Source organism: Pseudomonas syringae (assembly GCF_002157375.1).
GTDB lineage: Bacteria > Pseudomonadota > Gammaproteobacteria > Pseudomonadales > Pseudomonadaceae > Aquipseudomonas > Aquipseudomonas syringae_T.
On sequence record NZ_MTSA01000009.1, the window covers coordinates 57,672 to 169,403 of the forward strand.

General features: G+C 58.0%; 122 protein-coding genes and 1 tRNA gene (2 of these 123 running past the window's edge). 38 read left to right on the forward strand and 85 right to left on the reverse strand.

The genetic code is table 11. The annotated features are described in order from the left end of the window. The 16 genes from hisS to trmJ all read right to left on the reverse strand — a co-directional run. On the reverse strand, positions 1-747 hold the 5' portion of the coding sequence (gene hisS / locus BW686_RS12975; RefSeq protein WP_084917272.1) for a histidine--tRNA ligase. The gene continues 543 nt to the left of window position 1, outside the view; 747 of the gene's 1,290 nt are visible here — the first part of the coding sequence; the start codon lies at positions 745-747; its stop codon lies beyond the left edge, outside the window. A gap of 22 nt (positions 748-769) precedes the next feature. Next, the gene (gene ispG / locus BW686_RS12980; RefSeq protein WP_084917274.1) at positions 770-1,879 is read right to left on the reverse strand and encodes a flavodoxin-dependent (E)-4-hydroxy-3-methylbut-2-enyl-diphosphate synthase; all 1,110 of its coding nucleotides are present in this window, start codon (positions 1,877-1,879) and stop codon (positions 770-772) included. 3 nt (positions 1,880-1,882) lie between these two features. Continuing rightward, positions 1,883-2,893 (reverse strand): RodZ domain-containing protein, encoded by a 1,011-nt coding sequence (locus BW686_RS12985; RefSeq protein WP_084917277.1) that lies wholly within the window; start codon positions 2,891-2,893, stop codon positions 1,883-1,885. Continuing rightward, on the reverse strand, positions 2,893-3,651 hold the full coding sequence (gene pilW / locus BW686_RS12990; protein WP_084917278.1) for a type IV pilus biogenesis/stability protein PilW: 759 nt from the start codon (positions 3,649-3,651) through the stop codon (positions 2,893-2,895). Before pilW ends, BW686_RS12985 begins: the two co-directional genes overlap by 1 nt. 25 nt (positions 3,652-3,676) lie before the next feature. Next, positions 3,677-4,825 carry a 23S rRNA (adenine(2503)-C(2))-methyltransferase RlmN gene (gene rlmN, locus BW686_RS12995; RefSeq protein ID WP_084917281.1) on the reverse strand — a complete coding sequence of 383 codons (1,149 nt, stop codon included), beginning with the start codon at positions 4,823-4,825 and terminating at the stop codon, positions 3,677-3,679. 32 nt (positions 4,826-4,857) lie between these two features. Further along, a complete protein-coding gene (gene ndk / locus BW686_RS13000; protein WP_002552482.1) occupies positions 4,858-5,283 on the reverse strand; it encodes a nucleoside-diphosphate kinase in 426 nt (141 codons plus the stop codon). Between the two features lie 96 nt (positions 5,284-5,379). Continuing rightward, positions 5,380-5,580, reverse strand: a complete 201-nt coding sequence (gene iscX / locus BW686_RS13005; RefSeq protein WP_179149263.1) for a Fe-S cluster assembly protein IscX — start codon at positions 5,578-5,580, stop codon at positions 5,380-5,382. 14 nt (positions 5,581-5,594) lie between these two features. Continuing rightward, complete coding sequence (fdx, locus tag BW686_RS13010; protein ID WP_084917286.1) at positions 5,595-5,936, reverse strand: ISC system 2Fe-2S type ferredoxin; 342 nt, start codon at positions 5,934-5,936, stop codon at positions 5,595-5,597. Positions 5,937-5,939: 3 nt separating this feature from the next. Then, positions 5,940-7,802, reverse strand: coding sequence for a Fe-S protein assembly chaperone HscA (gene hscA / locus BW686_RS13015; protein ID WP_084917662.1), 1,863 nt, complete (start codon positions 7,800-7,802; stop codon positions 5,940-5,942). A gap of 44 nt (positions 7,803-7,846) precedes the next feature. Next, positions 7,847-8,368: a co-chaperone HscB gene (gene hscB, locus BW686_RS13020; protein WP_084917288.1), complete on the reverse strand. Its 522-nt coding sequence runs from the start codon at positions 8,366-8,368 to the stop codon at positions 7,847-7,849. A gap of 10 nt (positions 8,369-8,378) precedes the next feature. Then, positions 8,379-8,702, reverse strand: a complete 324-nt coding sequence (gene iscA / locus BW686_RS13025) for an iron-sulfur cluster assembly protein IscA (protein WP_003365093.1) — start codon at positions 8,700-8,702, stop codon at positions 8,379-8,381. Positions 8,703-8,744: 42 nt separating this feature from the next. Further along, positions 8,745-9,131 carry a Fe-S cluster assembly scaffold IscU gene (gene iscU, locus BW686_RS13030; RefSeq protein WP_002552476.1) on the reverse strand — a complete coding sequence of 129 codons (387 nt, stop codon included), beginning with the start codon at positions 9,129-9,131 and terminating at the stop codon, positions 8,745-8,747. 81 nt (positions 9,132-9,212) lie between these two features. Next, the gene (locus BW686_RS13035) at positions 9,213-10,427 is read right to left on the reverse strand and encodes an IscS subfamily cysteine desulfurase (RefSeq protein WP_084917290.1); all 1,215 of its coding nucleotides are present in this window, start codon (positions 10,425-10,427) and stop codon (positions 9,213-9,215) included. Between the two features lie 44 nt (positions 10,428-10,471). Continuing rightward, entirely contained in the window at positions 10,472-10,963 is a 492-nt protein-coding gene (iscR, locus tag BW686_RS13040; protein WP_005891617.1) for a Fe-S cluster assembly transcriptional regulator IscR, read from the reverse strand. Between the two features lie 150 nt (positions 10,964-11,113). Continuing rightward, on the reverse strand, positions 11,114-11,890 hold the full coding sequence (gene cysE, locus BW686_RS13050) for a serine O-acetyltransferase (RefSeq protein ID WP_084917293.1): 777 nt from the start codon (positions 11,888-11,890) through the stop codon (positions 11,114-11,116). Further along, the gene (gene trmJ, locus BW686_RS13055; protein WP_084917296.1) at positions 11,890-12,654 is read right to left on the reverse strand and encodes a tRNA (cytosine(32)/uridine(32)-2'-O)-methyltransferase TrmJ; all 765 of its coding nucleotides are present in this window, start codon (positions 12,652-12,654) and stop codon (positions 11,890-11,892) included. Before trmJ ends, cysE begins: the two co-directional genes overlap by 1 nt. Positions 12,655-12,869: 215 nt before the next feature. Between trmJ and suhB the strand changes: the two genes are divergently transcribed. Continuing rightward, the gene (gene suhB / locus BW686_RS13060) at positions 12,870-13,685 is read left to right on the forward strand and encodes a type III secretion system regulator SuhB (RefSeq protein ID WP_003314166.1); all 816 of its coding nucleotides are present in this window, start codon (positions 12,870-12,872) and stop codon (positions 13,683-13,685) included. Positions 13,686-13,752: 67 nt separating this feature from the next. On the opposite strand, the gene BW686_RS13065 is transcribed toward suhB, so the two are convergent. From BW686_RS13065 to queA, 6 genes are all read right to left on the reverse strand, one after another. Then, entirely contained in the window at positions 13,753-14,292 is a 540-nt protein-coding gene (locus BW686_RS13065) for a glycine zipper 2TM domain-containing protein (protein ID WP_002552471.1), read from the reverse strand. 108 nt (positions 14,293-14,400) lie between these two features. After that, positions 14,401-15,312, reverse strand: a complete 912-nt coding sequence (secF, locus tag BW686_RS13070) for a protein translocase subunit SecF (protein WP_084917299.1) — start codon at positions 15,310-15,312, stop codon at positions 14,401-14,403. A gap of 9 nt (positions 15,313-15,321) precedes the next feature. Further along, positions 15,322-17,190 (reverse strand): protein translocase subunit SecD, encoded by a 1,869-nt coding sequence (secD, locus tag BW686_RS13075; protein WP_084917302.1) that lies wholly within the window; start codon positions 17,188-17,190, stop codon positions 15,322-15,324. 62 nt (positions 17,191-17,252) lie between these two features. Then, on the reverse strand, positions 17,253-17,588 hold the full coding sequence (gene yajC, locus BW686_RS13080) for a preprotein translocase subunit YajC (protein ID WP_002552468.1): 336 nt from the start codon (positions 17,586-17,588) through the stop codon (positions 17,253-17,255). Between the two features lie 52 nt (positions 17,589-17,640). After that, entirely contained in the window at positions 17,641-18,756 is a 1,116-nt protein-coding gene (gene tgt, locus BW686_RS13085) for a tRNA guanosine(34) transglycosylase Tgt (RefSeq protein WP_086934813.1), read from the reverse strand. Positions 18,757-18,770: 14 nt separating this feature from the next. Beyond that, positions 18,771-19,835, reverse strand: coding sequence for a tRNA preQ1(34) S-adenosylmethionine ribosyltransferase-isomerase QueA (queA, locus tag BW686_RS13090; RefSeq protein WP_084917305.1), 1,065 nt, complete (start codon positions 19,833-19,835; stop codon positions 18,771-18,773). Positions 19,836-19,952: 117 nt separating this feature from the next. On the opposite strand from queA, the gene BW686_RS13095 reads away from it, so the two are divergent. Together BW686_RS13095 and BW686_RS13100 are read left to right on the forward strand one after the other, a co-directional pair. Beyond that, positions 19,953-20,037: transfer RNA gene (locus BW686_RS13095), tRNA-Leu, on the forward strand. 306 nt (positions 20,038-20,343) lie between these two features. Further along, complete coding sequence (locus BW686_RS13100; protein ID WP_005767898.1) at positions 20,344-20,838, forward strand: Hcp family type VI secretion system effector; 495 nt, start codon at positions 20,344-20,346, stop codon at positions 20,836-20,838. A gap of 72 nt (positions 20,839-20,910) precedes the next feature. Here the strand turns inward: BW686_RS13100 and BW686_RS27310 are convergent, their stop codons facing one another. The 39 genes from BW686_RS27310 to BW686_RS13295 all read right to left on the reverse strand — a co-directional run bounded on the left by BW686_RS27310 (position 20,911) and on the right by BW686_RS13295 (position 54,927). Then, on the reverse strand, positions 20,911-21,234 hold the full coding sequence (locus tag BW686_RS27310) for a hypothetical protein (RefSeq protein ID WP_052810457.1): 324 nt from the start codon (positions 21,232-21,234) through the stop codon (positions 20,911-20,913). Next, entirely contained in the window at positions 21,234-21,878 is a 645-nt protein-coding gene (locus BW686_RS13110; protein WP_084917308.1) for a hypothetical protein, read from the reverse strand. The genes BW686_RS27310 and BW686_RS13110 overlap by 1 nt, the downstream gene beginning before the upstream one ends. A gap of 90 nt (positions 21,879-21,968) precedes the next feature. After that, positions 21,969-22,763, reverse strand: coding sequence for a DNA adenine methylase (locus tag BW686_RS13115; RefSeq protein WP_084917311.1), 795 nt, complete (start codon positions 22,761-22,763; stop codon positions 21,969-21,971). 198 nt (positions 22,764-22,961) lie between these two features. Beyond that, a complete protein-coding gene (locus BW686_RS13120; protein WP_084917314.1) occupies positions 22,962-23,510 on the reverse strand; it encodes a glycoside hydrolase family 19 protein in 549 nt (182 codons plus the stop codon). Positions 23,511-23,548: 38 nt separating this feature from the next. Beyond that, the gene (locus BW686_RS13125; RefSeq protein WP_084917316.1) at positions 23,549-24,592 is read right to left on the reverse strand and encodes a phage late control D family protein; all 1,044 of its coding nucleotides are present in this window, start codon (positions 24,590-24,592) and stop codon (positions 23,549-23,551) included. A 92-nt stretch (positions 24,593-24,684) separates the two neighbouring features. Further along, a complete protein-coding gene (locus BW686_RS13130) occupies positions 24,685-24,891 on the reverse strand; it encodes a tail protein X (protein WP_024660331.1) in 207 nt (68 codons plus the stop codon). Further along, positions 24,866-25,711: a phage tail protein gene (locus tag BW686_RS13135; protein WP_179149264.1), complete on the reverse strand. Its 846-nt coding sequence runs from the start codon at positions 25,709-25,711 to the stop codon at positions 24,866-24,868. The genes BW686_RS13130 and BW686_RS13135 overlap by 26 nt, the downstream gene beginning before the upstream one ends. 9 nt (positions 25,712-25,720) lie before the next feature. Then, positions 25,721-28,462 carry a phage tail tape measure protein gene (locus tag BW686_RS13140; RefSeq protein WP_084917319.1) on the reverse strand — a complete coding sequence of 914 codons (2,742 nt, stop codon included), beginning with the start codon at positions 28,460-28,462 and terminating at the stop codon, positions 25,721-25,723. Between the two features lie 138 nt (positions 28,463-28,600). After that, positions 28,601-28,903, reverse strand: coding sequence for a phage tail assembly protein (locus BW686_RS13145; RefSeq protein ID WP_084917321.1), 303 nt, complete (start codon positions 28,901-28,903; stop codon positions 28,601-28,603). A 15-nt stretch (positions 28,904-28,918) separates the two neighbouring features. Continuing rightward, complete coding sequence (locus BW686_RS13150) at positions 28,919-29,428, reverse strand: phage major tail tube protein (RefSeq protein WP_084917323.1); 510 nt, start codon at positions 29,426-29,428, stop codon at positions 28,919-28,921. A gap of 12 nt (positions 29,429-29,440) precedes the next feature. Continuing rightward, a complete protein-coding gene (locus tag BW686_RS13155; RefSeq protein WP_084917326.1) occupies positions 29,441-30,604 on the reverse strand; it encodes a phage tail sheath C-terminal domain-containing protein in 1,164 nt (387 codons plus the stop codon). Positions 30,605-30,697: 93 nt separating this feature from the next. Then, a complete protein-coding gene (locus BW686_RS13160; RefSeq protein ID WP_004407132.1) occupies positions 30,698-31,240 on the reverse strand; it encodes a tail fiber assembly protein in 543 nt (180 codons plus the stop codon). Positions 31,241-31,248: 8 nt separating this feature from the next. After that, positions 31,249-33,318: a phage tail protein gene (locus tag BW686_RS13165; RefSeq protein WP_084917328.1), complete on the reverse strand. Its 2,070-nt coding sequence runs from the start codon at positions 33,316-33,318 to the stop codon at positions 31,249-31,251. Beyond that, positions 33,315-33,920 carry a phage tail protein I gene (locus BW686_RS13170; RefSeq protein ID WP_084917330.1) on the reverse strand — a complete coding sequence of 202 codons (606 nt, stop codon included), beginning with the start codon at positions 33,918-33,920 and terminating at the stop codon, positions 33,315-33,317. Before BW686_RS13170 ends, BW686_RS13165 begins: the two co-directional genes overlap by 4 nt. A 1-nt stretch (position 33,921) precedes the next feature. Further along, positions 33,922-34,803 (reverse strand): baseplate assembly protein, encoded by an 882-nt coding sequence (locus BW686_RS13175; protein WP_084917333.1) that lies wholly within the window; start codon positions 34,801-34,803, stop codon positions 33,922-33,924. After that, a complete protein-coding gene (locus BW686_RS13180) occupies positions 34,800-35,126 on the reverse strand; it encodes a GPW/gp25 family protein (RefSeq protein ID WP_024660487.1) in 327 nt (108 codons plus the stop codon). The genes BW686_RS13175 and BW686_RS13180 overlap by 4 nt, the downstream gene beginning before the upstream one ends. Positions 35,127-35,129: 3 nt before the next feature. Continuing rightward, entirely contained in the window at positions 35,130-35,408 is a 279-nt protein-coding gene (locus tag BW686_RS13185; RefSeq protein WP_024660488.1) for a hypothetical protein, read from the reverse strand. A gap of 42 nt (positions 35,409-35,450) precedes the next feature. Beyond that, the gene (locus BW686_RS13190) at positions 35,451-36,035 is read right to left on the reverse strand and encodes a phage baseplate assembly protein V (protein ID WP_084917335.1); all 585 of its coding nucleotides are present in this window, start codon (positions 36,033-36,035) and stop codon (positions 35,451-35,453) included. Further along, positions 36,035-36,562 (reverse strand): hypothetical protein, encoded by a 528-nt coding sequence (locus BW686_RS13195; RefSeq protein ID WP_084917337.1) that lies wholly within the window; start codon positions 36,560-36,562, stop codon positions 36,035-36,037. The genes BW686_RS13190 and BW686_RS13195 overlap by 1 nt, the downstream gene beginning before the upstream one ends. Next, positions 36,555-37,211, reverse strand: coding sequence for a hypothetical protein (locus BW686_RS13200; RefSeq protein ID WP_084917340.1), 657 nt, complete (start codon positions 37,209-37,211; stop codon positions 36,555-36,557). Before BW686_RS13200 ends, BW686_RS13195 begins: the two co-directional genes overlap by 8 nt. Then, entirely contained in the window at positions 37,208-37,522 is a 315-nt protein-coding gene (locus BW686_RS13205; protein WP_084917342.1) for a head-tail joining protein, read from the reverse strand. Before BW686_RS13205 ends, BW686_RS13200 begins: the two co-directional genes overlap by 4 nt. 2 nt (positions 37,523-37,524) lie before the next feature. Further along, a complete protein-coding gene (locus tag BW686_RS13210) occupies positions 37,525-37,746 on the reverse strand; it encodes a hypothetical protein (protein ID WP_084917344.1) in 222 nt (73 codons plus the stop codon). A gap of 1 nt (position 37,747) precedes the next feature. Continuing rightward, a complete protein-coding gene (locus BW686_RS13215) occupies positions 37,748-38,776 on the reverse strand; it encodes a major capsid protein (RefSeq protein WP_084917347.1) in 1,029 nt (342 codons plus the stop codon). A 12-nt stretch (positions 38,777-38,788) separates the two neighbouring features. Then, on the reverse strand, positions 38,789-39,139 hold the full coding sequence (locus tag BW686_RS13220; protein WP_084917350.1) for a head decoration protein: 351 nt from the start codon (positions 39,137-39,139) through the stop codon (positions 38,789-38,791). A 13-nt stretch (positions 39,140-39,152) separates the two neighbouring features. After that, the gene (locus BW686_RS13225; protein WP_084917352.1) at positions 39,153-40,385 is read right to left on the reverse strand and encodes a S49 family peptidase; all 1,233 of its coding nucleotides are present in this window, start codon (positions 40,383-40,385) and stop codon (positions 39,153-39,155) included. A gap of 2 nt (positions 40,386-40,387) precedes the next feature. Beyond that, positions 40,388-41,989 (reverse strand): phage portal protein, encoded by a 1,602-nt coding sequence (locus BW686_RS13230; RefSeq protein ID WP_084917355.1) that lies wholly within the window; start codon positions 41,987-41,989, stop codon positions 40,388-40,390. 2 nt (positions 41,990-41,991) lie between these two features. Continuing rightward, on the reverse strand, positions 41,992-42,207 hold the full coding sequence (locus tag BW686_RS13235) for a hypothetical protein (RefSeq protein WP_004663043.1): 216 nt from the start codon (positions 42,205-42,207) through the stop codon (positions 41,992-41,994). 10 nt (positions 42,208-42,217) lie between these two features. Next, entirely contained in the window at positions 42,218-44,107 is a 1,890-nt protein-coding gene (locus BW686_RS13240; RefSeq protein ID WP_054984103.1) for a phage terminase large subunit family protein, read from the reverse strand. A gap of 43 nt (positions 44,108-44,150) precedes the next feature. Further along, a complete protein-coding gene (locus tag BW686_RS13245; protein WP_084917357.1) occupies positions 44,151-44,672 on the reverse strand; it encodes a terminase small subunit in 522 nt (173 codons plus the stop codon). 156 nt (positions 44,673-44,828) lie between these two features. Further along, positions 44,829-45,017, reverse strand: a complete 189-nt coding sequence (locus BW686_RS26980; protein WP_256898409.1) for a hypothetical protein — start codon at positions 45,015-45,017, stop codon at positions 44,829-44,831. Beyond that, positions 44,977-45,363, reverse strand: coding sequence for a hypothetical protein (locus BW686_RS13255; RefSeq protein ID WP_084917362.1), 387 nt, complete (start codon positions 45,361-45,363; stop codon positions 44,977-44,979). The genes BW686_RS26980 and BW686_RS13255 overlap by 41 nt, the downstream gene beginning before the upstream one ends. After that, a complete protein-coding gene (locus BW686_RS13260) occupies positions 45,360-45,683 on the reverse strand; it encodes a phage holin, lambda family (protein WP_084917364.1) in 324 nt (107 codons plus the stop codon). Before BW686_RS13260 ends, BW686_RS13255 begins: the two co-directional genes overlap by 4 nt. A 444-nt stretch (positions 45,684-46,127) precedes the next feature. Next, positions 46,128-47,516: a hypothetical protein gene (locus tag BW686_RS13265; protein ID WP_084917367.1), complete on the reverse strand. Its 1,389-nt coding sequence runs from the start codon at positions 47,514-47,516 to the stop codon at positions 46,128-46,130. Between the two features lie 56 nt (positions 47,517-47,572). Beyond that, complete coding sequence (locus BW686_RS13270; protein WP_084917369.1) at positions 47,573-49,708, reverse strand: type I restriction enzyme HsdR N-terminal domain-containing protein; 2,136 nt, start codon at positions 49,706-49,708, stop codon at positions 47,573-47,575. A gap of 588 nt (positions 49,709-50,296) precedes the next feature. Continuing rightward, the gene (locus BW686_RS13275; protein ID WP_084917371.1) at positions 50,297-50,779 is read right to left on the reverse strand and encodes a hypothetical protein; all 483 of its coding nucleotides are present in this window, start codon (positions 50,777-50,779) and stop codon (positions 50,297-50,299) included. Positions 50,780-51,107: 328 nt separating this feature from the next. Continuing rightward, complete coding sequence (locus tag BW686_RS13280) at positions 51,108-53,801, reverse strand: bifunctional DNA primase/polymerase (protein WP_084917374.1); 2,694 nt, start codon at positions 53,799-53,801, stop codon at positions 51,108-51,110. Next, complete coding sequence (locus tag BW686_RS13285; protein ID WP_060402703.1) at positions 53,798-54,004, reverse strand: TraR/DksA C4-type zinc finger protein; 207 nt, start codon at positions 54,002-54,004, stop codon at positions 53,798-53,800. The genes BW686_RS13280 and BW686_RS13285 overlap by 4 nt, the downstream gene beginning before the upstream one ends. Beyond that, positions 53,997-54,485, reverse strand: coding sequence for a phage regulatory CII family protein (locus BW686_RS13290; RefSeq protein ID WP_084917377.1), 489 nt, complete (start codon positions 54,483-54,485; stop codon positions 53,997-53,999). Before BW686_RS13290 ends, BW686_RS13285 begins: the two co-directional genes overlap by 8 nt. Positions 54,486-54,717: 232 nt before the next feature. Continuing rightward, a complete protein-coding gene (locus tag BW686_RS13295) occupies positions 54,718-54,927 on the reverse strand; it encodes a Cro/CI family transcriptional regulator (protein WP_003342446.1) in 210 nt (69 codons plus the stop codon). A gap of 117 nt (positions 54,928-55,044) precedes the next feature. On the opposite strand from BW686_RS13295, the gene BW686_RS13300 reads away from it, so the two are divergent. From BW686_RS13300 to BW686_RS13340, 9 genes are all read left to right on the forward strand, one after another. Further along, positions 55,045-55,860 (forward strand): LexA family transcriptional regulator, encoded by an 816-nt coding sequence (locus tag BW686_RS13300; protein ID WP_084917379.1) that lies wholly within the window; start codon positions 55,045-55,047, stop codon positions 55,858-55,860. Between the two features lie 114 nt (positions 55,861-55,974). Then, positions 55,975-56,169, forward strand: a complete 195-nt coding sequence (locus BW686_RS13305) for a hypothetical protein (RefSeq protein ID WP_084917382.1) — start codon at positions 55,975-55,977, stop codon at positions 56,167-56,169. After that, positions 56,166-56,738 (forward strand): deoxynucleotide monophosphate kinase family protein, encoded by a 573-nt coding sequence (locus BW686_RS13310; protein ID WP_084917385.1) that lies wholly within the window; start codon positions 56,166-56,168, stop codon positions 56,736-56,738. The genes BW686_RS13305 and BW686_RS13310 overlap by 4 nt, the downstream gene beginning before the upstream one ends. A gap of 49 nt (positions 56,739-56,787) precedes the next feature. Beyond that, the gene (locus BW686_RS13315) at positions 56,788-57,024 is read left to right on the forward strand and encodes a hypothetical protein (protein WP_084917388.1); all 237 of its coding nucleotides are present in this window, start codon (positions 56,788-56,790) and stop codon (positions 57,022-57,024) included. Continuing rightward, positions 57,021-57,395, forward strand: coding sequence for a hypothetical protein (locus tag BW686_RS13320; RefSeq protein WP_084917390.1), 375 nt, complete (start codon positions 57,021-57,023; stop codon positions 57,393-57,395). Before BW686_RS13315 ends, BW686_RS13320 begins: the two co-directional genes overlap by 4 nt. Then, a complete protein-coding gene (locus tag BW686_RS13325) occupies positions 57,392-57,634 on the forward strand; it encodes a pyocin activator PrtN family protein (RefSeq protein WP_084917392.1) in 243 nt (80 codons plus the stop codon). Before BW686_RS13320 ends, BW686_RS13325 begins: the two co-directional genes overlap by 4 nt. 49 nt (positions 57,635-57,683) lie before the next feature. Further along, positions 57,684-58,034, forward strand: coding sequence for a hypothetical protein (locus tag BW686_RS13330; protein WP_003342461.1), 351 nt, complete (start codon positions 57,684-57,686; stop codon positions 58,032-58,034). A gap of 43 nt (positions 58,035-58,077) precedes the next feature. Then, complete coding sequence (locus BW686_RS13335; protein WP_084917395.1) at positions 58,078-58,887, forward strand: DUF2303 family protein; 810 nt, start codon at positions 58,078-58,080, stop codon at positions 58,885-58,887. Positions 58,888-59,167: 280 nt separating this feature from the next. Then, positions 59,168-59,494: a hypothetical protein gene (locus BW686_RS13340; RefSeq protein WP_084917397.1), complete on the forward strand. Its 327-nt coding sequence runs from the start codon at positions 59,168-59,170 to the stop codon at positions 59,492-59,494. A gap of 149 nt (positions 59,495-59,643) precedes the next feature. On the opposite strand, the gene BW686_RS13345 is transcribed toward BW686_RS13340, so the two are convergent. The 6 genes from BW686_RS13345 to BW686_RS13370 all read right to left on the reverse strand — a co-directional run bounded on the left by BW686_RS13345 (position 59,644) and on the right by BW686_RS13370 (position 68,749). Next, positions 59,644-61,173 carry a hypothetical protein gene (locus BW686_RS13345; RefSeq protein WP_084917399.1) on the reverse strand — a complete coding sequence of 510 codons (1,530 nt, stop codon included), beginning with the start codon at positions 61,171-61,173 and terminating at the stop codon, positions 59,644-59,646. Continuing rightward, entirely contained in the window at positions 61,151-62,140 is a 990-nt protein-coding gene (locus BW686_RS13350; protein WP_218775749.1) for a hypothetical protein, read from the reverse strand. The genes BW686_RS13345 and BW686_RS13350 overlap by 23 nt, the downstream gene beginning before the upstream one ends. A gap of 459 nt (positions 62,141-62,599) precedes the next feature. Next, a complete protein-coding gene (locus BW686_RS13355) occupies positions 62,600-63,664 on the reverse strand; it encodes a tyrosine-type recombinase/integrase (RefSeq protein ID WP_256898368.1) in 1,065 nt (354 codons plus the stop codon). A 567-nt stretch (positions 63,665-64,231) separates the two neighbouring features. Next, the gene (locus BW686_RS13360; protein ID WP_218775750.1) at positions 64,232-65,632 is read right to left on the reverse strand and encodes a membrane-targeted effector domain-containing toxin; all 1,401 of its coding nucleotides are present in this window, start codon (positions 65,630-65,632) and stop codon (positions 64,232-64,234) included. A 155-nt stretch (positions 65,633-65,787) separates the two neighbouring features. Then, complete coding sequence (locus tag BW686_RS13365) at positions 65,788-68,109, reverse strand: type III effector HrpK domain-containing protein (RefSeq protein WP_084917405.1); 2,322 nt, start codon at positions 68,107-68,109, stop codon at positions 65,788-65,790. A gap of 85 nt (positions 68,110-68,194) precedes the next feature. Then, positions 68,195-68,749, reverse strand: a complete 555-nt coding sequence (locus tag BW686_RS13370) for an RNA polymerase sigma factor (RefSeq protein WP_084917408.1) — start codon at positions 68,747-68,749, stop codon at positions 68,195-68,197. A 243-nt stretch (positions 68,750-68,992) separates the two neighbouring features. On the opposite strand from BW686_RS13370, the gene sctW reads away from it, so the two are divergent. From sctW to sctU, 12 genes are read left to right on the forward strand one after another with little or no spacing between them, the layout of a single operon-like run. Further along, positions 68,993-70,099 (forward strand): type III secretion system gatekeeper subunit SctW, encoded by a 1,107-nt coding sequence (gene sctW / locus BW686_RS13375; RefSeq protein WP_084917410.1) that lies wholly within the window; start codon positions 68,993-68,995, stop codon positions 70,097-70,099. Continuing rightward, positions 70,099-72,186 carry a type III secretion system export apparatus subunit SctV gene (gene sctV / locus BW686_RS13380; RefSeq protein ID WP_084917412.1) on the forward strand — a complete coding sequence of 696 codons (2,088 nt, stop codon included), beginning with the start codon at positions 70,099-70,101 and terminating at the stop codon, positions 72,184-72,186. Before sctW ends, sctV begins: the two co-directional genes overlap by 1 nt. Positions 72,187-72,219: 33 nt before the next feature. After that, the gene (gene sctD / locus BW686_RS13385) at positions 72,220-73,194 is read left to right on the forward strand and encodes a type III secretion system inner membrane ring subunit SctD (RefSeq protein WP_084917415.1); all 975 of its coding nucleotides are present in this window, start codon (positions 72,220-72,222) and stop codon (positions 73,192-73,194) included. After that, positions 73,191-74,540 carry a FliI/YscN family ATPase gene (locus BW686_RS13390; protein WP_084917417.1) on the forward strand — a complete coding sequence of 450 codons (1,350 nt, stop codon included), beginning with the start codon at positions 73,191-73,193 and terminating at the stop codon, positions 74,538-74,540. Before sctD ends, BW686_RS13390 begins: the two co-directional genes overlap by 4 nt. 2 nt (positions 74,541-74,542) lie before the next feature. Further along, complete coding sequence (locus BW686_RS13395) at positions 74,543-74,989, forward strand: type III secretion protein (protein WP_084917420.1); 447 nt, start codon at positions 74,543-74,545, stop codon at positions 74,987-74,989. Positions 74,990-74,995: 6 nt separating this feature from the next. Continuing rightward, on the forward strand, positions 74,996-75,562 hold the full coding sequence (locus BW686_RS13400; protein ID WP_084917422.1) for a type III secretion system HrpP C-terminal domain-containing protein: 567 nt from the start codon (positions 74,996-74,998) through the stop codon (positions 75,560-75,562). Further along, the gene (locus tag BW686_RS13405; RefSeq protein ID WP_084917424.1) at positions 75,559-76,275 is read left to right on the forward strand and encodes a type III secretion system protein; all 717 of its coding nucleotides are present in this window, start codon (positions 75,559-75,561) and stop codon (positions 76,273-76,275) included. The genes BW686_RS13400 and BW686_RS13405 overlap by 4 nt, the downstream gene beginning before the upstream one ends. Further along, complete coding sequence (locus BW686_RS13410; protein ID WP_084917427.1) at positions 76,265-76,663, forward strand: FliM/FliN family flagellar motor switch protein; 399 nt, start codon at positions 76,265-76,267, stop codon at positions 76,661-76,663. Before BW686_RS13405 ends, BW686_RS13410 begins: the two co-directional genes overlap by 11 nt. After that, the gene (sctR, locus tag BW686_RS13415; protein ID WP_084917430.1) at positions 76,660-77,313 is read left to right on the forward strand and encodes a type III secretion system export apparatus subunit SctR; all 654 of its coding nucleotides are present in this window, start codon (positions 76,660-76,662) and stop codon (positions 77,311-77,313) included. Before BW686_RS13410 ends, sctR begins: the two co-directional genes overlap by 4 nt. 7 nt (positions 77,314-77,320) lie before the next feature. Further along, complete coding sequence (gene sctS, locus BW686_RS13420; protein WP_084917433.1) at positions 77,321-77,587, forward strand: type III secretion system export apparatus subunit SctS; 267 nt, start codon at positions 77,321-77,323, stop codon at positions 77,585-77,587. Beyond that, positions 77,588-78,382: a type III secretion system export apparatus subunit SctT gene (gene sctT, locus BW686_RS13425; RefSeq protein WP_084917436.1), complete on the forward strand. Its 795-nt coding sequence runs from the start codon at positions 77,588-77,590 to the stop codon at positions 78,380-78,382. Continuing rightward, on the forward strand, positions 78,379-79,458 hold the full coding sequence (gene sctU, locus BW686_RS13430; RefSeq protein ID WP_084917439.1) for a type III secretion system export apparatus subunit SctU: 1,080 nt from the start codon (positions 78,379-78,381) through the stop codon (positions 79,456-79,458). Before sctT ends, sctU begins: the two co-directional genes overlap by 4 nt. A gap of 314 nt (positions 79,459-79,772) precedes the next feature. On the opposite strand, the gene BW686_RS13435 is transcribed toward sctU, so the two are convergent. The 14 genes from BW686_RS13435 to BW686_RS13500 all read right to left on the reverse strand — a co-directional run bounded on the left by BW686_RS13435 (position 79,773) and on the right by BW686_RS13500 (position 91,529). Next, positions 79,773-80,132, reverse strand: coding sequence for a type III secretion protein HrpV (locus BW686_RS13435; protein WP_084917441.1), 360 nt, complete (start codon positions 80,130-80,132; stop codon positions 79,773-79,775). Positions 80,133-80,134: 2 nt separating this feature from the next. Next, positions 80,135-80,338, reverse strand: a complete 204-nt coding sequence (gene hrpT, locus BW686_RS13440) for an HrpT family type III secretion system protein (protein ID WP_084917444.1) — start codon at positions 80,336-80,338, stop codon at positions 80,135-80,137. Further along, entirely contained in the window at positions 80,335-82,434 is a 2,100-nt protein-coding gene (gene sctC, locus BW686_RS13445; protein ID WP_084917446.1) for a type III secretion system outer membrane ring subunit SctC, read from the reverse strand. The genes hrpT and sctC overlap by 4 nt, the downstream gene beginning before the upstream one ends. A 1-nt stretch (position 82,435) precedes the next feature. Beyond that, the gene (locus tag BW686_RS13450) at positions 82,436-82,867 is read right to left on the reverse strand and encodes a type III secretion protein (protein ID WP_084917449.1); all 432 of its coding nucleotides are present in this window, start codon (positions 82,865-82,867) and stop codon (positions 82,436-82,438) included. Next, positions 82,854-83,078 (reverse strand): type III secretion protein, encoded by a 225-nt coding sequence (locus tag BW686_RS13455; RefSeq protein ID WP_084917451.1) that lies wholly within the window; start codon positions 83,076-83,078, stop codon positions 82,854-82,856. Before BW686_RS13455 ends, BW686_RS13450 begins: the two co-directional genes overlap by 14 nt. An 82-nt stretch (positions 83,079-83,160) precedes the next feature. Then, a complete protein-coding gene (sctL, locus tag BW686_RS13460) occupies positions 83,161-83,742 on the reverse strand; it encodes a type III secretion system stator protein SctL (protein ID WP_084917454.1) in 582 nt (193 codons plus the stop codon). A 36-nt stretch (positions 83,743-83,778) separates the two neighbouring features. Continuing rightward, the gene (locus BW686_RS13465) at positions 83,779-84,306 is read right to left on the reverse strand and encodes a type III secretion protein (protein ID WP_084917456.1); all 528 of its coding nucleotides are present in this window, start codon (positions 84,304-84,306) and stop codon (positions 83,779-83,781) included. Beyond that, on the reverse strand, positions 84,306-85,112 hold the full coding sequence (gene sctJ, locus BW686_RS13470; RefSeq protein ID WP_084917459.1) for a type III secretion system inner membrane ring lipoprotein SctJ: 807 nt from the start codon (positions 85,110-85,112) through the stop codon (positions 84,306-84,308). Before sctJ ends, BW686_RS13465 begins: the two co-directional genes overlap by 1 nt. An 8-nt stretch (positions 85,113-85,120) precedes the next feature. Next, positions 85,121-85,495 (reverse strand): type III secretion system inner rod subunit SctI, encoded by a 375-nt coding sequence (sctI, locus tag BW686_RS13475; RefSeq protein WP_084917461.1) that lies wholly within the window; start codon positions 85,493-85,495, stop codon positions 85,121-85,123. A 29-nt stretch (positions 85,496-85,524) separates the two neighbouring features. After that, the gene (gene hrpZ / locus BW686_RS13480) at positions 85,525-86,613 is read right to left on the reverse strand and encodes a type III secretion system effector HrpZ (RefSeq protein ID WP_084917464.1); all 1,089 of its coding nucleotides are present in this window, start codon (positions 86,611-86,613) and stop codon (positions 85,525-85,527) included. 56 nt (positions 86,614-86,669) lie between these two features. Beyond that, positions 86,670-87,011, reverse strand: coding sequence for a hypothetical protein (locus tag BW686_RS13485; RefSeq protein ID WP_084917467.1), 342 nt, complete (start codon positions 87,009-87,011; stop codon positions 86,670-86,672). A 93-nt stretch (positions 87,012-87,104) separates the two neighbouring features. Next, positions 87,105-88,013, reverse strand: coding sequence for a sigma 54-interacting transcriptional regulator (locus BW686_RS13490; RefSeq protein WP_084917470.1), 909 nt, complete (start codon positions 88,011-88,013; stop codon positions 87,105-87,107). Positions 88,014-88,065: 52 nt separating this feature from the next. Then, a complete protein-coding gene (locus BW686_RS13495; protein ID WP_084917473.1) occupies positions 88,066-89,004 on the reverse strand; it encodes a sigma 54-interacting transcriptional regulator in 939 nt (312 codons plus the stop codon). Positions 89,005-90,077: 1,073 nt separating this feature from the next. Further along, positions 90,078-91,529 (reverse strand): lytic transglycosylase domain-containing protein, encoded by a 1,452-nt coding sequence (locus BW686_RS13500; RefSeq protein ID WP_084917475.1) that lies wholly within the window; start codon positions 91,527-91,529, stop codon positions 90,078-90,080. Between the two features lie 217 nt (positions 91,530-91,746). On the opposite strand from BW686_RS13500, the gene BW686_RS13505 reads away from it, so the two are divergent. Then, on the forward strand, positions 91,747-96,744 hold the full coding sequence (locus tag BW686_RS13505) for an AvrE-family type 3 secretion system effector (RefSeq protein ID WP_086934814.1): 4,998 nt from the start codon (positions 91,747-91,749) through the stop codon (positions 96,742-96,744). A 49-nt stretch (positions 96,745-96,793) separates the two neighbouring features. Here the strand turns inward: BW686_RS13505 and BW686_RS13510 are convergent, their stop codons facing one another. Beyond that, positions 96,794-97,183: a type III secretion system chaperone gene (locus BW686_RS13510; protein ID WP_084917480.1), complete on the reverse strand. Its 390-nt coding sequence runs from the start codon at positions 97,181-97,183 to the stop codon at positions 96,794-96,796. A 196-nt stretch (positions 97,184-97,379) separates the two neighbouring features. On the opposite strand from BW686_RS13510, the gene BW686_RS13515 reads away from it, so the two are divergent. The 3 genes from BW686_RS13515 to BW686_RS13525 all read left to right on the forward strand — a co-directional run bounded on the left by BW686_RS13515 (position 97,380) and on the right by BW686_RS13525 (position 100,732). Next, on the forward strand, positions 97,380-98,144 hold the full coding sequence (locus BW686_RS13515; RefSeq protein WP_143514187.1) for a hypothetical protein: 765 nt from the start codon (positions 97,380-97,382) through the stop codon (positions 98,142-98,144). 245 nt (positions 98,145-98,389) lie between these two features. After that, positions 98,390-99,607 (forward strand): pectate lyase, encoded by a 1,218-nt coding sequence (locus BW686_RS13520; RefSeq protein ID WP_084917485.1) that lies wholly within the window; start codon positions 98,390-98,392, stop codon positions 99,605-99,607. 180 nt (positions 99,608-99,787) lie between these two features. Next, entirely contained in the window at positions 99,788-100,732 is a 945-nt protein-coding gene (locus BW686_RS13525; protein WP_084917488.1) for a bestrophin family protein, read from the forward strand. A gap of 17 nt (positions 100,733-100,749) precedes the next feature. On the opposite strand, the gene BW686_RS13530 is transcribed toward BW686_RS13525, so the two are convergent. Next, on the reverse strand, positions 100,750-101,667 hold the full coding sequence (locus BW686_RS13530) for a LysR substrate-binding domain-containing protein (RefSeq protein ID WP_084917669.1): 918 nt from the start codon (positions 101,665-101,667) through the stop codon (positions 100,750-100,752). Between the two features lie 186 nt (positions 101,668-101,853). Here BW686_RS13530 and BW686_RS13535 point away from each other — a divergent pair, with 186 nt between their 5' ends. The 10 genes from BW686_RS13535 to BW686_RS13580 all read left to right on the forward strand — a co-directional run bounded on the left by BW686_RS13535 (position 101,854) and on the right by BW686_RS13580 (position 110,807). Then, positions 101,854-102,603 (forward strand): SDR family NAD(P)-dependent oxidoreductase, encoded by a 750-nt coding sequence (locus BW686_RS13535; protein WP_084917491.1) that lies wholly within the window; start codon positions 101,854-101,856, stop codon positions 102,601-102,603. Between the two features lie 100 nt (positions 102,604-102,703). Next, positions 102,704-104,005, forward strand: coding sequence for an MFS transporter (locus tag BW686_RS13540; protein ID WP_084917494.1), 1,302 nt, complete (start codon positions 102,704-102,706; stop codon positions 104,003-104,005). Between the two features lie 18 nt (positions 104,006-104,023). Continuing rightward, complete coding sequence (locus BW686_RS13545; protein WP_084917497.1) at positions 104,024-104,872, forward strand: transketolase; 849 nt, start codon at positions 104,024-104,026, stop codon at positions 104,870-104,872. Next, positions 104,869-105,891 (forward strand): transketolase family protein, encoded by a 1,023-nt coding sequence (locus tag BW686_RS13550; RefSeq protein WP_084917499.1) that lies wholly within the window; start codon positions 104,869-104,871, stop codon positions 105,889-105,891. Before BW686_RS13545 ends, BW686_RS13550 begins: the two co-directional genes overlap by 4 nt. Positions 105,892-105,939: 48 nt before the next feature. Beyond that, complete coding sequence (locus BW686_RS13555) at positions 105,940-106,890, forward strand: alpha/beta hydrolase (RefSeq protein WP_084917502.1); 951 nt, start codon at positions 105,940-105,942, stop codon at positions 106,888-106,890. A 205-nt stretch (positions 106,891-107,095) separates the two neighbouring features. Then, positions 107,096-107,476 carry a hypothetical protein gene (locus tag BW686_RS13560; protein WP_084917504.1) on the forward strand — a complete coding sequence of 127 codons (381 nt, stop codon included), beginning with the start codon at positions 107,096-107,098 and terminating at the stop codon, positions 107,474-107,476. Continuing rightward, positions 107,473-108,948 (forward strand): ATPase domain-containing protein, encoded by a 1,476-nt coding sequence (locus tag BW686_RS13565; protein ID WP_084917506.1) that lies wholly within the window; start codon positions 107,473-107,475, stop codon positions 108,946-108,948. The genes BW686_RS13560 and BW686_RS13565 overlap by 4 nt, the downstream gene beginning before the upstream one ends. A gap of 9 nt (positions 108,949-108,957) precedes the next feature. Next, positions 108,958-109,980 carry a sensor histidine kinase gene (locus BW686_RS13570; RefSeq protein ID WP_084917509.1) on the forward strand — a complete coding sequence of 341 codons (1,023 nt, stop codon included), beginning with the start codon at positions 108,958-108,960 and terminating at the stop codon, positions 109,978-109,980. A gap of 55 nt (positions 109,981-110,035) precedes the next feature. After that, positions 110,036-110,521 (forward strand): AAA family ATPase, encoded by a 486-nt coding sequence (locus BW686_RS13575; RefSeq protein ID WP_084917511.1) that lies wholly within the window; start codon positions 110,036-110,038, stop codon positions 110,519-110,521. A gap of 124 nt (positions 110,522-110,645) precedes the next feature. Continuing rightward, positions 110,646-110,807, forward strand: a complete 162-nt coding sequence (locus tag BW686_RS13580; RefSeq protein ID WP_084917514.1) for a DUF2986 domain-containing protein — start codon at positions 110,646-110,648, stop codon at positions 110,805-110,807. A gap of 150 nt (positions 110,808-110,957) precedes the next feature. On the opposite strand, the gene BW686_RS13585 is transcribed toward BW686_RS13580, so the two are convergent. Then, complete coding sequence (locus BW686_RS13585) at positions 110,958-111,584, reverse strand: glutathione S-transferase family protein (RefSeq protein ID WP_084917517.1); 627 nt, start codon at positions 111,582-111,584, stop codon at positions 110,958-110,960. Between the two features lie 142 nt (positions 111,585-111,726). Further along, a protein-coding gene (locus BW686_RS13590; protein WP_084917519.1) for an ester cyclase crosses the window boundary here: on the reverse strand, positions 111,727-111,732 show its end. 411 nt of this gene lie beyond the right edge of the window; only the last 6 of its 417 coding nucleotides appear in the window; its start codon lies beyond the right edge, outside the window; it ends in the stop codon at positions 111,727-111,729.

The following is a 111,732-nucleotide window of genomic DNA, read 5'->3' on the forward strand; positions in this document are numbered from 1 at the left end:
ACCGGCTGCATCCAGACGAGCCTTGAGGCCTTCGAAGTGGGCGCGGGACTCGTCATCCAGATAATCCGCCAGTTTCGGCGCATCGACCAGCGCAGCCTGGGTCTCAGGGTGCTTGGTGTCCAGCACGCGCAGCGGATTGGTTTTCAGGCGGCGCTGGCTGTCTTCATCCAGTTGATCAAGACGGGCTGACAGAAACTCGACCAGCGCATCGCGATAACGCGCACGCGCCTCGCTGGTGCCAAGGCTGTTCAGTTCGAGCTTGACCGCGTTGCGAATGCCCAGCATGCCCCACAGGCGCCAGGTCATGACGATCAGCTCGGCATCGATGTCCGGACCGTCGAGATTGAACACCTCGACGCCAATCTGGTGAAACTGACGATAACGACCTTTCTGGGGACGCTCATGACGGAACATCGGACCGATGTACCACAGTTTCTGAACCTGACCGCCACCGGTAATACCATGCTCCAGAACCGCCCGCACGCAGGCGGCAGTGCCTTCCGGGCGCAGGGTCAGGGAGTCGCCGTTGCGGTCGGCGAAGGTGTACATTTCTTTCTCTACGATATCGGTCACTTCACCGATAGAGCGCTTGAACAGGTCGGTGAATTCGACAATGGGCATGCGGATCTGGCGGTAACCGTAGTTATCCAGCAGACGCGAAACAGTGCCTTCAAAGTGGCGCCACAGCGGCGTCTGCTCAGGCAGGATGTCGTTCATGCCACGAATGGCTTGTAGAGACTTACTCACAGAAAATCCTTAGCAATCCTGATTAGCCGCGCACGATGACCGAGGCGTCGGCTTCGGCCTTTTCGGCCGCTTTCTCGCGAATCAAGCGTTCAAGCTCGTTCACGAGATTGTCGTTGGTCAGTTTCTGCGCGGGTTTGCCGTCGATGTAGATCAGGTTCGGCGTGCCGCCCGTGAGGCCGATATGCGCCTCCTTGGCTTCACCGGGACCATTGACCACACAACCGATGACCGCTACATCAAGAGGCACCAGCAAATCTTCGAGGCGACCTTCAAGCTCGTTCATGGTCTTGACCACATCGAAATTCTGCCGCGAGCAGCTCGGGCAGGCGATGAAGTTGATCCCACGGGAACGAAGGCGCAACGATTTGAGAATGTCGTAACCGACCTTCACCTCTTCGACCGGGTCAGCGGCCAGCGAGATGCGGATAGTATCGCCAATTCCCTCGGCAAGCAGCATCCCCAGACCGACTGCCGATTTCACGGTGCCCGAACGCAGGCCACCCGCTTCGGTGATGCCCAGGTGCAGCGGCTGCACAATTTGTTTGGCCAGCAAACGGTAGGCAGCAACGGCCATGAACACGTCAGACGCCTTGACGCTCACCTTGAAGTCCTGAAAATTCAGGCGCTCGAGGTGTTCGACATGGCGCAGCGCGGACTCTACCAGAGCCTCGGGGGTCGGTTCGCCGTACTTTTTCTGCAGGTCTTTTTCCAGAGAGCCGGCATTGACGCCGATCCGGATCGGAATGCCGCGATCACGCGCAGCATCGACCACGGCACGCACGCGATCTTCGCGACCGATGTTGCCGGGGTTGATACGCAGACAGTCGACGCCCAGCTCCGCCACGCGCAACGCGATGCGGTAATCAAAATGGATATCAGCGACAAGTGGCACTTTGACCAGTTGCTTGATGCGACCAAAGGCCTCGGCAGCGTCCATGTCGGGCACGGAAACCCGCACGATATCGACGCCGGCCGCTTCCAGACGATTGATCTGGGCAACGGTGGCAGCCACATCATTGGTGTCACTGTTGGTCATGCTTTGTACAGCAATCGGCGCGTCACCACCGACCGGTACAGAACCGACCCATATTTTTCGGGATTCGCGACGCTTGATCGGAGATTCGCCGTGCATGACTTATTGCCCTAGCTTCAGGCGAGCAGTTTCGCCGCTGGTGAAAGGTGCTACGTCTACCGGCTGACCGTTATAGGTAACCTGCGCACCGCGTGCGTAGCCCAGACGCAGGGTCAAGGGCGGCTTGCCGCTCACGTCTAGGTTCTCGCCCTTGCGCTTGAGGCCGCTGACCAGCACCTTGCCGTTGCCGTCAGTGACTTGAGTCCAGCAATCGGCGACAAACTGCACCGAGACCTGACCGGCACCCGCCATGACGGGCGCAGGCTGTTCAGCAGGCGTCGTCGGCATGGATGGCACATTGGGCGACGCGACGGGTGCTTGTGCGGTGGTTGCAGGCGGCGTGGCAGCGGCAGGCGGAGGCGTCTGAGCCTGTGCAGCAGAATGGCCCGCTGCATTTGTCACAGGAGCAGCCGGCGTGGCACTTGGCGATTCGCTGGCAGGTGCGCCGGTGTTCAATGGCAGAGACGTCTGCCCCGAAGACGGCGCTTCGGCCACAGGCGCTTCCTCAGGCTCGTCCAGAGGATGAATCTGCGTGGTGCCATCGGCGCTTTCTACTTCGACGTGTTCCATGTTCAGCCCGGACTGATCCCTGCCGCGCAGGCTCGCCTGGTCCTGCCACCAGAAAAACCCGCCGCCGACCAGAATCACCAGCAACAACAGGCTGACGATACGCAAAATATTGTGTGACAGCCTTACCGGCTCTTCGATACGGCCCAATGCGTGAACCGCACTGCCCTTGCCGTCGGTGCCGGTGAACTGGTCGAACTGATCGACCAGCGCCGCCTGATCGAGGCCAAGCAGTTTGGCGTAAGCACGCACATACCCCCGAGCAAACGTATGCCCAGGCAGTTTTTCAAAATGTCCGTTCTCCAGATTGCTCAGGGAGGTCACGGTGAGGTTCAGTCTCAAAGCCACATCGGGCAGCGACCAGCTCCTGCTCTCGCGGGCCTGGCGCAGTGTTTCTCCAGGGTTCACGCGGTTGGTTGCTACAACTTCGGGATGCGCCGCTTTCATCATTGCTCCGACAGGTATTGCTGATATTCCGGCGTACCGGGATAGAGTCTTTTCAATTGCAGACCAAAACTGGCTGCTTTGTTACGGTCATCGTAGACCTTGGCCAAGCGTGTACCGAGCAACAGACTACGTGCATTTTGCTCGCTGAGCTGGCTAAAACGGTCGTAATAATCACGCGCGGGTACATATTGCCTGTCTTCGTACGACAACTGAGCCATTTCCAGCAAAGAGCGCGGCAGTTGGCGGTCGAGGCGCAACGCCTTGGTGAACTGCTCGCGGGCCTGTTCGCGATTACCCAGTGCCAGCGAGGTCATGCCCAGGCTTTCAAAGACCCGTGAACGCTCAGGATACAGGTTGTCGGCTGCAGCCTGTTCAAAACGCTCGTAGGCTTCCTTGTAACGCTTTTGCTCGTAGAGGAAGCTGCCGTAGTTGTTGACGATGCGCGTGTCGTTATGACTGGAAGCAAGTGCCTTGCGGTAGTACTGCTCCGCAAGCTCTGGCTCCATTTCGGTCTGGAACACCAGCGCCAGCGCAGCATTGGCTTGCGGGTCCGAGCTATCCAGCTCTAGTGCTTTCTTCAGCGGCACCTTGGCGCGCTCGGTTTGCCCCTGTTGAAAATAGCCCAATCCCAGCTGTACGTAAGCATTGCGCGCCTCGTCACGCCCCTGTTTGGTGCTCAGCGGGTTGACGTTGCCTGTAGACACACAGGCTGTCAGCAGCATGGCAACACACAGTAAAAAGCAGGCACGCACAGGCATGAAGTCTTCCCGGTCAGGTTCGCAGTCAGGTTCGGGTTGCCGCACCGGTAGCCGTGTCGGCATCGGCGCTCAACTCACGCACAGCGATGTAGCGTTCACTACGACGTGTACGGTCCATGACCTGACCGACCAACTGGCCGCATGCAGCATCGATGTCTTCGCCACGCGTGGTACGCACAGTGACGTTATAACCGGCCTGATGCAACAGGTCCTGAAAACGACGGATTGCGTTATTGCTGGGGCGTTCGTAACCGGAGTGCGGAAACGGGTTGAACGGGATCAGGTTGATCTTGCACGGCGTGTCCTTGAGCAGCTCGATCATCTCGACCGCATGCTCGACCTTGTCGTTGATGTCCTTGAGCATGGTGTATTCGATGGTGAGTACACGCTTTTCGCCCAGACTGGACATGTAACGACGGCAGGACTCAAGGAGCATCTGCAACGGGTATTTCTTGTTGATCGGCACCAGCTGGTTGCGCAGCGCATCGTTCGGAGCGTGCAGCGACAAAGCCAGGGAAACGTCGATGTGCTTTGAAAGCTCGTCGATCATCGGTACCACGCCGGAGGTGGACAGCGTCACCCGGCGCTTGGAAATGCCATACCCCAGGTCATCCATCATCAGATGCATGGCGGCGATGACATTGTCGAAGTTCAGCAGCGGCTCACCCATGCCCATCATCACCACGTTGGTGATGGCACGGTCGACGGTCGCCGGGACGCTGCCAAAGGATTTGTTGGCAATCCACACCTGACCGATGACTTCGGCGGCGGTGAGGTTGCTGTTGAAGCCTTGCTTGCCGGTGGAGCAGAAACTGCAATCCAAGGCACAGCCCGCCTGGGACGAAACACACAAGGTGCCGCGCTTGCCCTGCGGAATGTAGACGGTCTCGACGCAGCTGCCGGACTCTACGCGCACCACCCATTTACGGGTGCCGTCGCTGGAGATGTCCTCGCTGACGACTTCCGGACCGCGAACTTCAGCGCAGGCCTTGAGCTTTTCGCGCAGGGCCTTGCTGACGTTCGTCATTGCGTCGAAATCATCGACGCCGAAGTGGTGAATCCACTTCATGACCTGACCGGCACGGAAGCGCTTCTCCCCGATAGAGTCGAAGAATTTCTCCATTTCCTGTTGAGTCAGCCCCAGCAGGTTGGTTTTACCAGTCGATGCAATCATGAATTCACCCTTCACTCGTCAGTCAAAATGACTTAGCGAGCGGTTACTTCGGTAGCGGCGAAGAAGTACGAGATTTCGCGAGCAGCAGCTGCTTCGGAATCGGAACCGTGAACAGCGTTGGCGTCGATGGAATCAGCGAAGTCGGCGCGGATGGTACCGGCAGCCGCTTCTTTAGGGTTGGTAGCGCCCATCAGCTCGCGGTTCAGAGCGATAGCGTTTTCGCCTTCCAGAACCTGAACGACAACCGGGCCGGAGATCATGAAGGCAACCAGGTCGCCGAAGAAACCACGAGCGCTGTGCTCAGCGTAGAAACCTTCAGCTTCGGCCTTGGACAGCTGCTTCAGCTTGGAAGCGACAACGCGCAGACCGGCTTTTTCGAAACGAGTGGTGATCTCGCCGATTACGTTCTTGGCAACGGCGTCAGGCTTGATGATGGAGAAAGTACGTTGAACAGCCATGGTGAAACTCCAGAAACAGTGATTGAAGCGAAAAATTAAACCCGCGAATTATACGCGGGTTCTGGTGTATTGCCTAACGGCGTACGTTACTGAACGTCAATCTGCCTCTTCGATCCACAACCCCTGGATCGCTTCAAGGACCTTTTCACCGCCTCGCTCCGGGACATCATCGAAGTCGGGCAAGGCCATGACCAGATTGCGCAGCTTGACGAAATTGACTGAAAGCGGACTGACATTCGGGTGGCTTTCGGCCAGCTGAATGGCGATTTCCTGTACATCAACCCATTTGAGACTCATGAGCATTCCTTGAATCAGTGCGGCGCTTCAGCAGCGTGATTGAGCGAGTACTTGGGAATTTCGACGGTAATGTCTTGCGTACCGACAATCGCCTGACAGGATAGACGCGATTGCGCCTCAAGGCCCCAGGCTTTATCCAGCATGTCTTCTTCCAGCTCGTCGGCCTCGTTCAGCGAGCCGAAACCTTCACGAATGACGCAATGGCACGTGGTGCAGGCACACACGCCGCCACAGGCGCTTTCGATCTCGATGTGGTGTTCGTGGGCAATGTCGAGAATAGACGTGCCAGGCTCCACTTCTACTCTTAGCCCGTCCGGGCAATGCTCGGCGTGGGGCAGAAAAATCACCTGCGGCATCAGTTATTCCTCAATCTCATTCAAGTTGCGCCCGGCCAGTGCGGCTTTTACCGTCGAATCAAGGCGGCGGGCAGCAAATGCGTCGGTCACCTGCGACAGACGCTTGGTCTGCTGCTCGATGGCGTAACCATCGGTGCCTTGCATCAATTCACGTAATTCGTCCATCTGCAGATTGATGACCATGCGTTCTTCCTCATCGAGGAGGCGCTCGCCATCGGCATCCAGCGCGCCCTGAACGGCTTCGATAAGCCGCTCGGCATCGACCTGATGCTCGCGCAGTACGCGAGCGACCTTGTCGTCACCGGCGTATTCGAAGGAATCCTTGAGCATGCGGGTGATTTCGCCATCAGTCAGCCCGTAAGAGGGCTTGACCTGAATGCTGGACTCGATGCCTGACCCCATTTCACGGGCCGAAACACTGAGCAGACCGTCGGCATCGACCTGGAACGTGACACGGATCTTTGCCGCGCCCGCCACCATCGGCGGTATACCGCGCAGTTCGAAACGCGCCAGGGAGCGGCAATCACTGACCAGCTCGCGCTCACCCTGCAAGACATGGATCTTCATGGCCGTCTGGCCATCTTTGTAGGTGGTGAATTCCTGCCCGCGTGCGACGGGAATCGTGGTGTTGCGCGGGATGACCTTTTCCATCAGCCCGCCCATGGTTTCCAGCCCCAGGGAGAGCGGAATCACATCAAGAAGCAGCAGTTCCCCACCTTCACGGGTGTTGCCGGCCAACGCATCAGCCTGGATCGCAGCCCCGATGGCCACCACTTGATCCGGGTCGATCTGGGTCAATGGCTGACGACCGAACATTTCGGCTACGGCCTCGCGCACTCGTGGAACACGGGTCGAACCGCCCACCATGACCACCGCCTCGACCTCTTCAAGTTCGATACCGGCATCACGCACCGCACGACGACAGGCCTTGAGGCTGCGCGCGATCATTGGCTCGATCAGCGCATTGAGCGCGCTGCGGGTCAACGTACCGCGCCACTCGCCGTAGGCAAGGTCGACAGACTCTGCGTCGGTCAGGGCTTCCTTGGCCGAACAGGCCGTCTGCAGCAGGTTGCGCTGCGCGGACGGGTCCAGGTCGGAAGACAGACCGGCATCAGCCACGATCCAGCTGGCAATCGCATGATCGAAATCATCGCCACCCAGCGCGGTGTCGCCGCCGGTGGCCAGCACTTCAAAAACGCCGCCAGTGAGGCGCAGGATCGAAATATCGAACGTCCCGCCGCCCAGATCGTAGATAGCAACCACGCCCTCGGCTTTCTGATCCAGGCCATAGGCAACGGCAGCAGCAGTCGGCTCATTGAGCAGACGCAGGACGTTGAGACCCGCCAGCTTGGCGGCATCTTTGGTCGCTTGACGCTGCGAATCGTCGAAATAGGCTGGCACGGTGATCACCGCCCCCACCAGCTCGCCACCCAGCGCGGCTTCAGCACGCTGACGCAGAACCTTGAGGATGTCGGCGGACACTTCAACCGGGCTTTTCGGCCCCTGCACGGTGTCAATGAACGGCATGTGCGACTCACCGCCAACAAAGCGGTACGGCAGTTGCTCACCCAGCTGCTTGACGTCAGTCAGACCGCGCCCCATGAGGCGTTTGACCGACAGCACAGTGTTGAACGGGTCTTGCGACGCGGCGACTTTTGCCGACTGCCCCACTTCGACACGGTCAGCGTGGTAGCGCACGGCAGACGGCAGAATGACCTGCCCTTCTGCGTCGGCCAGCGGTTCAGACAGGCCGCTGCGTACTGCAGCAACCAGAGAATTGGTGGTGCCCAGGTCGATCCCCACAGCCAGACGACGCTGGTGCGGTTGAGGACTCAGGCCGGGTTCGGCAATTTGCAGTAAGGCCATGCTGTTCAGAATAATCACTGGCGCGCAACCGAAGCCGCGCGGGGTTAATCGTCGAGGCGCTCTTCTAGCTGGCGCACTTCGTGAGAAAGCTTGTCGAGAAACTGCATACGCCGCATCAGCTTTTCGGCGTGCTCGCGTTGTGCAGGATCGTTCCAACAGGCAGCGAAGCTCTGGTTCAGTTCATCCTGAGCCACTTTGAGCTGCCGCTTGAAAGTCGCCACGCCAGCAAGATCAGCCTCGTCCTGCAGATCCTCGAGATCTTCACGCAATTGCATCTGCTGCAGAAGAAACTCGGGATCATGCACGGTAACTTCGAGCGGCACTTCGCTGCCATTCATTGCCAGCAGGTAGCGCGCCCTTTTCGGCGGGCTCTTCAGGGTCTGATAGGCCTCGTTGAGGCTGGCGGAGCGTTCCAGCGCCAGACGCTGCTCACGCTCGGGGGCGTCGGCAAAGCGGTCCGGGTGTACGCTGCGCGCCAGCTCACGGTAGCGCGTCGCCAACTTGTCGAGGTCTAGCTCAAACTCGGGCTTGAGCTCGAACAGGGCGAAATGACAGGGAGTACCCACAATAAAAGCCTCAGACGTTGAAGCTTTCGCCACAACCGCACTCGCCGCGCGAGTTCGGATTGTTGAACTTGAAGCCTTCGTTCAACCCTTCGCGCACGAAGTCGAGCTCGGTGCCATCCAGATAGACCAGGCTTTTCGGGTCAATGATCACCTTGACGCCGTGCATTTCGAACACGGTGTCTTCGCTGGCCGCCTCATCGACGAACTCAAGCACATAGGCCAGACCTGAACAGCCTGTGGTGCGAACACCCAGACGAACGCCATCACCCTTGCCACGCCCCTCAAGGGAGCGTCGTACGTGGTTAGCGGCAGCTTCTGTCATGCTGATAGCCATCGGAGCTCCTTACTTGTCTCTGACTTCTTTTTGAAGACCTGCTTACAGCAGGCCTTTCTTCTGCTTGTAGTCGCGAACAGCCGCTTTGATAGCGTCTTCGGCGAGTACCGAGCAGTGAATCTTTACCGGCGGCAGGGCCAGCTCTTCAGCCAGCTGAGTGTTCTTGATGGTCTCTGCTTCGTCCAGAGTCTTGCCTTTCATCCACTCGGTCGCCAGGGAGCTGGAGGCAATTGCCGATCCGCAACCGTAGGTCTTGAACTTCGCGTCTTCGATAACGCCTTGTTCGTTGACCTTGATCTGCAGGCGCATCACGTCGCCGCACGCAGGAGCGCCGACCATGCCGGTGCCAACATCAGGATCTTCCGCGTTCATCTTGCCGACGTTACGTGGATTCTCGTAGTGGTCGATGACCTTTTCGCTGTAAGCCATGATTCTGTTCCTCTCACATCAGGGAGCCGCTCTGCAGGTCATGCCGGTTTGCACATGACCTGTCTTGAAGGCGGCTTTAAATTAGTGCGCCGCCCACTCGATCTTGGAGATGTCGATGCCGTCTTTGAACATGTCCCACAGCGGCGAAAGCGTACGCAGCCTGGTGACGGCCTCGCAGACTTTCTGCGCGGCGTAATCAATCTCTTCTTCGGTACTGAAACGGCCGAAGGTAAAGCGAATCGAGCTGTGCGCCAGTTCGTCGTTACGACCCAGAGCGCGCAGCACGTACGAGGGCTCCAGCGAAGCCGAGGTACAGGCCGAACCGGACGAGACCGCCAGATCCTTGAGCGCCATGATCAGCGACTCGCCTTCGACATAGTTGAAGCTCAGGTTCAGGTTGTGCGGTACGCGGGCAGTCATGCTGCCGTTGACGTAAAGCTCTTCCAGATTTTCAACCTGCTTGAAGAAGCGATCGCTGAGTGCCTTGATGCGCACGTTTTCAGACGCCATTTCTTCTTTGGCAATGCGAAACGCTTCGCCCATGCCGACGATCTGGTGAGTGGCCAGCGTGCCGGAACGCATCCCGCGCTCGTGACCGCCACCGTGCATGGCCGCCTCGAGGCGAACACGCGGTTTGCGGCTTACGTACAGCGCGCCGATGCCTTTAGGGCCATAGGTCTTGTGCGCCGAGAACGACATGAGGTCAACCTTGAGGCTGGCCAGATCGATTTCAACCTTGCCGGTCGACTGGGCGCCGTCAACGTGGAACAGCACACCGCGCGAACGGGTCAGCTCACCGATGGCTGCGATGTCGTTGATGGTGCCGATTTCGTTGTTCACGTGCATGATCGACACCAGAATGGTGTCATCGCGCAGTGCGGCTTCAATCATCGAAGGCGTGATCAGACCGTCTTCGCCCGGCTCGATGTAAGTCACTTCGAACCCTTCACGCTCCAGTTGGCGCGTGGTGTCGAGAACAGCTTTGTGCTCGACCTTCGAGGTGATCAGGTGCTTGCCTTTGCTGGCGTAAAAATGCGCAACACCCTTGATGGCCAGGTTGTCGGACTCGGTGGCACCCGAGGTCCAGACGATTTCGCGCGGATCGGCGTTAACCAGGTCGGCGACCTGACGACGAGCGTTCTCGACCGCCTCTTCGGCTTTCCAGCCAAAGACGTGGGAGCGCGAAGCCGGGTTGCCGAAGTTTCCTTCGACTGTCAGGCATTCGATCATTTTCTGCGCGACACGCGGGTCGACCGGGGTCGTCGCGGAGTAGTCGAGGTAAATCGGCAATTTCATTGAAGCTCTCCTATCAGGCAGGCGCACCGCTCATTCATCTGCGTTCATTCGACGGCGGACGTTTCGATCTTACCCAGTTGCGACACATGGTTATGACCACGGCGCATATCCTGGCGCTGAGCGACTTCTTGTACCTCACGGCGAGTGACAAGATCCGCCAAGCTGATACCGCTTAGAAATTCGTGAATCTGCTGGCTCAGGTCGCACCACAAGTGGTGGGTCAGGCAGGTATCGCCAGCGTGGCAATCGCCCAGCCCCTGACAACGTGTGGCGTCGACTGATTCGTTGACCGCATCGACAACCTGCGCAACCTGGATGACTTTCATGTCGCGGGACAGCTGATAACCGCCGCCCGGACCACGAACACTGGAAACCAGATTGCCGCGACGCAGCTTGGCAAACAGCTGCTCGAGGTAGGACAGGGAAATACCCTGACGCTCGGAGATGTCAGCCAGAGACACAGGCCCGTTCTGCGCGTGCAACGCCAGATCAAGCATGGCGGTCACAGCGTATCGGCCTTTAGTAGTCAGTCGCATGGCATATACCGCAGAGGTTCGGAATGAGGGCGAGTATGCTATTCCCGAGTAAATGAGTCAAGTATTAGACCAAGTAAAACAGTCGGGATTAGCGAAAAGTGCGGGCTGCATCATAGCAAAGGTGCGGCGTAATGGCACGCCCCAAGCCTTCTAGCCCGCCGTGTTCTCGCGCTCGTCCTTGACGCAGTCGAAGACCTCGCCACCCAGCTCTGGCAGCTCTTTGGCGCAGTAATCGCTGCCCAGCTTGCCGAGCGCATCACACATGCCTTCCAGACGGCCATCGACGGCTTGCAGATGATCAAGCAACTGACCGATGGCGCGCGCGATCGGGTCCGGCATGTCGCCGCTGACGCCATAGGCATCGAAGCCAAGCTTTTCTGCCATGGCCTTGCGCCTGGCTTCGGTTTCATCATCGGACTTGATGATGATGCGACCCGGAATACCCACAGCGGTAGCACCGGCAGGCACCGCCTTGGTCACGACGGCGTTGGAGCCGATCTTCGCGCCGGCGCCCACCGTGAATGGCCCAAGCACTTTCGCACCTGCACCCACGACCACACCGTCTTCAAGGGTCGGGTGGCGCTTTCCGGCATTCCAGCTGGTGCCTCCCAGGGTCACGCCCTGATAAAGCGTCACGTCATTGCCGATCTCGGCGGTTTCACCAATGACGATGCCCATGCCGTGATCGATGAAAAAACGACGACCGATACGCGCGCCCGGATGGATTTCGATACCGGACATCCAGCGGCCGAAGTTGGACACCACTCGCGCAGGCCATTTCCAGCCATTGCGCCATAGGACATTGGCGAAACGGTGCAGCCAGATGGCGTGCATGCCCGGGTAGCAGGTCAGCACCTCAAAGGCATTGCGCGCCGCAGGATCGCGATGAAATACGCTTTGAATGTCTTCTCGCAGACGCTCGAACATCACTGATCCTTCCGCTTATAGGGCTCGCCGCGCGCGACTTTCTGGGTTTCAGTGAGCACGCCGCGCAAAATACTCAGCTCGGAACGCTCTACTTCACTGCGCCCGAACAACCTGCGCAAGCGCGCCATCAGATGCCGAGGCTTTTCGGGATCAAGAAAACCGATGTCCACCAGTGTCGACTCCAGATGGCCGTAGAAACCCTCCATCTCGTCCATCGTCGCCAGCTCGGCACTGTGCGCCGAAACAGCCTTGGGCGCCTCGCTTTGCTCCGACGCTGCCAGCCAGGCCATGCGCACTTCATAGCTGAGCACCTGAACGGCCGCGGCAAGATTGAGCGAACTGAAGGCCGGGTCCGACGGGATATGCACATGAAAATGGCAGCGTTGCAGCTCTTCGTTGGTCAGGCCCGCATGCTCGCGACCAAAGACCAACGCCACCTCAGCGCCCTCCCCGGCCTGCTCGATGACTTTTTCGCCCGAAGCACGCGGATCAAGCAAGGGCCAGGGCAGGCTGCGATCACGCGCGCTGGTGCCCAACACCAGACGGCAACCCACCAGCGCCTCTTCAAGCGTGGCAACGACCTGCGCGCCCTCAAGAATATCGGTAGCCCCGGATGCGCGGGCATCGGCATCGGGCGAGGGAAAGATCCGGGGTTCGACCAGCACCAGACGCGAAAGCCCCATGTTTTTCATGGCGCGAGCGGCACCGCCGATATTTCCGGGATGGGTAGTGCCGACCAGGACAACACGGATGTTCTGCAACAAGGCGAACGCTCACTGAGGCGAATTAGGGGGGCAAATCTTACAGAAACGGTCCGGCTAACGCTACGAACCCGTGCAGACGGGTCAACCTGAAACCGTTCACCCGGTCGCAAAAAAACTCACCTGAAGTCGACAGTCGTAACAACGCAAGGCTGGAAATAATTCGAATCAGCCCATAGAATGCCCGGCTCTCTTTAACAACCTTAGGTGAATTGTCCATGCAGCCCATGCTGAATATCGCGCTGCGCGCCGCCCGCAGCGCCAGCGAATTGATTTTCCGCTCCATCGAGCGCTTGGATACCATCAAGGTTGACGAAAAAGAAGCCAAGGATTACGTCACAGAGATCGACCGCGCTGCCGAACAGAGCATCATCACTGCGCTGCGCAAAGCCTACCCGACTCACGGCATCCTCGGCGAAGAAAGCGGCCTGCACGAAGGCAGCGGCGAAGGCACCGACTACCTGTGGATCATCGACCCGCTGGACGGCACCACCAACTTCGTTCGCGGCATCCCGCACTTCGCGGTCAGCATTGCCTGCAAATACCGTGGCCGCCTTGAGCACGCAGTGGTTCTGGACCCGGTTCGCCAGGAAGAATTCACCGCCAGCCGTGGCCGCGGTGCTGCCCTCAACGGTCGTCGTCTGCGCGTCAGCCAGCGCAAGAGCCTGGAAGGCGCCCTGCTCGGCACCGGCTTCCCGTTCCGCGACAACCAGATGGACAACATCGAAAACTACCTGGGCATGTTCCGCAGCCTGGTCGGCCAGACTGCCGGCATCCGTCGCGCAGGCGCCGCGAGCCTTGACCTGGCTTACGTTGCTGCCGGTCGTTTCGATGCGTTCTGGGAGTCGGGTCTGTCGGAGTGGGACATGGCCGCGGGCGCACTGCTGATTCAGGAAGCAGGCGGCCTGGTCAGCGATTTCACAGGCGGTCACGACTTCCTGGAAAAAGGCCATATCGTTGCCGGCAACACCAAGTGCTTCAAAGCTGTACTGACGGCCATCGCGCCGCACCTGCCCGCCTCGCTCAAGCGCTAAGCGGCAGATGTAAAAAAACCGGCGAAAGCCGGTTTTTTTATGTCTTGCAGAAGCTCAGCGGCTGGCGTTATTGCGCCTGACCCAAAATCAGCTGACCATTCTTGTCGACCGGAATCTGACTGCCTGGATCGCGCTCCATACGGACCTGACCCACTTTCTCGTTCAACTTGTACTTGACGTTGTAGCCCACTACTTTATCGCTGACATCGTTGACCGTCGTGCAGCGGTTCTGCGTGGTGGTGTAGGTATCACGCTCCTGCATGCCTTCCTGCACCTTGTTACCGGCATAGCCACCACCGACCGCACCTGCGACCGTTGCGATCTTCTTGCCGTTACCGCCACCTATCTGGTTGCCCAGCAAACCGCCGGCAACTGCACCGATCACGCTACCGACAATCTGGTGCTGATCCTTGACCGGCGCCTGACGGGTAACGGTTACGTCCTTGCAAACTTCACGGGGGGTTTTGATCTGCTGGTTGATTGGCTCGACAGCCAATACATCCGCATACTCAGGACCACCCTTGACCAAGCTATAGGTGGCAACGGCGCCGCCAGCGGTCACGACAGCAGCACCTAATACAGCACCAACAAGCATAGACTTGTTCACTTGAACCTCCTGACCAATCGAAACGCAGCATGACTGCGCAATGCCTAGCCTTGGAGCATAAAAAAAGGCGCGAGTTCAGCACTCGCGCCTTTTTTATGATGGGCGGATCTACGGGAGATCGTCGGCCTTCTCGACAACCACCGGCGGAATCAGATCCTCAGTGGTCAGGTTCAGCCAGATCAGCACCACGTTGGCGATGTAGATCGACGAGTAAGTACCCGCCAGCACACCGATGAACAACGCGATGGAGAAGCCTTCCAGGCTGTCGCCACCAAATACCCACAATGCAACGATCGCCAACAGGGTCGAAACAGAGGTCGCGATTGTGCGCAGCAGTGTCTGCGTGGTGGAGATATTGATGTTCTCGATCAGCGAAGCCTTGCGCAGCAAGCGGAAGTTTTCACGGACCCGGTCGAACACGACGATGGTGTCGTTCAGCGAGTAGCCGATGATCGCCAGTACTGCCGCCAGCACCGTCAGGTCGAAGGTGATCTGGAAAAACGACAGGATACCCATCGTCACCACCACGTCGTGGATCAGCGAGATAATGGCACCGACGGCAAACTTCCACTGGAAGCGGAACGCCAGATAGATCAGAACGCCGCCCAGCGCCATCAGCATGCCGAGGCCGCCCTGATCGCGAAGCTCTTCACCAACCTGAGGGCCGACGAACTCGACGCGCTTGACCACTGCCGGGTTATCGGCACCCGACTTGCGCAGGGCTTCAGCCACCTGAGTACCCAATTGCGGGTCTTCACCCGGCATGCGCACCAGCAGGTCGGTGGTCGCGCCGAAACTCTGTACGACAGCTTCGTGATAGCCCGCCGAAACCAGTTCCTGACGCACCTTGCCCAGATCGGCCGGACGCTCGTAGGTCAGCTCGATGAGCGTACCGCCGGTGAAGTCCAGACCAAAGTTGAGCCCTTTATGGAACCAGCTGAACAACGCCAGTGCGGTCAGGAGCATCGTGATGGCGAACGCAACATTGCGAACGCCCATGAAGTTGATGGTACGTAACATGGCAGCCCCTTAAATCCACAACTTCTTGAAGTCACGACCGCCGTAGATCAGGTTGACCATAGCGCGGGTCACCATGATGGCCGTGAACATCGAGGTAAAGATCCCGAGCGACATGGTCACCGCAAACCCTTTGACCGGGCCGGTGCCCATCGCAAAGAGAATGCCGCCGACCAGCAGCGTCGTCAGGTTGGCGTCGAGGATCGCCGTGTAGGCGCGGTCGAAACCTTCGTTGATAGCGCGTTGCACCGTCATGCCATTGGCAATCTCTTCACGAATCCGCGAGAAGATCAGCACGTTGGCATCGACCGCCATACCCATGGTCAGGACGATACCGGCGATACCCGGCAGGGTCAGTGTTGCACCCAGCAAGGACATCAGTGCCAGCAGCATGACCATGTTCAGGGCCAGCGCGACGGTAGCGATCAGACCGAAGAAGCGGTAGATCGCCATGATGAACAGCGACACGAACAGCATGCCCCACAAGGAAGCGTCGATACCCTTGGTGATGTTGTCGGCACCCAGGCTCGGACCGATGGTGCGCTCTTCAGCGAAGTACATCGGTGCGGCCAGACCACCGGCACGCAACAGCAGCGCCAGTTCGGAAGACTCGCCCTGGCCGTTCAGACCGGTAATCCGGAACTGACTGCCGAGCGGCGACTGGATGGTCGCCAGGCTGATGATCTTCTTCTCTTCCTTGAAGGTCTGTACCGGCACGTCTTTTTCGACGCCGTTGACCATCTGCCTGGTGTACGTGGTGGTCGGGCGCTGCTCGATGAAGATCACCGCCATGCTGCGGCCCACATTGCTGCGGGTTGCGCGGCTCATCAGCTCGCCACCGTGGCCATCAAGGTTGATGTTCACCTGTGGACGGCCATGCTCGTCGAAACTGGCCTTGGCGTCAGTCACCTGATCACCGGTGATGATCAGACCACGCTCCACCGCCGCTGCCGGACGCCCGCCTTCGCGGAATTCGAACATTTCGGTGGTGCCTTTCGAATCATCGGGGCCTGCGCCCAGACGGAACTCGAGGTTGGCGGTCTTGCCCAGAATACGCTTGGCTTCAGCCGTGTCCTGCACGCCCGGCAGCTCGACCACGATGCGGTTGGCACCCTGGCGCTGAACCAGCGGCTCGGCCACGCCCAGCTCGTTGACCCGGTTACGCACCGTGGTCAGGTTCTGTTTGATCGAGTATTCGCGAATCTCGGCCAGCTTGGCCGGTGTCAGCGCCATGCGCAGCACGGGAATCCCGTTCAGCTCGGCAGGCGTGATTTCGAAGTCGGTGAACGTCTTGCGAATCAGCGCACGGGCCTGCTCGCGTTCGGTGTCATCACTGAAGCCCAGTTGAAGCGAATTACCCAGTTGCGGCAGGCTGCGATAACGCACCTTTTCCTTGCGCAGCAGGGATTTGACTTCGCCTTCGTAGACTTTCAGACGAGCATCGATTGCCTTGTCCATGTCGACTTCCAGCAGGAAGTGAACACCACCGGACAGGTCGAGGCCGAGTTTCATCGGGCTTGCGCCCAGGTGACGCAGCCAGGTCGGCGTGGTACGCGCCAGGTTCAGTGCGACGACATAGTCATCACCCAACGCCTTGCGCACGACATCCTTGGCCGGCAACTGATCTTCCTGCTTGCTCAGACGCAACAAACCGCCCTTGCCATTCTCGGCCAGAGAAGAAGCCTTGACCGAGATGCCAGCATCGGCAAGCGCCTTGGCTGCACGATCCACGTCTGCCTGATTGACTTGCAGCGCAGTGCTTGCGCCGCTGATCTGGATGGCAGAATCATCAGGGTAGAGATTGGGTGCGGAATAAATAAAACCGATCACCAGCACCGCCAGGATCAGTACGTATTTCCACAGAGGGTATTTGTTCAGCATCACGCCGCCCGCTTAAAACGCGGGGCGCCTTGCGCGCCCCGTCGATGGGTAAAAGTTACTACTCAGATCGCTTTCAGGGTGCCTTTTGGCAGAGTGGCCGCGATGGCGCCTTTCTGGATTTTCAGCTCGACCGTGTCGGACACTTCGATCACGACGAAGTCATCGGTCACTTTGTTGATCTTGCCGGCGATGCCGCCGCTGGTCACGACTTCGTCGCCTTTCTGCAGGTTGCCCAGCAGGTTTTTCTGCTCTTTGGCGCGCTTGGCCTGTGGACGCCAGATCATCAGGTAGAAGATGACCAGAAAGCCGACCAGGAAGATCCACTCGAAACCACTGCCCGCAGGACCGGCAGCCGGTGCAGCAGCATCCGCAAAAGCGGGAGAGATGAAAAAGCTCATTTGTCGCTCCAGTTACATAATTAGTATAAAAGCAGGAAAAACCCGTTCTGTTTCAACCCAGAGGCGGCGTTGGAAGGCCGCGTTTGGCATAGAAGGCATCGACGAAGGCGGCCAATGTACCCTGTTGAATAGCCTCGCGCAAACCAGCCATCAGCAGTTGGTAGTGCCGCAAATTATGGATCGTATTGAGCATGCTACCCAGCATTTCCCCGCACTTGTCCAAGTGATGCAGATAAGCGCGAGAGAAGTTCTTGCAGGTGTAGCAATCGCAGGTCGGATCCAGTGGCGAATTGTCATGACGATGGAAGGCGTTGCGGATTTTCAGAACGCCGGTATCGATGAACAAGTGGCCGTTGCGAGCGTTGCGGGTCGGCATCACACAGTCGAACATGTCCACGCCACGGCGCACACCTTCGACCAGATCTTCCGGCTTGCCTACGCCCATCAGGTAACGGGGTTTGTCTGCAGGCATCTGGCCCGGCAGATAATCCAGCACCTTGATCATTTCGTGCTTGGGCTCACCGACTGACAGACCGCCAATCGCCAGACCGTCAAAGCCGATCTCGTCCAGCCCTTCCAGCGAGCGCATGCGCAGGTTCTCGTGCATGCCCCCCTGAACAATGCCGAACAAGGCAGCCGTGTTCTCGCCATGCGCGACCTTGGAACGCTTGGCCCAGCGCAGCGACAGCTCCATGGAAATGCGCGCGACGTCCTCATCAGCCGGATACGGCGTGCATTCATCGAAGATCATCACGATGTCCGAGCCCAGGTCACGCTGGACCTGCATCGACTCTTCCGGCCCCATGAACACCTTGGCGCCATCGACCGGGGACGCGAACGTCACGCCCTCCTCTTTGATTTTGCGCATGGCGCCCAGGCTGAACACCTGAAAACCGCCGGAGTCGGTCAGAATCGGCCCTTGCCATTGCATGAAATCGTGCAGGTCGCCGTGGCCCTTGATGACCTCAGTGCCCGGACGCAGCCACAGATGGAACGTGTTGCCCAGAATCATCTGCGCACCGGTGGCCTCGATATCACGCGGCAGCATGCCCTTGACCGTGCCATAGGTGCCCACCGGCATGAACGCCGGGGTCTCGACCACGCCACGCGGAAAGGTCAGGCGACCACGACGGGCCTTGCCGTCGGTGGCCAACAACTCGAAAGACATACGACAGGTGCGACTCATGCGTGATCCTCTGGTGCCGATTCCTGTGGGGCCGTCGGCGCGGGATTGCGGGTGATGAACATGGCATCACCGTAACTGAAGAAGCGGTAACCGTGCTCGACGGCCGCCGCATAGGCAGCCATGGTCTCGGGATAACCGGCGAACGCCGAAACCAGCATCAACAGCGTGGACTCGGGCAAATGGAAATTGGTCACCAGGGCATCGACCACGTGAAACGGCCGCCCCGGATAGATGAAGATGTCGGTGTCGCCGCTGAATGGCTTCAATTCGCCATTACGCGCAGCGCTTTCCAGTGAGCGCACGCTGGTGGTCCCGACTGCGATCACCCGCCCGCCTCGCGCGCGGCATGCCGCCACGGCATCGACCACGTCCTGGCCCACTTCCAGCCACTCGCTGTGCATGTGGTGATCTTCGATCTGCTCGACGCGCACCGGCTGGAACGTTCCCGCACCGACGTGCAAGGTGACGAAAGCAGTCTCGACGCCCTTGGCGGCAATCGCTTCCAGCAACGGCTGATCGAAATGCAGGCCGGCAGTCGGCGCCGCTACCGCACCGGCGCGCTGGGCGTAAACGGTCTGATAACGCTCGCGGTCCGCGCCTTCGTCCGGTCGGTCTATATAAGGAGGCAACGGCATGTGCCCAACACGGTCCAGCAGCGGCAGCACTTCTTCAGCGAAACGCAGCTCGAACAGCGCATCATGCCGCGCCACCATCTCGGCCTCGCCGCCGCCGTCGATCAAAATCGACGCGCCAGGCTTGGGCGACTTGCTGGCACGCACATGCGCCAGCACACGATGGCTGTCCAGCACGCGTTCGACCAGAATTTCCAGCTTGCCGCCGGACGACTTCTGCCCGAACAGGCGTGCGGGAATGACACGGGTATTGTTGAACACCATCAAATCGCCCGGGCGCAAATGCTCAAGCAAATCAGTGAATTGACGATGTGCCAGCGCGCCAGTCGGCCCATCAAGGGTCAACAGACGACTGCTGCGACGCTCGGCCAGCGGGTGACGAGCTATCAGGGAATCGGGGAGTTCGAAGGTAAAGTCAGCGACGCGCATGATCGGGTTCGTTTAGCAGGGCCGGGAAGTTTATCCGGTTTGGCGGCATTAGTAAAAAACCTGCGTAAATCCCTGTTGACCAACGGAAAACTCATCCTTATACTTCGCCGCCATTGAGCCCTGATGGCGGAATTGGTAGACGCGGCGGATTCAAAATCCGTTTTCGAAAGAAGTGGGAGTTCGATTCTCCCTCGGGGCACCACCAAATTAAAGAAAGACCTTGATTTTCAAGGTCTTTTTTTTCGTCTGGCGTAATCTTGGCGTAATGCGCTGTGTTCCGCGCAGTTCCAAAGCATGATGCACGGCGCGACCAAGCGTTCGTTCACACCTCTGATTAATCTGCAGCTTCCTGGCCAGCAAACGTGATGCTCCGCTCCTCGATCAGAAGCCGCCCTTCCCGATCTCATCGCCTAGTGTTTCGACAGCACGCTGCATATAAACCATGCTGGCAATCGGTGAGCTCCGTAAGCTAGGCTAAGCTCTCAATTTTTTGAAGCAGGGAGCTGATATGTCTTTTGACGCATTTATGCAGGTGGACGGTGTAGAGGGCGAATCCCTTGATGACGGCCACAAAGGCTGGGTAGAGCTGCTGTCCTATCATTACGAAGCAATTCAGTCGATCAGTAATACTGCCTCATCTAGCGGGGGCGCGACTGCAGGGGGCGTGACTCTGGGCGACTTTAGAGTAAGTAAATATATAGACAGAGCAACACCAAAACTATTTGAGCTTTGCTGCCGAGGTTCGCATATCAAGAAAGTAACTATACGCGTACACCGTGCAGGCACCGAGAAGTTCAAATATCTAGATATCGTCCTTGAAGAAGTCTTGATATCAACTGTTAGCGGTAATGGCGCGGAACATGCTGGCTTACCATTGGAAATGATCACGCTCAACTATGGCCGTATAAAATTCGAATATTCTCAGCAGCGACGTGCTGACGGAGGAAATGCTGGTATCGTCTCAGGGGGGTGGGATAGGACAGCAAATAAGCCTTTTGCTTAATCAATAACACTATCAGCTCAGCGATATTCTTTAAAAACTAAAGCCCGCCCAACGAAAGGGCGGGCTCCAAATTTACTTGAACAGTAGCAAAGTGACACCGAATAGAATGACAGTAATTATTGCTTCTTTTCGAGAAAGCGAAAAGCAAATAGCCATCTGCACAACGATAGCTATAGTTACGATCAAGCCCCGAAAAACCGCTCTGTCATTAGACTCATCTTGAATCGGCAAGGATAAATTATCAGGTGATGGCGTGAGACCGGGTGGGGACGCGAGCATACTAGGATCCATCCAATCATATTCAGAGCCCTGAAAGAGCACATACATTAGCAGACAGAAAAAATAAATACCGTACAAAAAAATTCGCAGCAATACGCTTTTAATTTTCATATTCATCACATCGTAAGCTGTTTGAGGTGGGACCAAGAATTGACGATGAAGTTACCATAACTCAGATCTTTTTTAATCTCATCTAAAGACCGACTTGTACCCCAATTATACCGAGCACCGATAATTCGTATCTCTTCCATTCCGATGGAAGAAAAATGATCATAATCAGCAAGCATACGTATGTGCTTTGCCGCAATATCAATATTATAAATATCAGTTTCAATACAGTTAGCCAAGCTCCGAAGCTGACTGATATCCATCTCATCGGGATTCATCCCTAAAGTAACAGCTGCTGTGCGAAGCTGGATGCTGACCCAACCAAAACTGGTTTTGAGTGGAGGACTAGTAATTAGGTGTGGCCGATTACCCAAGCGGTCAAAAGCCCTTATCTCAAAGCCAAGCCTGTCCACAAAATTGGGATCACCACCTACCTCAATCCAACAAACTCCAGCCAACAGCTCAATAGGGAGTGAGTACTTAGCTGCTGCCGCCTTGATATATGATTTATTATGAACTACCCAAGCATCTTTGAATCGTCGTGAATAAGCGGTGCCACCGCCCAATCGCTCGGGCCATGCTTTCCAAATGACTAAATCAAGCAGGGTCCAAGTGGGACTATTGTTTGACTCTGGCGTGCAAAATTCGTCCATATGTTCATCCATGACCTGCTTACAAAACCATACTCTAACATTAACCTTTGCCGGAAGTGCAGTCACTACAGGCCCAGCTACGGACAAAATTCAGAACAACCTGCCCAACGCCACAGGTTCCCAATTCATGATAACCAGCTCACCACTGACATCAGCCTTCCCCTGTCTCTGGTTTGCCGTGCTGTAGCGAATGTCGACCATTTCAAAATGGAAACCTTCAAACACGCACCGTATGTCAGGGTGGTCATTGATGCTGACCATCACCTTTCCCTTGCAGCGTCGCATGAAGTCGGCCATTCGCTCATAGTTTTCAAACGGAAAATCCACACCATACCCGGCCGTCTGCCAGTAAGGCGGGTCCATGTAGTGGAAGGTGTGAGGCCGGTCATAGCGCTCGGCACATTCGAGCCACGGCAGGTTCTCCACATACGTACCTGACAAACGTTGCCAAGCTGCAGACAGGTTTTCCTCGATCCGCAGCAGGTTGATGGCCGGGCCGGTCGTGGCAGTGCCAAACGTCTGCCCGCTCACCTTGCTCGCGAAGGCATGGTGCTGCAGGTAGAAGAACCGGGCAGCGCGCTGGATGTCAGTGAGGGTTTCAGGCCGGGTCATCTTTTGCCACTCAAACACTTGGCGCGAGCTGAGTGCCCATTTGAACTGGCGGACGAATTCTTCAAGGTGATTTTGGACGACGCGATACAGCGTGACCAGGTCTCCGTTGATGTCATTCAAGACCTCAACGGGAGCTGCCTGGGGACGCATGAAGTAGAGTGCCGCACCGCCAGCGAACACTTCGACGTAGCATTCGTGGGGCGGGAAAAGCGGGATGAGGCGGTCGGCCAGGCGGCGTTTTCCGCCCATCCAAGGGATGATGGGTGTGGACATAGAAAGCAAGACCTTTACTGTATATATAGACAGGTGCTAGGCTCGCTCCGCTTTGTGCACGAAGCGAGAGCCTTGGCTGGACTTGCAGGGGTAATCTGCGGGATCAGTGACCAGCCGGGATGTTGACGCATCTCGACTGGTCGCTCTTTTCACTTTGAATAACTTGCACGACCTACGCCATGAGCGGCGTTGATGAGGTCAGCCTTTGATAACCTGCAACGCACGGTCATAAAGAGCCTGACGATCAGCCAAGCCATTCGTGCCGCCGTTGATGCGCTTGGTGATGGTGATGTAGTCGCCCTTGTCCGCCAGCGTGTTGAGGTTGGAGCGGTGCCAGAACCACGCAGCCGACATTGCGGCGTGTTGAGGCAACTCCAGCAGCTCCGGATGATTGATGAGATCCAGCCCAAGCGCTTCGCCACACTCCGCGTAGTTCGCTTTGCCGGTGACCTGAATCAGCCCCCTGCCCCTATACAATTGGCCGTCATCATCATCCTCGGGCGTGTTGCCCAAGCGTTCAGCCAGCCGTCCAGTGTCGTACTTGTCGAGGTAGTCATCGCTGCCCAGTTCGCGAACGTAGCGCAACTGTCCAGACTCATGGCCGATCTGGGCGATGAATGCGGCAATGCGCAATCTGGTGACGATGGCGTACTTGCTCATTGCAACGTTTAAGACAGGAACAAAAACGCCAGCTCGGGAGCTGGCGTTGGGAAGAATCTGCAGCAACTGCTGCGTGGTAATCGACATGCGTGGTTCTCCTGATAAGTGGGTGCTGATCTGGCCGGTTAAAGCTGTACGACCTTGACCGGTTTCTTCTCTTTCTTTTTCTTGCCCTTCGCTTTGGCCTTGCCGGATTTACCGCCGTTGCACTCCACCGTGGTGGTCCAGCCGGACTGGGTGAATACCTGTTCAACCGAGTCGACCAGGTACTCACCATCCAGGCCGACCTTGAAGCCCTGGGCGTCGACCATCCGCTCGGCGAACAGATCGGTGCGCCCGGCCATTTCCAGCCGAACGCCAGCGGTGCTGCGATTGAATGCGGCAAGGCGCGCCTTGGCTGCCTGCTCTGCTGCAGATTTGTTCGGGTAGATATGACGGTCGGTGTGAACGGGCGGGAGGCCGTCAGGTGACTGATCGTTGGTCAGCTCAACCACCTTCAGCTTCCCAGTCTTCTTATCCAGATGCTTGGCTTGGACGGCTTTCTGTGTCGTCTTGTCGCTGAGTCGAAACTGCCACCGTGCCACGTCATGACGACGGATCGTTATGACACCCAACGCTTTACCGCTAGCGCTCAATCCGTCTTGTCGAGGCAGCACCAGCAGCTTGCCGTCGGCGACTTTCGCGGTGCAGTCATACTTCTTGGCCACCCGGGTGATGAAGTTGTAATCCGACTCGTCCAGTTGATCGACGCGAGGCACTTTTGTCATGACGGTACACGCGGGCTTCCAGCCATTACGTGCTGCAACGTCGCTGACGATCTGCTGCAGGGTGACGTTCTCCCAACTGCCGGAGCGTGTGGTCCGACCGCTGCCGCGCATATTGCTGGCCTTGCCGCGTATGACCAAGGTATCGGGAGGACCGGATGCTTCGATGTCATCAACGGTGTAAAGACCCAGTCGGGTCAGTCGATGCCCTTCGTAACCGAGGTAAATCTCGATGTCCGCACCGCGCGCAGGCAGTGAAACGGCCCTATCCCTGTCGTCGATGCGCAGCTCAAACTCATCTGACTCCATATCAGGCTTGTCGCTTGTGCGCAGTAGCAACAAACGGTCATTGATCAACGCCGTAATGTCGTTGCGGTCCGCAACAATTCGGAATACAGGCTTCATGAGACCTTCTTAATAGCCATAGCAAGGCACGGCAGAGTCACTAGAATCCGCCGCCGAGTGTTGATAAAAGTTGGATGTGAACTAGCTGCCAGTTAGCCCCAGAGCTGTATCACTTCCTCGGTCTGGGTGAGCAGATCCGGCAGCAGGATCTGCACACCCGCTCGATACGGCTGGGGCTCGTCGGCCAGACCTTGATTGGCATCCAGCACGGCCTCAACGCTACCGCTCAGATGCCCGTAATACTGTTGGCAGATAGTGTCCAGCAGATCCCCATCAGACGTTCTGCAGATCGTCGCCATAGCTCACAAACTCCAGTGAAAAGCCCTGCTTGCGGGGAATACCCCCGGCCAGCAGGTTGCTCTGTTCTTCATCCACACTGAGCAGACACCAGTTGCCCAGCACCTCGCCGTAACCGGTGGTCAGGCTCAGCGGCTGTAAGTTGCGCCCCATGCTGCGCAAGGTATCCAGTTGCTTGAGGCCGCCCTTGAAACCGGGAAAAATGGCCCCCTTCAAACTCAGCTTGTCGTCACCGAGGCCAACCGCCTGTTGCGCAATGCTGCGCGTCAAGCGCTCTTGCCCGGCCCAGCGGAACGCGGTCTGCCTGCGAAGCTCATCGAAGGCAGCCGTGTCCAGGTTGAAGTAGTACGGCTGCGCCTCAGGCTTGAGCGGCTGAATAATCAGCAGATGAGGAAAAGGTTTCACGGCCTCGGGGGCCGGTGTCATCTGGGTTGCAAAGCTGCCAGTCGGGACAATGTTGCCCAGCGACGGACTGACGCTTCCCGCCACCCGATTGATCGCGGCTCCGGCCTTGGACGCCTGCTCTTGCAGTGCCCCCATACGCTCCTGCACTTGCGATGCAGCACTGGTTGCCTGCCCGTACATCGCTGCCACCTGCCCTACCTTTGTCTGCGCGACACTGATGCCCCGCATGGTGCGTTGCAGTTTTTCACCAATGGCCGGGCCAATGAACGGAATGTTCTCCAGCTCCGACGCGGCCCCTGTCATATCGCCAATGGCCCCGTTCAAGAGACCGAGCATGTCATCCAGACTACGGCGTCCCACCTCTCCCGCTGCAATCAGGTATTTCAACGATGACTGCAGTTGTTCTGCATAAGCCATAACCTTTCCTCATCCTACGTGCGGGGCATCAAACAGTTGGCGGGCAGCCGCCTGCCGACTGAACTCTTCAAATTGGCGCTGCAGAAACGGTGCAATGTCCCGCGCCAGCTGTGCCGGGTCCTTTACATCGCCTTGTACGTTGACGGGCATATTCGGCGAGAAGGTGAATTGCTGGTCGACCTGGGTGGGTTCAGGCTTGCTCTGCTCGGCAGCCTTGACGACTGCGGGCAATGCCAGAGGGGCGGGTGCGACTGCCGCCATCGCTTTGACCACATCGCCAGGTGCGGCAGAAGGTTTGGCATCACCGCCCTTGTCAGCGACGGCCTCGGTTTTTTCATCTGAGCCAAACAGCGCTTTGCCCAGAAAGCCACCGATATCCTGGCCGCCCATGCCGCCAAGAAACGCACCGACCGCGCCACCAATGGCCGTTCCGATCACCGGCACGATAGAGCCAATCGCGGCACCCGCCGCACCGCCTGCCAATGCACCGGCCAGCCCACCCGCAGCGCCGCCGTAGCCTTCGGCTTTCTCGTCCTGGGTCTCGGCGTTTTGGTACGTGTCCAGAGCAAGCATGCCCGCATCCAGAAACTTCGCGCCGGGGACCACCTTGGCAACACTGCCCAGCTTTCCTGCGGCACCCGCCAACCGCGCCAGTCGGCCTGCTGGTACAGGAGGAGCTGGCGGCATCGGAGGGCGCGGAGGTCCTGCGCGTCGACCACCGGCACCGCCAGCAGCACCGCGCCGACGGCTGCGACGTGACCGGCGTTGATCACCCGGTGCATCCGAACCGCCACCGAACGCACTGGCGTTGACCACAAAGACCTTCTGCAGCTCAGAGCTGCTGCCGCCCTTGGCACCGTCAGCGTCATTACCACCCTCACCGAACAGATCGAGGATCTTCAGGCCGGTGTCGACCGGATCAAAACCGGTCTTGCCGCTTTCCTCTGCGTCGTCATCAGCATCGTCAGCGCCGTCCTTGCCATCTCCACCAGGCTTGCCCTTATCCTTGCCCTTTGTTTTGTCATTGCCTTTGAATGCTTTGAGACCGGTCTCCAGCAAGCCTTTGACCGCACCCACTTTCCCTTCCGGCTTACCGTCTTTATCGCCTGAGTTGGTGACGTAGACTTTCTGGACCTTGTTCGGATTGCCACCCAGTGACCCACGCCCAATGTTGAGCAGCCCCTTGCCGATTTTGAACACCCCGGCAGCAGACTTCAGTGCCAGCAACCCGGCACCGATTGAGGCGATGGCCAGCACTACCGGCTTGGAAGTATCAGAGAGCGCTGTGAATTCCTTGGCCGTTGCTGTGATCCCTTTCGCAACGGCGTCTGTGACAGGGCGGATCGCGTCACCAATGCTGCGCATAGAGTCGTTTACCGCCTGGAACGTCTCGGCCCAGATCTGCGACGATGTACCACGACGCTCGGCCAGGTTCTTGTCGAGAATCCCTGAAGCATTCTGAGCGTCCTTTTTCAGTTGCTCATACATGCCACGGTTTTGCGAGTAAGCCGTCAGCGCGGCCTTCACCTGCATGTCGGCGAACAGATCGCCGGTACGCAGTGCTTGCTCCAGCGAATCCAGCATTTCCTTTGCTTTTTTCGGATCAGCTTCTTTGCTGATCTTCGCCGTTGCCTCCTTCATTTTTTTGGCTTTTTCAGGGTCAGTCTTTTCGATGTAACGCTGAGCCAGCGCAAAACTGGACTCCAGTGTCGACATCCCCTTCTGGATACCGGTGTTCAGCGACCCCTGATAATCGATACCAACGTCCTTGTAGGACTTCACCACGTCGGTGGAGCCGATCTTCTCCATCCAGTTTTTCAGGTTGTTGGCCGCTTCATCCGAGCCGCCGGCTGTTTTCATCTGCACCTGTAGCATCGCGCCGAGCTGGCTCACCGAATCCATGCCGGTCACACCGAGCTTGCCCATGCCCGCAAGCAGTTGCGGAAACCACTTCGCCATGTCACTAGCTTCAAAACTACCCGCCTGGCCCTGCATGGCGACTGCCTCAAGGGCTTTCTCCATGATCTTAGGGTCGGTGATCTTGGCGTTCTGCTGCAGTGCCTGAATCATGTTGGCCGTATCGGTGCCGCTGGCCCCCTGCCCGACCGCAAACTTTGCAGCCACCGGTGCGTACGAAAGTGCCTTGTCCAGGCTCATGCCTGCACCGACCAGTTTGTTGACCAGGTCGGCGACGTCATTGCGGGCCATGCCCGTGTCCTGGGAGGTCTTGATCACCGAGGTGGTCAGCTCCGCTTCCTGCGGCTTGTTGGCCACACCGGCCTTGATCGCGATATCCCGGATGATCGCCTGATAGTCGGCACTGATCTTGGTCGGCACGGCCAATGCGCCGACACCGGCGACGGCGGTGCCGATACCTGACTTGAGTCCGGCCTTGCCCTGCTCGATCTGTTGGTGCCCCTTGACCTTGAGGTCCATGCTTCTGGCCACACGGTCAAGAGACTGATATTCCTGCCTGAGCTTACCGACCTGAACACCCTGTTTACGCAAGGTGTCGAGGTTGTTCTCAAGCTTGCGCAGCAAACCAGAGGCCGAGGCAGCACCACTGTCGTGCGCTTTCTTCCACTCGTCACGCAGACGCATGGTTTCGCCAATCGTGTTTCTCAGCACCTTGGCCTGATTGCCGCGCTGCTCCAGCTTCTTGATGCGGTTTTCAACAGTGTTGAATGCCGCACCCACGGTCGGGCTGACAGCGCCGCCAATCACCAGGCCCAGTGCCAGATTGTTCGCCATCACTCACCTCAGATATTGGGATGGGCTCAGTCCGTGAGCCACCAGATCATGTCCGAGAAAGACATGGACATGATTTCCGCCGACGAGAAGCCCAGCTCTTTTGCAAGCCGCTTCGCCGCAAGCCTCTGCAATGAGGGGTCAAAGCTCGTCGTCGCGCACCAGGCGAAAATAACCGGCCTGCAAGCGGCTGTAGTCCTTGAGGGACAGCCCTTCAAGATCGCGGACGCCCATCTCGGCCAGGGATGCAAACAGGTTCAGCTCGCGCTGTTCGTCGTCGCCGCTGGCAGCCGCCTGGGCCGTACGCACATCACGCACGGTAGGTGCGCGCATGGTGATGGTGTCGACCTGAACGCTGTTGACCTCGGCAGGCTTGGTCAGCTTCACCGACACGCTCTCGGCCGTCAGGGTCATCCACTTAGGATTGGTATTTGCTTGAGACACAGAATTTTCCTTCTATCAGAGGCCAAGGGCCGAACGTTCTGCCGCGAGCTGATCAACACCGTCGATGACGCGCTTCATGCCCAGCGCATCGATCTCGTAAATCACACGGCCATCCACTTCCAGCTTGTAATACGTGAGCGCGACCGAGTGCTTGATCTCGGCCTTGTCACCCGCCTTCCAGTCACCCATGTCGACCTCTTTGAGTCGGCCACGTTGAGTCACCACGACCGGGGTGATCTTGCCTTTGAGCCCTTTGAAGGCACCACGGAACACACCGTTGAAGGCCGTGCCATCCGCTAGGCCGAAGAACTTCAGGGACTCGCGACGCACGCCTGTAGTGGTGAAGTTGGACTCCTGCTTTTCCATGCCCATGTCCAGCTCGACCGGCAAGTCCATGCCACCGCCACGGTGTTCTTCAGTCTTGAGCGTCATCTTGGGCAGGGTCAGGCTGGGCACATCGCCCTGAAAGCTGACACCGTCCACGAACAGGTTCAGGTTGCTCAGTGTTTCGGGAATCATTGCCATCGTTGCAGCTCCTTAAGCGGCAGAGTCAAGCACTTCGGTCAGCCATTGATTGGTGACTTCAACGCGGAAATTAGGGTTTTCTGCAGGTGGCACGTCAGTGAAACGGATGTTCCAGAACACCTTGCCCTGCTCCAGCTGGCTGGCCGTGTTCAGTTCGGTGTCCGCGAACACTTCGAAGTTGATGATCGCGCCCTGATTTTTCAGATCACGCATGAACGCCTGCAGGCCCTCGGTCACGTCCTTGACGTAGGTGGCAGTGATCGAGCGGTCGACCGCCCATTTGTGCCCGTAGAGGATCGCGTCCATGACGATGTCCATGGTGCGCACGCGTGTGACGAACGCCCATTTGGGATCGCTGCTGAGCGTGCGGTTGCCCCACAGGCGATAGCCGTCATCACGGATGATGGTGGCGATATTGGCGTTGTTGAGCAGGTTGGCCCGGCAGGTTTCGTCACCGTCCAGAAACTCGATGGGCCGCTTGGTGCCGGTGATGCCTGCAAACTCTTTGTTCGACGGCGAGGCCCAGAAGCCGTACTCCGCGTCGGTCCAGGCGAACAGGCCTGCCACCCAGGCGGAGCCCGGTGCATCGACCGTCTCACTGGCCGTCGTATCCCAATACTGAACACCGGGGTCGACCATGAAAGAGCGCTTGCCGCCGAAGTTCTTGGCATACGCCATGACCGCTTCGTCTGTGGTGTTGGGGCCATCGAAGATCGGCAGCGCCCGCAGTTTGTCTGCCAATGCAGCCATAGCGGTGCCGACCGCCAGAATCGAGCTGTGCTTGGGCGCGATCAGAAGTCGCGGCTGGGCATTGAAGCGGCTCTTGCCATCGAGCAGTGCCTGGAGCCCGGTACGTGTGCCATCGGCTTTGACACCGCCGATGATGGCGGAAGTTTGCAGGGCAGCATCGTCCAGTTTGGCGACGCCACAAGCAACGATCACCGCCTTGGCCCGCACATAGACCGCCTGACAGGCTTTAGTAATCGCCGAGTCAGGACCAAACGCTGCAATGGCTTCGCGCTCGGAAGTGATCAGCACCAGGTCATTGGCCTTGGCGCTGTAACCGGGGGCCTCGGTAAACGTATCGACCAGACCGATGATCGCGGACGTGGGCAACGAAATGGTACGTGCGCCCGTGTCGACGGCCGTCATGGTCACGCCGTGGAAGAAACTCATAAGACGATCTCCAGAAACGAAAAAACCCCGATCAGCGGGGTTATTGGTGGAATGCGAATAGCGGGTAAGAAAACGCCCCGTCAGTGCGGGGCGTTAGGTGCTTTGCTGATCGTCGTCGCTGACGTCCTGCGCAGGAGCTTCCGGCTCGGGCGGCTCGTACACGAACGGATTCGCAGGCGGCGTAGGCCATTCAAAGTCCAGCGGGTAGCCAGGCTTCGTATCGAGCTGGCCGAGCTGTACGCGGTACAGACGATACGCATCAATCTCAGCCCTGACAGCGGGCAGCGCTTTGCGCTGGTCGTCGGTCGCCATATCCAGTGACACGGCGTCCTGCAACTCCTCGTACTGATTGACCAGCTCATCAATACGGGCAGTGGCTGCAGCCGAACGGTCGCCACGAGCGCACATGACCTGCACACGCACCAGCTCAATCGGCGTGTCTTGAACCGGGCCAAACTCACCCGCCAAGGCTCGTTCGTACAGCTCTACACCGTGGGGTTCTGGGTCGTGGGGAGAAGCCGTGAACGGTAACTCCCCATGTGTTTCCTCCAGCCCCTCGAAAACCACCATCAATTCGATGGTAGCGCGGGCCTGAGAAGACCAGTACGGATTGCGGGCATTTAATACGTTGGACATAGTTAAACCTACTGGATTCGTTGAAAGAGCGTGCGCTCTGTATTGTTGAAAGCACCATGGGCGCGCCAAACACCTATAGCGATAGCACCGGAGTTACTGCTCGTGCCATCACCCACAGCCGTGGAACTGAAAAGAAGGTTAGAGCCGGGGACTGAAGTGCCTTGGTTAATTGAATTTCCGTAGGCGGTGATGACTCGCGCAAATGCATACTGCCCAATGCCAGTAAGTCCCTGCGCAGCAACTTTTGCTCCGAGGTTCAGGTCGCTGACCAAGTAATAAACTGCACCGTCGGCAGCGCGACGCATATACGGCACTGCTGCATTATCTGCCGCAAAGCCTACATGCGTGATTGAGTCAGCTACAGGCCGTGTCGAAATACGCGTGTCAGTTTCAGACTTCGTGTAAACATCGGCCTTGGCATAAACCTCAGATTTTAGAGGCCGCTCCATGTCTCGAGCATCTGTTTCGTTCTTGGTATAGGCGTCGGTAATACCGTAAGCAAATAACGTGCTGCCGACGTTGGCTTTTTTGGACGGATCAAAGTTACCGGAATACCAAAGATTCCCGAAGTCCGTGTTATCGACCGCCAACTTAACCTGACCTGCGGACGTATATCCGATCTTGATCAGGTTGTTTAACTGGCCTGCACCCGTGCCTTGCTGGACAGGAACAAAGCCAAGCTTGGTTTGAAGAAAATACGTCGTGTTGTCACTGGCGCGGCGCATATAGGGCGACGCAGGGTCGTTGGCCGCAAGCCCGATGTTCGTGATGCTGTCCGCCAGCGGCCGTTGCGAATCCCGTGCATCGGTTTCAGCCTTGGTGTAAACGTCGGCTTTGGCATAGACCTCTGTCCTTAAAGCCCGCTCGGACACTCGCTGGTCAACCTCAGCCTTGGTGTAGGCATCGGTAATGCCGTAAGCAAACAACGTGCTGCCTACGTTGGCCTTGGTGGCCGGATCAAAGTTGCCCGAATACCAGAGGTTGCCTAAATCGGTATTGTCGACCGCCGCCTTAAGCCCGCTACCCGACCAGCCGAGCCTGACCTGATTGTTCAACTGGCCCGCGCCAGTGCCCTGCTGCACGGGAACAAACCCGAGCTTGGGCTGCAACGCCGCCACCCGCGCATCAATTTCCGTTTTGCTGTAAGCATCAGCGATCCCGTAACCGCCCAGGGTGGTCGGGTTGAAACCGGCCATCACCAGGCCGCGCCGGTCGACCGTGACCCGGTTGTAAGTTCCGGGCAGAACGCCAGTCGGACCTGCCACTTGCTCGAACGCCAGCGCAGTCGTACCCAAGGTAATTGGCGCGTTTGTGGTCAACTGCCAGAGCGTGTCGAACAACGCGTCACCCTGCTCGACGCTAACCATCAGGTTAGGTGTCACCTCCACGCTCACATCCGCGTCAACAACGCGTAACCAGGCACCACCCGCGACGACCGAGTACAAACCATTATCTTTGCCGCTGGCCTGATTTTTTACCAGCACCCGGTCGCCTGCGGCGAGCGCAACGCCATCGACCGACTGGATGCCAGCAAGGACCACCGGGCCGGTCGTGGCAGCACGAACCGATTGTTTATTGTCGAGCCTGGAAAGCTCTTCCTGAATCCGCAGGTCCACAAAGGAACGCGTGGCCAGCACAACGGTTGGGTCAATGCGCAGCTCGACGTTGCTGGTATTGCTGACCAGCAGGTTAATGCGCACGATCTGCGTGCGACCAGAACCTTGAGCCAGCAATGGCTTGAAGGACGGCGCGCAGTTCGCGACCGCCACCAGGTCGCCGTCTGTATCGTACAAGCCAATTTCACGAATCCAGAAACCACCGATCTCTGCGGGGATAACCTGCTCGGCGATGATGATCGCGTTGTTGGCTGGATCAACCTTGAGCTGATTGAGCGGGGCACGGCGGCGCTCGTTGATCAGTTTTTTCTGTGAAGCATCGGGCACCGGATCGGTGCCATTGGCATCACCCACACCCATTTGAGCTATTTTCCAAGGCACGCCGAGGGCATCGGCATTGGCCTGCTTGGCCGCACCGACATTCGTCAGGGTGGCAAAGAATTGCGAAGTCTGATCGATCATGCGAAGACATCCAGAGTATCGATAGTGGTTTCACGCCCACCCAGCCCCATATGCCCCGTGACTTCAATGTCTCGCGGTACAGGTGGGTAAACATCGATTTCGTCGCCTTCAGAGACCGAAGCGGCGAGGTAGAAACGGCCGGTAGTTTCAAGGCTGATGGCCAGTTCGAGCATGTGACGGCTGACAGGCTTGGCGTCATCGATCAGGGCCGTCAGTTCCTGATACATCTCCTCGGTGATGCCGGTGTCCAGCACACCCACCTTGAGCGCAAAAGTACCGGGGATTCCCTCAGGTACGGTCTGCCACCATTCCAGGACATCGATGAGGTAGCCAAGCGGTTCAACCACTCGGCGTATCGCGCCAATCGTCCCTTTGCGTTCATGGATGAAGAACGAAGCGGCAATGGCTGCACGCTTTACCGGCTCAGACCATCCATCATCCCAACGGTCCACAGACCAGGCCCACGCAAGGTGGTAGAGCAAGTGCGCGGGACAGGTCTGTGGGTTGTACAGAGTGCGCAGGGGAATCGTGGTGACTTCATCCGTGGCAACCTCAATGGCGCGCTCAAGCGGAGAACTGTTGAGGGGGAGCAAGCTGGTCATCTCAACTACCCCGCGTCACGGTGAACGCTTCGCACCAGGCTGCCTGCGCCTTGGTCGGACGGATGTCCGTCCAGTCTTGAAGGTCAACTCGACTGACGCCGCTGATGTGTAATTGCGCATCAATGCCGGATCGAGCCACCTCAATGCCCAAACGTCTCCGGGGATTGATCCAAGCGTCCAGCCGGTTTTTGCATTCAGCCAGGGTGGCCTCCGTTTCAGGTCCGCTTCCGACCATGTGGACGACAGCGTTGATACGGAAAGGCAGAATCTCAGCGCTCTGAACAATCAGGCGATCCCCCAAGGGGCGCACATCCTCGTCACTGAGATTGAGCCGAACCGTCTCCAGCAGATCCGCATCGGCCGCACCACTGCCTTCCAGCGCAAGCACTGTAACCACGACTACTGCCGGGGCTGGGCTTTCCGCAGTGGCGTCGGCCACCAAACCTGAGGCGTTGCGTGCGTGAAGGATGTAGCTGTTTCGTGGCCCCGCCGTGGTCAGTCCCTCGTAGGCAAGCTGGACACGTTCCCGAAGCGCATCGTCTTCTTCCATGACAGCTGCAGTGGGAGGCACTGCAACGGGATCTGCTGCCTGGATCTGCAGACGTTTGAGATTGACGTTGGCTGCCAACTGATCAAGATCGGCTTTCTGGGCATAGGCCAGCATCAATGACTTCGCCGCATCGTTGACACGTGCCCTGTTCTGGAGCCGCCTGTAAGCCCCCAGTTCGAGCAACTTGGTGACCGGGTCGCTTTCCAGCAAGGCGCTCCAGTTCTCCCCCATGTATTCACGAAAGGCGGCTAGCTCCCCCTGATACTCTTCTTCAAAGTCCAGGTCCTCAAGGACTTGCGGCGCGGGCAGCGCCGACAGTTCAATCAAGCTCATGCCGTCACCTCCAACACCGCATTGTCACCCAGATACGTCCCCTGCACTTCCAAGGTAACCTGGCCGTTCAGGACCGCAATCACCCTGACACGCTCAAGTCTCAGGCGAGGTTCCCAACGGCCTAGCGATCTGGCCACCTCGGCCTGCACCGCGCTTTTCCAGCCCTCGTTCACAGGCAGATCGACAAAGCGCCGGATCTTGCTGCCGTACTCCGGGCGCATTCGGCGGCTGCCCACGGGAGTGCCCAGAATGTCTTCGATGGACTGCCGCAGGTGCGCCAGGCCGGAGACGGGCTGACCGGTACGGCGATCCATTCCGATCATGAGTTACTCCAGCGGTTCAAGGTCCGGGTGTGCACGCAGATACTCCAGCGCGACGGTGTCATCGGCCTGCGCCGTGGCAATGCCCTTAGCGACAGCCAGGGTGCGGTTATCCGGCAGAATCAGCGTGCGCGAGGTGAACAGCGTGTCTCGATACATCCGCACCGCTACAGCGGGCGCGGGATGAGGCAAGGCGTCAGTGGCTGATATCGCCGTGGGGGTGACCTGGCCTGTTGGGGCTGCCGGTTGGTCACCAGAAGTCTTATCGATTTTTACGGTCGCCATGGGTCATCTCCAGACATTAAAAAGCCCGCATGGCGGGCTGGGTCAGTGCTTGTGGTTCGGGGTGTTGCCACCCGTGTCGAGAATCTGCCCGCCGCCATGGATATCACCGACTACGGCGAGCGTTCCGCTGATCGTGACATTTCCGTCCAGCGTGATAGTGCCAGCCTTGGCGGTGATCGTTCCGGAGGTCGCACTGATAGATTCGTCGGTCACAACGGCCGAGCTGGCTCCGACAGTGACTGTCACTGTCCCGGCGGGCAGATCAATTGTGTAAGTGCTGGCCTGCCAGTCGTAGATCAGTGAACCGCCGTCGTCGAAACGCCAGACTTCCACATGATCGCGGTTGTCAGGCTGGGCACCCGCATTGCCATACAGTCCCGGAATGAACGTACCTTGCGACACGTCACCGCTGGCACTAAACAAGGTGCCTTGCTCACCAAGGGTCGGTGCACGCCAGTGTCGCGCCTTGCCCGCCGCCACGCTGTGCCAGCGCACCCAGGCGCTGACCCAGTCACCATCCGAAACGCGGCATACCGGAGGTGACGCGGCAAGGTCTAGCGCAACGACGTAGCAATCCTTCACCACACCGGCCAGCATGCGGTCATGTTCAGCCAACGCGAAACTCATCACATATCCTCTGGCGACTGGTACTGATCTTCGTTACCACGTCCGGTGTCCGGACTGAAGGCAAACACCAGAGTGCCAGGCGGCTCATTGGGCCACGGCCATTCCTCTTCGCCGAGGTAGATACCTTGGGTCCACTCGACGACCCAGACCGCGTAGCCGTCCAGCTCGGGACGCGACCAGTCTTGAGCGGCCCTCACGAACTCGGCGGGCTCGACCTCAAGGCCCCAGGTTTGCAGCCTCAACAATACGGCCAACTGAGTGGCTGCAAAGGCGGCCTGCTGCTGGCATTGCTCGCGCTCGGACCCAACAATCACTCGGGCTTCAAACCGGGCAATCAAAGCGGTTTCCCCGGTGCCCTGATCAATGCCTGGCTCAAACTCCACCAGTTCGATCAGCACGGCCGGGACGGCAACCTGCTGAAGCATGTCCGGCATGGTGCCGACGTACTCAAGCCCGGCAATCGAGGCCCTGATGTGTTGTTCAATGGCTTCGTACAGTGAATCAAGATTGAACGCTTGGTCAGGCACGGGCAGTTCCTTTCAGGTGCTTCTGCAGTTCGTAATTGAATTCCTGCTTGAGGATCTCCAGCAGGCGCTCATCAGCACGTTTCACCCAGTTATCGAAATGCGGCCTCGCCTCTTCAAGCGATACCTTGGCTTTAGCGAGCGGGAAGCGGCTGCCGTTTTCTTCGACAAAACCGGAGCGCCGTTTGCCTTGCCTTGTCTCGGCATACGCACCTGAGTCAAAGTGCTTGCTCGCGGTGCGGATCCAGATATCGGGACTGCCGCCGTAGACCGTTTTGAAGAACGCGCCCTGATAACGGCGACCGGCAACGGATACGCCGGTACGGCTCTGCCGCGCACGGCCGATACGACTGGCGGAAATAGCATCCAGACCAAACCAGAGCTTGCCCCGCATCGTGCCACCGTTGACCGGGTAGGCCCGAAGACGTTGCCGGACAGCCGTGACCGCGATGCGCTCTTGCCGCCCGACAGTCCTGGCAATGTGCGTGCGCAACCAGCGTAGCGTCTTGTTGATGGCACGCCGCTGGGCCGCTGCCGCAGCTTTGGGAACCGCTGCAGCAAAGTCCTTGAACGCTTCCAGATCGGCCGAAGATGGCTGCAGGGTGATCATGCCGTCCTTGGCCGACTGTTTGTAGAAGCTGCCTATGCTCATCGTTTCAGCCTCAGAATAAGAGAAACCCAGCCTGTACCGTCTGGCTCAAGGCCGACCAGGTCATACCGACCACCACCGTCCTGCTCAGGCAGGTCGATGGAGGCGATCTGACCAATCGCAACCCCAGTAGCGTCGTGAACGCGTATCGCGAAGTGCGGTTCCCTGATGCCAGTGTTGATGCGTCCGAGCTTGGGTTGCAGCCACGGGATTGAAAGAAACCCCGCGATATCGCGCCCGTCGATGGTTGCGATATCGCCCAGAGATTCAAGGATCTGGGCGTCCATGTCCTCAGCCAGTTCTCGAAAGCTCATGGTCAGTCACCGTCGGTGGCGTCATCAGTATCGCCAGGGCTCGCTGCCTGAGACTGGATAGCCTCTTGCGCCCGAGGGTCCGTGCTGATGGCGATACGCCCTTCTGCCACCAGCGCATCCTCCATCTCTTTGCTGGCCGGAGTGTATGGGCTGCCTCTGAGGACGATGTTGCGCCCCTCCTGAATGCAGCCGTCTACCACGATATAGCCGGGTTTTTTGGCCATCTCACACCACCTTGGCGTAGATGAATGCGTCCGGCTCCAGCAAACCGGCGAGTGCCGCGCTCTGCAGCTTCAACCAGCGAGCGCTCGGCTCCTGGGTTGTCCAGCTCTTGGGGAAGCGTGCCGCTTCGACCAGCCCGCTCTCGATGGCTTCCAGATCCTGAATCGCACCGTAAAGCATGGCGTTACGCGTGGACGTCGCGCCCAGAATCAAACCGCCTGCTGGGATCATGGGCTGCTCATCGCCCTCGTCATCCAGATACCACTCGTCATAACCGTAAAGGTCGACGCCCGGATCGTTCAGGTAGCCTAGATAGGTGACGCCGTCCGGCAGCTCTTCCGGCTTGATCAGACCCATGTCCACACGGCGAGTGTTCAGTTGCTTGATGACAGTCAGATTGGACTGGAATGCATCAAGCGCCTCACCGCTCAGCGCAGCAGTGTTGGCAGTGCGGCCAGAGTCTTTGGCAATTTTGCGTTTCCAGGCGCGCAGGTTGCCTATCGGGTCAGAGTTGTCGGTGCCCCACTGACCGGTGCCCAGCGTGATTTTGTGATCGTTGGCCATCAGGAAGTCGATCGTGTCATCGACGCCGTCGCCCAGCACCCGCACCTTGCCGGTGGTCAGTGCCTGGGCACACATCCACTCCTCGCGACGAATGATCTCGTCATCGAGATCGCGCAGATCCTTGCCCAACATCTGGCCTGCCCGCTCCAACGGCGACCGGCTGGAGAAAGGGTTGTCCCCTGCCGAGCGTTTGAGGACCAGCTCAGCGGTCGTTTCACGTTTGGGCTGGATGTACGGCGGCGCGTAGGAGTCAGTCCGGTAACCGTCACGCAACGAAATGCTGCCGGGCAAGCGCGGATGAACAAACGGTGCCATTTTGCGCTGGCCTTTGACGATATCAATGTCCACCGTCTTGGTGGGGAACGTCACGGGGCTGCCGCCATTGAAGAACGTGTTCAGCAGAAAACGTCGCGCCGTGGGCATCTGCTCAACGGCTTCAAGCATGGTACGGGTGTCGAAAATATCCATCAGAAGCTCCGATTAACGAATGAACAGGCACAGCGGCCGCAGGGCTGCTTTTGCTTTGGCGAGTGACAGGCCTTCGCCCAACATGAGCTCAGAGCCCAGCACCTCGCCGGTGAGAAGGATCGATGCTGGAAAAGCACCGCCGGTGGTGTCTACGTCTTGGTCGAGCACAGCCTTGGGTGCCTGAGAGCCGTTGTCGGCAGCGGCGGCGCTGAGCAGGTACTCGCCCGAAGCGTCGACCTGACCGAGCACCGCACCACGCTTGAGCTTCTGGCCTGCCGCAATGATCCCGGTCTCAATCACCACAGGGAACGCGCCTGCAGAGAGATGACTGGGGACATAGGTCTGACGGGTTGGATTACTCATGATGTTCTCCTGATCAGCGACGCGAAGCGCCCGCGACAATGGCTCCGACTACGGCTTTGCGCTCACCCTGAGCGTTGCCATCGGAGGGTGTAGAGGTCGACGCACGGGTGCTGTCGGCTTTGATTGCGCTCAACGAAATGCCACGGTCCTGGGCAGCCTTGAACAACTGCAAGGCGGTTGCCTCGACCGAGGCCCCGGAATCGATGGCCGCCGTGATCTCGGCCTCAAAGCCCTTACTGGCCAGACCGTTGATACCCTTGATGCGCTCACGCTCAGCGGTGACCGCCTGCGTGCTGGCTTGCGTACGTGCAGTCTCCAGTTCGGACTGGCTGGCCTGAGCAATTTCGATGGTGTTTGGGTCGGTGCCAGCGGCCAGTGCTTCGCGCAGCTGAGCGGTGGAGTTGACGGTGGTCATAGTGAATGTCCTCGGTTGTGTCGCGGCCGGTTTGGCCAGTTCGGTAATTAGTCCTTCCAGTGAGCCCAGGCGGTGAGCAAGGCCCGATTCAACGGCGGCTGCACCTACCCGCAAGCCGCCAAAATCTCCCATTGCAGGAACAGCGTCGGATGCCACGCCAAGGTTGCGGGCGACCTTGGCCACAAACACCTCGCCCATTGCGTCCACGGTTTCACCGACCTTGGCGCGCCCCTCTTCGGTGGCCATGTCGAGCCGTTTGTTGGGAGCGTTGCGGCTGACGATCTGGTAACGCTTGCGGCCGCTGCCGGCCTCACCCTCGACCACGGCTTCCACCACAACACCGATGCTGCCGAGCAACGCCGTCTCATCGATGACAATCTCGCTGGCCGCAGAAGCCAGCCAGTAAGCAGCGCTGGCCCCCGTTCCACCGACGTAGGCCACAATGCGCTTACGCGCGCGTCCCGCATGGATCTGATCAGCCAGCTCGTTGATGCCCGCCGCCACCCCGCCAGGGCTGTCGATATTGAGGATGATGGACTTGATGTTCGGGTCATCCAGTGCCGACTGCAGGTCGGTGGCCAGCACCTGGGTGCTGGTCGCGCCACTGACCTCGGTAAACAGATTGGCGTAGCGAAAAACCGGACCGACCACCGGGATGATGGCGACGCCGTTGCGAACGCTGACCGTGCGGCTGTTCTCCAGCCGGATACCGGTTTTGCTCTCCAACGCACCCGGATCGCCCATGCGGTCGGCAATGGTCAGCAGGTTATCCAGGGCGTCAGGCAGCATCAGCCAAGGCTGCGATGCAGCCAGCTCCAATGCGCGGGGCATGGTTATTCCTCGTTGGATGGTGTGGGTGGGTCAGCGATGACGCCGCCTTTGGGCAACATGTGCAGGTTGTCTGCGCGTCGCTGCTCAACTTCGCGAACACGCTGGCGGTAGACCTGCTGCCAGGGCTCGCCCGTCATTGCGGCCGTTTCGAGGGTTTCGTTGCTGACCCCGATTTCGATCCGCTTACCGGCTGCATTGGCTTCTTTGAGCTCATCGATAGCGCCGCGCGCAGGACCGATCCAGATCCCCTGACAGTAGGCTTTACGCTTCGCAGGATCTGAATAACCCGGCAGGTGAATCAGTCCCCTCGCCACGGCCTCATCAATGATCAACTCGCGGCTGGGCTGACAGAAGTCGCAGGCCAGCCACCAGCGCCGAACGCTGTAGAACCGCCACGCCTGCAGCATCGCAGCGCGAGCCGCGCTGTAACTGCTGCTGTAATGCAGCAGCAACTCTTCCATCGGTTGCTCGAGCGCCGCGCCGATCTCTTTCACGACCGCCGTGAAGAAGGGGTCGAACTGGGCATTGGGTCGAGCCGGATTGGCAACCACCGGCTCCTCGCCCATTCCCAAGTCGACAATGGCACCCTCCCCCAATGCCAGCTCACCATCGTCGGTGGTATCACCACCCGCGCCCTCGTTACCCATGGCGGACATGGGCAAGTTGGAGACGTTGAAGTCGTTGTTCTTTTTGATGAACACGGTGAACATCGCCGAGATAACCGCCGCCATCAACTCAGCACTGCTGTAGCGCTCCAGCTTCTGCAACGGCTCCAGCACCGGAGCCAGATAAGGAGCGCCTCGCTTCTGGCCTGGCCTTTCCTTGTCCGACATGACATGCATGACCCGACGTCTGCCGGTCACATCACCGAAAGCAGGCAGTCGCTCCCACGCCAGGCTCTGCCCTGCCAAATACTCATTGGGATAACCGTTGCAGACGTGATACGCCAAGGGGGCTCCCAACCGATCAAACTCCACACCTTCAACCATGTTTGCGCGGTCCATGCCCCCGTCCGGATTGCAGACACGATCCGATTCGATCAACTGCAATCGGGTGCTGAAAATGCAGCCGGGACGTTCATCGTCAGGACTGGCGATCAGGACATCGCCGCAAACCATGGCCGATATGAGCACCAGCGCCTGCAGTTGGTAGTGGTTGAGCGTGGCTTCGGCATCACACTCGCGGGGGTCATCGGCGTACAGCGACCAGATCCTGTCCAATTGGGCATTGAGTTGCTCGGCCTGCTGCTCGTCGATGCCCACCGCGACATGATCGATCTGGGCACGGCAGACCAGGCCGGTGCCGACCACATTGGTGCGCAGGCGGGTGATAGCCGCCCGAGCGATCAGATGGTTGCGCATGGCATCACGCGACCGGGCTACCAGCATGCGACGCTCGCTGTGGTGCAGGTCGCGCCTGGCACTGCCCAATCCCGGAATCCAGCCTGCCATGCTACGCAGCACACGGGATGCACCGCGCCAGCGGGTTTCAACCCCGCCACCGCCACCCTGCGCTTTGGCAGGCGACCCTTCAGACACAGATTTGGCGAGCTTGAGTGCCTCTCGCATCAACAGCTCGGCAGGGTCTTTGCGGAAAAAACCCATAATCAGATCACCATGTAGGAGATGCGATTACGCCCCCTGCCCTGCAGCGATGCTTGTTCCAGCGCGACCTCTTTGGCGTATTGCTGTTCCAGCAAACGCAGACTGTCGAGCTCGGCCCGATAGATCTCGCGATCCGCTCGCTTCAGCCGCTGACCCTTTTTGAGGACGTCAGAGATCGCCGCCCGTACTTGCTCCAGGCGCATTTGTGCGTCAGTCATGATTGAACCTCTAGTAGCCTGCACGGCTGCGCGTGCCACGACCGCGAGCATTCGCTTTACGTGGCACAGGAGTGACGGCCTGCTCGGTGTTGAAAAGAGTGGGTTGCAGCAATTGTTGCTCCAGCTGATCCCACTCATGTTCGCGTAACAGATGGGTCTTCAAGCTTCTGGCCGCATGCAGTGCATACACTTCGCAGTCCAGCGCTTCGTTACGGCGGCCCGCCTTCTTCTGCCACACCATCTTGCTGGGGTTGCGCGCGTGCGGGGCCAGCACTTCATTGGTGAGTTGCTCGTAGTAGTCCGAGCGGATCTCGCTGTACCAGTGCATCCGCCCCGGCCCTGCGCCGGTGAGTCGAAGACGGCCGTCGATCAGCGTCTTGGCCTTGTGGGTTCCGACGATGTAGACACGCAAGCCATATTTCGACGCTTTGGTGTTGTCCTGGGAGGAGTCAACCGACGGGGACGGCCGGGTAAAGATTTCCTTATCACGGCTGTCAATCGACGCACCTTTGATCGCCATGATGTTGTAGCGCTGCCGGTCCCGGACGTATCCGTAGACCGCGTCGCTGGTGTTGCCGTCCGAGCTGTCGATACTCACGGCGGAAATGACCAGCTGCGCTCCGCCCTCTGTCGCCACCGGCTTGGCAATCAGCCGATCCAGCTCCTGCCAAACGGCGTCATGCGGATCGATAGGATTACCGTACAGCTCACCCCAGTACAGTCGCCACGATTCTTCACCCCGGCCCCAGCCGATGACGACCAACGCCAGCCGGTCGCCCTGAACATCGACGCCCACCGTAATCAGCAGCACCCCGTTGGGTGCCGTCAGCTCTGCGTAAGGCTCGGCGCGCTTTTCCAGTTCATCCGTTTTGGGCGCATCGCTTTTGTATTCGTAACTCTCCCCCTTGGAGCTGTTGACGAAGGCGATCATCGGCCCGATGTTGCCGTGGGACGCGGCGTGCTCGGCCTGAAGCTTTTTCTCCATCAGCGCCTGGAAGCGCGATCCCCAGAAGGTGGCGTACAGCTCGTTGAGAATGTAACCGGCAATGCCTCTAAACTCGGCCGTCGCGACCCAACGGCCGTGTTTGAGGTTCGCGTTTTTCTGGTTGTCATCCCACGAACAGCCGCAGTGTGGGCAGGCGTAATAAGCATGTTCCGGCCGCTTCTTGCCATACACCTCGTGGTGATAGTCGGGATCGTCCGCGCAGAACAGATTGTCGAAGCTCAACGCGTGCGACTGTCCGCATTCGTGGCAAGGCACGAGCCCTTCGCGCTTGTCGGAGATTTCCAGCTCCGCATCAATGGCCGACAACCCCTTGATGGTCGGGGTGCCGCCGATGATGATTTTCGAGCGGCGAAACGTCTTCAATCGTTCCTTGGCCAGCTTTATGCTGTCCCCCTGACCCCGCAGGTTGAGGTTGCAGTCATCAGGCTCCTCGACAGCGACTCTCGGAACCGGCGTGGACTTCACGCTCGCCGGACTGTTGGAGCCCACCATTTTCAGAAAGCCGCCCGGAAATCGCTTGAAGTCCTGGCGTTGCTGCAGCTTGCGACTGCGTAGATCGACCTTCTTGCGAAGCCTGGGTGTCGCCTCAATCATGGGCTCGAGCTTCTCGCCCACATACTGCTTGGCCGCTTCTGCTTTGGGAAACAGCACCAGAATCGGAGACGGATCGATGTCGATCCACTTACCCAGGGCGTTACCCAGCACGCCCGATGTCCAGGCCACCTGCGCAGACTTGCGCCCTACGATTTCTGTAACGTTTGGATCGTCCAGCGCCTCAAGCGGACCACCAGGCCAGACCAGATGGGGGGTCACATCGAACCGGTATTTACCCGGCCGAGCCGCCTCTTCAGCGGACAGCCAGCGATACTTGTCTGCCCATTCAATGATGCTCATGCGCGGCGGTGGAGCCCACTTCAAACAGGCCTTGTGCAGGGACTCACTCGCCGTCTTCCTCAAGGCCCTCCGGGTATGGCGATTCGTCAGAATCTCCAGTTGAGTCAGCATCATTGTCATAGTCCGAAAGCCTTCTCAGGATGGCCTCGATGGGCTCACGAATCAGTAGATCGTCCACCTCAATGCCGTACCGGGCTGACAACTCAGCGGCGAGCACATCTGGAAATGTATTAAGCAGTTCGACCTTGGCCGACATGATCATGGCCTCGAAGCGCTGGATCATGTCGGAGGCGATCACCACCTCCCCAAGCTCTTTGGCCAGCGCCAGCTCTTCACGGTTGGCCCGGACCCGGTCAAGCCTGTCACGGGACGATTCTTTCTTGCCGTTGAGCGAGGCCTGCTGCATCAGCCACTGGACCACCGCTTCGGTGTCGTACTGGTTTTCGTTGCCACGACCCAGACCAAACTCAACCACCGGCATGCCGTCGTGTTGCCACCGGGTCAGGGTGCGTTCGTCCCGGCCAACGATCTCACCCAAGTCGGCCTTGCTGACTTTCCTGCCCATACAGAACCCTTTAGAAAGACGGACATCCCTGCAAAAAACTCAGCTGCACAAGAACCGCGAGTCCACGTACCCGTGTAGGGAGCCCCCCTCAGGGAGGACCCAAAAAACAGGGGGTTGGTGCGCCCCCCGATGGGGCATGAAGCCCAGCGGCGTCGACTACTTGCTCTGGCTGCGCAGGATCTGGGCGTCGACCTGATCGGCGCACGTGTCGAGCAGCTTGATGGCCTGATCCTTCAGCTCCCAGACGTCGCCGTTCGAACGAAGGTCAGCCTCCTCGGCGTTGATGCGTTCGCAAGGAATCAACTCAGGGGGTTCGAGTCGAACCGCTGACGTTTTTGTGACCACCACCGGCTTTGCCGCGCAGGCCGTCAGGCAAAGGCTGAGAAGCCCAATCACGAACGGGCTTGCTGTTGCGCTTGAGGTCTTCAAATTCTTTCCTCGCCTGTTTGGCTTTGTTCTCGCTGGCCTTGATCCGTTGATTCAAGTCCTTCAGATAGGCAGCGTTACGTTGGGCCTCGGCGCGCAACGTGGTGATGGTGGCCTCGCTTTCGAGGTTGGCGTCGAGCGCTTTCTTCTTGGCCGTCGCTTCCACTTCCACTTCGCCGCGCAATGCGACGACCCGGTACTGTTGAATGCCGACGAGCAACAAGCCCACCAGCGCGATGATGATTGCAGCGGCGATAGCCTTCATAGGGAATCCACCTTCCGGCCTATGAAACGGGCCACCAATTCGCGAATGGCCGTAACGCCAAGAAAGCCAATCGTTCCACCTGCAGCTACCGATAAGCTCGGCGGCCAGGTCATCCACTCAATCAGACTGGACGCGACCAGACTCAACGAACCGCAGATAAGCGCTTCGAATAAGATCCGGCGCTTACTGGTTTCTTTGGCGTCGTAGAGGATGCGCAGTAGAGAAACGACGATGGCCATGATCATGCCCTGCCACAGTGGATTTGAAATGGCCGCCACGATCCTGGCCCACGTATCTGGTTTGTCGGGCATGTTGCGCATCCGGTTGCCACCCTTCCGGGGGAGCTGAAATGAAAAACCCCGCCGAAGCGGGGTTGGTGACAGCCTTGGGGATGGCTGGGTGAAGCATACACAGCGGGTGCTCTGGCTGTGATTCAGGCGCAAAGCGCAGATCGTGCCTACGTTGTACCGGCGTTCGGAAAAACCGAAAAGGGCTGTTTAACGGTTGGACCAAACGTGGCCGCGATAGAACATCAATGCGACCACAATGCGACAAACTACTCGGACGAACGGTCTGCATGGGCTTGACCACTCATATGCATAGCCACTGACCAGTCAATGGCATTCCTGCTGACCAACCTTTGCATTCGACTTGACCAGCGTATACGGAAGTGACGACCGGCAGAGAACGGCCAAAAGCGGCCATTCGAGCGGGCAGCTAAAGGCCAAAAGCGGTTGGTCGCTAGCTAAAAGTGCCGATCATCGTCAACTGTTTTCCACAATGTATGTAAATCCATCTACCTCGCCTCTTTCTATAGCGATCTCAACAGCGTGTTTTGCTGTATCGAGTAATCGGAGCGCTTCTTGACGTTGCTTAAAACTCTTCTCGACCTGCGATCTTATAGCCTGCTGTATAGGCATAGGTGCTAGCCAAATGCGGAATTCAGCAAGGTCGGTAGGATAAAGCTCGATTTGTCCAGACGAGCCTCGCAGCCGTTGTTCGACCTGCATTTGACCGGCTTTTGAATTGAGAAATACCGCCAGGTAAACCGGATCGAGCGAAGGTTTCGGGCGAAGTATCGTTACATGGTTATCAGGAATTGCCGGGACTTTATGTAAGAAAGCCGCTGACCTGCCGATAGTCCCTGCTCCGGTTCCATTAACAAGAACATCACCTTCTCGGATCATAATCCCGGCATCTTCCGCTGATCCACAGCGATTATCGTCATCCAAACGAACTTCATTCCGTAAGACTTGCTTGGAGTTTATTACAGGAAGCCCAACGGATTCATAGGCTGGCTGTTTTCCACGTTTATTTTCCAAAAGAAAATCGCCAAGTCTTATCCCGGAACCTGAAGCGTCTATCAAATCTACAAGTTCTCGGTAACATGGCTGGAAATGCTCGGCATCCAATCGTAGTGCTGCAAATACATCACTGCTTGATCGAACATAACAAAGAGCTTCTGGCGCTCGCCACGTATTCAACCCGATTTCGGTAGAAAGTATCAGATCGGCATTGGTGAGTTGAGAGGTTGACGTCTCGCGAAGCTCAGACGACCTCTCAACTATACTTTTTATAGCCTTGTTAAAATCCTTAGAAAACTCTGGTATGCAGATGCTCTCAATCTCTGCAAGATTGAGGTTGTATTGGCCCGTGGGCCTAGCAAGCCTTCTTACTTGCAGCTGCCCATATCTCCCAGCGAGATACGAAAAAACAGTCTCGGCTGACCACGCTTTGTTCGTTATCCGCAATAACGCCATTGCTTGAGTTATGTTCGACTCAGGGAAATCTTTGGGAATGAGTGCTACTCGCCCAACTACGTCCGTCGTAGCGCCGACAATATTTATCAGGACATCCCGAGGCTCCAGTCGGGTTTTTTTCATCCTGTCCGCTATCTCGACAGAGATGCGATAGAAGCTTTCAGCGTCTGCAGAGCTTAGAGGTCTGTTTCTGATATCCACGGTTTTCAGAAGGAACGCGCCCTCTTTCAAATTGTCATCCCTGTCAGAGGGGGTTGTGCCGCTTCTGACGATGGCAATATCACCAATCGTGGACTGGTAGCGAGGTAGACTCAAATACTCCTTTTGAAAAAAGGAGCTATCGATTCGATTTGTCGGATTGACTATTTCTTCAAATGCATCTGAGATACTCAAAACCGATATTTCAAGCTCCTCTAACAGTTGCTCATAACGAGCATTGTTAAAGGAGCTTAGGGAAAAAAACCCAGATCCTCTTTTATCGCAAACTCAATAAAGGCTTCAGCGATACCGTCTTCAGTTAAGCCGTCGTGATTAAATAAATCGTGTTTAACGATTAGGTGGCCATGGTTATCAAGGAGCGGTTCACCATCAGGATTATTGCGGTAAATTTTATCACCAGAGTTATCTTTGCTTGGCTCACGCATTGTTGCAAAAAAGACTGGATAATCTGCCTTTGGTGGGCACAGTGGCCCTAGAGCAGGATCATCATTCCACTTTTGAATAAACAATATGCTGGTTTTAGTATTGGTATGCGGCTTAAAGACGTTACCGTGCAGCCCCACAACCGCTAGTATTCGACCGTGGGCTGATAGATATTCACGCAATGCTTTGTCTGACGAGTTGTTAAACCGGCCCTGCGGCAATACTACAGCCATTCGACCGCCTGGCTTTAAAAATTGTAGGTTGCGTTCAATAAAAAGTATATCCCGACCAACATTCATCTGTTGCTTAATCTTTACTTTCCGATACGACTGATCCGCCATTTGGTATATTACCTCGTGACTCGCATGCAATGCTTCCGGAAATGTGGGGGTACCACCTATATTTTGAATGTTGGCATCAGCGGGATTGACCTTGTTGACTTTTTCAAAACTTACCGAGCGCGCCAACTCGTACTTGGCAAGAATCCGTGTTTCTTTAATATCACCTGCAAAGGGCGGATTCGCCATCAACACATCGAACTGGAAGTCACGATTATGGTTTCTTTCGGAGCGTAGTTTCCGAATGCGCTTCCAGCCTTCACCGTAAATATCTAGCCAAACTTCATCGTTGGTCTTTTCGTCCCAGCGTTCATAATCAAGAGTATTGAGGTGTAAAACGTTTGTCTGGCCGTCACCGGCAATTAGATTGAGCGTACGCCCCACTCGTACTGCTTTTTCATCAAAGTCTATAGCGAAAACTTTACTGCGTACGTAATCTTCACATCTAGCAGACTTCTTCTCGGTGGTAAAAAGGTGACTTTTCGAATAGCCTTCATCCTCCATTATCTTTTCCCACACATGGAATATACCATGAACAGGAAAACCACAGCTTCCGGCGGCAGTATCGATTAGCGTTTCATGCTCTTGCGGATTCAACATTTTTACGCACATATCGATGACATATCGAGGGGTAAAATACTGTCCTTTTTCACCTTTGCTTGACTTGTTTATTAAATACTCGAAAGCCTCATCTACCACCTCAAGGTTCGAATTGAAAAGCTTGACCTTTTCTAAAGATGAAACGCATACAGCAAGATGGCTTGGGGTTAATTCTATTCTTGCCCCATCCTGAAACACTCCCTCCCACTTTTCTTGCGCTTTATTAAATAACACCTGAATCTTTGCTTTTAGCTCGGTCTCCGTGTCGCCGTAGTTTTTAAATACGAGATAGCGCTTCTTGTCTCTCCCACTTTCCATCTCATCATACAGCTTGGTGAAGAACAGCTTGAATAGTTCTTCGAATACATCGACACCGGCATTCGCAAGGACCTCATCTTCCATCTCGAGAATGAGGTCTTTCAGTGATTTGCGCTCATTAACAAGCTTATCTAATTTGACGAGGTCATCTATCGTCCAGCGCTCTGATAAAATATCCGAGAGCTTTTCATGAGCAGATGGAATGGACGGAATATCTTCAAAGTAGTTGGGGTCTTTGCGGTGATAGAAAGAGATTTGTTGTCCATTAGTCCATACCCCCATAGGCGCGCCAGTAGCATTGCAATAACTTTTTAGTTGCTCTTTACCATCTTTGAGCTTTGGTTTTTTTACTTCCACCAAAATATAGGGAGTTGTAGGCCGTTCCTTATCGAAAACGCAAATATCAGCTCGTTTTTTTTCACGACCAAAAGTAACTTCGTACTCAACAGTCATCCGACTCGTTGAATAGCCCAATTCATCACGAAGCACAATTATATACAGCTGTCGCATCGCCTCCTCAGGCGTCAGCTTAATAGGCTTGCCTCGGACCAAGCAGGTGACATAAGGGGCTTGTTTTTTCCCCGTATCCTTCATGGTAATTGAGGCTTGCAGCATTGCCACTTGATGCGGCTTGAACTGATCTAACTGGTAAGCGCTGTCTTTAAGCAGCTCCGCGAGGAAGGACATCTTTGTTTCCTGTAATTCGAGTAATGTGGCAATTGCCTGAAAGGGCGCAGTTTTACTACTAGCGCCGTAAAATAATGCAGCTAAGGCGCCACATTATGGCCTGATCCTGTGTCCTGCTTGCGACACGGAGGTGAGATTCTGCATGACTCTCGACCTTGGTCCAACCGTGCTCTGCCCCGTCATGCTTGAAGAGATTTTAACGGAGTAAGCTGCAGTGTTGGCAGATTTACTTGAAGCTTCACGGAGCCGAGAAACGCTTCCGGAATGCGATTATGGCATACAGGACGTGGCCAGCACTCTCGCCGTGATTCAAATCCGAACAATTCCGCGACTATCAGAGTCTCGAGCTCTATGGTCAAAACCGCAAGTAAAATTTGGCCTAGGCTTTATCCAACATTGAATCGTCCCCAAATTCGTAGCCCCTTCCAGTGACTGCGTCTGGCCGGTTGCAGTCCTTCAGTACTTGGCTGACGCACTCCCCCTGAGTGTCATGCGCTGACACCCATAGCTAAAACAACTGGTCAGCAAGAATGGAATGACTGGTCAAGTCCAATGCAAACGGGTGGCCAAGTGAGTGCATTTACACAGTCAGAGCGCCCCAGGGATTCCAATCGCTCTTGAGGCACCTTTCGCCACCTTCAGATTGCGGTTGGTTTGCGGTCCAACCGGGTAGCCACGGGTTGAGCCGCTGCGCAGCTTCAGAATCAATAGGACCTGCTGGTGCAGGCGATCCACCCAATTGCGGTAAGTGCGCTCAGCGCCTTCAGCAATGCCGACTGCCTTCATCTGTTCCCGGATCGTAGTCATGGCGCAATAACGCTCCAGTGCCAATCGTGCCAGCGGTGCGCGGCCTGACCGTTCCAGCTCTGCCACTGCTGCCTGAACCTCACTGGCAATGTGATCAATTCCACACCCAGCACCGCCAAGTATCCGAGAACCAGGTGTACCACGCGGCGGCGCACCGCCCCATTCGATGATCGCCCCCATCTGGCTGCCCAATCCACCGCCTTGGCCGCGCTCGCGCATCTGCTCGCCCCAATGCACCATCAACGCTTCGATTTCCTTGATCACCGCCCTTTCCTCTCGAAATCTAAACCCAACACACAAAACGCCCTACCCAACACAGACTCAACACAGCTAAAGCCCTTTAAAAACAATGAATTAATAAAGAGTGTGCTAGGTGTGTTGGGTTTGTCGGGTTTATAGGTCCTCGCATGGAGAAAAAATAACTGCGCTTTAACCGGCATAAATAACGTCACGCATGCGCGCACGCGACGCCAAACCCAGCACACCCAACACACACGTCTGCACCCCGCGAAAAATGGGCGTTTGATCTGTGTCGGGTTGCCAAAACCAACCCAAAACATACCCAACACACCCGACACACTTTTAGAGGTACTCATGCTGCGACCGCCTTCACGTGGTCCCAGCTGTCGACGTTCCACCCCGCAAGGCGCGCCTTGGCCCGCCAGGCATCGACGGCAACGCCCAAGTCCGGCGCTCTCATTGATGGGGGAAGGGAAGCCTCAGGATCATCGGGCACAAAGAAAGCGCCGAAGCGCCGATCATTGCGTTCAGTCCAGGGTATTGACCGGGTCTTCTCCACCTCCGAGCTGATGAACAGCGAGAACTTCGTCTGGCTCATCACGTGTTCTTTGTTGCGCTGACACCACTCAAGGAACAAGGCGTAGAGATCCGTTGAAAGACATACCCCCCAGAGCCCTCGGCCCAATTCGCCATACCGCCAAAGGTACAGAAACGTTTGCCACCCGGCCCGACTGAGCGCAACCAGCCGCTCGCGTGAGGCAGTGCTGGGCGGGCGGGTGCGTTCATCGAAGTCACCCAGATCCACACGCAGCAGCCAGCCGTAGAGCGCGGCGACACCGCCATTCTCCAGCTCGCGTCCGATGGCTTTCTGTCGGGCAACCGGCAAGGTTTCCATCGGCCACATGACCAACATTCGTCGGTCACTGTCGCTGATCGGCCACGGCAGGATCTCGTTACTCAGGAACACCGCGTTCATGTGGTTGGCCTCCTCCCAGCCGTTGATGAACTTCGACTCCATGCGCACGGTCTTGCCGGTGACCAAGTGCTTGATCTTACCGACCTGGTTGTAACGCTGATCGCGGCTGACCACCTCTTCGAACACGGCCCACATCTTCCTGCTTTGCCAAGCGTTGAAGTTGCTCTCCAGCTGGGTCTGGCCAACTGTCGCGGCGTACTGCCCATAAAGCGCGCCGAAGGTGTCGGCGAACAACAGGCTTTTGCCCGAGCCTTCCATGGTGGAGTGCATCAGAACCGCCGTATCCATCTTCGCCCCGAGGTGTTGCAACGGATATGCAAGCCACCGAGTCAGCCACAGAGCAGCGGCCTCATCATGGTTGCAGAGGAATGAAATCAACCAGCGCAGATTGGCGCACGCCGCGTCGTCATTGACCGGCTCCAACGGCAGGCCGTCAAACGTGTTGATGTATATGCTGGGGTCTTTGGTCATGGTCGGGTCGAAGACAATGTGCTCGACGTCGACCACCCGCCGCTCGCTGCTGTTCAACCAGAGCGCATAGGTGTCGCCCAAGGCCATCTTCACGGCCCCCTCGGCGATACGGCGTTTCTTCTCTCGATCCCAAACGTCTTTGGTGCCGTCGATGTACACATAACGTTCCGTGGGGCGCATGCCGAGCGCACCGCCCTTCTTACCCGCCATTTTCCGGGCTTGCTCGATATCCTTCACCTGATCATCGGCGATCAGCTTCTTGTCGGTCGCGTCGAGCCAAAGCTTGGCAATGGGCTTGCCCACACGCGCTTCAAAGGCTGACTTCTTCATCGCCCTAGATTTATCGAAGTCCCAAACATGTGTGGTGCCTTCTACCAACGCAAAACGCCGCAGCACCTGCTCGATGGTCAGCTCCTCCCCCGCGCCCCCGTCAGGTGCAGGAGCCGCCTCGCTTGGGTTATCCGGTGCTGAAGCATCTGGCTTGTCGCTACCCGCAGTTGGGGCCGGGGGAAGATCGCTTGCGCTTGGTCGGGTCGATTGCATGCCCAGTATCCGCGCCGCTTCCTTGACGGCTTTGGACTGATCACCGCCATGCTCCAGCAGACAGAACACTTCGAACGCGTCGTTTTGGTGACCGTTGGCCAACGGATCAGCCGCATGGTGCGAATACACCTTGCCTTCCGTCACGGTGATCCCAGGGAGTCCAGTACTACTCTGCGGATAAAGCCATTTGCCTCCACGCTTGGTATAGCCGTGGCTGCGCAAAATCTCTTCGATATCGTGGCAGTTGTTGAATTCGTCAATGACAGACGGCCGCTTGCCACCTGCTGGGGCTGGCTTCGGTTTCGGCTTTTGTTTGCCAACAGGCTTGGCGTCCTTCGGCAGCCATGGGCACGCAGCCTCCGCGCCCCGCTTGAAGACGTCCCAGTTGTTCCAGACATTCAGCAGATCGCTGATCAGAACTGGAAGCCCCGAAGCATCAGGCGGCGTGCGCCAGGTGTATGGCTGGCCGGTGCCTGGATGAATGGAGGGCGGCAGTACGTCCTGCACCAATCCTGCACGCAGTTCAAACACTGTGAACCGCTTGTACTGCTCGGCATCTGCTCGATACAAAGCCTCTCTGGCCGTATCGCCCGCCTCCCGAGCGGCGTTTGCCTTCAGCATGATTGACTTGTGCTTTGACCCGTCCGGGTCGTTTTCATTGGGCCAAGACAGGGAGTGCCGCGTCAGCTCCAGCCCTTCCGGGACCTGAAAAAGGACCCGAAACCGCAGTGGGTTGCCGACGACAGTCGGGAAAGCCAGGGCAAGCGCATCCAGATCAACGCCCAATAGTTCGTACAGGACGAATCGTGTCCACTGGACATCGTCGACGTCCAGCGAACACACCCGACTCGGCCCCAGTACAACGCCGAGATTATGGCTTGGGTTTTTCGTCCAGAATGCCTCGGCCTTGGCTGGATCAACGATGTACTTGCCGGGCTGGTTCCAGCCCCTACCCTTTGGGCCTTTTTCGCCCGGTTGAATCGGTACTAACGCAAAATTGAATGTCTCGCAGTAGCGGCGTGCCCAAGCAGAAAGCGGTGTTGGACGATCACTCATCTACGCTGCTCCCGCAGCGACTGACAGTGAATGCAAGTTTCGCAGCCAACAATGGCAGCACGGCGTGGCTCAGGGATCGGATCGTCGCAGTCTTCACAAAACTGCGCGCTGACCATGCTTGTCGGGATGCGGCGATGCCGAAACAGAGCAACATCCAGTAAGTACTGCGCCTGTTCTGTGGCGCGGTCGATATCGTCAGCCATTGGAACGATCCTCCATCGCCAGCCGAGCGCCGGCCATGATGCCCAGCACCGCACGAATGATGTCGTTGCCCTGCTTCTCCAGCAGAGCAACTTCGTGCAACTCCCATACTCCATCGGCAGCGCCGTTGTGCATGCCTGAAACGAACTCGCCCGTTTCGGTCAGCAGCTTGCCAACCGACTTGAGCGCATCCTGGGTGGCTGCGACAGGCTCGGGCCGATACCAAACAGCCCCGGCGGGACGCATCAATGCATCAAGCAAAAGCGGGCTGCCAGTCAACCGGACGATGTCTTCCAGTTCGTCAGGATTGAGCCAGCGCCGCTCTTCATCAAGCTTCAGCTTTTTCTGGAGGGTATCGTTGTCCAACACCATGTCGTGGGCAAGGGCAGTAACCCCGCCCTTGTAATCGCGCCCGGCGCGGTAAAGCGCCTGACGCAAAGAAAGTACCTGACCAGCGTCAGGCAAAAGATCCGTGCGACTCATAACCGTAAAACCCCCGTTTACGGTGTAGCCATAGGCAGGGGCACGTCCTATCCTACGACCACGACCGATGTGCTGTGCTAAACGTGCTGTGCGGCACTGTTCATCGTTCTAGCCAACCAGGCGATTCTTGTGGTGAGAGGACCTGGTCGGCGGAGTTGGCAGTGTTTTGCACTGCCATTGCTGGGTCGGGGGAGTCTTGTGGTGAGAGGTCCCCGGCCCTGCTACTTTTTCTTTAAGCCGCTTTAGGTTTTTTTCTATTACCTATGGGCCTGATCTCGTAGGCAAGACAACTGCCGTCAGAACCGATTCGAACCCTGATATCACGATCAGAGTTCAGCATTTGCGATACGGCACTTTGCGACACGCTGAGCAGGCCAGCCAGCTCGGGCTGCGTCTTGCCCTTGGCAAATTCACAAAGCATCACTCCAATTTCATCCGGCATCTTAGTGTCCTCGAAGGGCGTCTACGCAAAAATATTAGTGATACTTCTAAATTAGCGCAAGAGAAATATCAGTCCGCCTGTTTGGAAAGAATAAGTCTTGCTTATAAATTGACAGCCATGACCTATGACCTGCTTAACCCTACCCCCGAAATCCGTGCCGCTGAGGCGAAGCGGTTGAAAGACTTCTATTTGGCCAAAAAACGTGAGGACAAATCACTCACGCAGGAAAGGATCGCTGATCTATGCGGTTGGGCAGGACAGAGCGTTGTGAGTCAGTACCTCAATGGGAAAATTCCACTGAATTTCAACGCCTTATCCAAATTTTCAAACGTTTTAGGCTTCAGCTACGAGCAGGTGAGCCCACGCCTTGCGAGGTTCATCAAATACCCGGTGGTTGGGGCTCCGTTATCCAAGGACCTTCCAGAGGGAGACTTAGACGGACCCCATTCGGCCTCCGCTCAAGCGTTGATCCCAATTGAAGAATGGGATGACAAGACCCCTCTCGACCCGGACGAGGTTGAACTGCCTTTTTTCAAAGAAGTAGAACTTTCAGCAGGTAAAGGCTCCGAAGTTATGCTTGAAACAAACGGAAGGATGCTGCGCTTCGGCAAACGGACTCTGCAGAAGAAGGGTATCGATCCGAACACGGCGGGCTGCGTTCCAGTGCACGGGAACAGCATGGAACCGGTCTTGCCAGATGGAAGCACCGTTGGGGTTGATACGGCTGTCACGGTAATCCAAGACGGGAAAATGTACGCTATTGATCACGACGGTCAGCTTCGCGTGAAAGTCTTGTACCGCCTTCCAGGATCAGGATTGCGCCTTCGAAGCTACAACGCCGAAGAACATCCTGACGAACGCTATGACGGTGATTACGTGCGCGATCACATCCGAGTGATCGGTAAAGTCTTCTGGTATTCGGTTCTTCTCTAAAAGAAAAATCAGCGGAAAATCTAATTTCGCATCAAATTATAAGTATTACTGTTGACATAAATAAACAGTAGTACTAATTTTGTCTCGTACCCCTCTCACCACAGAGTACGAGCCATGCAAACCACTCAGCGCAACACCCGCTGCCCGGTGTATCTCCACCCGACAGCGGCCTCCAATCGCGAATCCATCGCTACCATCCAGCGCCAAACCGGTTTGCTGTTGATCATCCAGCCTAAAAGCAGCGCCGCGAAACCAGCACCTCCAGCTGCAGCCGATGACTTCGGTCCATGGGGAGGTGATGCGGCATGAAGCAGATCCTGATCGGCCTCACCGGCCCTGCCCGCTCAGGCAAAACCACCGCCGCCCACCACCTGGCGCACGAGCACGGGTTTGAGTGCTACGCATTCGCCGACCCGTTGCGCGACGGCATCATGGCCATATTCAACCTCAGCCCCGAGGATCTCGAAGGCGAGAAAAAGGAACAGCCCATTGACTGGCTGGGTCGCTCACCTCGCCAACTGATGCAACTGCTCGGCACCGAGTGGGGCCGTCACATGATCAGCGCCAACCTGTGGATTGACCTCGCCGAACAGAACCTTGACTGCCTCAGTGCGGTGTTCGATGGCGTGCCGGGCTTTGTCGTAAGCGATGTCCGCTTCGAAAACGAGGCCGACTTCATCCGCAAACGCGGCGGGACCGTCATTCATTTGTCCCGACCCGACGCAGCGGAAGTGAATCCCCACATCAGCGAAGCCGGTGTGTCAGTCCATCCGGACGACTTGGTCCTTACCAACGACAGCAGTCCTCAAGAACTGTATGGGGCACTGGACGAGCTGTATCGCGCCATCCGCTCACGCGGTTTGCTGGCTGTGGCCTGAGGCATTCCTCATGAACAGAACCCTAGACGCTACAGCAGTGATTCTCGGCATGAAGCCAAGGGCATTTCGAATGAAGTTGCGCGAAATCGGCGTGTTGACCCAGGCAGGCGAGCTTGCACCCAAGCACCGCGACCAAGGCTACCTTTACGAGGATTCGCGCAGCCGCTGGAACAAGAACATCCACGCCTACAGCCACTATGCAGTGGTGATGGTCAAGGAGGCGGGTGTTGCCTGGCTTTCGGACCAACTTGGCATCACCACCACGAACAAGGACGCCGCAGCATGACTCTGAACGCAATTACTCACGCCGTAGGCGCGCTGAAACTGGTTCCGATGCACCTGAACCACCCAACCATCGTCAGCCGCTCGACATTGATCGGAGCGACGTCAGAGGCACTCGGAATGCTGGACGGTTTGCCACCTGTAACTGCCGAGTTGGCAGAAGTTTTTCGGATGGTGGACGCCTTAGTGCTTGAAGGCCAGGTCGCGTATGTCACCCCAACACGCTGCCCAGAGCGCCCCTACGGGGCAGTGGTGGCGGACGCAAAGGGTCGGCTGTGCGCGGCTGCAACCGGCAAAACGAAGGAGGGTCTCGCTGAGCTGATTCGCCTTCAGTTGGTGCCCCGACAGGAGGGGTATGGGGAGGATTCTGCGTGAGTGAAACGCTAATTCAGCTCCGGGACGAGTTTGCTACCCCCTGCCCAACGCTGAGTACTGTGCGAGAACGTTATTTCTCGCACATATCGAGTGATCGCTACCTGCTTCGCAAGATCAACGCAGGCCGCATCAAACTCAAGGTCACACGGCTCGGCGGATCGAACAAGGGCCAGCCGGTGGTGTACCTGCACGACCTCGCTGCATATCTCGATGCAGAGGCCAAGTCGAAAGCGGCCTGATTAAAAGGTGGTCACTGCCGTCCAGTGACAACAACCAGAGGCACAGGACATGAAACCCACGGACACAGCCGAGTTTATCGGCGAACTCAACGCAGGCGTCTTCGCCAATCAGATCGGCCATGCGCTCTCCGAGGTTGCTGCGGGTGTCGTCGACAACAAAAAGGTCGGCACCGTAACGCTGACGTTTTCGCTGAAACAAATTGCTGACAGCCACCAGGTCACCGTCAACCACAAGCTGGCCTACAAAGTGCCAACCAAGCGCGGCAGCCGCACCGAGGACACCACCCTCGATACGCCGATGTATGTGGGCGAAGGCGGTCGTCTGACGCTGTTTCCAGAGACACCTGCGGCAGACCAAATGTTTGATCGCAACGCCGCACCCGTGCCCGCCAGATCGTAATTCAACGCTATTCCATACCTCTCACCACAGCAGGAAATGATTCATGGAAGCCAAAGCAATCCAGTTGATCCAAGACACCGCAGTCCTCGCAAACGCCAAGGCACTGGACACCTTCACACCTTCAATCGCACTCCCTGCGACCGTGAACGTCGTCAGCCTGGAGAAATTTCAGCAGTCGCGCAGCCGGTTCCGGGGCGTGTTGGAAACGTCATCGTTGAAAGACTTCAGCGAATACGTGCTGACCCAGGCCGATACAAACACGTCGGGCTTCGTTGATAGCGACGACATGACGTGCACCGTCTACTTTAACCTCGGCGACAAGGACAACCCTGGCCATGGAGATTTCCGAGCCAAGCTCACCCTGAAGAAAACCGCTGCATTTATCGCCCTCGAACGCGCAGCCGGGTCCAAGCACACTCAAAAAGACCTGAGCGACTTCATTGAGGACTGGGCACCCAACCTGAAAGCGCTTACCCCGGAAGGTGTCGATATCGATCTGCGCCGAGCTGCTGGTGCAATTCGGTCCATCACCATCGAGCAGGCCCGCAAAAGCGAACACGTCGTCGGTGACATGAGCGCATCCCGCTCGGCGATGGATCAGATCGAGGCCAAATCGGCAGACGGCCTGCCCGCTGAGCTGCTGTTCAGCGTCATCCCCTATGAAGGCTTGCAGGCTCAGACCATTCAGTTGCGCGTTGCCGTCCTCACTGGAGGCGACCAGCCCGTGCTTCGTCTGCGCTGGATCGGCGAGGCGCAGCTGCGCGAGGACCTCGCCCAAGAGTTCAAACAGGTCGTAGCTCAGGAAGTCGGCGGCGCAACTGATCTAACCATCGGCAGCTTCACGCTGGCATAACACTCCCGCATCAGCCCGCCGCCGTCCTCCCACCACCGATCCGGCGACGGGCTCTTTCCAAGGACACAGCACATGCAAGCACAGCACATCGTCATTCTGGTTCGCATAGGGGTCTGCTATCTACTCCTCGCCGTCTTCATCGAGAGAGCGTTCAAGCGGACATTATGCATGTCGTGCTGGGCAGGAAAAGATGTAGGCGCCTCCAAGAGCAGCGTAAGGATGGACGCACTATGAGAAAACTTAAAAACTCTGTGAGTGAACCGGCGGTAGGAGGGCAAAAATGAAGGAGCTGAATGGCGATAAGGAAGATGGCGCAGATTTGTTAATAACACTCCGGACTCTCGTTACTGAGCTTCGCGCACTGAGGGTTTCAATTGATGACGAGCTGTGGACTTTCGATGACATCGCGCAGTACCTGAAGCTTTCTCAATACACTGTTGAAAGGCGAGTAGTCGTTCAACCTAACTTCCCTGAAGCCTTCCAACCATGTGCAACGGGCAGAGGCTCTAAAGCCGTAAAGCGTTGGTTTGCGGGAGAGGTGATTAAGTGGGCACGTCAGAATCGCGCCAAACTTCCTCAAGCGCGAAGCGCTCGAAGGGCAGCCTGATGAAAGGAGTGATGAAACTCAATCGAAAATTTAGCCACACCTAACTTCTCGGCAAGCCGCACAAAGCTAGCCAGTCAATTTGTCAAGCAAGCCCTATTGCCAACCGACCACAACAGATCAGCGAAAAAACGTGATTATCCAAAACATGATCACGGCGTTGCTTGAGTTTCTTGGGATTTAGGATAGGCGATAGAGTGTGAACTCCAGTCCTTGCGAAGAGGAACGGGAGTAGAGAGCGGGAAATTGATTTTTCTTAACTGTTGATTTAATTGGAAGACAACATCAGCGTTGGCTTTACTATTTTTAGAAGACAATTTGCTGACTTGGCTTCCAGGTAAATTGATAAAGCTTACTAGCGTAACACCTAGGAACATTACTACCACAGCAACCATACCAATGATGGCTGAATTCCTGAAAACCCTCTCAGATTTTTCAGCTGGCTCTTTGACCATTTTTTTATACTCTTCCTTTGGTAGGAAGCGGTAAAGCTTTGGCTGCCAATCGTCTCTCAGGTCGCGCTGCAGACATACAAAACTCCACCCTGAATAAACGATCATTCCAATGTAAGCAGTTGCTATCAGCATCACCACACTGGCTACCCACGGATCAATACCAGTACTCAGCCTTGCGGCCACTAGCCCCACACCTACGGCCAATGCCCAGGAGACAGCAGTTATAGTCTGCCTTGTTGCATCAGTAGCTTTTGCGGTCTCTTCAGTAATCGCTTTTCGCAGATCGCCAAGTGACTTGAGCGTGTCTTTTCCGAGCTCCGATAGAGACATCTGATAGGCGATCTTTGCGCTTTCTAACGCTGTCGATATATTGGCTTTTAAATACTCCACCGCAGGTCCATTCTCACGACCTGAGCGTGCAATTTCCATGGCCAAGAGACTGTGTTTTATTTCAGCCTCACGACTATTTTCATAGACCCAGTGAACGGCCGATTGGACGCCCAAAAAAGTACTGGAATCAACTCCCTCGGTATTTTGAGCCGATAGATTTGAGGGTTCCAAACTCAACTTTGGAGGACCCTTGAATATTAACGAATGACTTTCCGGGTCGACCTCATTCGCTAAAGCATGCACTAGTGCATTAAAAGCTTTTGTGCTCCATAACTTATGAAAAGGCTCTTCTGAATCGAACTGCATTTGATCCAAGAGAAGCCATGGCCGAACGTCCACTGGGACTATATTGAGTAAGCCGGACACGCGAACCAGTGCCCTAGGCGATTTGGTGGGAGGGGAGATAACAACCTCTGTATCCACAGAATCGCCGTCCCCTGCTTCGTGGAGGATCCAACCGGTGTATATACGATTCTGAGTGAGCAGCGGTTTTGAAAGACTCGCGATCCGCCAGTAGACTGACACATGGCCTTTATCAAGCCAATATGAAAGACCAACTGACGTCAGAATATCTAACGTATTAGTGGGGCGATCTGGCTTTATAATGGTCACACGAAAGGGTTCGAAGGCCTCGACGAGATCGCTCTGCTCAGTTGGTGTTTGCTCCGCATCAAAGGCGTAGCTTTCCCAGCCGAGCTCAGTACAAGTCGATAGTATTAGACGCGCCGCATCAGCACAGAGATTCGAGACTGTGACGCTATCGTCACTCTCGCTGATATGAGCGTTATCATGCACAGCGAGCGAGTCAAGATGCTCAGCGAGTTTTATCAGATACAAGTTTGTCTTCCGTGATAGCTTGGGTATCAATAGTGATCAATTCCCCCCCACGTGGTTTAGGCACGCGAGTGACTGTCATTTGAGCACCATCTGGGTATAGAACAGTAACTCCTTCGGTGGTTTTGATTCTACGCATCGGAGGTCGCCCTAAAATTTCTTGATCAGCAGGAAAAACCAAATTCTCAATCCTGGCGGTCCGAATTTTTCGGCGTGTCGTGTTTTGTAATTTTGAAATTACTTTTTCGTCGGTAGGGCTTCCAGCTGCTAATAGGACAGCATCAATAATCGCATCTTCGTTTATTTCCCGACGTTGCGCCAAAGCGTTTTTGGCCCTGGCAAAAGCTTTTGGAACGGTATCTACTAAATCAGCTTTACAAGAAGTTAAAGTTTCACGTAAGAGCACCACCACCTTGGCATTAAGCTCTTGATCAGACATGCTACGAACCACATCAAGAAAGTTGGCAAAATAGTCGACGATTTCCGGAGCCCTTTTCATCCTATCTCGGGCGGATACCGAGACTTCTGCCACACCGTTTACCACTCTAACTAATGAAGACTTCTGAATCGCTTTCTTATCCGCGACAAAAGCATGCACGATTCGGCGAAGAAGACCGCCGTCTTCCACAGAGGACTGCTCTATTGCTTCGCTGTAATCATATTTTATCATGCTGTACAGCTTTGTTAGAGGGTCGTCACAGGCCAATTCAAAGATAAACAGCGCTCCTTCACGGCTGCTATTCACGTGCCAACGAGAAAAGATAGCGGAAAGACTCTGGGTACCTCTCTCGAAGCTTTCAGTTCCCGAAGCAATCATTTCCAGCTGAGTTTTTGTTGCAGAGGTTTCTCTAAAACTATAGATAGCATCCGCATCAGTATCGAGTATACGCGCGATAAAAAACTCTTCATGCTCGACTTGACGTACAGACTCCGGGGTAAACTCTTCTCCGCCTACAACGTGCAGGATCATATTTGTGATCCTTAGGTCATTCATCTCTCTATCTGTAAAGAAGCCCACCGCTCTCTCCCTAGCTCACAAAATTCCTGTTGGCTGACCCTGATCACCTTTCTAATTCGAGAACTGCTCAGGTGAGTTCAAGATCTCGGCACACGAGTGGTCAGCATAGGCGTGCATAGCGGTAATGGCAATTAGCTTTATCTGCGCCAGCATCGGAAAAGGGGCTCCCGACACATTCCCTATCCCGTGTCACAATCCAATACCGGCAGCCTTACCTGAATTGTTAGGCTCTGATAGGAGTATGTCGGCTAATTTCACTCCATCGTTATCAATAGCTGCAAGGATCTCTTTACCGATCACAGAGGCGACGCGCTACGCTCAATTCCCAAGCTATCTGTGGTCAGATCGAAGGCCAACGGTTGTTTGGATAAGCAGAGCTCATCAGATGCGAAGCGAAGTCAGAGTCCAAAATCAATCCAGGCGCGTTGCCATCTCTGCAGCGGTTGCATTGTAATAAACCATTAACGACCGCGGATCTTTATGCCCTGTGATGCGGGCAAGATCGAGCACATCCACCTTTCGAGCTAACCGAGTGGTAGCTTCGTGTCGCGTATCATGGAAATGAAGATCTACAATGCGTAGCTCATCTCTGATCTTTCGGAACATGGCATCCGCAGACGCTGAACTGAGCTTGAATACCGAGCTTCCCCCCGGGCGCTCACCTAAGAGAACTCTCAGCAGTTCTCCAGCCCGTCGGGTCAGCGGCACATTGCGACCTTGCCCATTCTTGGTCATTTCCAAGCGAACGTAACGATCCTTCAAATACACGTCGCTGACCTTCAGCCCTAGGATCTCACCCTGCCTCATAGCCGTCTCAAGTGCCAGCAAAAATGCATAGGCCAGCTCCTGCTGCAGAGTTACTGGCGCAACACCCTCGATAAACCCCAAACGGCTGGTGAGAGCGCTTTCCTCATATGCAGATACGCGACGATCTCTCGGCCTACCATTGCTTGGACGTTTGACTTCGCGCACAGGATTGTGCGTGCAGCACTTCCACTCTCGCTTAGCAATTTCAAAAACAGACGACAATAAAGTCATGTCGCGTCGGACTGAGGGACTGGATACTTTTTTCAACCTGAGATCGCGCCATTCCGCGATTTGGTCAGCGGTGATATCGGCAATCATCTCACCTACGAACGTCAGCTCGTTGTCCATCTTATCCAGGCGCAGCTCTTCCCAGCGCTGACCGGCCTTTGTAGTCGATACGTCTCGCTTGTAACGTCTCAATGCGTCAGAAAGCGTCATTTGGTTGCCTGCCTTAGGCTTCCCACTTCCTGCCAGGATTTCGGCTTCACGATGCGTTGCCCATGCAACCGCAGCTGCTTTCGTTGCAAAGGTCTGTGAGTCACGGATCCCTAGCTTGACTACTTCTGCTCGCCATCCTCCGCTGCGCTTTCGGTACGACGCCACGTCAGTCCCCTTTTGGCGTAAATTTGGCGTAAAGACTACCACGCCAATGCAACCAGATGCCGCCATCCGCACATCTTATAGCGAATAAAACTAAACAAAACAGTAGGTTGCAACCATCAGCAACCTATAGCAATTTTCTGTGCATAGCATTAAGATTCCCCCTCGGGGCACCACCATTGAAAAAGACCTTGAAATTCAAGGTCTTTTTTTTCGTCTGGTGGAAAGTTGGCGTTATGGCATCGGAGAAAGAGATCAATCGCACCTTGCGGTCCACAGCTGATCCTGTCTGGCTATAAAGCTTCTCGGCGGCAGCAGCCGACCGCCTGTAACAAAAACGACCGCTGCATTGAGCGTGCTAACAACTCCACGGCCTCATCCCCACGAAATGCAGCGCTGCAAGAGCACAATGTCACCGTCCGGAATAGCCGCCATTCCTTCGAGGATCTGCCTGCGCTGGTGACTTTGCCTCGGTCGATCAGGATAACGACCAATCCCGACTTCACACGCTTTGTCCACCTGACTGGAGTGGCGTTCGAGCAGACTGCGAGAACACCGACCTGACGCCTTGGGCGATTCGATCATGGCGATAAGGCACCGCTTCATTTGCAGGCATAGCGAAGCGGTGCCTTGCCCTCAGACTTTGTACGACAGGGTCACGTCCGGATTGATCTTGTCGGCATAGTTCTTTACGTTGATGTTTATCTCGGGACGAGGCTTCGATCCGAAATCATCGATGATCAGACTTCTGGCTCCATGCAGCTCGGCCAGTCCGGGGACTCCCTCATACGTCGTAGCATGCGCTGAGCCGACAAACGCGATCCATTTCCCCTCTGTCTGGCTGAGGCGTATTTTTTCGGCGGCGTAATAGTTCATCACTTTGATGCGCGTATCACCGCCCTCGGTCGAGGTTTCGTATGTCTTGACGGTGTCCACGGGTATCACCTCAAGGCCGGCTTCTTTTGCGGCGCGGATCAGCGTTGTGAAATTGAACTCCGACGCGACCTTACCTATACCCAGATTGCCCTTGGTCTGCATGTCGAGATAAGCCTTGAGCCGGGCAGGCATCGGGCTGCCTTTAGGAGACTTCATGTAATCATCCAGCGCTTTACCATGAGCGTCCGCGCACAGGTGTTCCATGTACAGCGTAGTGACTCCGTCGGCTTTCAGGCTTTTCATGTTTTTAATCAGTTCACGCTTGCTGGCCACTGAGCTGTGCGCCTCGCCAATGACCAGTCCTGGGGCGTCACGCAAGAGTTCGCGCATGACGCCCAGGCTGTCCTTGCTCTTTAATTTTGGCAAGGGGGCAAGCGGCGGTTTGTTCTGAGCGTTGAACTCACCCAGGTAAAGCCCTGCTTTGGTGTACAGTTTTTCACTCGCTCGATGACCATCAGACTGAAACCAGGCGTTGCGGTCGCGCCCCAGATAGCCTTTCATTTCTATATGGTTAAGGTTCACATTGATATGTTTACGGCTTTGAGAGACCACGACGTCTTCCAGCCTTATGCCTGCATGACCAAGCCCTTCTTCCAGACTCTTTTTCGCATCGCTCAGAAATCTTGCTATTGCCGTTGCAGGCATTCCCTTGAAGGCCACGGCGGGCTCTACGCTGTAGGAATGCGTATTTTCACTCCAGCTTGCCAGTTCAGCGAGACTTGAAGCCTTGAATACCCTATCCGGCGGGGCAATGTCTGAACGTGAAGATGAAGCAACAGTTGAGCTGCCAGCGGCCGCCGTGCTCCGACCCGTACGCGCTCTTCGTTCACTTCTTCTCTCTTTACCCGTGTCGCGATTCTCTGTCGGCTCATGATCAGAGTGCTTCATGTTCACGATCACTTCGGCAAGATGCCCATAGCGTCCAGCGGCATAATGGCGGGCCTTTCCCAGCATCGGCGCCTCGGGTATATCGCTGGTCGTTCCAGAAGGACCGGCGTGTGTTGCTTGAGCAGGCGTTGTACGCGCAGAAGGCGTGGCAGGCTTTTCAGCCTCAGGTGCTGGAGGGTAATAGTGGTGAGCAGGGCCGCCGACGGGTCTCATGATTCAATCTCCGAGAGGAAAAGGGACCGCTTGTGCGGTCCGGAAACAGACGCATCATTGCGAGGGAAGTATCCGACCAGCGCAGTTCCATCCAGTCCTGGCCGTTGCTGAAAATAGCGGGTCATTCAGATTGCCGACCGACCCGCTTCGAACAATCAATGCGCCTTCGCAATCCCGAACTGGTCCAGCACCGGGTCGACGTTATGATCAAACGCTTTTTGCGCCTTGTGTTTCTTGACCGCTTCGACGATGGCGGAGATGCCGAAACCCAGCGCCATTGCACCGTCGATGGCCCAGCCGATGATGGGCACTGCAGCGCCCAGCGCTGCACCCGCCGCGAGGCCGGTGGCTTCGCCGGCGACCATGCCGATGGCGCGGCCTGCGATCTGGCCGGCCATGCGCCCCAGACCGGCTGATGCTTCGCGGCCCATCATTTTCGCACCTGCGTCGATACCGCCCTTGACCGCTTCGGCCCCCATTTTGGTGCTGTCGTAAAGGGTCTGAGCTGCGCCGAGCTTGTTGCCTTGGGCAAGCATGTCGGAGACCGACGCGAACCCCATCACCGACTGAAGCGCACGCGGCCCCATTTCGGCCGCCACCTGGCTCACTATCGAGGGGCCTTGGTTGTCTTCATTTTTGCCTTCGAGCAGCTTGCGACCCTTCTTTGAATCCTGCAGTTGGGTCACGGTGGCGTTCAGGTAGTCGCCTTGCTGGCTCTGGGTGAAGTCGCTGGGCAAGACGCTGTCGTAAATGGCCTTTTGATCGTCAGCCGTTTGCAGGGATTCACCGGCATCGGCTTTTTTCTGGCCAAGCAGTTGTTTCAGTGCGCCCCCTTCGCTGAAGTTGCGAACGTAGGAATCTGCGATTTTCGATTGCAGCTCGGGACGATTGCCGATGACCTGATCAGCAGTCGGCACCTCGGCATCGGGAAACAGGTCTTTCTGCAATTGCAACTGAGCGGACAGCCCGCTGATGGCACCGCTGTAATCGGCATTCGGCTTTTTGTCGCTGACCGCCTTGTCAGCGGTGTCCATGTCGTCACTCAGCGCCTGACCGCTGTTGACATGCTTTGTCTGCTTGACCACCGCTTTGCGCAGCTCGGCGTCACTGCGCACCAGTGAACGTTCCTGTTCGGGAACACTGTTGTTCAGGAATCCCTGTACATCGGTGTCGGCCTGCAACTGAGCGATTTTCTGGTTCAACTGCCGTTCTGTTTCTTCGGTGTCGCGCAAGCTGCGTCCAGCGATGACGCTTTGCTGAACCTGTTGCAACTTGATCATGACCGCCGCTTTTTGAGCGCCGCTGTACGCTTCTGGATGGTCAAAAACATCTTTGTCCAGCTTGCTGGTGTCGATGCCCGCGACCGAGTTCAGGGTCGCTGCGTCGCTCAGCATGCTGGCAAACTGACCTCCATTGGTGGGCGCCTGATTCTTGATCCAGCTGTTCACGTTGTCTTTATCGAACAATTGATCCGGGCTGTGTTTCGCCTTGTCGCGTCCGCTGAGCCCTGCCTCGTCAAGCTGCCCCAGAAAACCAGGTTGCGCCCAGGTGTTACAGGCTTGTTTAAGGACCCCGGACAGCCCGGGGTTGCCCTGCGCGAGGCCATTCAGGTCGCCAGCACCGACATTGCCATCCACCTCGGCCTGGTCCTGTGCGCCCAATGCTTTTTTGGGATCAGCTGCGGTAGCCAGCGGCATGTTGGCCTGCATCAAGGCCGCACTGCGGACCATTTCCAGTGACTGCGGGTCGGCATTGGGGTTGGCGGCCCTGTAGTCGGAAACACTTTTATCAGCGTCGTCTGCCGCCTCCTCCATGTACTTGGCAAACGATTTAAGGTCCTTGTTGGTGATCTTGCCATCGGCATGACCGCCGCTGTCCCCAACGTCCACTGCGGTTTTCAACGCCGGGTTGGCATTGATGAATTCCATTGCCTTGGCCGCGTTGGGGCCGTCTTCACGGGCCATCCAGGCGGCTGCAATCGGGCGGTTGAGTTCTTTCTCCGCTTGCAGGCGCTGGTCAGGCGGTAAATGCGCAACCATCGGTTCCCAGCGTTTCAGGGCTTCGGGTGACGAGTATTCGGAGTCGTCCAGAAACGCCGCGTCAGCCGCCTTTGGCGCGTTGGCAGGGTCGGATGCGTCAGGGCTTGCCGCGGCAGCAACCGGTGCGGCCGGGGCCGTGGGTGAAACCTGTGCAGGAACGTCACTGTTTGACGGGGGCTGCGCTGTGGAGTCTATCGGCGCGGAATTGGCGGGCGTACCGCCGTTGCCCTTGAGCAACAGGGCCAGAATTGACGATGCCGCCTGCTCGGTCCCGGTGGGCGCGCCTGGCGAATTTTCAGACGCCTGACCGAACTGCACGCCGGTCTGGACGCTGCCGTTTGAGGTGAGCAAGGCTTTGGCCAGAGGCGACTCACCAGACAGTTCGCCAGAGGTGGGTTGATTCACAATACCGCTGAAGGGAGAACCGGAAATACGCATGGTAAGTTGCCATCCGATAGTGGGGATGGCAACTGTGTGGCCGGGGGAGCAAGTTGGTTCCAGAGAACGTTTTCAAAACCGGCATTCAGGCAAACGGGTCGATCTGTTGCTTCAACTGAACCCGCGCCCGTGACAGCCGCGAACGCACGGTGCCGATCGGAACGCCAAGCGTGTTCGCGGTCTCCTGATAATTGCCGTCCATCTCCAGTGACACTTCGAGGACCTTCTGCATGTTTGACGGCAGGCCATCAATGGCCGCGATGACGCGTGCCAACTGCCGGTGCCCGTCTACCTGATGAGTGATATCACCGTTCCATTCCAGGTCGGTATGCACCTCGTCCTCCCAGCTTTCCTGATACGGCTGGCGATACATTTTGCGGAAGTGGTTGCGGATCAGGTTCAGCGCAATACCGCACAACCAGGTCTGCGGTTTGCTGGCGTGCTGAAACTTGTGCTCGTTGCGTAACGCCTCAAGAAACACGCACTGCAGGATGTCATCGACATCATCAGGGTTCATCACGCGCTTCTGGATGAACGCCCTGAGCATCTGAATCTGATCGGCCGTCAACTGCCGAATGCCGGCGGACGAAGATGGCTGGCGTGGCGAGGTTGCATCGAGAATCACAAGGTTCGTAGACATGGGCTTGCCCTTTGATGATGGAGTGCAAGCCCTATAGCGATAACCGTGCCAGCCAAAAATTCAAAATAAACCATTGATTTTGTTGATAATTAATAAATTTGAAACTCTTTGTAATACAAAAGTTTGCGCAAACCGCTTTTTGCGACGACAGCATTTGGCACAAACGCATCAGTGCCTTCCTTCAGGGAACTGAACCCGGACCGCAACCCACTCAGCGGGCATTACCCGGCTCAGAACTGCTCTATGAAAATCGTCGCTCCGCCTCCCATGCAGACACTTCCGGTCACGCCGACCCGCGTCGTGACGCCTGTTGCGCAGCCACTGCCAGGCGCCGCGCTGAATAGCGCCGGGACTTCACAACAACAGGTTTCGCGTTTCGCTGCGGCGCTGATCCAGCACAGCCGCATCCTGCATCAGCGCGAGTTGATCGCCAGCAACAATGCCCTGCAGTCGCGCGCGGTCAAGCTGGGTGAGCTGTATCAATTGTTGATGGGCGCTCAGGACACCGGGCTGGATAACGCGGCCCGGATGATGCGTAAAAAGCTCATGCAGGAAGATTCTTCCGACGATCTGTCGCTGGTTCTGGCGTTCACCGATGGCGACGCGGCCAAGGCTCATGTGGTGTTGCAAGCGGCCAGAAAACAGGCCGAAGCCGATGGTGCCACCGGCGAACACGTGGTGCTGACCCATAAGCTGAAATTGCTGCGCAGAAAGTACGGTCCTCGCGCCCGGGCAGGCATCAACACGGCCAGGGCCTTTGGCCGCTCGAACATCGATAACAAGCGTCGGGCCTCACTGCGCAATCTGTACAACGTGGCGGTGTCGGGTCAGCCGAACATCACCGGCCTGATCGAAGCACTGCTCAACGAACAAGAGGAAGTCGGCCAGTTCGACGCCGACCTGCGTGACATGCGCATCGCCATCGCCGATGACCTGTCGGCCATGACGCCGTCCGCTTCCCATGAACAACTGCGCACCTTGATGCACGGCCTCAATACCGCACGCCATGTGACCACGCTGCTGAAAGGTTGCGAGCACCTGCTGGGCCGCATGCGTAACAAGAACCCCGACCTGAAAGTCGACCCGCCAGCCTTTCTCAAGCACCTGCTGACCCTGACGGCCAACGGCATGAATGTGAACCAGACCCTGCAACTGACTCAACACATCGGTGGCAAGCACCTCAAGCACCAGTTGGCGTTCCTCAACGGTTTGCGGCCCATGCTGCTGCAACTGCCCATTCTGCTGTGGCGTGACATGAAAAGCCGTCAGACCGCACTGAGCAACCTGCTGATCCTGATGGCCGAGCTCACCCAACAGGAACAGAAGCAGTACTACGGGGTATTTGCCTGATGAATAAACTCATCAACGTGCTGAACATGATCGCCCTGTCGGCCATGCGCCGTTCGGAAGTAGTCGGTGCGTTCTTTGTGATCGCCATCGTGTTCATGATGATCACACCGCTCCCGACCGGGCTGGTAGACGTGCTGATCGCAGTCAACATCTGTATCTCCTGCCTGCTTATCATGCTGGCCATGCACCTGCCCAGGCCGCTGGCGTTTTCGACCTTTCCGGCGGTGCTGTTGCTGACCACCATGTTTCGCCTGGCGCTGTCGATTTCCACCACGCGCCTGATCCTGCTCAATCAGGACGCAGGTCATATCGTCGAAGCCTTCGGGCAGTTTGTGGTGGGCGGTAATCTGGCGGTGGGTCTGGTGATCTTCCTGATCCTGACAGTGGTCAACTTTCTGGTGATCACCAAGGGCTCGGAGCGGGTGGCCGAGGTGGGCGCGCGGTTCACGCTGGACGCCATGCCCGGCAAGCAAATGTCCATCGACAGTGACTTGCGGGCCAACCTGATCACCGTTCACGAAGCCCGCAAGCGGCGCGCTGAACTGAACAAGGAAAGCCAGCTGTTCGGTGCGATGGACGGGGCGATGAAGTTCGTCAACGGCGACGCCATTGCCAGCCTGATCATCGTGGCGATCAACATGATCGGCGGCATCTCCATTGGTGTTCTGCAGCACGGCATGAGTGCCGGTGATGCCTTGCAGTTGTACACCGTGTTGACCATCGGCGACGGCCTGATCGCGCAGATTCCCGCGCTGCTGATCTCCGTGACCTGCGGCATGATCATCACTCGCGTGCCCAATACCGAAGCGGGTGTGGAAGCCAACATCGGCCGGGAAATCGCCGAACAGATCACCAGCCAGCCAAAAGCCTGGATCATTGCCGCCGTGGCCATGCTCGGTTTCGCCGCGCTGCCGGGGATGCCGACCGGGGTGTTCATCACCATTGCGATCATCTGCGGCGCCGGCGGGTTGCTGCAATTGCAACGCGCCAGACCCAAGCCCGAAGAGCGGGGAGCCGTCGCCGTGGCCCCGGAAATGAATGGCAAGGAAGACCTGCGGACTTTTTCACCCAGCCGCCAGTTCGTCCTGCAATTCCACCCCGGCCAGGACAGCGCACTGATCGACGCGCTGGTCAGCGAAATACGTCAGCGCCGCAACCGTCTGGTGGTGCGATTCGGCCTGACCCTGCCCTCCTTCATCATTGAGTATGTCGATCAACTGCCTCAGGACGAATTTCGCTTCCTGGTCTATGACGTGCCCATGCTCAAGGCAACCTTCACGCAGACGCACGTGGCGGTGGATGCCCGCCAGTTGAACGGCGAATCGTTACCGGCGGCCATCTCCGGCAGCACTGATCGCCAGGAAGACCAATGGGTCTGGCTGCCCGCCGAGCAGAGTAGCGAGCTGCCCGCCGTCAACGCCATGACCTTGATCATCGAGCGCATGGAGCGCGCCTTGCAGTCTTGCGGACCACAGTTCATTGGTCTGCAGGAAACCAAAGCGATCCTGGGCTGGCTGGAATCCGAGCAGCCTGAACTCGCTCAGGAAATGCAGCGGGTTCTCACCCTGACACGTTTTTCGGCCGTTCTGCAGCGACTGGCATCGGAGTGTGTGCCGCTGCGGGCGATCCGGGTGATTGCCGAAACCCTGATCGAGCACTGCCAGCATGAGCGCGACACCAGCGTGCTGACCGACTACGTGCGCATTGCGCTCAAGTCGCAGATTTACCACCAGTACTGCGGGGCCGAAGGCTTGCAAGTGTGGCTGCTGACGCCGGAAAGCGAGGGCTTGCTGCGCGACGGATTGCGTCAGACACAGACCGAAACGTTCTTTGCACTGAGCAACGAGATCAGCCAGATGCTCGTGCAGCAAATGCACATTGCGTTCCCGGTACGCGCCCCGGAACAGGCCGTGCTGCTGGTCGCGCAGGACTTGCGCAGTCCGCTGCGCACATTGTTGAAAGAAGAGTTCTATCACGTTCCCGTGCTGTCTTTCGCAGAAATCAGCAATGCAGCCAAGGTCAAGGTCATGGGTCGATTCGACCTTGAAGACGATCTTGAATCGCTGGACAACGAGCATGCCGCTTGAGCCTGTCAGGCTTGAGCACAGGGAGAAGGTCACATGTTTGAATTACGCGTACTGAACGGCCAACACCAGGGCGCAGCCTTACCACTGATAGGCGAAGAGTGGTCCATTGGCTCTGCCGATCAGCAGGACCTGGCGCTGGACGACACAGGTGTCGAAAACCTGCACTGCCGCCTGCACCGGCTGAATGACAGCTGGGCCCTGAACGCCGAAGACGGCGCAATTTGTGATGAAGAAGGCAGCCCACAGACTCACCTTGATGTGACGCTCAACAGTGCGTTTTTGCTGGGGTCGGTGTGGCTGTGTGTTTCGCCCGCTGAAGATGAATGGCCTTCGGTGCCAGCCGTCATCCCCAAACAGTCAGAGGCTGAACCGGAGCCTGCGCGCACCGAGGTGCCGCTGAAAAAGGTCAAGTCGCGCTCGCAATGGCTCAACCGCACCACGGGAATCATCGCCGGGCTGCTGGTGGGGGTCATTGGCAGTGCCTGGAGCCTGACCCGACCGGCAACCCTCGCGATGGACCAAAGCCCTGCACACATTGCATCGGCGAACACCACTGCATCGACCGACACGCAGCAGGCACAGGAGAAACCAGCCAGCGCCGCAGCGGACAAACGCATCCGCCTGGCCAGCAAAGACGCTGTGGTGCATCAGCTCAACAGCATGCTCAGCGACCGTCTGCTGACAGAAGTGAGCGTGGAGGAAACCCCTGACGGCCTGATGCTGAGCGGTGACCTGAAAGAAGACTCCTTGCTGGTCTATCAGCGCATGTTGCAGCGTTTCAAGGACCGTTACGAGTCGCCGGTGACCGTGCTGGACAACGTCGCCAGCAAGCGCAACACCTTGCCTTTCGTGGTGGTTCAAATCATGACCGGTCCTCATGCGCACTTGGTGACCGCCGACGGTCGGCGGGTATACGTGGGGGACGAAGTGGACGGCCTGCGCCTGACCGGAATTGATGATCAGCACCTGCAGTTCGACGGCGACCGGCACGTTGAGGTGACCTGGTGAACGCCGCGCTGAACCAGTGGAAAGACCTCCATGCGGCACGCCTTCGCGAACACTCCGCCGTGCGCGTCAGTGGCCGGGTCAGCGCTGTTCGCGGCATTCTGCTGGAGTGCAAGATTCCGGCGGCCAAGGTGGGCGACCTGTGTGAAGTGAGCAAAGCCGACGGCAGCCTGTTGCTGGCCGAAATCGTAGGGTTTACTCAGGACTGCACCTTGCTCAGCGCCCTCGGTGCGCCCGATGGCATTCAGGTCGGCGCGCCGATCCGTCCACTCGGCATCGCCCACCGGATTGGCGTGGACGACAGTTTGCTGGGCTGCGTGCTGGACGGTTTCGGACGGCCGCTGCTGGGCGATTGTGTCGGTGCTTTCGCCGGACCGGATGATCGTCGCGACACCCTGCCGGTGATCGCCGACGCCCTGCCGCCGACTCAGCGACCGCGTATCACGAACGCATTGCCCACCGGCGTACGCGCCATCGACAGCGCGATTCTATTGGGCGAAGGCCAGCGCGTCGGGTTGTTCGCCGGTGCCGGCTGCGGCAAGACCACTTTGATGGCCGAACTGGCGCGCAACATGGGCTGCGATGTCATTGTCTTCGGGCTGATCGGCGAGCGAGGCCGCGAGTTGCGCGAGTTCCTCGACCATGAACTGGACGAAACCCTGCGCAATCGCTCGGTACTGGTCTGCGCGACGTCTGATCGCTCAAGCATGGAACGCGCCCGCGCAGCCTTTACTGCCACGGCCATCGCCGAAGCCTTTCGCGCCCGCGGCCAGAAAGTGCTGTTGCTGCTTGATTCGCTGACCCGGTTTGCCCGTGCGCAGCGGGAAATCGGGATCGCTTCCGGCGAACCGCTGGGCCGTGGCGGCCTGCCTCCTTCGGTGTACACCCTGCTGCCGCGTCTGGTGGAGCGCGCCGGCATGAGCGAGAACGGGTCGATCACTGCGCTCTACACGGTGCTGATCGAGCAGGATTCGATGAATGATCCGGTCGCCGACGAAGTGCGCTCGTTGCTGGACGGCCACATTGTGCTGTCGCGCAAGCTGGCCGAACGCGGGCACTACCCCGCCATCGACGTGTCCGCCAGCATCAGCCGGATCCTGAGCAACGTCACCGGTCGTGAGCATCAGCGGGCCAATAACCGTCTGCGCCAGTTGCTGGCGGCCTACAAACAGGTGGAAATGCTCTTGCGTCTGGGGGAATACCAGCCCGGTGCCGACCCGGTCACCGACTGTGCCGTGCAACTGAATGACGCGATCAACGCCTTCCTGCGCCAGGACCTGCGTGAACCCGTGCCCTTGCAGGACACCCTGAACGGGTTGCTGCGCCTCACCGCCCAACTGCCGGAATAGACATGGACGAACACCTCGAAGACGACCCGCAACGGGCGGCGCTGGAACAGGTGATCGGCCTGCTCACGCCGCTGCGCCAGCATCGTCAGGCATGCGCCGAACGGGCACATCGCCAGGCGCAGGTGGAACTGAAATCGATGCTCGACCACTTATCAGAGACCAGAGCGTCACTGGCTCAGGAACGTGACCACCACAAGCGACGTCGCGAGAGCCTGTCCAGTGCGCATTTGCAAAAGACCATCAGCGTCAACGATGTCGACCGGTGGCACGACAAAGAAAAAAACATGCTCGACCGCCTGTCCTACATCCGCCAGGACGTGCAGCAGCAGCAATTGCGGGTAACCGAACAACAGGCGTTGCTTGAACAGAAGCGGCTGCAAGCCAAAGCGTCTCAGCGCGCGGTCGAGAAACTCGCCTGCCTGGAGGAGACGCTCAACGAAGAAGGTTAAGTGACGATGACCGCACCGATCAAAACACCGGCCAAAGCGCCAGCAGTAGACCTGCGAGAAAAACCCGTCGAACGTGCGCCAGCAGCTTTCAGTGACACACCTGTCGGTGACAAACGGCCTGCGTCGGGTGGTGGTGCGCGAGACGTGCAGACCCATCGTTCGGCTTTCAATAAATCGTTGCTCGATACGCCTGCAAGCGCCGATGGCCTGTTCTTCTCGCAACTGTTGATCCCGCCAGTGGGCGCCGAACCGGATCAGCAGAGCTTCTCCGGTGGCGGAATAGCGTTCCCGATGCACACAGAAAACGTACCGGCTCAGTTGATTGACGAAATCGTGCAGCGTCTGCCGGATCAGCCCGAAGGCCCGCTCCGGTTTACCTTGATGATACCCAGCCTGGGCACGGTTCAGGTCAACGCCAGTAAAGCCGACAACCGCTGGAGTATTCAGCTGGGTTTTGCCCGCCGCGATGTGCTCAAGCGCTTGCAGGGCCATGTCGGCGCCTGCCGGAGCTCGCTCGCGCAGGCTCTGGGCCAGGACGTCGACTTGGACCTGCAAGAAGACCTCGCAGCATGAACGCGCTTCGCTTGCGTAAAGTCGATCCGCTGCTGGCTCAGGCGACACGTGAACTGGGCGCCGGTCAGCAACTGCCCTTCATCGCCCGGGGGCAGAACGCCGAACTCACGCTGTTGCCGTGGCTCGCCGAGACCGGCCAACAACCGGTCGGCGTCTGGCTGAACACGGCCGTCGGCCCTGTGTGCCTGAGCGATGCCGAGGCGCTGCTGAGTCTGTTCGGTGATATCCCGCTGACCCTGGCAGGCGAGCAGCAAGCCTGGTACTGGCAGTTTTTCAACCAACGCCTGAGTCCGGTCATTGCCGATCTGCTGGCGCCCATCGAACCGCTGATCGACGGCCAGGCGGAACCGACCCTTGGCTGCCGGATTCAGGTCCGGCTGGCTGACCAGCAGGTCCACGCCCATCTGCACACCACGCCTGAAACATTGCTCAGGCTGTTGCGTGCAGCCCGGTGGCAGGCACGGCAGCAGCCTGTCGATGAGTCATGGCCGGTGACCACACCGCTGATCATCGGCGAGCTGTCACTGACGCTGGACCAACTCGCCTCGCTGCGTCCCGGTGACGTGGTGCTGCCTGCCCGCTGCCGTTTCGACAGCGCCGGGCAAGGCGCGCTGACGCTTGCCGGTCGGCAATGGGCGGCACAGGCCGCCCCTGACGCGCAGCATCTTTATTTGCGGCTCAGCCACGAGGAGCACAGCCACCATGAGTACTGAAGACCTGTACGAGGACGACGTCGCAAGCCTTGATGACGATGACGAACAGACCGGCGACCACGAACAGCACTGGCAGGACGCGCACGCCGAACAACAGCCTGGCGATGCCACGCTGGAGGAATCGTTCGAAGACGATCAGCACGACGAGCCACCCCGTTCGCCTGCACTCGACACGCTGGCACTGGACCTGACGCTGCGCTGCGGTGAGCTCAGATTGACCCTCGCCGAATTGCGCAAACTGGGTGCGGGAACGGTGCTTGAAGTCACCGGCGTGGCACCTGGTTTTGCCACCCTGTGCCACGGCGAACGGGTGGTGGCTGAAGGTGAGCTGGTCGATGTCGATGGCCGGCTGGGGCTGCAGATCACTCGACTGGCGGCCCCGGCATGATCATGGAGGGAGCGAATCCGCTCCTGTTGGCCCTGTTTCTCGGCGCGATGTCGCTGATCCCGTTTTTGCTGATCGTCTGCACCGCCTTCCTGAAAATCGCCATGACCCTGCTGATCACCCGCAACGCCATAGGCGTTCAGCAAGTACCGCCGAACATGGCGCTGTACGGCATCGCGCTGGCAGCGACCATGTTCGTCATGGCCCCGGTGGCCCACGAGATGCAGCAGCGGGTGCATGAACATCCACTGGAACTGGGCAATACCGAGAAACTTCAGGCCAGCGCGATGACGGTGATCGAACCCCTGCAGCGTTTCATGACGCGCAACACCGATCCCGACGTGGTGGCCCATTTGCTCGACAACACTCAGCGCATGTGGCCCAAGGAAATGGCCGATCAGGCGAGCAAGAACGACTTGCTGCTGGCGATCCCGGCCTTTGTGCTGTCGGAGCTGCAAGCCGGCTTCGAGATCGGTTTTCTGATCTACATCCCGTTTATCGTCATTGACCTGATCGTCTCCAACCTGCTGCTGGCGCTGGGCATGCAGATGGTCTCGCCGATGACCCTGTCGCTACCGCTCAAGCTGCTGTTGTTCGTGCTGGTGTCGGGCTGGTCGCGCCTGCTCGACAGCCTGTTCTATTCCTATATGTGAGGCGGTCATGGAAGCGTTGGCGTTGTTCAAGCAAGGCATGTTTCTGGTCGTCATCCTGACCGCCCCGCCGCTGGGCGTCGCGGTACTGGTCGGGGTCGTCACCTCGCTGTTGCAGGCGTTGATGCAGATCCAGGATCAGACCCTGCCGTTCGGTATCAAGCTGGCAGCCGTCGGCATGACGCTGGCCATGACCGGCCGCTGGATCGGTGTCGAACTCATCCAGTTCATCAACATGGCGTTCGATCTGATTGCCCGGTCCGGAGTCGCCCACTAGATGCCTCTGCACGCCCAGGATTTTTTCGAGTTCATACTGGGCATGGGGCTGGCGATGGCGCGCCTAGTGCCGTGCATGCTGCTGGTGCCAGCCTTCTGCTTCAAATACCTCAAAGGCCCGGTGCGCTACTCGGTGGTTGCCGTGGTTGCCATGATCCCGGCACCGGGCATCAGCCGCGCGCTGACCTCGCTCAATGAAGACTGGTTTGCCATCGGCGGTCTGCTGCTCAAGGAAGCCGTGCTGGGCACCCTGCTGGGCATGCTGCTGTACGCGCCGTTCTGGATGTTCGCATCTGTGGGTGCCTTGCTCGACAGCCAGCGCGGCGCACTCAGTGGCGGGCAGATAAACCCTTCACTGGGGCCGGACGCCACGCCGTTGGGCGAGCTGTTTCAGGAAACCCTGATCATGCTGGTGATCCTCACCGGCGGGTTGTCGCTGATCACCCAGGTCATCTGGGACAGCTACACGGTCTGGCCGCCCACCTCGTGGCTGCCGGGCATGAACGCAGACGGTCTGGACGTGTTTCTCGGTCAATTGAACCAGACCCTGCAACACATGATGCTGTACGCCGCGCCCTTCATTGCCCTGCTGCTGTTGATCGAGGCGGCACTGGCGATCATCGGGCTGTACGCGCAACAGCTGAACGTCTCGATTCTGGCGATGCCTGCCAAGAGCATGGCCGGTCTTGCCTTTCTATTGATCTACCTGCCGACGTTGCTGGAGCTGGGCACCGGCCAGCTGTCGAAACTGGCCGACCTCAAATCGCTGCTGGGCTTGATGGTGCAGGTGCCGTGAGCGAAAAAACCGAAAAGGCCACACCCAAACAGCTCCGCGATGCGCGGGAAAAAGGTCAGGTTGGCCAGAGCCAGGACCTCGGCAAGCTGCTGGTGCTGTTGGCCGTGAGCGAGGTCACGCTCGGGCTGGCGGATGAAAGCGTGAATCGCCTGCAGGCATTGCTGTCGCTTTCATTCAAGGGCATCGACAGGCCGTTCATGTCATCGCTGGAGCTGATCGCCCACGAGGGGTTTTCCGTGCTGCTCAGCTTTACCCTGTGCAGCGTCGGCCTGGCGATGCTCATGCGCCTGATCAGCAGTTGGGTGCAGATCGGCTTTCTGTTCGCGCCCAAGGCACTCAAGCTCGACATCAACAAGATCAACCCCTTTTCCCACGCCAAACAGATGTTCTCCGGGCAGAACCTCCTCAACCTGCTGCTCAGCGTTCTCAAGGCGGTTGCCATCGGAGCGACCCTGTACACAGTGGTCAAACCGGAACTCGGCACCCTTATCCTGCTGGCCAACAGTGACCTGACCACTTACTGGCATGCGCTGGTGGCGCTGTTTCACCACGTCCTGCGGATCATTCTGGGCTTGCTGCTGGTCATTGCGATGGTCGACTTCGCCATGCAAAAGTACTTCCACGCGAAAAAACTGCGCATGAGCCATGAGGACATCAAGAAGGAATACAAGCAGTCCGAGGGCGACCCTCACGTCAAAGGCCATCGCCGGCAACTGGCCCATGAAATTCTCAACCAGGAGCCGAGTACAGCACCAAAACCGGTGGAAGAAGCGGACATGCTGCTGGTCAACCCGACTCACTATGCGGTAGCGCTTTATTATCGGCCGGGAGAAACACCACTGCCGATGATCCATTGCAAGGGTGAGGACGCGGACGCTCTGGCGCTGATCGAACGGGCCAAGAAAGCCGGTATTCCGGTGGTCCAGAGCATCTGGCTGGCACGCACGCTGTACAAGGTCAAAACCGGTAAGTACATCCCCCGCCCCACCCTGCTGACCGTTGCTCACATTTACAAAGTGGTCCGCCAACTGGACGAAATCACCGGTGAAGTGATTCGTATCGACGACGAGCAATAACGCCCTCAGCAGGTTATCTGACACAAACCGCACGCACGACGTGACCACACATGCTCAGGGCAGCGATGCTGCCTTGCCGGGCAGAGTGATGGTTCAACGGTTCATTTCTGCCAGGTCCACTGGCCTCTTCGCAAGCAAGCTCACACCCACAACAGGCGTGCTTAACGATGAGCGCGGAACGTGGGCACTGGCGTCAGGTCAGGCCAGGTAGAACGGAGAGGAGGAGACGGGGCTTTTCAGGCAGGGGCAGGGTTTGGCAGGCGGTGTTCATGAACCTGTCAGTCCAGGCCCATGAACCCCGGTGGCTCAGGCAGTCAGTGCAACTCCTCGCTCAAGTGATCCAGCCCGGCCAGCGTCAGCTCGTGCCGGCGGATCTCGTCCAGGCTGGCGAATGAGTCCGGCGTTTGCTTGATCGCGTGCCAGACCACAAAGTCGCGACGCACGTCCAGAAACAGGAAGTAGCGACTGAATCGCTCCGCCTCCACAAAACGGCGCTGCAGTGCTTCGCGCAGTTGCTCGGGGCGCAGCGCGCGGCCTTCGATGTGCAGCGCGATGCCCCAGTCCTGATGCTCGCGCCGGCTGACAAAGGCGACACCGTTTGCCACCGGCCATACCGCAGGGCTCTGGGCGACGACCTGAGCGTAGAACGCCGTTTTTTCCATTACCTCAATCATTTTCAGTCCTTTAACTGCACGACGGTGTAATCCAGCTCGTGATCGCGATCATCCAGCCCCTGGCGCATGTCAGGCGGCCACCAGATCACCAGTTCGCGGCTGTTGGAATCCGGTCGCTTGCACGCGTAACCGGCACACCCGTGCGTGGCGCACCCCGCCAGGGTAGCGAACAACAGAAACATGACCGCAAGGCTACGCAGACTCATGGTGTCACTCCCTTTAACAACGAAGGCCGGCTTTCTTTGGCCATTTTCGATATCTGTGGTTGACGCACGGCGATGTAGACCTCGCTTTCCTGCCCCGGCTGAAGCCAGGCATGGGGCCAGGCAGCCACGCCGATCACCCAGCGACCACCGCAACGGCTTTCGTCGATACGCACCGGTTTATCCGTGTTGTTGCGCGCAACGACCACCGCCACGCCCCAGTCCTTCTTGACGAACCACTGCGAGCGCTGACGATCAAGCGACAGACCTTCGCCCGGATCACACAAACTGTCGGTTTCAAACGGCAGCGGTTCACCCGTGCGCATGCCCACAGGCGCGGCACCGTCGACCATCTGGGTGAAGACTTTCTGGATGTCACCTCGGGTCGGCAGCTCTCCCCCGTCGCGACGCTCCTTGATTTTCTTCATCTGATCGTCGATGTCATGGGGGTTGCCGTTCTCCACGTATCGGGCCGGGTTGACCTGATCGCCAATCAGTCGCGGGGTCAGAATGAACAGGCGTTCACGCTGGCTCAATTCGCGGCTGCGGGACTGGAACAGCAGTTTGCCGATGTAGGGAATATCTCCCAGCAGCGGGACTTTGTGAATCCGGTCATTGGCTTCCAGCCCGTGGAAACCGCCGATCACCAGCGAGCCGTGTTCGGCAATCACCGCCTGGGTGCTGACGTTGCCTTTGCGCACACTGGGCTGCGTGTCGTTGATGGTCGACACATCGATCTGACCGTCCTCGATGTCCACGATCATCTGCACCTGAGGCTTGCCCTCGTGGTCCAGTGAACGTGGAATCACTTGCAGGCTGGTGCCCGCCGTGATGGGCAGAATTTCGGCGGCGCGTTCAGACGTAGCAGTGAGGTACTCGGTGCGACTCAAGTCGATCACGGCGGGCTGGTTCTCCAGCGTCAGGATCGACGGATTGCCGATCACCGACGCAGAACCGTTGCCTTCCAGTGCGTGCAGCTCGGCAGAAAACTTGCTGGCGTTCTGAATGAACATGGTCGAGCTGGTCCCGGCATCGAACAGACTGGCGCCACCGCTGACGTTGCCTGCGTTGAAATTCCAGCGGCTGGACAGCTCTGCCAGCTCGTTGCGGTCGATGTCGAGAATCACCGCATCGATTTCGATCAGGTTGCGCGGCACATCCAGTTCTTTGACCAGCTTCTCGTACATGCCTTTGCGTTCTGGCAAATCGTAGATCAGCACAGCGTTGTTACGCACATCGGCACTCACCCGGATAGTCGTGCGGCCCGCTGCATGGCCTTTGCCGGAGCGCTTGCTGCCAAAACTAAATACCCGGTCAATGCCCTGTTGCAGGACGCCGGTGTCGATGCCATTGGAGTTCAGGTTGTAAGGCAGGCCCGAAGCCGCTGCACCGGCCCCGGTCGAACCACCGTTGTTCTGGGCTGGCAGCAGATTGACGTTGTCGATGCTCTCGCCGCGCGCCCGGCTCTCCAGCAGGTCCTGAAGAATACTGGCCACACCGGAGACCACCAGTTGCTGGTCACGATAATGAATGGTGCGGTCTGCCGCGTTGGCGTATTTGAGTGGCAGCACGACCACGTTCTGCTTATCGGCCTTCTTGTCGGGCTTTTCGACTTTTTTGCTGTAGTTGCGCACGAACTCTACGTATTTGGCCGGGCCGCGGACCAGCACCACGCCCTCATCCGGCAGCGCACCCCAGCCAAAGCGTTTGTCCAGCAGGCCGACATCGGTCAGGGCTGTCTGCAGGTCATCCACAGCGTCGGGCGACACCTCGATGCGCGCTGAGGTGCGTTCACTGGACGGGCTGACGTACAGCGTGTCGTTATAGGCAAACCACTGAAAGTGGTATTCCTGGCCCAGACGGTCGAGAAACTCCTCAGGACTCTGGGCGCGAATCCGGCCGTCGAGTTTTCCCGGAATCGGCGGCATGTCCAGCGCCATGCCAAATTCCTTGGCGAAGTCAGCCAGGGCCGTATTCAGCTCGGTCTGCCGCGCATCATAGGCGTAAGCCGTGTGTTTCCAGGCTTCGGGGGTGACCGCCCACGTGGCAGAGGTCACCCCGATCAACAGTAAAGGCAACCACATCAAGGCTTTGCGCATTTCACACTCCCGGTTGCCGGTTGTTGAGGTTCGCGCGCCCGTACACGGTGAGCGCTGTGTTGCGAATCGAGGTTTGCATCAGGCTCAGCAAGGCCGCGCGTTGATTGGCCAGGCTTTCCAGACGATTGAGCAGTTCGTTGAGAGAGCAAGGGTCTGGGATCCAGCTGACCAGCACCAGACAGCGAGTCTGCGGGTCAATGGCCAGCGCGCCGTCGCAGCAACAGGCGAGGCTCGCTCCGCCTTCACTGAGCAGGGCCTCCAGCCGTTGCGGGTCAGCGGCGTCGCAGGGGTCGAGCAGGTCGATGCTGCAACGCACCCCGTTGACCTCCGCCGCCAGACGCGCATTGGCGTCATCGATCCAGCAGTCCAGCGGAGTCGCCGGACGCTGTTCAGCCCACTGACCGAGGATCTCGGTGAAGTCACTGAATTCCATCGATGATCGCTTTGGTGATGCCGTGTTTGGCGCGCAGGCTTTCGTTGACGGCAATGCCTGCGACATCGACCTGCTGTTGCGCGTCGTTGAAAGCCTGGAGGTCTTCGATGGAGCCACTTTCCGAGGCTTCCATCGCCGCGTCTTCCATGTTGGCCTGAGCGCGGCTGGCAGAGTGGTCGAGGTGGCGTTGCAAACTGTTGAAACTGATCATGTTCCGGTGCTCCAGCAGAAGGATTCAACCCTTGAGTGGAGCAAACCGGCCGTACGGTTCCATCCTGCAATCAGGTCACGCGTCAGGCCGGGCGGTCGGCCCCCAGCAGCCCGTTGCGCAGCGTCACCCAGTCGATGTCGAACGCGCCATTGGCATCGCTCAGACGCAGGCTGCCCGATGCCACTGACGCATCCCGCCTGAGCTGCCAATGCTCGGCAAACCGGCTTTGCGCCAGCCATTCGGCAACAGGTTCCGCCATGTCGGGATGAACGCTGAGGGTCGCGCTGATTTCATTGAGCTGGCTGGCCGCCAGGTTCCTGGCCAAGGCTCGCGCACGCTCGTCCAGCGTCGTGGCGTCCAGCAAGTGCCGCAGCGATTCGCTCAACAGCGCTTCCACAGCGGCCATCATTTCCTGCTGCAAGGTTTTGCGCTGCTGCTGCAGTTCATCAAGAAAGGCATTGGCGTTTTCCCAGAACCGGGCCAGCGCCTGCTGCTGGAGTTGCTGAGCCTTCTCTTGCTCAAGGACCCGCATCCGTTCGGCCTGGCGCTGTGCATCCGCCAGTACGTCGCGCGCACGCACGCTGTCGGCGATGTGTTCACGGCGCAGGATCGGTTCGGGCAGCAATGCAGCGGTCGTCAAGGCAATACTGCGTCTGGCAAGCATGGGAGGTTCCTGAAGCCAAAAGTATCAAGGTTGTCTTCAAGACGCCGTGACACGCCACAACACGGCTTGCCACAAGGTCCGAAGTTTGTTCTCCGGCGCCTGAACCGGGCTGTCGCCCACTTCACCCGGCGGCCAGGCGAGACGTAATCGGGGCCAGTACTCGGGGCCCAGCCAAGCGCCCAGCAACAAGCGTGCATCCTCGTGCCTGAAATCCAGCCACGCCTCGGGGCGCAAGGCCTTGGAGAAGCCCAGGCACCATGAGCCGTCGGGACCGTCGGCTTCGTTTCGGGAATAGCAAATGCGTTGGACCAGCGCTATCGCCTGTTCGCGCTGCCGGGGCGTCAGACTCAGCCAGTGCAAAACCGGCTCGCTGGCTACCGGAGGCTGGCCGGGAGCGATGCCGAGACTCTGCAAAAAGGCGCCGTGACGGGTCGCCATGAGCGCGTCGCACTCGCCCATCGACAGGCCGCTGGCATCGGCGAAGCGGTTGCGCCAGGCCGGATGTGCCCACTGCCAGGGGTTGCACCACCAGTCCACCCAGCGTTCGTCCGCGTTCAGGTTCATTACGCACGCGCCGGCAGGTTTGAACGACTGCGCGCGCGCAACCCGATACGCCGCAGCACCTCGGCACGCCAGTCACTGCGCACGGCCAGCAGGGCAATCAGCAACACCAGAGCAAAGCCCACAGGGATGATCCAGAGCATGACGTTCCAGAATGGAAGGTTCCTGCTGTCTAGCTTGAATGGCCCGAAACTGGCCCACTGCGTGGTTTCCTGAAACTCCGCAGCGGGCACGAAAACAATGGAAAACTTCTTCGAATCGGCAGACTGAGTGGACATGCCGGGAATACTGCTGGCGACCATCTGCTGAATTCGCCCCCGCACGCTGTCAGGGTCGAGTGCAGCAGAATGTTTGATGAACACCGCAGCAGACGCTGGCTGAACCGGCTCACCCGGCGCAATGCGTTCCGGCAGGACCACATGCACCCTGGCCACGATTACGCCGTCGATTTGTGAAAGCGTCGCTTCCAGTTCTTGAGACAACGCATAGATATAGCGGGCACGCTCTTCAAGCGGGGTCGAAATCACGCCTTCCTTCTTGAAGATTTCCCCGAGACTGGTACGTGAATGCCGGGGCAGACCGGCAGCGTCCAGCACGCGCACGGCACGGTTCATGTCGGCGGTGGCCACCGTGACCACCACACCGGTTTTTTCCATGCGTTTGCGCGCGTCGATATGCTGGTCCGCCAGGCGCGCAACGACTTCATTGGAATCCTGCTCGGACAGCCCGGTGAACAGATCGGTGTCATCGCTGCAGCCGCCGAGCACCAGAATGCACATCAGCAGCAGCCCTGCGCTCAGAAATTTCACGGAGACCTCTACTGCAGGTTGGTCAGCTTGTCGAGCGCCTGAGCACTCTTGCTCACGACCTTGGTCGTCAGCGCCATTTGCAACGAGCATTGCGACAACGCGCGGCCCATCTGAACGATGTCGGCGCCGTCTTCGGAACCTGCGACCTTCTTCATCTGGCGCAACGCTTGTCGGGAAAGTTTTTCGGTGTCCCCCAAACGCTCGGACAGCGCACTGGCGACTTTGTCAGACAGGTGAGAAGTCGCCGGCCCGCTGTCCGGGCGCATTGCCGCGGTGAACAGGTCGACATCCGCCTGCGCAGGCTCGGAGACAAGCGCCTGATGCACATTCGGCCCAAGCTCTGGCGACAGGTCTTTAAGGTGGCTGAGTCGGGAAATGGTCATGAGGCTTCTCTCCGTCAGGCGGGTGTCAATCAGGACAAGGCCTGACTGTGGGTGCCTTGCAGCAAGGCGTTGAGGATCTGCGTGGCGGTTTGCGCGGCACTAGCCTGCAAATCACCGCCAGCGCTGGTCGCATCCTTGAGCGTCGCTTCCAGGCCTTTCTGCAACAAGCCACCCAACAGCTGACCCAGGTCCTGGCTGGACGGGTTGCCGTTAGCCTGCGTCGAGTTATCGACCGGCGTGCCCAGTCCGCCTCCGGCAGCTTCCGCCTGCAGGCCACGGTCGATCAGTTGCCCGATCAGTTGACCGACGTCGAGGTTGCCGTTGCCGCTGCCATTGCTGGCCGGGCCGGTATTGGCATCGATCAAGGGATCGCCCAGCGACGCTGGAGAGTTTGCCGAATCGCTCACCGGAGAACCCAGACCGCCACCGCCGCCTCCAGTGACACCACTGGCATCGCCCTGTTGCTGGCCGAGCTGTTGGCCGATCAGGTCGAGCGCCGAACGAAATTGAGCCGTTTCCTGACCGTCCAGACCATTGTCTTCCTTCAGTTCGTCCATCCAGGAGCCGCCGTCCCGGGTAGGGAATTGAGCCTTGTTGTCGTCCATGAACTGGGCGACTTTTTCCAGAATCGGCATATCGTCTTTGGAGAATGTGGTGCCACCGTCCTCGCTGGGCTTCAGCAGATCGTTCAGCATGGCTTTGCCGAGGCCGTTCAACACCTGACTCATCAGGTCAGACTGCCCGCCTCCTGCGCCACTATTCAGGCCGCTGTCACCGACGCCGGAACCCGAACCGCCTCCACCACCACCGCCAATGCCTGCGGAAGCACCGAAATTGTCACCGAGCTTTTCGTGGATCAGTTTGTCGAGCGCTGCAGCGATGTCATCCACGCTGCCACCGGACTTGCCATCCGCAGCCATCGCCTTGGCGAGCATTTTGCCGAGTGGCGAGGTTTCATCCAGTTGGCCATTTTTGGTCAACGCCTGAACCAACTGGTCGATGACGGCTTTAAGTTCTTTACTGGAAGTGTTGGCACTGCTGTTTACATTGCTGTCGAGCGACACAGGAAACAACGATGCCGAAGTTTGCAATGAGGTGAGGCTGTTGAGAGCTTGCATAAGACGCCCGTCCCGAGATTAGCGGCCCCCTCTGGCGAGGGGGCAATCAGAAATAATTAGTAACTGATACCTTTGGCGTTTTGCGCTGTGGCACTGATCTTCTTGTTGGTGGAGTCTTCCTTGCCTGCCTCGATGGCGTTCAACACGTCCATCGTCTGTTTCTTCTTGGTTTCTTCGGCCTGCATCGCAATCAGCTTCGCACCGTTGGCGTCAGTCTCCGCGCTGGCCTTGGCCTGCGCAGCAACCGACAGGCTGTCACCGGTGCCGGAAAGGATGTTGCTCTGAAGACTGGCGTTGGAAGCCACGGTGTTGACGCCCTGCAGAGCGCCGCCTACACCGTTGACAGCACCATTGCCGAGGTTGGTGAGTTTCGAGGTTAGACTTGAAAATGCGACCATGACTTGATGCCCCTTTTATCTGAACCAGCGTGATTGCTTGGTACAGATAGGTGGCAACGGCCGGTGAATCGGTTCCAGATCTTGTGCAAAAAATCAGATGCTCAACTCCTTGATGCGTCGATAGAGCGTACGGCGCGGCATGTCCAGTTCCAGGCTGGCTGCGTCGATGCAGTTGCGATGACGCTTGAGCGCCTGCTGGATCAAGGCTTTTTCAATCGCCCGCAACTGATACTTGAGCCCGCAGGTCATCTGCTCGTCAGCCAGAGCGTCAGCCCCCAGCAACGGAAAGCCCAGCACGTGGCGCTTTGCTGCAGCCTTGAGCTCTCGGATATTGCCAGGCCAGTCATGCCCCATCAGCACTTGCTGGAGCAACGGGCAGACGTCAGGCACCGCAACCTCCAGTTCCTGAGCCGCCGCCGTTGCAAAACGCTCGAACAGCGGGACTATGCGCTCAGGCTGCTCGCGCAACGGCGGCAGTTTGAGGGTCAGCACGTTCAGTCGAAAGTACAGGTCGCGGCGAAATTTCCCCTGCTCGACGGCATCCTCCAAAGACGACTGGGCCGAGGCGATCACGCAGATATCCAGATTGATCGTGGACGTCGACCCCAAACGCTCCAGTGCCCGGGTTTCAAGCACCCTCAGCAGCTTGGCCTGCAGGCTGAGCGGCATGCTATCGATCTCATCCAGATACAACGTTCCGCCCTGCGCCGCTTCGATGTACCCCACCCGCGAGCGGTCGGCACCGGTGTAGGCACCGCTGACGACCCCGAACAGCTCGCTTTCGGCGAGCGATTCGGGAATGGCCGCGCAGTTCATCGCGACCAGACGCCCCTTGCGGCCGGACATCGCGTGAATGCGCCGGGCAATCGTGTCTTTACCGGTGCCTGTTTCGCCGGCCAGCAACACATCGATACCCAGTTGAGAAATGCTTTCAGCGACGATCCCCAGATTGGGCACGCGCTCCGCGTCCAGGTCATCGTCAAACCCATCGTCAAGATTCATTTCAGGACTCCAATGGCATCAGCGTTGCGCACGTGCAGAAGCGCTTCCGGACTCAAGCAGTCAAGTCGGTCTGCGCCGCAACCCCCAATTCCTTCATGCGGTGGTACAGCGTGCGCCTGGGCAGTTCGAGCTCCTGAAGCACCGCGTCGACATTGTGCCGATGCCGCTTCAAGGCATCCTGAATGAGCATTTTCTCGATCACGCGCATTTGCATGCGCAGCCCCGTTACCGGGTCTCGCGCCTCGAGCGGTTCGGCATCGAGCAGCGGGAACCCGAGCACAAATCGCTTGGCAGCAGACTTCAATTCGCGAACGTTGCCCGGCCAGTCATGGCTGAGCAGGATCTGTACGCGGCCGTGGTCGAGCGCTGGAACGGAGCGACCGAACTCCGCTGCGATTTCCTGGGTGAACTGGTCGAACAAGGGCAGGATCTGTTCACGACGTTTGCGCAAGGCCGGCAACTGAAGTGTCAGCACGTTGAGCCTGAAAAACAGGTCGCGACGAAAAAGCCCTTGTTCCACCAGTTCATCCAGTGGACGTTGGGCCGAGGCAATCACCCTCAGGTCCAGGGGGATGAATTCGGTCGAACCGAGCCGCTCGACACCCCGGCTTTCCAGCACGTGCAACAGCTTGGCCTGGAGGCTCAACGGCATGCTGTCGATTTCATCCAGATAGAGCGTGCCCCCATTGGAGGCTTCGATGTAGCCCTCGCGAGCGCGGCACACACCCGTGAATGCGCCATTGACCACGCCGAACAACTGGCTCTCGGCCAGCGTCTCGGGGATGGCCGCGCAGTTCATGCCAACGAACGGCCCTGACCTGCTGGACAGCCGGTGAATCCGGTTGGCAAGGGTATCTTTGCCGGTGCCGGTTTCTCCGCACAGGAGCAAATCCATATCCAGAAAAGCGCTGTTCATTGCAATTTGATGACCAGCCGATACTGCAGTTACGTCCCAACACTCTCGAACGTCCTTATCAATGTCTGTGCTCATCGATCACTCTCTTGGCAGGTAACAAGCGGGACTATTAATACCACGTCCTACAAGGCAGACGTAGAGTAATTTAGTTCCCCAACGAATGAGAAGACGCTCACAAATTCGAGAACCATTATCAAATAATATCAAGACCCGATGACGCACTCGGTATAACAAACCGCGTTAAGATGACACCTGAAATTTATTTAAACCCTTTTAAAATCAATAAGTTGTATCGACTCAAAAAGCCAGATTCGTCTACCCCGACCGGGCAAACAGCCTCTTGCCCTATTCTGGAACAGTCCTTAAATAAAAATTTAATTCGGCCGCTTTAAAAAACACGGGCACGTGCCAGACGCTTCCGCCCACCATTAGTTATAAAACCCCGCCTCACGACCAAGAGCCTTAGTGTTCACCACAGTATTAAAAACACCCATTGTTAACTGTTGTTATTGTCACTGTCCGCTCACACTGTAAACGCTGTGACTTAAAACTTAATACGGCTTAACTCGTCCTTCGCCAGGCGCCTTATTTCGAATAAACAACTGGCCTCACGTCGAGGGAGCGCTCAGGAAGTGTCAATGCCAGGCGTTATTCGGATTTCCGAACGCGGGCCTGTGCTGGATTCGGGCAAAGGTGAAATCCCCCGATTTCTCGACACGCCTCGCGATAGCGTATTGCCACCATCGCGTTCGGTGTTCCGAACGCATAACTGATCTTTTGGTCAGGAATAATAGAGCTTGAAAATAGATAATCAGCTGAAAGGATTCACTGTAGGACAATCCGGCAATCTCAGGTTGCTGTGGTGAGAGCAACTCACTCCATAAGCGTCACTGATACCCCATCATCACTGAGAATGTTTCTAGATGTGTGTAAGTTTTTACTTACAAATATTTACAAAGTTCTGAAAAATAACGGCTTGAGCAACTCGCAGAGAGCGTCTTCGTTTTTCATTTTGAGGACCTGAATCCACAAAAAGAGCAAAAACGTTGTTCATTCCGAGCCAGCCTAAATGCTTGAAAATCAGGAAAAAGCACCAAAAAGGCGCATTTTTCAGGTGATTTCAATGTGGGGGACGCCAAAAACAACGGTTATTGGCGTGGATCACTCGCGTAGACAACCACGCGCGGGCCAGTGGGCAATTCGCGTGGGCCAACGCGATTCTCGAACTCCTCACGCTTGCGAGGCGACGAACGGTCATCAATCGCCTGCCGGGTGTACACCGTTCCGACCGCTGAAGGAGGCTCGGTGACCGACGCAAGCTGTGCCGTTTCGGGTGATGTGGTCGGTTTGGCAACCGGCGCAGGTTCAACGGCTTCATGCACCGGCGCCTGCTCTGCAACCACTTGGGCATTCAGCACGGGTTTAGGCACCGGTTCTCTTGCGACGGCCTTTACCGGTGCTGGCAGCGGCTCGCGTTCAACCACCCGCACCGACTGAGGGAGTGGCATGCGCTCGACCACCGGTTTTGCACGCGGTTGTGGAATGGCAGCCAGTGACGGGGCCTCCCCCGTGATGCGCTCGATACCCGCCGTCAGAACCTGCTTATGGGCCTTGGGTATCAGTAAATGCCCCGGCCCCTCCGGCGTCTTTTTTCTCAAGAACGCCGGGTTGAGACGCAGCAGTTGAGCCTCGTCCACCCCTGTGGTGGCAGCGAGTTGAGTGAGGTCTACCGCATGGTTGAGCTCGACCACATCGAAATACGGCGTGTTGGCGACCGGTGTGAGCTTCACGCCGTAGGCTCCGGGGTTACGAACCACCAACGACAGGGCCAACAGGCGCGGCACGTAATCCTGGGTTTCTCTGGGCAAATTCAAATGCCAGTAATCAACAGGCAGCCCACGGCGCCGATTGGACTCGATTGCTCGTCCGACAGCCCCCTCGCCCGCGTTATAAGCTGCCAGCGCCAACAGCCAGTCATTGTTGAATTGATCGTGCAGGCGCGTCAGGTAATCCATCGCAGCCTTGCTCGACGCGACCACATCACGACGGGCGTCGTACGTGGCGCTCTGATGCAGATTGAATTCACGCCCGGTGGACGGGATGAACTGCCAAAGCCCCGCTGCGGCAGCCGGAGAATTGGCCAGCGGGTTGTAGGAACTCTCGATCATGGGCAACAGCGCCAGCTCCAGCGGCATGTTGCGCTCATCCAGGCGCTCGACAATGAAATGCAGGTAAGGCGCAGCCCGACCGCTTGCGCCGTTCAAGAAACCTCGATTGCTTAGCAGCCAGTCGCGCTGGCGTGCAATACGTTCATTGATGCCCTGCCCGTCCACCAGACGGCAGCGTTGAGCAACCCGTTGCCACACGTCCTCGCCGTTATAGGCGGGCAGATCGGACATCGCCGCCGCACCCGAGTCTGCCTGAGCCTCATCCGACTGATAGACCAGCCCGGTGACCAGACGCGGCATACGGTCTTGACGCGCCGCAGCATGGTCCACTGACTGGCAGCCCACGCACAGAGAGCCGAGCGCAAGAACGGCAATCCGGACCGAGCGAGCCAGCAAGCGAGGGCTCGAAACGTGATAGGCGGCGGCTGGCATGTACGGGAATATCCTGAACGTGTCCCCCTACGTGGTACGCCGGCCTTTCCAGTTCCCTGTCACGCGGATTCCACGTATGGACGTGTACCTGTGAATCGTTTCCGTGATGCGGCTTTTTATGGAACCGGTGCGCCTGTCTTGCCACTCACCGACTGAAGGATTCCTCTCAGGATTACCACCCGCCACCAACAGGCGAAAATGGACAGGGAGATGCACTGTGCAGGCACCGACGATCAACCGGAACACTGAAAGCGTTATTCACCCTCAATCGACAGGCGCTGCTGACAGCGGATCAGCGCTGAGACAACGAACCGGACAGCCGACCCAACGCGCCTCACACTCGCTGAAGAGTGTCGGAAAAGGAATGCTGAAAAGCCTCGGCAAGGTGTTTCAGAAATCCAGACCACCGCAGCAGGCAGCGGCCAGGCCGCCCAGTGCAAGCCCTCCACATTCCCCCCGTCCTCATGCCAATGAAAACAACGCCCGGAGCGTCGCTCGTGAACCTCGCCCAACCGAGCCGTCTTCCTCCCGCAGGACTGGATTGGAACGCAGCGATGGCGGTCGTTTCACGTTCAAGGACGAGCAACTGGTTCGCAACGCGCCCCCACAAGGCACCCTCAAACTGGGTGCCGACGGCAAGCCCGATTTCTCTGCATTCAGCACCCCGGGCATGGCTGCGCTGCTGAGTGGCATACTCGCGGACTCCGGACAAACCTACCTGGCCCATCAGAGTACGCACGGCGTGCAGGGCCATCAGCTGCTTCAGGCCAATGGACATCTATTGCACCTGGCGCAGGACGACAGTTCGCTGGCGTTGCTTCGCAGCAGCACCGAAACAGTCCCTGTAAAAGGAAAGAAACCACCGCCCGTGCAGCTGGAGCGCGCAAATGGCCACATCCATATAACCACTCCCGGCGCACGCAAAAGTCAGGAATTACCTGGCAAGGCACATATCGCTCAGATCACTGACGTGTACCAGACCACCCACGGTGATCGCTTGCGTGTGCATGACGACCGGCTGTATCAGTTTGACCCTGCAAGCGCCCGATGGAGAGCGTCTGAAGGCATGGAGGATATTGCTTTCAATAGCCTGGCACTGGGCGGTAACGGCTCTGTCTACGCGAAAAGTGATGATGTCGTCGTCGATCTTTCCAGCCCGTTCATGCCCCACGTCGAGGTCAACGACCTGACGTCATTCTCGGTCGCGCCAGACAACACGGCGGCGCTGCTCAGCGGCACGGACACGCAGACGGTCCTGCTGACCGACATGAGCCCGGTGATCGGTGGGCTGACCCCGAAAAAAACCAGGACGCTGGAACTCGATGGCGGTCAGGCGCAGGCGGCGGCCATCGGTCTGAGCGCCAACCGTCTGTTTGTCGCAGACACTCAGGGCAGGCTCTACAGCGCCGAACGCAGTGCCTTCGAAAACGATGACCTGACATTGCGCCTCATGCCCGAGCAGACCGGCTATACGCTGGCCGATCAACCGATGGGCGGCCATCACAGCGTCACCGGGTTCATCAGTGGCGATGACGGCCGCCTCCATGCATTGATCAAGAACCGTCAGGGCGAGGTGCATTCGCATGCGCTCGACGAACAAGGCGCCACACTGCAAAGCGGCTGGAACCTGACCAATGCGCTGGTGCTGGACAACACGCGCGGGCTGCCCATGCCGCCGGCGCCCGCACCGGCAAACCGACTCAATCTGGACCGCTCGGGGCTGGTGGGCATGAGCGAAGGGCGCATCCAGCGCTGGGACGCAACACCGCAATGCTGGAAAGATGCCGGGATAAAAGACATCGACCGCCTGCAACGCGGCGCTGACAGCAATGCCTATGTGCTCAAAGGCGGCAAGCTGCTCAAACTCACCGTGACGCCCTCGCACCCCAACCAGGCCTTCGATCACAACACCGCGCTGGCCCAGACGGCCCGCTCGACCAAGGTGGAGATGGGCAAGGAAATCGAAGGGCTGGAGGGCCGGGTGATCACCGCGTTCGCCATGGTCAGCGACAACTGCTTCGTGGCCCTTGATGACAAGAATTGCCTGACCGCCCACAGAAAAGACCACGTGCCCGGTCTCCTGGAGTTCCCGGGGCTGGAAGGTGACATCAAAGAGCTCTCGCTGGACGAAAAACGCAACCTCTACGCGTTGACCAGCACCGGCGGGCTTTACTGCCTGCCCAGAAAAACCTGGCAAGCAGAAAAACTGGAAGATCTCCTGCAAGGCAAGTGGACACCTGTGAGCACGCCGCAGAGTCAACCGATCAAAGCGCTGTTCACCAATGATGACAACCTGTTGAGCGCCCAGATCGAAGACGCGCCGGGGCAAGGCCTGATGCAGCTCAAGGACGGCAAATGGCAGGCTTTCAAGCAGCGACCGGTGGAAGAGAACGGCCTGAACGACGTGCATGCCCGAATCAAGCGATCCAACAAGACCTGGCGTATTCCCGGCACCGGTCTGACGGTCAGGACAGACGTCAATGTGTTGGGGGCTGGCGGCGCGGAAAAACGCAATCGCCCCAGCACTCGGGAGTACATACGCGCCAACATTTATAAAAACACCGCAGAAGCGCCCCGCTGGATGAAGAACGCAGGCAACTATATTCAACACAGCTTTCATGGCCGTCAGGGCCTGAACGAGGTGTACGAAAGCGAGTCGATGCTGTTCAAGCAACTGGAGCTGATTCATGAGGCCGGAGGAGAGCCGCCGGCTTCAGGTCGCGATCTGAAAGCGCGCATTGCTGCACTGGCGCCGGGGCCAGAGCGCGCGACCCTGGTCAAGGAACTGGAAGCCTTTCGCGATGAGCTGGAGAATCACACCTACACCACGCTGATGGCCATCGGTCAGAGCTACGGCAGCGTAAAAAATCTGCGGCAGCAGGACGGCCTGCTCAATCAGCATGGCGAACTGGCCAGGCCTTCCGTGCGCACTCAGTTCGGCAAAGGGCTCGAAGCACTGCGTGCGCGACTCGACTTCAAAAGCTCCGGGCATGATCTGGTCAAAGAACTGCAGAACGCCCTCACCCAGGTCAGACCCTCAGCGGACAACCCCACCGAGAAACTGCTTGGAACACTTAGAAGCAATGGCCTGAAACTGAGCCACCCTAAAGCCGAGATACCGTTGGGGCAGCGGCGTGACGCACACGAAGACCATGGCTTGAGCAAAGCGCGGCTGGCACTGGACCTGGTGACCCTGAAGAACCTGAGCAGCCTGGTGGACGAAATCGAGCGACTGACGCCGCACAGTGATACCACGACGCTGCAGAACAGACTGGCCACACTGCGTGATAAGACCTACGGCGAAAATCCGGTCAAACGGGTGACGGACATGGGCTTCACTGACAACGCGGCCATGGAAAGCAGTTACGAAGCGGTCAAGTCGTTCCTGAAGTCGTTCAAAAAGCCTGATCATGCGGTCAGCGTCAACATGCGTGCCGCCACCGGCAGTAAAGACCAGGCAGAACTCGCCGAAAAATTCAAAAGCATGCTCAAACAGCTGGAGCATGGCGACGACGAAATAGGCCTGCAACGCAGTTACGGGCTGAACCTCACCAGCCCGCTGACCGTCATTGCCGACAAGGGGCTGGGGCCGTTCCCGACGGCGGGAGCCACGGGTAACCGCAACTACATTCTCAACGCCGAGCGTACCGACGGCGGCATTACGCTGTACCTGATCAGCGAAGCCGCAGGCAACATCAGCGGCGGTGTTGGCGGTGGCAATGACTTCTGGCCAGGTTTTTTCGACGCAAACAACCCGGCGCGAAGCGTCGATATCGGTAACGATCGCAAGATGACCCCCAACTTCCGCGTCGGCGGGGACGTGACAGCCACCCTGGCCGCCAGTAAACGCTCTGGCGTGGTATTCAATGTTCCGGACGAAGACATCGACGGGTTTGTCGATGACCTGTTCGAGGGCAAGCTGAACCCGCTGGACGTGTTGAAAAAAGCGGTGGACCACGAGCATTACGAGGCTCGCAGGTTCAACGCCGACATCACGATCAGCGGCAATACCGACCTGCGTGCCGGTTTCAATCTGTCCAAAGAGGGCAGCAAGCCTTTTTCCGCCATTGCACGCCTGGGCATCGCGGCAAACCTCACCGTCAACCTGATGTCGTACACCGACTACTCACTGACCCAGAAAAACGAAAAGACAGCGTTACGCGAAGGCGGCAAAAACCGCCCGCGCTGGTTCAACAGCCTGACGCTCGGCGGCCAGGCACGCGGGCAACTGGGCGGCACCCACGCCAACCCGGCAAGCGCGCCCGGTGCGACACCGGCCAGTCAGTCCGCAGCCAACAACCTGGGCGTTGCAGGGACCGCGACAGTGGATGCCAGAACCGTCAAACGGGTCAAGTTCCGCTACAACGTCGCCAAGCCCCTGACCTCGGAAGGCCTGAGCAAGTTGTCGAAAAGCCTTGGAGAGGCTTTCAAGAACAACACGGTAAAAACCGGGCTGGCCGAACTGGCCGACCCTCTCAATGCACGCTATGTCGGCAAGAGCCCGGCAGAGGCCATTCAGGCCCGGCTTGACGGGCTCAATGCGCTGTTTGCCACTGCGGTGTCGCAGAACGACAAACAGTACAAAGCACTGCGTGACTTGAAACACGCAACCGTCGAGCAGGAAGCATCGGTCAATAAGCACAGCGTTCTGAATGACGCACGCTTCGAAACCAGTAAAACCAACCTCTCGGGGCTGAGTCAGGAAAGCATACTGACCCGAATCATGAGTTCGGTGCGCGATGCCTCTGCGCCGGGCAATGCGGCACGGGTTGCCGAATTCATGCGACAGGACCCCAAGCTCAGCGCCATGCTCAAGGAGCTGGAAGGAAGCGACGGCACGCTTGCCCGTGTGCGCCTGGAACCCAAAGACGCCTTGATCGATGAAATTGACGAAGGCAGTCGCACTGGCACCCTGACGCAAAGCGACCTGTCCGCAATGCTGGAGAATCGTAACAACATGCGGATCAAACGGCTGACGGTCTTCCATACCGCGACCCAGGCCGAAAACTTCACGTCCCCGACACCGCTGCTCAGCTACAACAGTGGCGCCAACCTGAGCGTCAACAAAACCCTCGGACGTATCAACTTCATTTATGGCGAAGACCAGGACAAGCCGATTGGTTACACCTTCGACGGCGAACTGTCGCGGCCCTCGGCGTCACTCAAGGAGGCGGCTGAAAAGTTGAAGCAGGCAGGGTTCGAACTGAAAAGCTGACAACAGGATTAACAGAAAGCGCCGCAGTGAAGCGGCGCCTCTTCTGCCTTCAAGCCTGCAAAAATGTGCGGGCCTCGCGGGCCTGAGAAATAAACCCGCGAGTGACGTCACAGAACGCGGAATCATCGAGCGACGCCAACTCCTTCTGAGCGCACAAGCGCACATCGCCCTGATCGACCGCAAACCAGCAACCGTGCAGCCGGGCGACGTCAAAATTGAGGCTCAGCAACCGCTGCAGATCGGAAGACCGTTCCGGGCACCGGCCTACGCGGCAATGAAAGATGACCATCTCGCTGTGCTCGGGCAACTCGATGACCGCAGCTTCGTTATCCTGGCTGTCATACAAGGCGCAGACGCCGTTCTGCAAGGTCAGTGAAGTGCCGAGCTGGGTCCCCAGCGACGTGATCAAGCGGGAGAAATCGGGTGGCGAGGTTCTCATCGGTATAGTCCTTTAAGGAAAGCCTGGGCTGGTCAGGCACTGAGTGGCGTTTGAGCCACCGCGGTTCCTTTGAGACCGGCATTTACCCACGTCACGGAACCGAATCCGGGACACGACCACACACCGGGGGTTGATGGAAGCGGTTACTCAGGAGAGCACGTTCGTCACACGCATCGCGTCTACCCGGAGACTCATTATGTTTAATAGAATTTCGTCCAGTTTTCATAACTACGGCAGCTCAAGCACGTCTGAAGCTTCGCGAGCGTCCAGCGCAACGAGTGTTTCCAGCTTGTCTCGCGCCACGCTTCAGCACACCGCTGCGTTCAAGGCGAACCCTGAACGCTTTCTTGCGAACTATAATGTCGATGCTTCGCAGGTGTTGAGAATGGGCGATCGCCTGACCAATGAGCTATTGACCAATACGATCAAACAGGGCCACTTCGCAATGGTTCACGACGAGCACACCGGCAACTTCATGCTGACGCATGTCAACGCCGCAAGCGCTGCAGATCGGGAAAAAGTCATTCATGCCCACTGGATACCGTTCAAAAGCGGAAATGATACGCCTGGCTATGTGGACATCCCCAAGGACCCACGGTATGCCCACGCACAGGATGCGGCACCGTTTGCCTTCACGCCGGGCATGAACGGGTGCTCGATTGAAGTCAGGGAACACCCCGACAGGGCTGACTACATGCGTGTGTTTCATAATCAGCATCCGGAAAGCAGTAGCGTCAACAACAAGGTCCGCGCGATATCGGGCAGCAAGATCAGCTCCTTTGACGCTGATGACTACCATGACGATAACTCCAGAGCGCCAGTGGCCTTCAACATGATGCATTTCGACAGGGACTCGGTGAACTGGAAGTTTCTGGGCCAGTCCCTTGAGTTCGACCCTTACAACAATCAGCGGCTGAGCAGGTCCAGAGCCGGCGTCAGCACCAAAGACGCCACCGACTGATCAGGCACCGCGTCGCTCGATCCCTCGCGCGCGTGCAGGGCGACGTCGACAGTGTCGACTCGCCCTGCACGTCAACAGCCCCAACCCTGTTTCTGGAACTCATCATCACGCCCGGCCACTCACTTCGGGCACCTTCAAGGCAACAACCTCATCGACCTATAGAACCGACAGGGACGCGGCGTTCATCTCGGATAAGCCTGGAGCATGACGCCGGTTCATATGTCCACCCATCGAGGTAAAGCATCATGAGCATCGGTATACCCCCTTCCTCTTACTCACCCGTCTCGACCTCGCTGGATTTCTCGGCGTTGGGCGGTAAAAGCCCGCAGCAAACCACGGCGACCGGACAGAACACTGATCAGGCCGTGAACGCTGAAGCCCTGCTGTTCGGGGGCGACAAACAGCAAGACGTCAACTTCGGAACACCTGACAACACGGTCCAGAGTTCTCAAGACAGCAGCAAGACCGGTGACAGTTCATCCAACGTCGTCAAATTGCTCAGTGCGCTGCTCATGTCGCTGCTGCAAATGCTCATGAACCCGATGAAAAAGCAGACCCCTGATCAGCAGCAGAACCCTGGGCAGGATTCGTCTCAGAACAATAATGGCCTTGGCACCCCGCCGTCCGCCGACAGCGGTGGCGGCAGTACGCCTGCAACAGCAGGCGGTGGCAGCGGCGATACGCCCGCCGCAACAGGCGGCGGCAGCACTGACACCCCGGCTTCAACAACGGGTAATACCGGCGATATTTCAAGCCCGATGACCACCCCAACAGGCAACGACAGCACAACGGCTTCCGGTACAGACAGCACACCGACCGGTGCGGGTCCTGTGGAGACACCCAAAACTTCCGGCGACACGGTCGTTGTGAACCAGACCATCAAGGTCGGTGCCGGCGAGACCTACGACGGTCAAGGCAAGACCTTCACAGCGAGCAACGCACTGGGCAACGGCGACCAGAGCGAAAACCAGAAGCCTCTGTTCGAGCTCGCTGAAGGCGCCACCTTGAAGAATGTGAACCTGGGTCAGAATGAGGCGGACGGCATTCACGTCAACGCCAAAAATGCTCAGGAAGTCCACATTGATAACCTGCATGCCCAGAACGTCGGCGAAGACCTGATCACCGTCAAAGGTGAAGGCGGCGCGAAGGTGACCAACCTGGACATCACCAACAGCAGCGCAAAAGGCGCAGACGACAAGATCATTCAACTCAACGCCAACACTCACCTCAAAGTCGATGGTTTCAAGGCCGACGATTTCGGCACGATGGTGCGCACCAACGGCGGCAAGCAATTCGATGACATGAGCATCGAGCTGAACGGCGTGGACGCCAACCACGGCAAGTTCGCCCTCGTCAAAAGCGACAGTGATGACCTGAAACTGGCAACTGGCGACATCGCCATGACCGATGTCAAACACGCCTACGACAAAACCAGAGCGTCGACTCAGCACACGGAGCTTTGACACACTGCAAGCACCGGCAGGCAAAAGAGGGGCGCATTCAGTCGAATACGCCCCTCTTTTCGTTACAGCCGTTTCACAAGGAATTAAGCGAGCTTTAAGCCGGGTTCAGTAAGTTGGCAGCGTGGCTGGCTCATCAAGCGCCTGCCCTTCCTTCTTCCAACCCAGCAAAGGAGTGCCGCAATGCCTGGTCCTTTTGAAAAAAAATGGCTGTGCGTCAGCAGAACGGTCACTTACGTGGGCTGGTCGCTGTTCTGGCTTCTGCTCTGGGACGTGGCCGTGACGATGGACTTCATGCTGGTACAAGGCGCGGGCATAGACCTGCCGCTGATGCCACTGACGCTGCTGTGTTCGGCGCTTATCGTGCTGATCAGTTTTCGCAATTCGAGCGCCTACAACCGCTGGTGGGAGGCGCGCACCTTGTGGGGCGCGATGGTCAACAGTTCGCGCAGCTTCGGCCGTCAGGTGTTGACCTTGATCGATCGCGAGCGCAACGACTGCGACAACCCGATCAAAGCCGTGCTGTTCAAGCGTCACGTGGCCTACTTGCGAGCATTGCGCGCGCACCTGAAAGGCAACGTCGGCACCGCGAAACTGAATGGCCTGCTGTCGCTTGAAGAGATTCAGAGCGCTTCGCACAGCAACAACTTCCCCAACGACATTCTGAATGGCTCAGCCGCGATCATTTCGCAGGAGTTTGCCGCCGGACGCATCGACAGCATCCGGTTGGCCAGACTGGAGTCGACCATGGTCGAGCTGTCCAATTGCCAGGGCGGCATGGAGCGAATTGCCAATACCCCGCTGCCTTACCCCTACGTTTACTTTCCAAGGCTGTTCAGCACGCTGTTCTGCATCATCATGCCGCTGAGCATGGTGACGACCCTGGGCTGGTTCACCCCGGCGATCTCGACAGTCGTCGGCTGTATGCTGCTGGCGATGGACCGTATCGGCACCGACCTGCAAGCGCCGTTCGGCAACAGCCAGCACCGGATTCGCATGGAAGACCTGTGCAACACCATCGAAAAGAACCTGCATTCGATGTTCGATGCACCGGAAAAACAGGCGACGGCGGTGGCTCGGCAAAGCCAGGACAGTGGCCTGTGGCGGACCCATCGACTGGCTATCTAATGGCGGTTTGATGAGCGTCAAAACACAAACCCCTGCCCCAGCTCACCCTCCATCCATTCGAGAAAACGCCTGACCCTGGGGAACGTTGAATGGGCCTTGGGGAACACCAGGTGATGCGCCGCGACCGGGGCGGTCAGTTTTTCGGGGGCCACTTCGACCAGCTCGCCACTGACGAGGTATTTTTGCGCCAGCAAGGTACTTTCCAGCGCAAATCCCAGACCGTGGCTGGCCGCTTCCAGCGTCATGTACGAGCGGTCAAAACTCAGCGCGTAAGGGTTCTCCGGGCGCGACAGGCCGTGTCGGGCGAACCATTCGGGCCATTTCAACAGGGTGGCCTCGGAGAGAATCAACTCACCGTCGAGCAGGTCTGCGGCGGTGTTGACCGCAGAGCGTGCCAGCAACGTCGGTGACGCCAGCACGGCGAATTGCTCGTCACGCAGGGTGCGAACTTCGTAGCTCGGCCAGTTCGGCCTCCCGTGCCTGATATCAACGTCGATCTTGTCGCGACTGAAATGCAGCGACTCATACGAACACGACAGGTTGATCTGAATATCCGGGTGAGTCACCCGAAACGCCTCCAGCCTCGGCATCAGCCAGAGCAGCCCGAAACTGGGTGCGGAATGCAGGCGCAGGCAATCGAGGCTGACATCGCTGGCCGCACGCTCGGTGGCAACCGCCAGGCTGTGCAGCAGCCCAGAGACATCTTTCAGATACTGTTCGCCGACCGGCGTCAACGTGACCCCGCGCGCGGCGCGGACAAACAACTGTCGGCCAATCAACGCCTCCAGCCTGGCCAATTGATGGCTGACAGCGGATGGGGTCAGGTTCAGCACTTCGGCGGCTCTGGCAAGATTGCCGAAGCGGGCCGTCTGCTCGAAGGCCTGAAGCGCTTTCAGCGGTGGCAGGCTCTGGGGGGCGTCGTCATCAAGCCGCATGAAAGCTCCGATGGGTCCATTCAACAGGGTTTTGTGCATTCAACCATTCGCCTGAGCACTTGACGAGAGGTGAATTTTTTTCAGCACCCAGTGATTTTTGCGGCATTGCTCAGGCCCTGCGACGGGAACACTCTGAATCATCGATCACATGAATCGACCCCATAAAAATAATCAGAGGAATCCCTCATGCTGCTTCAAGGCAAAATCGCAATCATCACCGGCGCCGCTTCAGAGCGCGGCATCGGCCGGGCGACGGCAGTCACATTCGCTCAGCACGGTGCGCGAGTGGTGATTATTGATCTGGACGAGGCCGCCGCGCGCGACGCCGCCGCTGCACTGGGCGAAGGTCATCTGGGCCTGGCGGCCAACGTCGCCGATGAAAAACAGGTTCAAGAAGCTGTCGCCAAGGTCATCGGGCACTTTGGCCGCATTGATATTCTGGTCAATAACGCGGGCATCACCCAGCCCATCAAGACCCTGGACATTCGTCCGTCCGATTACGACAAAGTGCTCGACGTCAGCCTGCGCGGCACCTTGCTCATGTCGCAAGCGGTGATCCCGACCATGCGCGCTCAATCCAGCGGCAGTATCGTGTGCATGTCCTCGGTTTCCGCCCAACGCGGCGGCGGTATTTTCGGCGGCCCTCACTACAGCGCGGCAAAAGCCGGCGTGCTGGGCCTGGGCAAGGCGATGGCGCGTGAATTCGGCCCGGATCAGGTGCGTGTCAATGCTATCGCGCCCGGCTTGATCCACACCGATATCACCGGTGGCCTGATGCAGGATGAGCGGCGCCACGCGATCATTGACGGCATTCCGCTGGGTCGGCTGGGCGCAGCACAGGATGTGGCCAACGCCGCGCTGTTCCTGGCCAGTGACCTTTCGTCTTATCTCACCGGTGTCACGCTGGATGTGAACGGCGGCATGCTGATTCACTGACCCCGCGTGGGCGGGTCGGCAAACGGCCCGTGTTTGTTCTGGATCGAAGGTCCGCCAGGCAGTGGTCTGGCGGTCTATAAAAACAAGAGATCAGACCATCATGATCACCACCATGACTCTCGACGCGGTCTCGACCGCGCGTGCCAATGCCTACCGCAAAACCGCCTGGCGCCTGATGCCGTTCCTGATGCTGTGCTATCTGTGCGCGTACCTGGACCGCGTCAACGTCGGCTTTGCCAAGCTGCAGATGATGAGCGACCTGTCGTTCAGCGAGACCGTCTACGGCCTGGGCGCCGGGATGTTTTTCATCGGCTATTTCCTCTGTGAAGTGCCCAGCAACCTGATCCTTCACCGCGTCGGCGCACGACGCTGGATCGCCCGCATCATGATCTCCTGGGGCATCATTTCCGCCCTTTTCGCCTTCGTAGAAACCGCCTGGCAGTTCTACGCATTGCGCTTTCTGCTCGGGGTTGCCGAGGCCGGTCTGGCGCCAGGTCTGCTGCTGTACCTGACGTATTGGTTCCCCTCCTATCGCCGCGCGCGCATGACCGTGCTGTGGTTCATCGCCATCCCGCTGTCCGGCATGATCGGCGGTCCGCTGTCAGGCTACATCATGACCCGCTTTGCCGGTGTTCATGGCTGGGCCGGCTGGCAATGGATGTTCGTCCTCGAAGCCATTCCCACCGTGATCGTCGGGTTGCTGGTGCTGAGCTACCTGAAAGATGGCGTGCATCAGGCGACCTGGCTTTCGGAAGATGAAAAAGCGCTGGTCAACAAGGAGCTGGAAGAAGACAACAGCCAGAAGGTTGTACACGCCTCGATCGGTGCGTTCATCCGTGACCGTCGGCTTTGGTTGCTGGCGTGCATCTACTTCTGCGTGGTGATGGGCCAGTACGCGATCACCTTCTGGCTGCCGACGCTGATTCGTAATGCGGGCGTCTCCGACCCGCTGCACATCGGCCTGATGACCAGCCTTCCCTACCTGTGCGCAATCGTCGTCATGCTGTTGATGGGCCGCAGCGGCGACAAACACCGCGAACGCAGATGGCACCTGGTCGGCCCGATGATCGCCGGTGCTCTGGGCCTGAGCCTTGCGGCGTTGTTCGGCGGCAACCTGCTGCTGTCCGTGCTGAGCCTGTGCCTCGCGGCGGCGGGCATCCTGTCTGCGTCCTCGATGTTCTGGATGCTGCCCACCACCCTGCTGGGGGGCGTTTCTGCCGCCGCCGGAATCGCCGGGATCAACAGCTTCGCCAATCTCGCGGGCTTCTGCTCGCCTTACCTGATCGGCTGGATCACCACCCTGACCGGCTCCAGCGCCATTGGCATGTACCTGATCACCGGGGTGCTGTTCGTCGGCGCCTTTCTGGTACTGCGCATCCCGGCCGCCTCGGTCAATCGTTGAATCAACGGAGTCATCACCATGACAGCCACTACGTTATCTGCACCTTCCACCTCACTGGCGCAGCGTGCTCACAACATCCGTCGACACGCCTTGCGCATGGGCCAGGTTCAGGGCCAGGGGTATGTCGGGCAGGCATTGGGCGCGGCCGATCTGCTCGCGGTGTCCTACTTCCACGCCATGACCTACAAGCCGGAAAACCCTGAGTGGGAACAGCGCGACCGGTTTTACCTTTCTATCGGCCATTACGCCATTGCGTTGTACGCGGCGCTGATCGAAGCCGACATCATCCCGCTCGATGAGCTGGAAACCTACGGCTCGGATGACAGCCGTCTGCCCATGTCAGGCATGGCGACTTACACCCCCGGCATGGAAATTACCGGTGGCTCGCTGGGTCATGGGCTGGGCATAGCGGTCGGCGCGTGCCTGGGCTTGAAACGCAAGGCCTCCAGCGCCTTCGTCTACAACCTGCTGTCCGATGGAGAATTGAACGAAGGCTCTACCTGGGAAGCGGCCATGTCGGCCTCTCACTGGAAGCTGGATAACCTGATCGCGATCATCGACGTGAACAATCAGCAGGCCGATGGCCACTCCAGTGAGGTGCTGGCGTTTGAACCGATCGTGGATCGCTGGCAGGCATTTGGCTGGTTCACCCAGCGGGTCGACGGCAACGACCTGAACGCATTGGTCGCGGCCTTCGACGCCGCTCGCCAACACGACGGCGCACAGCCCAGGGTGATCATTTGCGACACGAAAATGGGCAAGGGCGTGGCGTTTCTGGAAACCCGTGAAAAGACCCACTTTATCCGCGTCGACGAGCATGAATGGGACATCGCGCTGAACAACCTCGACGAGGGGAAAACCGTATGAGTTCCGCCAATCACCCTTCGGCGCCTGCTTCGGGCGCCGTGAAGAAAAAACTGACGACCTCGGCGATGATTGCGTCCATCGCGTCCGAAGGCCAGGCCACTCGCGCTGCGCCGTTCGGCCATGCACTGGCTGCATTGGCAGAGCAACGCCAGGACATCGTCGGGCTGTCGGCTGACCTGTCGAAATACACCGACTTGCACATCTTCGCCAAAGCGCACCCTGAACGCTTTTACCAGATGGGCATGGCCGAGCAGTTGTTGATGAGCGCGGCAGCTGGCATGGCCCGGGAAGGCTTTGTGCCGTTCGCGACCACGTATGCGGTGTTCGCGTCGCGACGCGCCTATGACTTCATCTGTATGGCAATTGCCGAAGACAACCTCAACGTCAAGATCGTCTGCGGCCTGCCAGGGCTGACCACCGGTTACGGCCCCAGCCACCAGGCGACCGACGACCTGGCGATCTTCCGGGCCATGCCCAACCTGATGATTGTCGACCCTTGCGATGCGCTGGAAATCGAACAGGCCGTGCCCGCGATTGCCGCGCATCAAGGCCCGGTGTACATGCGTTTGCTGCGCGGCAACGTACCGCTGGTGCTGGACGAATACGGTTACACGTTCGAGATCGGCAAAGCCAAAACCTTGCGCACCGGCAACGACGTGCTGATCATTTCCACCGGCCTGATGACCATGCGCGCACTGGAAGCCGCCAAGGCACTTCAGGCCGACGGTGTTGATGTGGCAGTGCTGCATGTGCCGACCATCAAGCCGCTGGACGAGCAGACCCTTCTGGCCGAAGCCCGAAAACCGGGCCGGCTGGTGGTCACCGCTGAAAACCATTCGGTCATCGGCGGGCTGGGCGAAGCCGTGGCGACGGTGCTGCTGCGCAATGGCGTCACACCGACCTTCAGGCAGATCGCCCTGCCGGACGCCTTTCTCGATGCCGGCGCGCTGCCTACACTGCATGATCGTTACGGCATTTCCACACCGGCGGTCTGCGCGCAAATCAAGGCCTGGCTTTAGGCACTGAACTGCGCAGCGACAATTGTCCCTGCGCATCGGGAGTTACCCTTGGACGCACATGAATTGCTGGACCCGGCCTATCGCTCGTTCCTGGACGAGCCTTCCAGCCACTGGACGCTGCACACCCTCCACGAGATCAGGGCCCGCGTCAGTTCCACCTGGACATCGGCGGCGGCCTCAAGGGGCGAACAACACTGGACCACAGACGAACCGGCCAGCCGCGTCAGGCTATGCCTTTACCGGCCTGACCCGCCGTCTGATCAGAAGAAGCTGCCGGTCATCCTGTACATCCACGGGGGCGGCTTTGTGCTCGGCAGACCGGAAATGGCCGATGATTACCTGGCAGAACTGGCCATCGAGCTGAACGCAATCATCGTCGCCGTCGATTACCGGCTCGCGCCCGAGCATGCATTCCCGATTCCGCTCGAGGACTGCCATGCGGCTCTGGAGTGGATTTTCCAGACGGGTCACACGCTGGGTATGGACATCCGCAATGTGGTGATCATGGGCCACAGCGCCGGCGGCGGGCTGGCGGCGGCGTTAGCCATGCGGGCAAGAGACAACGCGGTTCATCAAGCTGCAGGGCTGGTTCTGATCTATCCGATGCTGGATCACAGAACCGGTTCGACCGATGCGCCGCCCTCCAACCCGACCACCGGCACCGTCAGTTGGTCGCGTCAGGCCAACCGGTTTTGCTGGGACTGCCTGCGCAGTGACTACGCGCTGGATGATGATCGGGCCACGCTGTTCTCCCCTGCACTGGCCAGCGATTTAAGGGGTCTGCCTTCTGCGTTTATCTGCGTCGGCGCGCTGGATCTGTTTCTGGAAGAAGACCTGGCGTTCGGGCTGACACTGTCGCGCTCCGGGGTACACGTGGAACTGCACGTTTACCCCGGAGTGCCACACATGTTCGATCAGTTACCGGGATGGCAAACCCGACAGGCGCAGCAGGACGTTGCCCGCGCCGTCAGCAGGATGATTGTTGCGCACTCGGATTGAACCGCGCAGTGCTTATGCAATTTCAAGCGCCAGCTGCCGAGGTGGTGGTCGTCAGAATTCAGCCCCTGACCAACCCTTTCCGTCGAAGGGCACTCTATCGGCGGTCATAGGGTGTACCATCAAGGATTACCCACCACCTAATTAGTCAGCCATGTCCTTGCAAAGCGAAGAGAGCCGCCACATCGTAGCCTCTCTGGCGCTACGTATGGGTCCCACCGCTGACGCTGCAAAAGCTGCCGAGACCATCGTCTCGGTGTTGCAGGATATCGACGCAGCCCTGACGCCTATCATTGGCCAGCAAGGGGTTGCCGCCCTCTATCGTCGCAGTTTCCATCTTTGCATCGGTGCGCATCAGCGCCTGGCTGGCACCTACGACACCGTGCAGTTCCCGATGGACTTCAAAGCACTCGAAGCGATCCTTGTCGAGCAGAGCAAAACCGACATGCTGTTTTTCGGAGAAACGCTGCTGACCACCCTTTACGAGCTTCTGACCACGCTGATCGGGCCGTCGCTCACCGCACGTTTGCTGAGTAGCGTATGGGCGCCCGCCCTGAGCGACACCCCTTTGCAGGAAAATTCGCCATGAGCACCAAAGTGACTATCAACCGCTTGGCCACCGGTGTGCCAGGACTGGACGAGGTCCTGGGCGGTGGCTTGCCGGAGTTTTCGTTCAACCTGATCGCCGGTCCGCCTGGTTGTGGCAAAACCACACTGGCCCACCAGATGATGTTTGCCCTGGCGACGCCCGAACGCCCGGCGCTGTTCTTCACCGTGCTAGGCGAACCGCCGCTGAAGATGCTTCGCTACCAGCAGCAATTCGATTTTTTCGACAGCGCAGCGATCAATCAGTCGATTCGCTACGTCAATCTGGCCGATGACACCCTGGCCGGTGACCTCGATGAAGTGTTACGGCGCATTGTCAGCGAGGTGGAGACCCACTCCCCGGCGCTGGTGTTTGTCGACTCGTTTCGCTCCGTGGTGCTGGCCAGCCAGACGCAGCACAACCCGAACAACAACCTGCCACAGTTCGTCCAGCAGCTGGGCATGCTGATGACCACTTGGCAGGCAACGACCTTCCTGATCGGTGAATACTTCAATGAAACCGACACCAATCCGATTTTCACGGTCGCCGATGGCTTGATCTGGCTTCGTCAGAGCGTTCAGCGCAACTCGATGGTGCGCAAGATGGAAATCATGAAGATGCGCGGCCAGCCAACGCTGCCCGGTCTGCATACGTTCCGCATCGCAAACGCCGGTATCACTGTGTTCGCGCCGGCCAGGCTTGATGCGGTTGAAGCAGCGCCTGAATTTCCGGTCAAACGCCTGAAAATGGGCGTACCGCGGCTGGATGAGATGCTCGGCGGAGGCCTGCCTCGCGGGTATTCGCTGCTGGTGGCCGGGCCGTCAGGTTCGGGGAAAAGCATTCTGGCCGCCAGTTTTCTCGCTGAAGGCGCGCGCAATGGCGAGACCGGCGTTATCGCGGTGTTCGAACAGCGTCCCAATCATTTTCAGAACACCGCCCTCGCGAGCCTGATCCAGGAAGGACAGGTCGGCCTGGTAGACAACCGTGCGCCGGACCTGTCCATTGACGAGATCGTGCAGCTGATCCTGAGTGAGATCACCCGGTTGAAAGCCACCCGTGTGGTCATTGACTCGCTGTCCGGATTCGAACTCGCGCTGGCACCGACCTTCCGTGACGACTTTCGCGAGTCGCTGTCACGCATGGTCACCGCGCTGACCAGCGTCGGGGTCAGCGTGCTGCTCACCTCGGAACTGGAAGACCGTTATACCGACCTGCGCTTCAGCCCTTACGGCACGGCGTTTCTCACCGACGCGATCATTGTTCAGCGCTACATCGAGGTAGACAGCCGCCTGCTACGCATCATGGCCGTCGTGAAGATCAGGGCCAGCGCGCACTCCAACGAGCTTCGCCAGTACGTCATCGATGAAGACGGCATACACCTTGGTGAACGGCTGTCGAATCAGGAAGGCCTGCTGGGTGGCCGTCCTACCAGACAGCATTCAGGAGCGGCACTGACCGGGGATACAAATGATTGAGTCAGACTTGTGAGCGACGCCGATGGCAAGAACGAACGCGAGATAGCCAGTGCTGCTCACGAACTCTTCCTGCTTGGCCAGAAAACCGTCGAAGCGCGTGCCGTGCTGGCTGCACTGCAAAACCAGTTGAGCGATGCCAGCGATCGGCTGGTGGATACCCGGCAGGTCGAGCACGTGATCGAGGCCAATCAGCAATTGGTGATGGCGGTGCTACTGGCGCAATCAAACGCGGCAGGCTCTCCTTGTCTGAAGGAGCAGCGCCTGTATGACGAGCTTCGCGAAGCCAATGCGCAACTGGTCATGGCCGCGCTGAGCGCCCAAGACCTTCAGGCCAATGCAGAGCAGGCGCTGATTAAACAGAAAAGCGTACTGGCGATGGTCGCCCATGAATTGCGCAACCCCTTGACGCCCATCAGCATGATCGCCGAGCGAATGGTCCGGCTGCCCAGCGAAGAGCTGCCGCGGATGCGTGAGCTGATCGAGCATCAGGTTCGACACATATCCCAACTGGTCGACGACCTTCTCGACGTCTCCCGCGCCAGCACCGGCAAATTACGAATTGATTGCCATGTTCTCGACATGACGCCGGTTCTGAAAGAAGCCATCGAGGTGTGCGGCCCGGTTATCACGGCGAAAAAACAGCACTTCGAGACCCATCTGATTGACGGCCCGCTGATGCTGAATGGAGACCCGGTGCGCCTCGCACAGATTCTTCATAATCTGTTGGCAAATGCAGCCAAATACACACCGGTCAACGGCACGATCAAACTGTCTGCCAGCGTTGAGGCGGGCCTGTTGAACCTCAGCATCTCCGACAACGGCATCGGTATTTCACCCACTGTGCTGCCCTACATTTTCAACCCTTATGTTCAGGACGAACACGCCATAGGCTTTAATGGCACCGGCCTGGGCATCGGCTTGACCGTGGTTCGCGAACTGGTCGAAGCACACGGCGGCAAAGTTATCGCCATCAGTGCAGGCAACGGGATGGGCAGCGAGTTTCTGGTGACGTTGCCACTGTTGCAGGATTGACGGGCGTTACTGATTGCAGGAACGCATTTCACTGCTCGACAAAGGAGTTGTCTTCATGACTGCACCGACACTTCACTTGATGTGCGGCAAGATTGCCTCAGGCAAATCGACGCTCGCCAAAACACTTGCCACTGAATATTCAGCCATCCTGCTGAGCGAAGATTATTGGCTCTCAAGGCTTTACCCTGACGACATCACGTCAGTGGCCGACTACGTCCGGTTTGCACACCGGATTCGCGATGTCGTTGGCCCTTTGGTTGTCAGCCTTCTGCAATCAGGCGTTACGGTGGTTCTGGATTTTCCTGCCAATACGCATGCAGACCGCCAGTGGCTCCGCACGCTGGCGGAGGAATCGGGGACGGCGCATTGCCTGCACTTTCTTGACGTAGAAGACGACATCTGCCTGGCCAGACTGCACGCCCGCAACCACAACGCCGAGCATGACTTTTCAGCCACCGACGCCGAATTCAGGCTGATCACAGGTTATTTCCGGTCTCCGGACGCAGCGGAAGGCCTGAATATTCTGGTCCACAATGCGTAAGAGTGAGTGTGGGAAGGAACATCGCCGGATGCCCACACATGCAGGGCTGTCAGAGCCAGCCAGGTCAGATAATCGGATATTCGAACTGATATCATCCCGGAACCTGCACGCCGAGTAGACGACCATGAATCGCCGCAAAAAAATACAACAGCTGTTAAAAGCTCATGCCAAGAAGGCCAGCGCCAAACTGGCACCGCAGAGCAAGCCCAGGTACATCAGCAAAGCAGACCGCCTCAAGCTGGCGGATGAACCCGGTCAGGATTCGATTATTGCTGCCGAGAAGTGATCGCAGCGGTTCGGCGTCATGAACGGTCACGTTCCTGGCGCACCTGCCTGACACGTGTTTTCTCTTTAAGTAACTGAATAACCGGGGCAGGCACTGTTGACGCCTCAACAGGCCCGCCTCAGAAGCCTTCTTCAGGGCCGGCTCGCCAGCTTACTTGGCAAACGCATATTCACCGCCCTGCTCGAGTGCCTTGCGGTAGGCGGGTCTGTCCTGCAGGCGTTTTACCCATGCAACCACATGCGGGTAGGGCTGCAGCATCCCCTGAGCGTTGGCGAATTCGCCAATGAAGCTCATCTGGACATCCGCACCACTCAACGCGTCGCCCAACAGGTACGGTGTCAGCCCCAACGATTTGTTCAGGTAACCCAGGTAATTGGCCAGCTCCGACTGGATACGAGGGTGAAGCGGCGCACCGGCATCCCCCAGACGTCCCACGTACAGGTTGAGCATCAGCGGCAGGATGGCCGAGCCTTCGGCGAAGTGCAGCCATTGCACGTACTCGTCGTACGTGGCGCTGGTCGGCTCCGGTTGCAGGCGTCCGCCGCCATGACGGCGAATCAGGTAATCGACGATGGCACCGGACTCGATCACTACATGGGGGCCGTCTTCGATCACCGGCGATTTGCCCAGCGGATGGATGGCCTTGAGTTCAGGGGGCGCGAGGTTGGTTTTCGGGTCGCGCTCGTAGCGCTTGATCTCGTAGGGCAGACCAAGCTCCTCAAGAAGCCAGAGAATACGTTGCGAACGTGAGTTGTTGAGGTGATGAACAATGATCATGTCGGGGCTCCGCTGGATGAGAGTAGGTGTCTAGAAAAGACTACTGCACCGTCAGGGAGTGCCCTGAAATGAAGTTGGATGCTGGCAGAGGCCATCTGGCGCAGACCGTTGGAGACCTTTTGCCCTTCACCGATGGATAACTTCAGAC

What these genes read in the sequence shown, in the direction of transcription:
- BW686_RS13230 (WP_084917355.1), bottom strand. Translation starts at nt 41,989, where the DNA reads ATGGGTTTTTTCCGCAAAGACCCTGCCGAGCTGTTGATGCGAGAGGCA.
- BW686_RS13490 (WP_084917470.1), bottom strand. Translation starts at nt 88,013, where the DNA reads ATGAATCTTGACGATGGGTTTGACGATGACCTGGACGCGGAGCGCGTG.
- BW686_RS12985 (WP_084917277.1), bottom strand. Translation starts at nt 2,893, where the DNA reads ATGAAAGCGGCGCATCCCGAAGTTGTAGCAACCAACCGCGTGAACCCT.
- BW686_RS13530 (WP_084917669.1), bottom strand. Translation starts at nt 101,667, where the DNA reads ATGCGGCTTGATGACGACGCCCCCCAGAGCCTGCCACCGCTGAAAGCG.
- BW686_RS13205 (WP_084917342.1), bottom strand. Translation starts at nt 37,522, where the DNA reads ATGAGCTTTCGAGAACTGGCTGAGGACATGGACGCCCAGATCCTTGAA.
- BW686_RS13150 (WP_084917323.1), bottom strand. Translation starts at nt 29,428, where the DNA reads ATGGCAATGATTCCCGAAACACTGAGCAACCTGAACCTGTTCGTGGAC.
- BW686_RS13500 (WP_084917475.1), bottom strand. Translation starts at nt 91,529, where the DNA reads ATGCCAGCCGCCGCCTATCACGTTTCGAGCCCTCGCTTGCTGGCTCGC.
- BW686_RS13130 (WP_024660331.1), bottom strand. Translation starts at nt 24,891, where the DNA reads ATGGCGACGATCTGCAGAACGTCTGATGGGGATCTGCTGGACACTATC.
- BW686_RS13240 (WP_054984103.1), bottom strand. Translation starts at nt 44,107, where the DNA reads ATGAGCATCATTGAATGGGCAGACAAGTATCGCTGGCTGTCCGCTGAA.
- BW686_RS13435 (WP_084917441.1), bottom strand. Translation starts at nt 80,132, where the DNA reads ATGATTGAGGTAATGGAAAAAACGGCGTTCTACGCTCAGGTCGTCGCC.
- BW686_RS13340 (WP_084917397.1), top strand. Translation starts at nt 59,168, where the DNA reads ATGAAGGAGCTGAATGGCGATAAGGAAGATGGCGCAGATTTGTTAATA.
- BW686_RS13235 (WP_004663043.1), bottom strand. Translation starts at nt 42,207, where the DNA reads ATGACTGACGCACAAATGCGCCTGGAGCAAGTACGGGCGGCGATCTCT.
- BW686_RS13450 (WP_084917449.1), bottom strand. Translation starts at nt 82,867, where the DNA reads ATGGAATTCAGTGACTTCACCGAGATCCTCGGTCAGTGGGCTGAACAG.
- BW686_RS13155 (WP_084917326.1), bottom strand. Translation starts at nt 30,604, where the DNA reads ATGAGTTTCTTCCACGGCGTGACCATGACGGCCGTCGACACGGGCGCA.
- BW686_RS13360 (WP_218775750.1), bottom strand. Translation starts at nt 65,632, where the DNA reads ATGAGACCCGTCGGCGGCCCTGCTCACCACTATTACCCTCCAGCACCT.
- iscA (WP_003365093.1), bottom strand. Translation starts at nt 8,702, where the DNA reads ATGGCTATCAGCATGACAGAAGCTGCCGCTAACCACGTACGACGCTCC.
- iscX (WP_179149263.1), bottom strand. Translation starts at nt 5,580, where the DNA reads ATGAGTCTCAAATGGGTTGATGTACAGGAAATCGCCATTCAGCTGGCC.
- BW686_RS13220 (WP_084917350.1), bottom strand. Translation starts at nt 39,139, where the DNA reads ATGAGTAATCCAACCCGTCAGACCTATGTCCCCAGTCATCTCTCTGCA.
- tgt (WP_086934813.1), bottom strand. Translation starts at nt 18,756, where the DNA reads ATGTCTTTCGAGTTGTTGGCCACCGACGGCAAGGCCCGTCGTGGTCGC.
- BW686_RS13485 (WP_084917467.1), bottom strand. Translation starts at nt 87,011, where the DNA reads ATGGTCGCATTTTCAAGTCTAACCTCGAAACTCACCAACCTCGGCAAT.
- BW686_RS13465 (WP_084917456.1), bottom strand. Translation starts at nt 84,306, where the DNA reads ATGAACCTGAACGCGGACGAACGCTGGGTGGACTGGTGGTGCAACCCC.
- BW686_RS13550 (WP_084917499.1), top strand. Translation starts at nt 104,869, where the DNA reads ATGAGTTCCGCCAATCACCCTTCGGCGCCTGCTTCGGGCGCCGTGAAG.
- secF (WP_084917299.1), bottom strand. Translation starts at nt 15,312, where the DNA reads ATGTTACGTACCATCAACTTCATGGGCGTTCGCAATGTTGCGTTCGCC.
- sctT (WP_084917436.1), top strand. Translation starts at nt 77,588, where the DNA reads ATGCCTCTGCACGCCCAGGATTTTTTCGAGTTCATACTGGGCATGGGG.
- iscU (WP_002552476.1), bottom strand. Translation starts at nt 9,131, where the DNA reads ATGGCTTACAGCGAAAAGGTCATCGACCACTACGAGAATCCACGTAAC.
- BW686_RS13405 (WP_084917424.1), top strand. Translation starts at nt 75,559, where the DNA reads ATGAACGCGCTTCGCTTGCGTAAAGTCGATCCGCTGCTGGCTCAGGCG.
- BW686_RS13225 (WP_084917352.1), bottom strand. Translation starts at nt 40,385, where the DNA reads ATGCCCCGCGCATTGGAGCTGGCTGCATCGCAGCCTTGGCTGATGCTG.
- BW686_RS13370 (WP_084917408.1), bottom strand. Translation starts at nt 68,749, where the DNA reads ATGTCTACGAACCTTGTGATTCTCGATGCAACCTCGCCACGCCAGCCA.
- BW686_RS13115 (WP_084917311.1), bottom strand. Translation starts at nt 22,763, where the DNA reads ATGTCCACACCCATCATCCCTTGGATGGGCGGAAAACGCCGCCTGGCC.
- fdx (WP_084917286.1), bottom strand. Translation starts at nt 5,936, where the DNA reads ATGCCGCAGGTGATTTTTCTGCCCCACGCCGAGCATTGCCCGGACGGG.
- BW686_RS13160 (WP_004407132.1), bottom strand. Translation starts at nt 31,240, where the DNA reads ATGTCCAACGTATTAAATGCCCGCAATCCGTACTGGTCTTCTCAGGCC.
- BW686_RS13495 (WP_084917473.1), bottom strand. Translation starts at nt 89,004, where the DNA reads ATGAGCACAGACATTGATAAGGACGTTCGAGAGTGTTGGGACGTAACT.
- BW686_RS13400 (WP_084917422.1), top strand. Translation starts at nt 74,996, where the DNA reads ATGACCGCACCGATCAAAACACCGGCCAAAGCGCCAGCAGTAGACCTG.
- BW686_RS13510 (WP_084917480.1), bottom strand. Translation starts at nt 97,183, where the DNA reads ATGAGAACCTCGCCACCCGATTTCTCCCGCTTGATCACGTCGCTGGGG.
- BW686_RS13320 (WP_084917390.1), top strand. Translation starts at nt 57,021, where the DNA reads ATGACTCTGAACGCAATTACTCACGCCGTAGGCGCGCTGAAACTGGTT.
- BW686_RS13525 (WP_084917488.1), top strand. Translation starts at nt 99,788, where the DNA reads ATGCCTGGTCCTTTTGAAAAAAAATGGCTGTGCGTCAGCAGAACGGTC.
- ndk (WP_002552482.1), bottom strand. Translation starts at nt 5,283, where the DNA reads ATGGCTGTTCAACGTACTTTCTCCATCATCAAGCCTGACGCCGTTGCC.
- yajC (WP_002552468.1), bottom strand. Translation starts at nt 17,588, where the DNA reads ATGAGCTTTTTCATCTCTCCCGCTTTTGCGGATGCTGCTGCACCGGCT.
- BW686_RS13170 (WP_084917330.1), bottom strand. Translation starts at nt 33,920, where the DNA reads ATGACCAGCTTGCTCCCCCTCAACAGTTCTCCGCTTGAGCGCGCCATT.
- BW686_RS13295 (WP_003342446.1), bottom strand. Translation starts at nt 54,927, where the DNA reads ATGCCGGATGAAATTGGAGTGATGCTTTGTGAATTTGCCAAGGGCAAG.
- BW686_RS13125 (WP_084917316.1), bottom strand. Translation starts at nt 24,592, where the DNA reads ATGAAGCCTGTATTCCGAATTGTTGCGGACCGCAACGACATTACGGCG.
- BW686_RS13305 (WP_084917382.1), top strand. Translation starts at nt 55,975, where the DNA reads ATGCAAACCACTCAGCGCAACACCCGCTGCCCGGTGTATCTCCACCCG.
- BW686_RS13120 (WP_084917314.1), bottom strand. Translation starts at nt 23,510, where the DNA reads ATGTCGATTACCACGCAGCAGTTGCTGCAGATTCTTCCCAACGCCAGC.
- BW686_RS13245 (WP_084917357.1), bottom strand. Translation starts at nt 44,672, where the DNA reads ATGGGCAGGAAAGTCAGCAAGGCCGACTTGGGTGAGATCGTTGGCCGG.
- BW686_RS13300 (WP_084917379.1), top strand. Translation starts at nt 55,045, where the DNA reads ATGACCTATGACCTGCTTAACCCTACCCCCGAAATCCGTGCCGCTGAG.
- hrpZ (WP_084917464.1), bottom strand. Translation starts at nt 86,613, where the DNA reads ATGCAAGCTCTCAACAGCCTCACCTCATTGCAAACTTCGGCATCGTTG.
- BW686_RS13580 (WP_084917514.1), top strand. Translation starts at nt 110,646, where the DNA reads ATGAATCGCCGCAAAAAAATACAACAGCTGTTAAAAGCTCATGCCAAG.
- hrpT (WP_084917444.1), bottom strand. Translation starts at nt 80,338, where the DNA reads ATGAGTCTGCGTAGCCTTGCGGTCATGTTTCTGTTGTTCGCTACCCTG.
- BW686_RS13260 (WP_084917364.1), bottom strand. Translation starts at nt 45,683, where the DNA reads ATGCGCAACATGCCCGACAAACCAGATACGTGGGCCAGGATCGTGGCG.
- BW686_RS13215 (WP_084917347.1), bottom strand. Translation starts at nt 38,776, where the DNA reads ATGGATATTTTCGACACCCGTACCATGCTTGAAGCCGTTGAGCAGATG.
- BW686_RS13365 (WP_084917405.1), bottom strand. Translation starts at nt 68,109, where the DNA reads ATGCGTATTTCCGGTTCTCCCTTCAGCGGTATTGTGAATCAACCCACC.
- BW686_RS27310 (WP_052810457.1), bottom strand. Translation starts at nt 21,234, where the DNA reads ATGAATATGAAAATTAAAAGCGTATTGCTGCGAATTTTTTTGTACGGT.
- BW686_RS13290 (WP_084917377.1), bottom strand. Translation starts at nt 54,485, where the DNA reads ATGAGTCGCACGGATCTTTTGCCTGACGCTGGTCAGGTACTTTCTTTG.
- BW686_RS13035 (WP_084917290.1), bottom strand. Translation starts at nt 10,427, where the DNA reads ATGAAATTGCCGATTTACCTCGACTACTCCGCGACGACCCCGGTCGAC.
- sctL (WP_084917454.1), bottom strand. Translation starts at nt 83,742, where the DNA reads ATGCTTGCCAGACGCAGTATTGCCTTGACGACCGCTGCATTGCTGCCC.
- BW686_RS13335 (WP_084917395.1), top strand. Translation starts at nt 58,078, where the DNA reads ATGGAAGCCAAAGCAATCCAGTTGATCCAAGACACCGCAGTCCTCGCA.
- hscA (WP_084917662.1), bottom strand. Translation starts at nt 7,802, where the DNA reads ATGGCCTTACTGCAAATTGCCGAACCCGGCCTGAGTCCTCAACCGCAC.
- BW686_RS13560 (WP_084917504.1), top strand. Translation starts at nt 107,096, where the DNA reads ATGGGTCCCACCGCTGACGCTGCAAAAGCTGCCGAGACCATCGTCTCG.
- ispG (WP_084917274.1), bottom strand. Translation starts at nt 1,879, where the DNA reads ATGCACGGCGAATCTCCGATCAAGCGTCGCGAATCCCGAAAAATATGG.
- secD (WP_084917302.1), bottom strand. Translation starts at nt 17,190, where the DNA reads ATGCTGAACAAATACCCTCTGTGGAAATACGTACTGATCCTGGCGGTG.
- BW686_RS13135 (WP_179149264.1), bottom strand. Translation starts at nt 25,711, where the DNA reads ATGGCTTATGCAGAACAACTGCAGTCATCGTTGAAATACCTGATTGCA.
- sctI (WP_084917461.1), bottom strand. Translation starts at nt 85,495, where the DNA reads ATGACCATTTCCCGACTCAGCCACCTTAAAGACCTGTCGCCAGAGCTT.
- BW686_RS13190 (WP_084917335.1), bottom strand. Translation starts at nt 36,035, where the DNA reads ATGAGTTTCGCGTTGGCTGAACATGACCGCATGCTGGCCGGTGTGGTG.
- BW686_RS13165 (WP_084917328.1), bottom strand. Translation starts at nt 33,318, where the DNA reads ATGATCGATCAGACTTCGCAATTCTTTGCCACCCTGACGAATGTCGGT.
- BW686_RS13180 (WP_024660487.1), bottom strand. Translation starts at nt 35,126, where the DNA reads ATGATCGGAATGGATCGCCGTACCGGTCAGCCCGTCTCCGGCCTGGCG.
- BW686_RS13200 (WP_084917340.1), bottom strand. Translation starts at nt 37,211, where the DNA reads ATGAGCATAGGCAGCTTCTACAAACAGTCGGCCAAGGACGGCATGATC.
- BW686_RS13535 (WP_084917491.1), top strand. Translation starts at nt 101,854, where the DNA reads ATGCTGCTTCAAGGCAAAATCGCAATCATCACCGGCGCCGCTTCAGAG.
- sctS (WP_084917433.1), top strand. Translation starts at nt 77,321, where the DNA reads ATGGAAGCGTTGGCGTTGTTCAAGCAAGGCATGTTTCTGGTCGTCATC.
- sctR (WP_084917430.1), top strand. Translation starts at nt 76,660, where the DNA reads ATGATCATGGAGGGAGCGAATCCGCTCCTGTTGGCCCTGTTTCTCGGC.
- iscR (WP_005891617.1), bottom strand. Translation starts at nt 10,963, where the DNA reads ATGCGACTGACTACTAAAGGCCGATACGCTGTGACCGCCATGCTTGAT.
- BW686_RS13255 (WP_084917362.1), bottom strand. Translation starts at nt 45,363, where the DNA reads ATGAAGGCTATCGCCGCTGCAATCATCATCGCGCTGGTGGGCTTGTTG.
- BW686_RS13395 (WP_084917420.1), top strand. Translation starts at nt 74,543, where the DNA reads ATGGACGAACACCTCGAAGACGACCCGCAACGGGCGGCGCTGGAACAG.
- BW686_RS13330 (WP_003342461.1), top strand. Translation starts at nt 57,684, where the DNA reads ATGAAACCCACGGACACAGCCGAGTTTATCGGCGAACTCAACGCAGGC.
- BW686_RS13565 (WP_084917506.1), top strand. Translation starts at nt 107,473, where the DNA reads ATGAGCACCAAAGTGACTATCAACCGCTTGGCCACCGGTGTGCCAGGA.
- BW686_RS13540 (WP_084917494.1), top strand. Translation starts at nt 102,704, where the DNA reads ATGATCACCACCATGACTCTCGACGCGGTCTCGACCGCGCGTGCCAAT.
- BW686_RS13515 (WP_143514187.1), top strand. Translation starts at nt 97,380, where the DNA reads ATGTTTAATAGAATTTCGTCCAGTTTTCATAACTACGGCAGCTCAAGC.
- suhB (WP_003314166.1), top strand. Translation starts at nt 12,870, where the DNA reads ATGCAGCCCATGCTGAATATCGCGCTGCGCGCCGCCCGCAGCGCCAGC.
- BW686_RS13350 (WP_218775749.1), bottom strand. Translation starts at nt 62,140, where the DNA reads ATGATCCTGCACGTTGTAGGCGGAGAAGAGTTTACCCCGGAGTCTGTA.
- sctW (WP_084917410.1), top strand. Translation starts at nt 68,993, where the DNA reads ATGAAAATCGTCGCTCCGCCTCCCATGCAGACACTTCCGGTCACGCCG.
- sctV (WP_084917412.1), top strand. Translation starts at nt 70,099, where the DNA reads ATGAATAAACTCATCAACGTGCTGAACATGATCGCCCTGTCGGCCATG.
- sctD (WP_084917415.1), top strand. Translation starts at nt 72,220, where the DNA reads ATGTTTGAATTACGCGTACTGAACGGCCAACACCAGGGCGCAGCCTTA.
- BW686_RS13545 (WP_084917497.1), top strand. Translation starts at nt 104,024, where the DNA reads ATGACAGCCACTACGTTATCTGCACCTTCCACCTCACTGGCGCAGCGT.
- cysE (WP_084917293.1), bottom strand. Translation starts at nt 11,890, where the DNA reads ATGTTCGAGCGTCTGCGAGAAGACATTCAAAGCGTATTTCATCGCGAT.
- BW686_RS13520 (WP_084917485.1), top strand. Translation starts at nt 98,390, where the DNA reads ATGAGCATCGGTATACCCCCTTCCTCTTACTCACCCGTCTCGACCTCG.
- BW686_RS13185 (WP_024660488.1), bottom strand. Translation starts at nt 35,408, where the DNA reads ATGGCGACCGTAAAAATCGATAAGACTTCTGGTGACCAACCGGCAGCC.
- BW686_RS13575 (WP_084917511.1), top strand. Translation starts at nt 110,036, where the DNA reads ATGACTGCACCGACACTTCACTTGATGTGCGGCAAGATTGCCTCAGGC.
- BW686_RS13315 (WP_084917388.1), top strand. Translation starts at nt 56,788, where the DNA reads ATGAAGCCAAGGGCATTTCGAATGAAGTTGCGCGAAATCGGCGTGTTG.
- BW686_RS13270 (WP_084917369.1), bottom strand. Translation starts at nt 49,708, where the DNA reads ATGTCCTTCCTCGCGGAGCTGCTTAAAGACAGCGCTTACCAGTTAGAT.
- rlmN (WP_084917281.1), bottom strand. Translation starts at nt 4,825, where the DNA reads ATGATTGCATCGACTGGTAAAACCAACCTGCTGGGGCTGACTCAACAG.
- BW686_RS13175 (WP_084917333.1), bottom strand. Translation starts at nt 34,803, where the DNA reads ATGAGCTTGATTGAACTGTCGGCGCTGCCCGCGCCGCAAGTCCTTGAG.
- sctC (WP_084917446.1), bottom strand. Translation starts at nt 82,434, where the DNA reads ATGCGCAAAGCCTTGATGTGGTTGCCTTTACTGTTGATCGGGGTGACC.
- BW686_RS13355 (WP_256898368.1), bottom strand. Translation starts at nt 63,664, where the DNA reads ATGGCGGCATCTGGTTGCATTGGCGTGGTAGTCTTTACGCCAAATTTA.
- BW686_RS13455 (WP_084917451.1), bottom strand. Translation starts at nt 83,078, where the DNA reads ATGATCAGTTTCAACAGTTTGCAACGCCACCTCGACCACTCTGCCAGC.
- BW686_RS13585 (WP_084917517.1), bottom strand. Translation starts at nt 111,584, where the DNA reads ATGATCATTGTTCATCACCTCAACAACTCACGTTCGCAACGTATTCTC.
- pilW (WP_084917278.1), bottom strand. Translation starts at nt 3,651, where the DNA reads ATGCCTGTGCGTGCCTGCTTTTTACTGTGTGTTGCCATGCTGCTGACA.
- BW686_RS13410 (WP_084917427.1), top strand. Translation starts at nt 76,265, where the DNA reads ATGAGTACTGAAGACCTGTACGAGGACGACGTCGCAAGCCTTGATGAC.
- BW686_RS13285 (WP_060402703.1), bottom strand. Translation starts at nt 54,004, where the DNA reads ATGGCTGACGATATCGACCGCGCCACAGAACAGGCGCAGTACTTACTG.
- BW686_RS13310 (WP_084917385.1), top strand. Translation starts at nt 56,166, where the DNA reads ATGAAGCAGATCCTGATCGGCCTCACCGGCCCTGCCCGCTCAGGCAAA.
- BW686_RS13280 (WP_084917374.1), bottom strand. Translation starts at nt 53,801, where the DNA reads ATGAGTGATCGTCCAACACCGCTTTCTGCTTGGGCACGCCGCTACTGC.
- BW686_RS13110 (WP_084917308.1), bottom strand. Translation starts at nt 21,878, where the DNA reads ATGGACGAATTTTGCACGCCAGAGTCAAACAATAGTCCCACTTGGACC.
- BW686_RS13140 (WP_084917319.1), bottom strand. Translation starts at nt 28,462, where the DNA reads ATGGCGAACAATCTGGCACTGGGCCTGGTGATTGGCGGCGCTGTCAGC.
- queA (WP_084917305.1), bottom strand. Translation starts at nt 19,835, where the DNA reads ATGCGCGTCGCTGACTTTACCTTCGAACTCCCCGATTCCCTGATAGCT.
- BW686_RS13210 (WP_084917344.1), bottom strand. Translation starts at nt 37,746, where the DNA reads ATGGCCAAAAAACCCGGCTATATCGTGGTAGACGGCTGCATTCAGGAG.
- BW686_RS13100 (WP_005767898.1), top strand. Translation starts at nt 20,344, where the DNA reads ATGTCTTTTGACGCATTTATGCAGGTGGACGGTGTAGAGGGCGAATCC.